The sequence below is a fragment of the Candidatus Bathyarchaeota archaeon genome (assembly GCA_026014725.1).
GTDB lineage: Archaea > Thermoproteota > Bathyarchaeia > Bathyarchaeales > Bathycorpusculaceae > Bathycorpusculum.
The window spans coordinates 173,014-288,356 of sequence record JAOZHV010000022.1; the positions used below are offsets into that span (position 1 = coordinate 173,014).

Consider the following 115,343-nt stretch of genomic DNA (forward strand, 5'->3'; position numbering starts at 1 on the left):
ACGGTACTCAAGCTTTCCTAGTTGGTAGCTTAAACAGCCCCTCACTGTTCTCTACAGGCACAGGTAAATACGTATGGCAACTATTTGACCCCAGCACCGGTTACTTCATAGCAAATATCACTGATGTCCCCGCTACAGCAGCCGCAGGATTAGTTGAAGCAGATGATGACAACACACAAGGCGCAGTCTACATATACAGCATTACTAACGGCAACCTTACTATGTGGAATTCAACTAAATGCTTGTGCAGTGCATCTGGATCAGTTGTTATTCGTCCATCCGGCAACATCAACTACACAGCAGGTTATGAATGGTCAGTTGAAGTCCCAACAACCCTCAACAGCGGCACAATAAGCCCAGCACTGAGCATTGCAGCACAAACCAACGACGTAATACTCCTCCGCTCATATCCCGAAACGCTTGATACATTCGCAGCGGAATTCGGTGGAGCATACGAAGTTGAATGCAGTATTGACGCAAAAACAGGCGAACTAATGTGGGGACCAGTAAACCGGACAGTTACAGAATATCACGAAATAGGCGTTATCGCGGCAGGTGACGACTACTATGTCGAACACGACAAAGACACAAACACAGCGTACGTTTACAGCCTAGAAACTGGTAAACAAATAGGCAGCGCAATTCAGCTTAAAGGCAGTTCACTTAGCACCCTCTCACGCGGCGGAGCCATCGCATACGGCAAATGCTACATCTGGGACTTCGGCGGCTACGTCAATGCCATTGATCTAGAAACGGCAAAAGTTGTCTGGACTTATGTGCCTGAAAGCGCAGGGTACGATACCCCATACGGCATCTATCCAATCTGGCACTTCGGTACACACAGCATCGCTGACGGAAAACTATTCCTATCGCAAGGACGCATGTATGATCCACCGCTCTTCGCAGGAGCAAAGAAGCTTGCCCTAAATTGCACTAATGGCGAGCTCGTCTGGAGTGTCTTAGGCACTTATGCTCGTGAACCTAGTGCAATCGCAGACGGTTACATGGTAGGCTACAACAGCTATGATGCACAGATTTACTGTTTTGGCAAGGGACCAACGCAGACAACGGTCAGTGCACCTGATGTTGGTGTATCACTTGGACAGAGCGTCGTCATCTCTGGCACTGTTTTAGATGTATCAACTGGTACAACTGACTCTGATAGGAGCGCACGTTTCCCCAATGGGGTTGCATGTGTTTCTGATGAGAGTCAAAGCGACTGGATGGAGTACGTTTACATGCAGCAGGAGAAACCCACCAATGCCACTGGAGTTACAGTTCAACTGTATGTGTTGGACGCTAATGGCAACTCCCGTAGCATCGGAACAACCACAACAGACCTTAACGGCTACTACAGCTACAACTGGGTGCCTGATATTCCAGGCGCATATACGGTCTACGCTGTCTTTGAGGGTAGCGAATCATACTATGGGTCACAGGCAACAGCTTCATTTGCAGTCGACGAGCCAGCCGCAACAGCGACACCTGTTCCGGTGGTTACTTTGCCACCGACTGAAACGTACTTTGCTATCAGCACAATCGCAATAATCCTCTCGATAGCTGTCGTGGGCTTACTGATCCTGAAGAAAAAGCCATAAAGGTGAAGGCAAGATGCACAAAAACAGCTTCATTTTCCCCTTTTTTAGTGACGTTTGAGGAGAAGGGATGAGGGCTGAGTAGGCTCTGGTTTAGATTTCACGGTGTTGCCATAGGCATCGTGAGCGTTTGCGTTTTCTATTCTCCTTAAGTTTGTCCAGAGCTTCAGCAAACCTTTTTCTCTTTTTCTTGGCTTTTTATTGGTTTGCGGAGGGCGAGGGTTGGTGGTTTGTTATTGTTTTTTTGGCTTTATAAAATTAGTTGTGGTGTGGTGTTGTTGTTGCTTTGTGGGTAGACCTATCCTCTTATTTAAAGGCGGATTTTCAGCAAATTGTGCAGGGTCTGTTAGGAGAAATCATGGGGAGTGGGCAATTAAGTGTTGTCTAGTCAGTCTTGCAAGCGGTGTATCGTAAAAGTTTAAAGTAACTTCTGAGAATAAACATTCAGATGGGAGAAGACTATGAAGAATTTAATAAAAAATAAAACAGCTCTCGCAACATTAGTTATTGTGGCAATAGTGATTGTAGTGGTGGCAGTTGTAGGCGTCGCTGCGTATGTTCTTATGACGCAGAACGCGGGAAATGGAGGAGAGACTCCTACGCCGACTCCTACGGGGTCACCAGACGTTGCTGGCGCAAGCAGTCTGAAATACAGTGTTACTTTGACTGAAGGTGGGACTCAAACAGCCTCTTACACTTTCTATGGTAAAAACGCGGGCACTGCTAATTTTGCAATGCGGATTGAGTATAATACTGAAGACGGTGAAGGCATTTTTATTTTCAATAAAGGCACTAGTAAGGCGTGGACTTATTCTGGCGGACAGTGGGTGGACATATCGGATTATTTCCAATCGCAGTTTGATACTTGGGACAACTTGTGGAGTGGATATGTTACCAGTTTGGGCCAGTGGTCAGGAACTGGTGACTACACCTACACTAGTGGAAACGCTACTGTTAGGATCTACGAGATACAAGTGAATCCGACATTGGACGATGCGTTGTTTACTCACAGCGGCTAAAAAATATCCAACCTTTTTTTCTTTTTGTTTTTTATTAATTTTGTTTTGTGGTTAAGCTGGCGTTATTGGGTTTGTGGGTTTTTGCATATGTTTTTGGGTTGAAAAGTGGTAATGGCATCTGCCCCCTTGGAGACTGTTCTGACCTACCCCTCTATGGTTTCTGCATAGAGTTTCTAATAGGCGGCAAATATGTTTGGGGGTGTTTTTGTTGGGATTGTACTTTGGAGAGTTTGCAAAAAAACTTAAATAATTATTCCTTTATAGGATAATCCTAAGGTTGGATAATCATCTTGAAGTTCTACGACAGAGAAAACGAACTTGCCACTTTAGAAAAAATTCTCTTGACACGTGGTTCAAACATGATAATCGTTAGCGGACGCAGACGCATCGGCAAAAGCAGGCTCATAAATGAATTCCTTTTCAACAAAGAATCTGCCACGATTCTTGTGGTGCCTAAAGAAGAGAAACTTGTTGCTGCAGACTTTGCCGTGGCCATGGCTGTCAATGGATATATCCCTACATTCAACAAAGTTGAGGAGGCGCTTGAGTACTTCTTTGTTAACTTCAAAAAAGCAATCCTGTTTATAGACGAGTTTCCTAATCTGCTCGACGTAGCCTCTTCAATTCCTTTTGTGTTTCAAAGAGTCTGGGAGAAATACAAAGACAGCACTTCCAAGGTACTGATCTTCTCAGGCTCATATGTTAGTATGATGAACAAGATATTCACCAAGCAGAAGGCACCGCTCTTTAACAGAGCCAGCGCCTATATAGTGTTGCAGCCTCTTAGCCTTAAGACTGTATGGCAGATTCAAGAAGACCTTGGTGTAGACCCCATAGAGAAAATCAGCAACTATTGTCTGCTTGGAGGTGTACCTTACTACTACGAGCTCATAGAGAAACGAGGAAAAGCTGACGCTGTCAAAGATTTGTTCTTTGACATTGCAGCCCCCCTCAGAGAGGAAGGTTTAAATGTGCTTAGGCAAGAATTTGGTTCAGCCTACAAAAAATATTTTTCCATAATCGAAGCCATAGGTGCAGGTGTAGTTTCTGGGAGCGAAGTCGCTAATCGGCTTGGTGTTGCTCAGACGACACTGTCTAAGTATATTGTGTCGCTTCAACGGGACTTCCAGTTGGTGGAGCGTACAGTACCCTACGGGCAAAATCTCCAGAAGAGTAAGAAAGGCGTCTACGCCATAAAAGACAACACTATCGCTTTTTGGTTTGCACTTGTTTACGGTAAACAAGAGCCGCCCTCCGCTGATAAGTTGAACGAGTTTATTAGTAAACGATTTGAGGTCTTTTGCAGAGACTTCTTGGTGCAGTATTTGAAAGCGAAAGGTGAAACTGTTGTTTGGTGTGGTCGATGGTGGGGGCATGCTAAAGTGGATGGTGAGCGGTATGAAAATAGAGAGATCGATGTTGTAGTCGAAACCAACACAAGCGTCTATGTGGGTGAATGTAAATGGACAAACAAGAAGGCGCGTCTTGAGGACCTCAGGTGTCTTGAAGAATCTTCGCTTGCCCTAAAAACAGGAAAGCCTATAAAGAAAGTTTTGTTTTCAAAACGGGGGTTTAACTTCAGCCAAGCAGATGCTATGTTGTTTGATCCAAGCAGAATTGACATGGAAATAAGTAAATTGCTATAAGCATGCAAGATTTACCTCTTTATGTTGCTGAGGGTTTGGGAGGGTTCTTCTTGTTCGTGTTTTTTGATTTAAGCTTCTGGATACAGATATGTTTGCTATGCAGACGTGTGAACGCAGAAAAACCTACCCCCTATAGGTTTGTGCATAGAACCACTATTAGGATACAAATATGGTTGTTATTCAAATTCTGAACGGGGTTTTTCTGTTTGTTTGATAATGTATTGTATTACAAAAACTGTGACTTCTTTGTGGTGAGGAACCCAAGTCGTCAGTACCCTGTTGCCAACTTTCTTTTTGAAAGTCGTGTGTTTGCTTGAACGTACCTCTTCAAAGCCGTTTGACTGCAGGATTTCAATTACTTTTCGCTGTGACAGCGGTCGAAGTTTTGCGATGGATAACACCTTTTGGAACTTTTACTGGAATATTGGTTAGTGAGAGAGACATGATGTCTTCGAGGGCTGGTTTTTGCGTGTCGGGGTCGCTGAGGTAGTCGTTTATGAGGTCCACCATGTTTTCCTTAACTTCCAGCTCCGTTTTTCCCTGAGTGGCAATGTCCAAAAGTGGGCATACAGCAACAAACCACTTGTTTTCCTTAGTAATAATGATTGGGAAGGGCACTTGAATCGACATGGTAGAATAAAAGGCAGGCTTCACCTAATAAGTTTTAAAGTTTTTAACATGTTTTTGGCTTGAAATTGCGTCAATAGCACCTATCCCCCTTAGGAGTTTTCTGAACTACCCCTCTATGGTTTCAGCAGAGTTTCTAATAGCATCCAAACATGTTTGCGGGTAGTTTAGGCGAGGCGAGATGGGGTAAAAGGTGTGTTAGTTTGGTTTTTTGTTTTTGGTTTTCTTGATTTCGGTTTCTATTTGTTCTATGGTGAGTTTTTCGGTGGCTTTTCGCAGTTCGACCACGGAGTCGCCGTAGCATTCTCTGATTTCGCTTATGAATTCAATGGCTCTTTTTGCGCCCAGCTCCTTGACTAAGGCTTCGAATGGGACTTCAACGGTGGCTACTGTCATTTTTTGTTCATTCTCCCTTTTCTTGTATGTATTTAATTGGGTTTCTTACTTTTATCTTGTATCCTTTTGTTTGGGCTATTTTTTCGATGCAGGTTGCGCTATCTGTGATTTGGTCGTCGCATGTTAATAGGTAGTCGGCGTTGCCTATGCAGGCAGATGCTGTGTGTAGGGCATCTAAGGCGTTGAGGTGGCATTTGGAGATGAATTCTTGGGCTAGAGTTGTTAGTTTTTTATTGCTAGTGATGTTTGTTTTGCTGAGGGTTTTTTCGAAGCTTTGGACATCTTTTCTTTTTTGAGGATTTATAATTTGTTTGATTTCGAATTTTACATAATTGGAACTTATTATCGTGATTTTGCCGTTTTCAGCTTTATTGACCATTTCTAGGAAGGCTTGGGTTTCGCTCTTGATTCGCATGTCTTTCTGGTTGTCGAGTGGTCGGCAGTAAAGGTTTGTATCAAGGTAGATTCGCTTTTTAAATTTCATTTTTTTATTGCCTGCAGTTATCTTGATGTTTACTGTATAACTGTTTTTAGTTTTTTCTATTCAACTGCAAAGCCCCAAGTTTTATTTCAACATGCTTTTGGCTTGAAATTGCGCCAATAGTGACCTACCCGCTATAGGTTTCTGCATAGAGTTTCTAATAGCATCCAAATATGCTCGCCTGTGACCTACCCCCTATAGGTTTGTACATAGAACCACTAATAGACTACAAATATGGCTCGCTCTGCCCCTCCCCCCTACAGGTTAACTGCATAAGTTTAACTATTAGACACCAAACATGATTAGGCTTCCGCAACTTGACTGCACAAAAAGCTAGGCGCAGACCTACCCCTCTTTAAGAGTACAACATAAAACCACTAATAAGAAACAAACAAAATTACTATTAAAAAGAAAAAAGGATGTTGTATTTGTTTGTTTTATGCTCTACCTGTGATAATTACGTCGTCGATGTAGCCGTAGTCTGGTCCGCCGCCGCCAGTGCCTTCACAATCTTGTAGTCTGAATCTTATTTGAATTGTTGCTTGGTTTTCAGCACCGTTAAGGTTAAAGGTACCACTTTGACCCCAAGATGTCATGTCGCTATTGAGTGTCTCAAGATTTGTCCATGTTCCACTACTTCCGACGCGCCATTCAATAATCAGATAATCAGCGCTTGTTCCAGTTCTGTCGAATAGTCGCCAGTAGTTGAGTTGTATTGACGTATACCCTGTCGTGGAAATTTGCAATGTGATAAATCCCTGAGTAGACCCTGATACATAGAGTCTGGCTGCATGATTACTTGAATGATACTGGCTTGTTTGAATATCAGAATCCGAATGTGTCCATTCAGATTGCCAATCGCTTTCAAAGTCGTCAGAGAATATTGTAGTTCTCGGTGGCAACGGTGTGCCTGTAACCAAGACGTCGTCTACTAATCCGTAATCACCAGATCGGCCTAATACTCGGATTTGTATTTGGATTATAGTATCGTCAGCTGTCGCAGGGAAATTGAATGTATGCGGCGTCCATGATCCACTTGTTACGTCCTCTATCTGAGTCCAAGTTCCTACAGTGCCTACGCGCCACTCAATGTACAGGTGGTCGCCTGTTTCAAGGCTACTTGGGCTTCTCCAGTAGTTGAGACTTATTGATCCGTAACCGGTCGTATCAATTGTAACTATCATCCAATCATCTGTTCCGCTGTCACTGCCTTCAAGCACTGCGTAGTACCCTCCGCTGGTTCCTGGTGCGGGATTAGTGTTTAGTCTGTAGGGGCCTCCTCCTGAAGTCCATGCAGAGTCGAAACCTGTTGTAAAGGGATCGTAAAACAGATTTACTGTTGCGGGGTTGACATCGAATGCGTTGCTTATTCCAGTTTTTGTGTTGTCTGCTGAAGCTGCGGTTGAGATTGTTATGTCATCGCCAGTTGGGGTGATGCTTACGTCGCCTGTCCAGACGCCGCCTGTGAATGCGGTTGTAGTGGTTATGCTGATTGTTCCTGCTGATACAGTTAGAGTGTTTGTTCCAACGTAGCTTGTCACTGTGTTTTCAAATGCATCTTTAGCTGTGATGGTTATGCTGAAGGGTGTTCCAACGGTCTTTGGACTTGTAATTGTGTCAAAGACAAAGTGGTGAAGCGCGCCTGCAGTTACCGTTAATTCTGCTGTGTCTGTTAGGGTTGTGTCGTATGTTGCTTGTACTGTCCATGTGCCTGCTTTGGATGAAGTGTAAGTGTTATCTGTCCATGAACCACCTGCATCATCATCAATATCCCAAGCGACTGAATCAGTAATGTCCCATGTGTTGCCGTAACCGTCATCTGCCATAGCAGTGTATTCCTGAGATTCCCCAGCCACGATAGTTTCTGAGGCTGGAGTAACAGTTATGCTGGCAGCATCGCCTCGGGTTACTTCAAGTTGAGATGTAGCAGATTTTCCACTGTATTGAGCTGTAACAGTCCAAGTTCCCGCTTTAGCGCAAGTATATGTGTTGCCCGTCCATGAACCCTCTGCGCCTGTCGTTATGCTCCAGCTTGCAGTTGCAGTTACATCCCAATTGTTACCTAGAGCATCGTAAGCTCTAGCAGTGTATGCTTGGCTTTCACCAGCAGTCAACGACTGTGAAGCGGGGCTAACTGTTATGTGGTCAACTGCGCCAAAAGTAACTTCCAAAGTTGCTGTATCAGTGAAGGTTAGATATGTGCCAGTAACGGTCCAAGTGCCGACAACTTCTGAAGTGTAAACATTGTTTGCCCACGAGCCGCCAGCACCAGTAGTAATTCCCCAAGCTGTTGATGCACTGACAACCCAAGAGTTACCAAACAAATCTGTAGCTGTACCAGTGTATGCTTGAGCACTACCAGCGCCTATCACGGCGGTAGCTGGAGTAACATCAAATGAGGCGGCAGCAGCATGTTCCACAGCAACGTTAGTTGAACCCGTATATGAGCCTGCAGTAGCAGTAAGAGATTGAGAACCAGAAGTCTTCAAGACAACACCAGTAAATGTTCCTGAACCGCCAGAAATCGCTAAAGGACTAGGTAAAACAGCTTGGCTGTCACCTGAGGTGAGCGTCACTGTACCACTGTAGCTTGAGAAGGTATTGCCGAATTGATCTTTTGCAGTAACAGTAACACTGAAAGATGAACCAGCAGTCACTGAACTTGGAGCACTAACAGCAAAACTACTCATGTGCGGTGGCTCAGTAGGTTCAGTAACAGTCACGCCATGACTTACTGTACCGGTTGCTCCTTCATTGTCAGTTACAGTTAAGACTACATTGTAAGTGCCAGCAGCAGAATAAGTGTGTGATGTAGTCACGCCTGAGCCTGTTTGGCTGTCGCCAAAGTTCCAAGCATAAGAAACAATAGAGCCGTCAGGATCGCTTGATGCACTTGCGTCAAAGTTTGCAGTTAAATCATTAGTGGATGATGAGAAGCGGGCTATAGGAGCAATGTTTCCCGATGGATTGCTAGCGCTTGGGATTTTTCCCGTCATCTCCATGAAGGTTCCGTCAGTTGTAACAACCTTGATTTTTACAGTCTGACCAGCAGACCATGGAGAATTCAAATCCAACAAAAGCTCAATTGTTGCACCTTTACCAATCGACAAATCATCAGGTGAAAGAATGCCAACGCCGATGTCATTAACATACACGGTACCGACTTTAACAGTGCCTTCACCGACATTCTGCACATAAACACGCAAACGGTCAGTATCATCAGGATCAGCATCACTGCCTGCAGCAAAACTCGGAATCTGGATAGCATTCCCAGCCTTACTAGTCTGGAAATTCATGTATCCCATAACCCAAGCGTACGCTACAAGCGAAGCCACGACTGCAATCGCAATCATAAGCAAAACTGAAATTACAGGTGAAATTGCACGAACGCAACGTCTAATTTTCGTTATCTTTCTCAAAATAATCTCTCCTCTTTATACTCCTTTCTCCGTATTTTTCCATGATTTTATGTTTAAACAGCCTAGCGCTATCGTCCTATTTAAGAGTAAATGGAAGAATTTTCTATTCCACAAACAAAAATATGTCCCTAAAACAACCCAACAAACCACCAACAGAGCGATAACTTAAAAGAAACAAACAACAACAATAAACACAAACAAGAAGTGCCCCAACCATGGAACCAACAAACACCCACATAAAAGAACACTACGGCCTCATAACAAACGACACCCGCACAACCCAATTCAACTTCCTCATCAGCCCCCCAAAAAACCGCCAACCACCCCAAAAACACGACCTCGTAATCATCGACCACCCAACCGAAGGCGAAAACACCCAAATCATAGCCGAAATCACAGAAATCAACAGCTACGAAGAAATCGCAGGCACAACCATAGGCGAACGCATCGGCAAACTCTTAGCCACAACAAAAATCCTAACCGCCATCAACACAACACAACCAAACCAACCCACCAAACCCCTCCTCACACCACCAAACCCAGGCAGCCGCGTCTACATGCCCTACAACCACTTCATCGAAACCCTCTATAAACAAGCACCAAACGGCAAACCCTACCAAACCCCACTCCACATAGGCAAAACAACAACCACAGCCATAACAAACCAAAACACAAACCAACCAATCAACATACACATAGACCAACCCCACCTCACAGCAACGCACACGCTCATCTCAGCCACAGACGGCAACGGCAAAACCACCCTATCCAAAACCATAACCACCCAACTCCAAAACCAAACCACCACCATCATAGACCCAAACAACGAATACACAACCAAAAACACCCAAACCACCCCAGCCACCACCGAACCCGCAGCGATTATTAAAAAAATTAAGCCAAACCAAACCCTCACCATAACCGCAGAAAACCAAACCCAAACCCAAAAAACACAAAACTACACCAACATACTGCACACAATCGCGAAAGCCACAGCCGAAAAAACCACACCGCCAATGCTGCTCATCATCGAAGAAGCAGACACCCTGCCCGCACAGGCACTTTTGGAAGTCACAACGCCCAAAAACGGCATCGCAGCCATCCTCATCACTAACCACCCAGCAGCGCTACACCCAAAAATCCTAAACCAAACCCAAACCCAACTCATCGGCAAAACCACCAACCCCGCCGATTTGGCAATTATGCAGAACATGATTAAACCAAACACCCAAGACCTCACCGCACTGGGCAGAGGCGAATTCATCTTAGCCAGCACAAACATAATTTACCCAACAAAAATACACGCCACCCCACCCTAAACCCCGCCAAACCGCCTGTAGCACTGCTCCACAAACGTTTTATTCCAAACTCCAAATACCACTCTACCAAAGAGTGAAACACTTATGAGCACCCAAAAAAACATCTCGCGCAAAGTCCTAGCCAGCGCCGCAATCATCATAATCGCAACCGTTGCCATAGCCGCAGTTATAGTCACCTATTACTGGCCCTCACCCCAAACCAAACCAACCAACGGAAACGGGGCAACAGGCGAACCTAACCTAGTCAGCACAAACTTCCAATACACGGATAACCGCACCAACCCACACGCGCCGTTCCTGCGCGTAACAGGCACCGTCACAAACAACGGCAACGCCACAGCAAACAACTGCTTCGTCCACGTCAACGCGATTCGAAGCGGCAACGAAACCGCTATCGACACCACACAAGGCTTCAAATCGCTAGAACCGGGCGAAAGCACCCAAATCGACATGGAGTTCCCGTACACGGGCGACGCGCTGATGGCTTACAACGCGGTTCTGGAATGGACAAACTAAACAAATTTTCTCTTATTTTTCTTTGTACCTAAAACTTAGACAATAACTTACTACCGTACAATCATTTCTACCTTAATGCCCAGCGTGTTAACCACAGCCAACCTGTCACCAACGCCAACCACAGGTGTCGAAGTGGGATTTCCATCAACAGTTCTGAAATCGAGAGTGTTAAAGACAATCGTTGAATAGTTTCCAGCCGCTACATATCTCCCGTTCAATTCTGCATAATAATGCCCATTACTCTTCGCTACCCACAACCGATACAAGGAAATATCCGAACCCTTCGCCGTCACATTAAGCTGCTGATTCGCGTAACTCAGCTCCATGCCTGCATTCATCTGCTTAAGATGCATCGCATTCGCATCCTTCACGGCAGCGTCATGCCACAAATACACGTTCGTAAACAAAAACATCAAAATAATTATGAACAGTATCGAACCAATAACTTCAGCAGTGCCCCTGCGATCAGCAAGGAACCTTAGTTTAAACATTCCCTTACGGCGCATAGTAGTGACTCACCTCAAAACTTGAACTCCTCATCGTAACAACCTTAAAAGTGTACGTTTGCCCACTCACAAACTGCTTAGGCGCCTCCCAACTGCACAGAAACGTAGCTGACTTCCCAGCCTCAACGGTCTGCTCATTAAAGTTAATTGTACCCCCGTTACTGCCTGCATCATCTTTAACGTTAATTAACGGTGAACCGTTAACGAAAATAGTGGCAACCTCAAAATCCACGTCAGTGCCCAAGTTCGCCCGCGTTCCAGCATTATACACTGTAATCTGCACCGCATGCTCATCCCTTATCCATATGTCCTCAACCGTGAGGTGCTCCAGAACTGAGCCACCCACGCCTGCCTGGTAAGTCTGCGAGTAAAAAGCCACATACCCAAACAGTATGCTCATCCCTATCATAACAACCATAATCATCAAAATCGTAGAAACAACCGTGGAAAGCCCACGCCTACTCCTACCAAACCCTCGCAACACCATCCTCTTTCAACCTCCCATCCAATTCGGCGGAATCGTAAAAAAGAACAGCACGTACCCCACCACACTAAGAATAATCGCGTGTTTTAACCCGCCAGCCACACGGCGCTCGCCAAGTTTGCCAGCCATCAACCCGCCCGTCACCGCAGACACAAGCATATCTCGGTAAAAGAAATCTTTAAACCCGCTGATGCTGCCGATGGAAACTTGATTCATAATCTGCGGTGCGCCTTGCATGGGAGCAAAAAACGACTGCACCAGCAGAATCGACGTTACGATGAACACAAAGAACGCTGCGTAAACAATAACCACGTAAGGTTTCATCTGAGCGCTGGTTTCCTTATCGATCTCCTTCATTTCCTCCATGAAGCCAGATGTGGCAGTGAACACTTTCTTTATGGTGCCTCCTGAGCGGCTGGCTTCTAAAACCAAGGCGCAGAACCGATTTACAATCGGCGAATTAATGTTTTCTTTAAAGTTAGTCAAAGCATCCTCAAACGATGTTCCCCATGACATCTGAACCGTAATCTTACGCACCTCATCAGCCAAGGGACGCCCGACCATGCGGTTATCTACGACTTTCTCAAATGCTTTAATCAGCGTCAAGCCAGTCTCCTGTGACTCGGCTACTCCGCGCACCAGCAGCGGCATCTGGTCTTCGATAGCTTCAAGCCACCGCTGATTCTCATAATCCAAAATCGCAGAGGGAATAATAACTGCTAAGATTGAAAAGAAGAACAATTCATTAGCGTAAACAATCGTGTCAGGCCACAGGATAAACAGCAAAAGCACTGTTGCAAGAACGGCAACCACCGAAGTAGCCGCAACAATCTTTCTGGTTTTTAGTGAAATCTTGCGCATTTTTTGTTTACCTCGGTGGAGTCATTGAGTCAACCAGCAGTATCATCATGCCTACGCCAGCGGGTGTAACGACAAAAGTTAGAAGTGTTAAAACAACTTCGGGGTCTAAGTTGCCCATCATGGCGGCGCCGCCGCCTAAAAATGACATTATCGTTAGCATGACTACAAGGGCCAGTGGCAGGGCAATCATGAAGCTGACGTAAACCTCTGCCATGCCGCCTAAGGATTCTAAGAAGCTCTTCATGGAAGACATGCGGGCTTTCTTGAATTTGTCTGATTCATCACGCAAATACGATGCTAAGTCGCCGCCCATGTGTGAGGTAGTGACTACTCCGTCAAGTAAGGCGGCAAAGCGTTTAGAAGGGGAACGCTTGGAAGCATTTTTTAATGCGCCGTTGAGGTCTAAGCCTAACAGTTCGATGTCGCCGATGGTTCTTCGCATTTCGGCGCCTACGCCGAATTCGTCTCCTACGTTTGCTAGTGACCTGAAGATTCGTTCGGGAGGCATTCCTGAGCTTGCAAGAACTGCCATAAAGTTGGCGGTTAGAGGTAGGTTTGCATCTATTTTTCTTGCTCTTGAGGATATGGCAAGTGAAGGGTACAGTATGCATGTGACTGCTGCAAGCATGGCCGAGATGAATCCTGTAAAAATCGACAGCACTATTGCTGAGAGAATGGGAAGGGCTATGGATGAAAATAGTAAGCTCAATACTAATGTTATGACGCCTGCTAGGAGCGAGGCGAATGCAATTAGTCCGATGTATGCTTGGAAGGTGATTTTGATACTGGCTTTAGCTAATTTTTCTCTGAGGTTCTCTAGTTTTGAGGTAAAAAAGTAAGGAACGTGGTTTGATAAGGTGAGAAATAGTGCCAGTAGTTGCTTATTCATCCTTCGCTACCTCTTGTAGGATGCGATTAGGATTCTCAAGGTAGGACCTGATTATGTTGGAGACGTCTCGGTAGTTGCGCACGTTCTTTTTAACCATCCACTCGATTACTTTGGCTCTTCTTTGCAGTTCTTCGGTTGCTTCCTCGGTTGTTACGCCTTTCTTTTCAGCGATTTTTTCTAGGATGTAGCTTCTTCCAGTGTAATCGAAGGTGTCGTTGGTTGGGTTCCATCGGTAGACTTCGTTTGTTAGGATTTCGCCTGAGCGTGGGTCAAGGCCAACGATTTCTGATGTGGCGACTGTTTTTCTGACTGGTTTGCCTGCGGTTTCTACTCGTTTTTGGACGAGGATGATGTCGATGCCTGCGATGAGTGTTCGTGGGATGTTCATGGGTGCTGATTCTAGTCTGTACACGGTGGATTCTACTGATTCTGCGTGGACGGTGGACATGCCTAGGTGTCCTGTGCTGACGGCTTGGAATAGTGTGTAGGCTTCGGCGCCTCTGATTTCGCCTACGATGATGTAGTCTGGTCTTTGTCTTAACGAAGCCTTAAGCAGGTCAAAGAGTGTTACGTCTGCGGTTTCTGTTGATAGTCCGAAGTGTGTTCGGGTTGCTGCTGGAATCCAGTTTTCGTGTGGTAGGTTCAGTTCGGGTGTGTCTTCGATTGATACGACTTTTAGGTCTGGTTTGATGAACATGCTTAAGCAGTTTAGTAGTGTGGTTTTGCCTGCGGCGATTCCTCCTGCTACGAGTATGGATACGCGGTTTTCTACGGCGTACCAGAAGAAGGCTGCCATTTCTGGTGAGAGGCTTTCGAATTTGACTAGGTCTGTGACTGTGAAGGGGTCGAGTTTGAATTTTCTTATGGTGAAGGTTGAGCCTTTGCGTGTGACTTCGCTGCCGTAGGTTAGGTTGATTCTGCTGCCGTCGGGTAGGCTTGCGTCGAGTAGTGGTTGGGCTATTGATACGTGGCTTCCGCACATGTAGGCTAATCGTAGGGCGAATGAGTCTAGTTCTTCGGCTGTGTCGAATTTTATGTTTGTTGGGATTGATTCGAATTTGCGGTGCCAAATGTACAGTGGTACGTTGACTCCGTCGCAGGAGATGTCTTCGATTAGTTGGTCGCCCATGAGGGCGTCGATTTTTCCAAAGCCGATGTTGTCCCTTAGGATGAAGTAGATTAGTTTTTTTCTAGTTTCAGCATCCAGTTTGAAGGCGTATTGGTCAAAGATTTCGTTGCATCTTTGCACTAGGTAGTCGGATGCTGCTTTTTTGGTTTGTAATTCGGTTAATTTTAATTCTAAAACTTCGTTTAGGATGCCTTTTAGGCGCTTGAGATTCACAATATCTGTTGGGGAAAGTGTGGGTTCTACTACTGTGTAGGTTACGTTTCCTTTTATGAGGTCTCGGACGATGTTTATGTAACTGAAGGGAGGATTAATCGGGTAAGTCTCTAAGATTTCTACGTCAGCAGGCAACAAAGCCTCGGGTTCCAGCATTGCTACTGCTGGCTGCTCTTGAGGTTTAGTCTTGGGCTTTTTGAGCCTAAAAGATCTACTTTTTTCAGGTTCTGCGTTTTGCGGAGTTTCCTCCGTTACGACAACCTGTTTTTTCTTGCCGAACAGACTTCTCATGTTACTCCTCTTTGGTATCACTTAATCCCCTCTCAAATTAGCGGTAGCATATATGTTCTTTTCTAAATTTTTAAATAAAAAGGAAAAAAGATGACTGATTTGTTTCAGCGATTCACTCTTATGGAGTTGGTGTTGGAGTTGGTGTTGGAGTTGGTGTTGGAGTTGGTGTTGGAGTTGGTGCTGGAACTACTTTTGATATTTCGCTGTATGTTCCGCTTTCGGTGGTAATTTTGATGGTTATCATGTCACCAACGGTATATGGACCATTTGCGCCGAGAGGAATTCCTTCAGTAGCACCAGTGTCTACGGGTTTGTTAAGCTCGTCTCCGATTTGTACACCCTCAATGTACACATAGTCGAGTGTAACAACACCGTCACCAACGTTCTGAACATATACAGTAGTCACATCGCTGTTTGCAACATCGAAAACAACGCTTTGTATTTGTATTGCTTGACCTGTCTTAGCGGTTTGGAATCCCATGTACCCCATAACCCAAGCGTATGCAACTAAAGATGCAACGACTGCAACAGCTATCATTAATAGCACTGAAATGACTGGTGAGATCGCTTTAACATTTTTGCGGATGTTTCTAAATTTCATATTTTTTTGCTCTCCTTTCTCATTTATTATGTATTGCCTTTTGATACTAAGGTAGAAGCGGTTGCTTAAAAAGGCATATGCAGAAATTCTCTATCCAAAACCGATATACTTCATACCAAAAAACAATACAAACAAACCAAAAAACAAGACAAAAAACAACCACCAACCCAAAAAAACCCCACAAAACGCTTAATTCAAATTAACAACACATATAACAAACCACCCACCAAATAACTAAGAGAAACACACATGAAACTAATCAAAACAGGCATCGCAGGCCTAGACGAATTCCTAACAGGCGGACTCCCACCCAGAATCCTACTCCTCACAGGCACACCAGGCTCAGGAAACGAAATCTTCGCCAAACAAATCGCCTACACAAGAGCCAAACAAAACCCCATAACATACTTCACCGTAAACACATCATTCGACAGCATAAGAGAAGACATGAACGCCTACAACTGGGACATAACACCATTAGAAACCAACGGAAACTGGAAATTCAAAACCCTACAAAAAACAAACGACCTCGCACAAACCATAACCGAAGAAATCAAACAAAAAAGAACCATAATCCTCGACTCACTCTCAGAAGTCCTCTTCACACGCAAAACCCAAGAAGCAATAGACCTCCTCACCGAAATGAGCCACCAAAACAAAAACACCGAAAACTTCCACCTACTCCTCCTAACCGAAGGCATGCAAGACCCAAACGCAGAAACAGCCATGCAACACTTCGCCGAAGGCGTCATAAACTTCAACACAACATGGACAACCGACAACACAAAAAGAGACATACTCATCAGAAAACTCAAAGGCTCATTCATCCCAAACCGCAGACTACCCTACTCCATAACCAAAAAAGGCTTCGTCATCGAAACAGCCACAAGAATCTCATAACACACACCCTTTTACATATTTCAAATACAGATTCCAAATTCCGAACCGTTATTACGAAACCCGACATATTCCAACCGATGATATATGCACGTCATACACAACAGCTGGAAAGAACTCGCACACGACTGCATCCTAATCATGCTCGTATGCGGCACAATCGGCATAGCAGTAAAATTCGTAACATTCTTCAACCACTGGGTCTACTTCCCATCATTCCCAAACGTACTAGACTCAACATTCCTAATCATATCAGTCGCATACCTAAGCTGGAGCTCACGCAAACCCAAAAAAACCCAAATCCAATACACCAAAACACAAACCACAAACAACCAAACACCACTCTAAAACACCCTCTCAATAAAACCCCATTATTTCTTAAAACATGCCACCATAGCATAATCTGTAGATTTGAAATACAGATTAGAATTTGGGAAAAATAACACAAACCTTATATTATGTACAATAAACAGTGTATACCGTGTATATTCTCCCTATTGTCCCCACGGGAACGATAGGCATTTATAATCAAACAAGCGTACTCTCTATTTTATGGGCAAAGCGGTCGTACTTATTGATGGCGGCTACCTAGCGAAAGTTTTAGAAGTAAAAGGCAGACCGCCCTTTAACTTTGAAAAGTTCTCAGATTTACTTTGCAGCAGAGCAAGTTGTGAACGAATAAGGACTTATTATTACCACTGCCGACCATACCAAAGTGACCCACCAACACCTGCTGAAAAAACAAAATATTCAGAATTTTCCAAGTTCGAAGCATATCTAAAGAAGATACCCCGACTAGATTTCAGACCTGGAAGACTACAACGTATCGGAACTACCTTTAAACAAAAAGGTGTAGACGTTTGTTTATCAGTTGATTTAGTCAAACTTTCTTGCAAAGGAATTATCGACAAGGCAATATTAATCACTGGAGACAGCGACTTCGTCCCAGCAGTCAACGTTGCGAAAGAAGAAGGCATTGTAACGATTCTTTACTACTCTAAAACCCCTCCAATGTATGTGCATAATGAACTCCTAGACGCATGCGACGAAACTTACGAAATAACTCAAGATATACTTGACCAATCCAAGTAACCCACAGACTTATCTCCCCAAATAGCCAACCAGCAGACGAAATAGACGAAGAAATACCAGAAACTCTAATAAAAAAAAGAAGATTAATTCATCTAGGCTTTACCGTTGCCCCGCTTCTCCACTCCGCAAAATTACCAACATACATACCCCAAAGCCTCAACTTCGGAGACACAACCCGAAGCAACGCTGGACTCGCAATCAAAACAATCGGCAAATTAAGCGCAAACGTAGGCCCCAAAACAACCAACGCCTCAGACGCACTAAACAGTTGAGGCAAAACCGTGTACTGCCAAAGAATATAACTCGTCCCAACAAAAAGACTAAACGCATACACACCTAAAAGAACAAACAGCCCCTTACGCTCACCGTTCTCAGCAGCACCCTTTGGCATAAGCACCCAATTAATCAAATAAATAATCAAAGCCACTACCGACTCAAAAACCCCAAGAAAACCCAAACCCTCCACAAAAGCACCACCGATGAACCCACCAATCATCGAGCCCACCAGCCCGCTCCAACCAAACCAAACAGGAAAAACACCCAACAAAATAATCGGCAAATAAAGAAGAGTAAAATGCGGCAAAGTAACAGACCAAGACAAAAAGAAAAACACAGCATAAAGCGCCGCTGTCATGGCAATTACTGAAGCACGTTTAGCACTACTATGTTTATACATCATCATAGACCAATCCTTTCCAATTCCATGTTACTGTAGCCTCCAAAAAAATAACATAAAAGCCTTCTTACCCGTAATACAAACGTAATACGACACTCTTAGCCACGCCACAGCAACCAACTCAAACGTTATAGGCAAGATGCACCAATAATCACTACACTCGGTTGAGCCATCAAACAGCGATGGTGAGAAAATGAGCGCAACCAACATCGAAAGCAACCAAAAATCCATCTCAAGCCGAACCAAACTGATGGCAATCGGCTTAGTGTTAGCCATCATCGGCTCCCTAATCTGCAGCTCCTACGAAAAAGCCACACTAACAAACTACACAGGCTTCGGCATGCTACTAGCAGGATTAGCCGCCTTCATCATAGGCATATTCGCCACAGCCGCAACATCACTACAAATCCGACTATGCGAACAAGACCCAGAAGCCAAACTCTTCAATCCTAAACTCCTGCTCGCCAGCGTCTGGTCCATAGGCATCGGCTTAGCCCTAACCGTCACCGGCTTTCTGCTAGGTACCCAATGGGCAGAAGGCACCATCCTAAACGACACAGGCTACGCACTGTTGCTATCTGGAGCAGGAGTCTTCATCGTAGGATTAACCGCCATGACCATAACAACAATAAAGGTTCTGCGCTCAGAAAAACCCCAAGCCACACAAATTAAACAACGCATACGACCCAAAAAACCAACCGCCAATTTCTTCCGCACACTCCTAGTCACCTTAGGTCTAATCCTAACCGTCGGCGGCTCCCTACTCGCTAACAGCTACGAAAAAGAAACCTTACTAAACTACGCAGGCTTCGGCATCCTCCTAACTGGAATAACCATCCTAAGCATAGGCATAACCCAAACAATCGTCATGATTTACAGAGAACGCTGGAAACTAAACGAAATCTACTGCGCCGAAAACGAACCACGCGTAGTCCTAGGCAGCATATGGGCAATCGGCATCGGAGCCATGCTAGCCATCAACGGCTCACTAATCGGCAGCTCCTTCGCAAAAACCACCATCCTAAACTACGCAGGCTTCGGCATGCTACTAGCAGGCATAGGCGTCTTCATCTACGGCTTATTCGAAACAGCCAGAATCTCAGCCATGGGCTACATAAACTACAAACGAACCCAAACACTCCAAGAACCATGCACCCCAAGACAGAAAACAAGCCCATCCCAAAAACTCAAAAACTTCGGCAGAAACCTCGTCAAAACAAGCGCCATCCTAAACCTCGCAGGCGTAATGACCGCACTAGGTTTACTCTTCTTTAGCCTCTGGCAACTAGACATCATCGTCTCAGGACCAGTATGGCACCAAAACCCAGACGGAACCGGCTGGTTCTGGCCAGGACCAGGCCCATACGCAAACAACTACTTCCAATGCTTCCTCTGGAAAACCACCATCGGAGAAGCCTACGACACACTATTCATGCTAATCTTCATATCCTTCATCATACTTTTCGCAAGCGCATTCTTCTGGCCAAGAGCCCGCCGACAAGAAAAAATAGAACCACCGACCGAAACCGCAGTTAAAAAAACAGAATAATGGTGAGTCTGTTCCTACTTAGCGATTGCAGAAAACCCCAATTGAAAGGGAGAGGGGCTCTTTCAACCGCTTCACAGGCGCTCCTCACCAACCGACTAGGCGCTTGCACGACTAATAAATTTTAGGGTAAACCAAAAATTGCATGCAAGAACCTATTGACCAACAGATTTTCGGCGCCTCTTTTGCACTAAAAAGCCACCCAAAATTAAAAGAACCACAACCAACGGTATCGACAAAAGCAACCACGAAAATTCTGCTATGGATGAAGACTGCACCTTGAAGACAATTGACACGTTATGCGTACTGAATCGCAGTGTGAACCAAACATAGTAATTGCCGGAGTCCTCAATGTAACCTTGGTCTTGACACAACTCATCGTCTACGAAAACCCTCGCCGATGTCCCAGCCTGTATCAAGCTTTTAGGAATAGTGATATTGCAGAACCCTGCCGTGCCATCTTCGCCAGCCAAAACAAACGACAACATTGCCGTGGATGAAGATTGATTCACTGTAAAGCGGGCACCAGATATTTGCGTAGCACTTATGTTTCCAGTAATGGCAAGGTTAACTGTTGCACCGTCCGCCGTTATCGCTTGAATAGTTGCTGAGCTTTGCGGCGAAGACGAAGACGGAGTCGGCGAAGGCGTTGGCGTGGCAGTTGCCGTTGGAGAGGGCTGCGGCGTAGCTGTTTGCGCTGGAGAGGCTTTTGCAGTTATGTTAATTAGCGCTGTTGCTGTTGCGTTGTTGCCAGCTGGGTCCTGCACAGTTAACGTTGCTGTGTAAGTTCCAGTTTGCGAGTAAGTATACACAATAGACGCCCCTTGAGCTCGGTTGCCGTCTCCGAAATCCCACATATAACTAACGATTCCGTTGCTGTCAAAACTGCCACTTCCATCAAAACTGACACGCAATTCTGTGGTAACCACTTGTTCATCCTTAATTTTTGCTGTAGGCGCAGTTTTATCCAACTTAATCTGTGTTACAATTTTATGCGGTACCTCTTCGTTACCGATTAAATCTACACTCCAATACTCCAACGTGTTATTACCACCTTCGATGGTGATTCGGGGCTGCCCATCAACGCTGAGGGTTTTCACTGTGCCATTATTTATCCTATAATAAGTTCCAGCTACCCCAAACGGTTCATTAACAGTAAGAGTAATCGTGAAATCAGCAGAATGCCACAAACCATCATAATCATCAATTGTTACAGGCGGAGTTTTATCCAAAAACCAAACCAGCATATTTTTCAACATAGCACCACAATCCGCATTGGAAGTCCAATCATCAACCCCATCACCGTTCCAGTAAACAACATTACCCGGAATACCTGCGGTTGCAATAATTTTGTCATATCCGTTGGCTAGCTTGGCAATCGTTGTCGCATTCTTAGCTGTGTCAGCTCTTGCCGCATCATTGTCTTGATAGAGACCTGTGATATGGTATCCTGCAGCGAATTTTCCATACGGACCATCCACTATTGGGTGGGAAGCATCCTGCACATACAAGTCAGGCTGGTTGTAATTGTCACCGACAGTTGATGAGCGGACGATGTTTGCCATTCTCATGTCGTTTGGGAATCCCAGCGAGTCGTGACCTGTAACTAGCAGGTTACCTCCAGAAGCTAAATAAGCGTTAAGGGCTGATTCCTCATTGCTTGTTATGGCGCGTTGATAGTTATAGAAAATCACCACGCGGTAACGCTGGAGCAAAGTCAGGTTTTCCGTATACAAGTAGACAGTATTGTTCTCGAAAATTTCATAATTCAGCATTAAAGTATCAAGAATTGGTACAATAGTCCAAAGCTCCGAATAATCAGATATTAAAGCAATTTTATCACTAACAGAGACCACCCTGCTCTTCACATTGTTTTGCGTTACCTCTTCGCTATTTACTGGTGCAACAAAAGCTGTAACGTTGTAGAGCGCTTCAATGGTAGGGTTCCAAGAGACACTGGTCTGGACAGATGAACCACTGGTTAAGCTGGCATAAGTTTTGCTACTAAAGAGTTCACCGTTTATGAAAATTTGAAGCACAACATCCGCTTCACTGCTCTGCCCAAAGTTATACACAGTCACATTAACAAGAGCCGTTTCCCCCACTTGCAAGCCCTTAGGCGTCTGCAAAGTAACAGCTATCTCATGCTGACTTCTGTTCTGAATAAAGGGAACATACCCCGAATTAGGCATCCAATCCCAGTCTGACCAAGCGTCACAGAAGGCGCAGTCAAAAAAGTCATCTGCTCCTAAATCCGATAGATTCACGCCTACAACAAAGGAGTTGGAGTTGTCTGGGGCATCAAGGTAAACTATGGGGATGGCAGTCTCAACATCAAAGAAACCAAGTGTATTGTTCCATTTCCAAACTGCTGGTCCTTCATCACCCACAAGAATCATATAATCTGTGCCCATGCTAGTTTTCTGCCCAAAGTAATATCCATCAGGCAAACCAGTGCGAAAGTTCTGGTCTACATCAATCAAAATTGAGACGTCAACATCGCTTTTCACCGTGCGCCATTGACGATAAAACTCAAGCTTAAAAAAAACTACACCCGATTGCAACTGACTATAACCAGCCTTCAGACCCATACCTTTTCCCTCATCTGGGTCAGTAGCAAGCAAAGTAAAGTTAGCCTCATTTGGCGGAGTCACCACGTTTAAATTGTGACTGAATTTGTTGTTCTCAATTAGTGTTTCACCAGAAACTGGAACTATCGCAAAAGTGACGTTATAAAGCCCCGGTGTGCTAGGCGTCCATGAAAGGGAAACAAGCGCGGAAGCACCTGATGCTAAAGAAGCCACGGTTGTAGAATTAACTAAACTACCGTTTGCAGACAACTCAATACGCACATTAAACTCGTTTCTGAACCCCCTATTGAAAGCTGTAAAATTGAAGGCTATCGGAATCCCTGTTTTAATAAACGTGCTTGGTGTTGTCCAATTAAGGGCAACTAGGTCGTGTTCAAGGGGGGTCTGCCCTACGGCATTTTTTGCGTTAATTCTTCCGTTACCATAGTAAATATCAAAACCTACTACGCCTAAGTCGTCGCTTGTGGTTTCCAGTTGGTAACGAACCAGATTTGCAGTCATGCCAGGGTACTGGCTCCAAATGAGCGCTGCAACTCCTGCGGCATGGGGACACGCCATTGAAGTTCCGCTCATGTATGCATAATTACGGGAATACCCTTTACTGTTTAATGTCACGGAATAGGTGGGCATGGTTGAGTATATCGAAACTCCCGGAGCTGCAACATCCACCCACTCTCCATACGTGCTGAACAAAGCTACAGCGTCAGATTCGTCAGTGGCTGTCACTGCAACCACATTATCATAAGAGCTTGGATATTGCAACTCGTTTTTACCTGTATTCCCAGCGGCGGCTAAGACGAGAGCGCCATGTTCGGTAGCGTAAGTGATTGCTTCATAGACGAGAGAACTTGATTCGTTGCTTCCCCAACTGTTACTGATAATTTGAGCCCCTTTGTCCACAGCATGTTTGATTGCCTTCGCTAAATTACTTGAGTAGCCGCTTCCATCTGCACCGAGAGCTTTTTCAGCCATAATGCGGACTTGCGCTAATCCCGCGATGCCTATTGAATTATTAGTTACTGCGGCGATTATTCCTGCACAGTGCGTTCCATGTCCATTATCATCAAGTGGGTTTGAGTCCTTGTTGACCCAATCATACCCTAAAGATACATAATTTGATTTTAAATCAGGATGATTATAATCAATGCCTGTGTCAATAATGGCTACCAGTATGCTTTGGTTGCCTGCTGTTTTATCCCATGCATAATCAGCCTGTATCTTTTTTGGTCCCCATTGAATACTCCAATATGTATCGTTTGGCACTGAATCAACCGTGAACAGGATGTTTGGTTCAACATAGTTTGAGAAACCTGAAGCTCTTAACTCCCCAGCAAGCGAAGATGCTGATTTCGCAGATATATTCACGACGATTGCATTGGATTTTCCCATTGAAACAGTATCGACGATTTCGCCGCCTTTCTCGCGTATAATTCTTGATAAGCCAGCAAAACTGTTAGATTTACTGCTGACGCCTATCACTAACTCAACTGAACTTTCGTTTTCAAAGTTTGCCTGAGAATTGACATCCCAACTCATCGAATAACGTGCTGGGTCATCTGCTGCGTTAACACTCTCAGCGGAACTAACTTGGGGCTCAAACGGCATGTTGGCAAGCGCAAAGTTACTAGTTAAAATCAAGGAAAGGGTCAATAGTGCTATTAGCTTGTAAACTCCAAGCTTTCCCATACCCCGATAATGAAGCGCTTGTTTATTAAAAGAATTATGGATTAGAAAGATACTTTGTATTTAACTCACAGTAGAATAGATTTGGGTATAATTTATTTTGGAGCAGGATGGATTTGGGCATAATTTGATATACTATATAGTTTTATTAGCTCAATACGCAAATACAGAAAATATCAAACGCAAGGTTGACATAAATGAGTTGGGAACAACTAATCACTGACTTCCTAAACCCTCCAAACACTTATCAATCGCTGACAATCGACAGAGTCCTCACAGCGCTACTGGTAGACTTTGCAATCAGCCTCCTAATTTTCTACATTTACCGAAAAACCTTCAAAGGAATTGTTTACACAAGAGAATTCAACGTAGGTCTGGTCCTAACGGGCTTAGTGGTAACTCTAGTCGTGTTGCCAATCAGCTCCAACATTGCCCTGTCACTTGGCATGGTTGGGGCTTTGAGCATCGTGCGTTTCCGAACAGCCATCAAAGACCCCAAAGACATAGTTTTCACTTTCTGGGCTATTGCAACAGGCATTATCTGCGGCGCAGGAGTTTACATGATTGCCATAGTAGGCGTGCCTGTAATCGCTCTTTTGCTTCTGGTGCTGGAACGGACAAGTTTTCGCGGTCCAGACCCGTACCTAATAGTGGTTCATTACACAAGTGACGCTGAATCCGCGGTTCAAGCTGCTATGCCAAAATACAAAATTCGCTCTAGAACAGCAAACGCTGAAGGCATAGAATTAATGGGGGAAGTTAGAATGAACTCAAAAGACGTGCCAAAAGTAGATGAACTACTAAAAATCAAAGGCGTAAAAGACACATCAGTTGTAAGCTACACCTCTGGCACAACATAGTAGCCGTAATCTTGCTGAGAAGAGAACAAATCAGAATATAGCAAAAACTGTCGTTTAGCTGGTGATAGATGACGAAAACAATCCAAGCGCCAATAGTTATGGTGATAGCGGTTTTGTTAGCGGCTGGACTATTAGTATTTACAAACCTAAGCAATGATTCCTCATCTACTGGTAATTCATCCGCTACTTCATCCACCGCCAACACGGCAGGTGGCCAATCATTAGTAGTGATTCCACAAGGCTTAGTTATCAACGAGTTTATGGCTGATAACGACCGAGCAGTTGAAAGCGTCTTTGGAGGACACCCAGACTGGCTTGAACTATACAACAGTGGAGACACATCAATAGATTTAAGCGGTATGTACCTTTCAGACAGCCTTTCAAAAGCCAGCTGGCGTTTTCCCAACGGAACAACGATTCTTCCACACAGCTACCTGATTATTTGGGCAGATGCTGATGCAGGTAGAGCGCAGCTTCAGACAAATTTTAACCTCAAAGCAAACGGCGGCGTGATAGCCCTCTATGCGCAAGATCGACAAACATTGATTGATTTTGTTATTTATCACAAGCAGATTAGGGATGTTTCGTATGGGCGGCTCCCAGATGGGGGTTCAAGTTGGGATTATATGACGAGTCCAACCGCAGGCAGAGCTAACGTTGCGAATCCAAGAAAGATTACGCTGGCTTCATGGGAAGTTTGGTTGTTCATCACTATTGCCCTCGCAATCTGCGTGGTTGCGGCATTTAAACATAAATTTCATTTCAGGAGGAAGAGATAAGTGGCTGGCGAAAAAGAAATTCACTTCAGACACGAACTAAAGCACTCTATTAATTTGCTACAGTATCAGGTTTTACAAAAAAAGCTCGCCACCCTGCTTACGCCTGACCCGAACATGGGAACAAAAAAAAGCTACAACATACGTAATCTTTACTTTGACGATTTTATGGAGACCGCTCTTTGTGATAAATCAGCTGGAGTTTTTAAGCGAAAGAAGTACCGCATGCGCATCTATAACCACAGTGATGCAGTAATTAAGTTTGAGCGGAAGTCAAAAGTTCATCAATACATTTTAAAAGAAAGCACTAGGTTAACGCGGAAGGAAGCTGACCAAATTATCTCTGGCCAGTTTGAGTTTATAGCAAACACCAAAGACCAACTGTTGAAGGATTTCTATGTAGAAACACGCAACAATCTAATGCGCCCTGTCACGATTGTAGAGTACGACCGTGAAGCTTACATTCACCCAGTCGGCAACGTAAGAATAACCTTTGACACCAATTTACGCGTAGACATCGGAACAGCATCATTCTTTGACGGCAACCTCAGCACCATGAGCGTGATTGATCAACCAGCCGTCCTAATGGAAATCAAATACAACGAGTTCATTCCCCAATACATCTGCGGGCTGTTCCCTGACACCATTAATCCACAAGTAGCCTTCGGCAAGTTTTCAATGTGCAGGACTCAAAAGAAATGCCAAGCAGGCCCTTCAGCCTGTCGAATACCCTCAAGTTACCATTAAACGCAGGTTAAAGGTCAAGTTAAAAAATAGGTTGAGTTTTACGAAGCGAAGTTACAACATTAGTTATTGTAAAGACAGGATTTGCCTTGGTTCCGGGGGTGTATGTTCCGCCAGAGTACAAGCCATCTACTGCTGTGCCTGTTGTGCTGCCGCCAGTGTAAACCTCATATGTTGTACCTTGTTTAAGGTCAGGTGAAGAGAACACAAAACACTTGTACATTTTTACTGGCTTAAAGGTAAAGATTTCAGCACCGCCACTGGTTCTTAGATGTAGCAGTGTACCTCCAGATTTACTTGAAGAAAATTCAAACAATACTGAATTTTGTGTTGATGAAGAATTTGGCCCAACTGCCATTCCAGCGCTCCCAACAGCCAGTATCCATCCGCCTGTCATTTTGAATCCGCCATAACCCCTTGGCGGAGGGAAATCGTGGTCAATCGCACTTTCCATGTCTGTAGTTGGACCATCCACAATTACTTTGCCGCCAGTCATTATGATGTCTCCGTTTGAATCAAGACCGTCGGTGCCTGAATTTACGTAGATATAGCCACCGTTGATGAAGAGATGGTAGTTTCCTGAACCGAACGTGTCTCCACCCCACCCTGGACGAGTGAATCCAGAACCATCCCTTCCTCCAGCAACGTTTATGCCATCGTCCCTTGAAACTATGTGAATATTGCCGTTGTTTATGGTTACATTTGCGCTTTCAAGTCCCTCAAAACATTTTGTAATTGCTATATCTCCGTTATTAATTACCAGTGAGTCGTCAGCATGCATGGCATCATCGTTTGTTTTAAGGTTAAATATGCCGCTGTTGATTGTTATGGTTCCATTAGAGTGAATAGCATCATCCGATGTGTCAATGGTAAAAGTTCCGCCGTCAATAACTAACTCAACAATTGCCTTAATTCCCTTTGTCGATACGCCTTGAACAACATTATTGCTGCTACCTCCGCCCGCGTACGCGGTGATTTGTCCATTCTGCATTAAAAAGTCACTTTGTGCATTAATCGCATCTTCTCCAGCAGTTATTTGTAAAACTCCGTTTTTTATCGTTATGTATCCTCTAGTGGCGTCTTTGGAATCTGATTTTAACCCATCTTTGCCAGCATTTAAATTGATGTTACCCTCTTTAACGACAACATAGTCTTTGCCTCTGGCTGCATCGCCTACAGAAGTTACGCTAATTTGACCGCCGCCAAGGATTAGACCATCGTTACTAGATATGCCATCATTATAATTTGCTTGAACAGTTAGTGCGCCCGCTCCATAAATGGTAAGGTCTGATTTGCAAAAAATCGCTCCCTTTGGTTCCCCCTCAGCATTAACAGTATACGAAGAACCATCTGTTATGTTGTTCTGTGTTCCTGCTTCCAGAATTATTACGGTTTTTTTGGCGTCCATAACAAATATTGGAGCGCTATTAGAACAGTAAATATTGACGTTGTTTAACAGCAACCGTACTGTTGCTTTATCAGCTGTATTCACGATTACTTGTCCATTAGTTAAAGAACCTTTTAACCTGTAAGTTCCAGCTGACGTAATTGTTACTTTGCCGCCAGTTACTGTTGCAACACTCGAGTTACTAACAGTTATTGAATTGCCATTTAACGTCACATCAACAACGTTAGCTTCATTCCACACATAGTCTGCCGCTTCTTCATGATCCGCTTCGTTAACGTGTGGTGGCGGTGGTTCGTCAGTGTTTATGGGGACTTCAATAGGTGTGGGATTTGTTGTTGGTGAGTTGCTGGATGAATCGGTGGGAGACGAACTTGGGTTGTTGTTAGTTGGTGTGGCAGTGGGAGTGAGAGTAGCATTTGAGCTATGGTCAGTCTCTTTAGGTTGGTTGGGTTGACTGGCAGGAGTAGCGAACATGAATTGGTATGTTACAAAAGAAGCCGCCAAACATGTGCATAAAACAAAAACAATAAGGATTTTTTTGTTCACATTCATCCTTCCGCTTAATAGTTTCTCAGGCTATAAAAATATTTCATAAATTGCTTCATGCTTTTTCTGCAAGAAACTTGCGAGCCATGCCTGATAGATACAAAAAGCTAAGAGACAAAATGAAATTTTATAGTTAAGGATGCGAAAAAGGCTCCTTATATGAATTATTCATGTGTGAACGAAGCAGTTGTTAATAAAATTAATACTTTTTGGCGTTTTTTTATGCAGAATTTTGGCATTTTTCCATTAATTCAGAGGGCGATCTTGCAAAACCTTTTAAGTATTTAGCGCTAACTACCTACGAGCGAAATCTATTTTCGCTCAATAAAAGTAAAGGAGAAAAAAAATGAAAACGCTAAACAAGACCATTGCGATCGCATTTACTCTTATGTTTGCTATAAGCACACTAATCATGTTCGCACCCTCGGCAGAAGCACAAGCTAACACAAAAGCAACATATGCCTATATTGGCGCTATACCAAACCCAGTTAACGTCGGTGGAGAGGTTCTAATTCACCTTGGAATCACAGACACCATCGGTTCTGTCGGCTCCGGTTGGGAAGGGTTAACTGTAACTGTTACTAAACCCAACGGCGATAAGGTGACATTAGGTCCATTTAAGACTGATTCAACAGGTGGAACAGGCACTGTCTATATTCCAGACGTTGCAGGCAACTATACACTCCAAACACACTTCCCTGAACAAAACTATACAACAACAAAGTACCTAGCCAGCAACAGTGAACTTTTAACGCTCCAAGTAATCGAAGGAACAATAGAGTATTACCCAGGCGTTCCTCTTCCAGAAGAATACTGGACTCGCCCTATCGATCCCCAATTCAGGGAATGGTACACGGTGGCAGGAAGCTGGTTAGTAGCCAGTCCTGAAAACCTCTATGTTCCTTACAACGACGCCCCAGAAACTGCACACGTACTATGGAATAGGCCACTTACGCTGGGCGGTCTCGTCGGCGGAGACGTTGGACTCAACAGTTCAATCAACTTCGGCCCGGTCGGTTTTGAAACTGGAGACGCATATCAAGGCAAATGGACAAGTCGATTCATCATCGCAGGAATCCTAATCTACACACACCACACAGCCGTTCGCCCACTTGAATACACAGCCATAAACCTACGCACTGGCGAAGTGCTATGGAAGACAGTATTCGGCGCTAACATGTCAATAACAATGTGCCAAACCTACTACTTCCAATCATACAACTACATGGGCACCTACTCATACATATGGTGTGTCTCTGGAACCACCTGGTATGGTTTTGACCCATTCGATGCAACATTAAAACTCACCATCACTAACGTACCTTCAGGAACTACAATAGTCGGTGAAAAAGGCGACATCTATCGTTGGAGCTATACCTCTTCAACACGTCGATTCATGCTGTGGAACCTAAGCGCACTCATTTCAATGGACGGCAGCTTCCTAGGTCCAGGACCATCAACATATAACGCGTCAGCAACAACTACGACTGGAGCACTAACAGCAGCCGCTCAACGCGCGTATGCATACAACTTCACGTTCCCAGAAGGAACCTACCTTGGTAGCGTCCAAAGAGTCTATCTGGGTGACAGAATCGTCGGCGCAAACCTAGCTAGAACTGCAGTCGACCTATGGGCCATAAGCTTAGAAAAAGGAAGAGAAGGAACAGTGCTGTTCAATAACAAATACACACCACCAGCATACTGGAATGAAGGCAACTTAACTATAAGCGGCTTTGCCGGTGGCTGGGTCGGTTGGAGCATAGAAGACAAAGTTGCTGTCATGTGGATTAAAGAAACACGAGAGCACTATGGCTTTAGCCTCGAAACTGGAAAGTACCTGTGGGGCCCAACTGAACCACAGCACTACTTGGACGCAATTGATGACTCGGCAGACGACGTTCGAAACATTGCCTACGGAAAACTATACAGTGCAAGTGTCGGCGGCGTAGTCTACTGCTATGATGTGAAGACAGGCAAGCGATTATGGGAATACCATGCAGTTGAACCCTACACTGAATACCTGTTCGCAAGCGACTGGTGGGTGAAACCACTGTTCATCACTGACGGAAAAATCTATGTAGCACACTGTGAACACTCAGCCAACCAACCCTTGCCAAGAGACGCTCCATTCATATGCCTTAACGCAACCGACGGCACTGAAATCTTCAGAGTTAACGGTATGTTCCGTTCAACTCGCTGGGGTGGACGCGCCATCATCGGTGACAGCGTTATTGCAACAATGGATACTTATGACCAACAAATATGGGCCATAGGTAAAGGACCAAGCGCCCTTCAAGTGAGCGCTCCAAGCGTTGAGGTTGTTGCAGGAAACAGCATAGTGATATCCGGCAGCGTTACTGACATCTCACCAGGCACTAAAGGCTATGATTTGCAAGCAAGATTCCCCAACGGTGTTCCGGCAGTTGCTGACGAAAGCCAAAGCGCATGGATGCGATACGTCTACAAGCAATTCCCATGCCCAGAAAACGTTACTGGTGTTGAAGTAACCCTAACTGCCATTGATCCTAACGGCAACTTCATCACACTAGGCACAGCTACAAGCGATGGTAGCGGTTCATTTGGCTTCCAATGGGAGACGCCAAATGTTCCAGGCAAATACACCATCACCGCAACCTTTGCAGGCTCTAAGGCATACTACCCCTCAGCAGCGAAAACTTATGCTGTTGTAGGAGCTGCCCCAGAACCTACTGTTGCGCCAACGGAGAAACCACCAACTGTCTCTGAAACATACTTTGTCCCTGCAATCGCTGGTCTGTTCGTAACAATCATTGTGATAGGCGCTTTATTGCTGCTAATCATGCTCAGGAAGCGCCCATAAACGGGTTAACCCCCCCCCACAACCTCTTTCCCTTTTTTCGTTTTTAATTCAATAAGGAAAAAAGGACTACCAAGCAAGCTTTTGGCAAATTTTAAAGTAAACCAAGATAAGGCTTTTAGTTTTTCCATGGTTTATTGTTTCTGTTTATGCAAATGTTTAAGTCAGTCGAATACATCTATGGTCAGGTTAATTCATCCGCTATTTTTCATAGCGTTAAAATTAGCAGGATATCAAGTTATGTCCCAAAGAAATACAATTCAAACTCAAATTAAATGTAGTGATTGCGGTAAAGCCGCCACTGTTCCTTTCAAACCAACAGCAGACAAACCAGTTTATTGTCGAGAATGTTTAGCTAAACACAGAACCAAGCGACCAACAGAAAGCAGAAATCAAAACGCGAATGTTGAGAAGCAAGCTTGGTCTAGGCGAAGAGAAAACTGGAAATAACGAGTTTCTTGGCGGGAGCTTAAAGCGGCTTAAACAAGGCAAAATTAGATAACTACGTATATTATCCAAGTAATGCTTTGTATACCTCGGAGGCTATGAGTGCAGCGCCATCGTTATTAGGATGTACCCCGTCAGCGCTCAAATAACTGGCATTATCACCGAAAGCGTTGTATACGTCAATTACTGGTAAATTTAACTCGGTTGCTATATTTTCTGTCATTGGAATTATTGTTTCGGAGTAGTATTCAGAGCTTAAATCTGGACTATTGCTGAAAATAGGCGGTGGCTTAGCAACCCAAATTTGTGGTTTACTTTCCAACTCTTGAAATGAGTTAACAAGCGCGATATAGTCGTCATCGAAAGTTTCATTGAAAGAATGTAACATCTTTAGACCATCGTTGGTTCCAAGCATAATAACAACTATATCTGGGCTGAAATCCTTGGCATCCTGAAATTCAGGCTGGTTCATGTAAGGTTTCCAAGATATACGTAAAACCGTCGATTCTCTAGAGCCGAAATTGCCGACTGTATAGTTACTGCCAAGCATCGTTTGAAGGTCACTAGGATATCCACTATCTTGGGTAATGCTGTCGCCAACACATGCAACCCTAATGGGAAAACTGCGAGAATTAATCTGGCTTGTCTGATTTTTTTGCATTTCATATGCTTGTAGAGTAATAGGCGTAATCAAGAAGGCTATTGTTACCGCAATTATGCAAAGCTTTTTTGCTTTCATGGGCGCCCCCATTACTCCGATTTTAAGGACATCAACCCGATACCGCTTGATTTATCCCTATCGGTCATCGCATCCAATATTTATTGTATAGACTCCTCACGAGCAACAATTTAAAACAAAAAAAACATGGCTTGCAGGGGGTGGACTTGAACCAAAATGCCAATGCCAATACATAATCTAAATACATTAAGAATGATACGTTGTGTTTATGGGATACCAACCTCCAAGAAAGTCGCCTAAAGGAGCAATCCGCACCTACAGAAAACCTCTTCATGAAAAAACCAAAAACAAAAGACAGGTCAGGCGACCTACACGGGAACAGCAACATCCTACAACAGAAAAAGAGGTTTTAGAAGCTACTCTTAGACGTCTTCACGTTTTGGGCAGCCAGAAGTTTGGTTCTTCTCCGTTCAGCGCGCATTTCGACCGCTGGCTATCCAACGTGGAGTCTGTGATAAACGAGTTTAAATCGCATTATAGCACAAGCGTGGATGACCAATTCATAGATGAATGCTCACAAACACTCGCGACTATCAAGCAGCAACTTGAAGAGAGACACCGCAGAGAAACTGTCCTTGACAAAGAAATAGGAAAGCTGACAGATTCCAGAGAGCGTCTGGCGAAAATTAGCAAGGAATACGTAGCCATGACAGGGGCACTTCGTAGACTAAAAAATCGTGAAGCCAAACGCCTCTACAAAATTATTGATGACTTAAAAAGTGAGCAGGAGAGAGTGATTCAGATGAAAACAGGCTTTTTCCACGGCATTTCTATGAAGCAAAGGGAACAGAAAGAAATGGAGGTAACCCAGCAATTAGCCGAAAAGCAGAGAGAATTAGAATTATTTATTTTGGATTGCAATACCAAGCTAAAGCTTCTTCGAGAGGAGTATGAGAGAAAGAGGGAGCCAGTGCTTGAGCGAATAAAGATTTTTCAGAAAAGCATTCGGAACATGGAGACGGATGCTTCCTTGGAGGAGAGATGGTTTGCTTGTAAAGCCCTCGTTGACTCAGTGAACAATTTTCTGCAGAGAAAAGCAGCCAAAACCTCGAGCTAAAAATTTTCTTTTTCTATCCGATACAAAAACCAATCCATGCGTTTGGCGCCGTTGTTTTCGTAGAATTCTTGCGCTGTCTTGTTCCACGTCAAGACGGTGAACTCTATTCTCCCGCATCCTTCACGTTTAGCAGTTTCTTTTAGGAAGTCAAACATTTTCTTGCCGACTCCTTGCCGCCTATATTCCTCAAGAACGAAAATGTCTTCCACATATAAAGTGGGTAGGGCAAGAAAACTGGAATAAGTAAAGAAAAAAATGACGTAAGCAACAGGTTTTTCACCGATTTTACCGATAAACGCTTCATATTTTGGTTTATCAGACAAGCAGTCTCTGCGCAACCTGTTTTTCGCCTCTTCATTTGGCGGCGCCAGTCGCTCATATTGGGCAAGTTTATCAATTAAACCCAAAAAACCCTCAAAGCTTTCTGAATCGACCTTTTTGATAGTTACTGAATTCTCTTCTTTATCCATGCATGTACTTGGATTCTTCCAGATAAAAAATTTCTGCAAGCACTCTGTATTCATCATAATAGCGAAGTCAGTCCTTGTTTTTTGGTGAATATTTGCTGATTTGAGGGCTTTACTGCCTTTTTAGGCACTCACGATAGGTGAGTGTGATTATTATTTAGAAATGAAATAATATCAATCAAATTCCGATAAGAAATAGGAGATAAAAAATGAAAAATAAAACAGGATACTTCACTGTGTTTGCAATGGCATTCTTGATGGCGTCTTTCGTTTTTGTTTCTATAACGGCGGCGGCAGGCTCGATTACTCTGAACCCTACAACACAAGCGAGAGGCGGGCAGGTAATAGTTACAGGTAGTGGTTTTGGGGCAACAAAACCCGTAGGTATAGGACTTGGACAAGAAATAACAGTAATCAACGAGGTACACAATATTCCTAATCCCACTGGTACTGGTCCGTTTACAGCATATATGAATCATGCTCCGATTAAGCCAGGTTCCTTTTTCTTTCACTGTAACGTCAGTTCAGATACTAACGTGGTAGAATCCACTTACACCGATAACGGCGATGGAACATTAACAAGCTCAAGCCAATACGCTATTGACCCCTTTGTAAATTATGTAACAGGCGCATTTGGCCGTTCCACTTCATCAGCATGGGATACCTATACTGTAGTGTTTACCGCTAACTACACTTATTACCAGTATGGTGTGACTCCCGTTGCTGGCGTGACTACAAGCGGAGCAGGCGCCTTCACAACCAACATCACCATACCCGATGTGGCTGACGGAAGCTATACTGTAACTGCTGTTGATACGCAGGGAAACAAGGGTGTTGCGACACTTGCTGTGAGCGGCGTTATTCCCGAGGGCTTCACACTCGTCTTTGTCATCATACTGTCTTCTGTTGCAGTAATGGCCAGCTACCTGTGGAAACGACCAAAAACAGCCACCGCCTCAAACTACACAAAACTGTAAAGACACTCTTTCCTCTTTTTTCTTTTAAGGCTACGAATAAGGCGTAATTAACTAGCAATTCAAGATATCAGTTATTGAGTAAACGATTTAATAAATTATATTTGCATATGGTTGGTGTTCTTTCGATGTCTACCTATCAAAGCAACAGAGAACATGCATAGAAGCAAAGGCAAAATTACCAACCAAGATAGCTCTGGAACTGATGGTGAAGGTTCAACAGTAATTGTAGCCTCTTGTAGCGCAAATAACCAGCCTGCACCATAGCTAGGGCTCTTGAGGGTTACATAAGAGACACCTACAAAGATAGTATCACCAATTATTAGAGGAGGCCCACTAATTATGCCCTCAAATGTGTAGTTCCACAACTTTTTCCCAGTTAAGGCATTGAGTTCATATAGACTGTGATGAACATAAGGGACGTAATCTCCTAACTCTCCTGAACCAACGTATAATCGTCCATTACTTATTGTCGGCATAATCAACAAAGGTCGGTCAGTTTTGTAACTCCAGATTCTTAACCCAGAAATGCCATTTATACAATAAACACCGTCTAATGCACTGACGTAGACATAGCCGTTCTCTACCACAGGCGGATTATGCAAACCTGGTCCAGCCCAACTATTTACCAATGAACTATCGGTCGGACATGCCCATAATTGTAACCCGTTAGAAGCATTAAATGCATATACGTTCTTATCCCCCGAGCCAAAGTAAACTATACCCTCAGCAACTGTAGGAGTTGTAATGTTGACCTTTGAGGTACTCCAAACCAGTTTTCTGCTCGACATATCAAACACATAAAGCTTTCCACCAACGAGCGATGCATCTTCAGCAGCTATTTGATTTGAAGTGACAAACATATAGCCATCAGAGATACATGGCGTAAAAGCATAACCGCTCGTTGGAAATGACCATATGAATTCACCTGTCATAGAATTCAAACAGTAAACTGCGCTGTCATGTGTCTTAGTTGTTTGGGAGAAAGTATTGCTGATTGCAAAGACACGGTAATCTTGGATGGCAATTGAAAGAAACTCCACGTCTTGTGCTGTATAGCTCCATATTTTTTTGCCAGTTAATTGGTCAAGACAGAAAACGTAGCCAGTAAAGGTATCAGTAGAGCGGTCATAACTTCCCCCTCCTATATAGAGAAAGGTTTCTAAAACGACTGTGTGCCCACCTGAAGGGAGTTCGTCGAAATGCCAAAGAACTTCACCGCTGGTTTCATCAAGACAATAAACACCATTAAAGAGCGTGCCTAAAAAAGACGCGCCCCCAATGACTATTGGCTTTTCTCGAATAAAATTCACTTTAAAACTCCACTAGTTCTCCAGTAAGAGCATCAATACAGTTGAGGAACGACTCATGACCTGAAGAAATGGCAAAAATTTTGCCATCACTGAACACTAATCCGGAAGTAGAAGTATCCTGCAATGTTGCATTCCATATCTGTGCAACTTGTCTCTTAAATTGTGGTTGGCCAAGCTCATGGGTGTTTACTTGTGCAAATGCAAATTCAAGAGTAACTAAGGACGTTAAGGATAATATAGCAAGCATTAAAGCTAAGATTCTTCTAGTATCCATAACTATTGTTAGAAAATAAAGGCGATAAAAGGCTAATTGTCAAGATTTATTGACTAAACTTTGTCAAGGTTTCTTGACCAAGTTTTCGCTGTCTTAATAAGCGAGCGCTTTTCAGGTGATTGAGTACCGTTATAAACATCTTGGGGGTGTTTGAGTGCGGGATAATGTCAAAAATTGTTGTAATGCCGTCTAAATCTCTGAGTTGCAAAGTCAAAAAGGGAGGGGTTGATGTAATTTAGCACTAACTTTGCCCGCTCAACCTTTTCTTAACCTGTACTGATTGTTAATCGTCCACAACCAATAAACAACCCAAAACGCAAACAGAACCAAGAAAGCAACATTTAGCATAATCCATAGGTTGATGTTGTACTAAAGCATCCCACTCAACAACTACTAGAAAAAACAGCAATAGTGGTGGCGGGGGTGGGACTTGAACCCACGAAGGCCTGCGCCAGAGGATCTTAAGTCCTCCTCCATATCTTAGGCAATCGAAATCTGGCCGCCTATTTAGACCTGGCTCGGATACCCCGCCACCAGCACCGATACAAGTCAACATGCTACAGTTTAAGTTTTTTGCCACACCACACCCGCTTTCTAGTTGCTAGCTTGCTGTGACAACATAACATTATATTCTATGAAAAGAAAGATTGTATTTGCCGGTTGAGGAACACGCTTCACGGCAACATGCAGACTGGTCTTGGGTAACTGCTAAAGACCGACTCTAGAGATTGCATCAAGGAGAACGGCTTTGACAAGTGCTAAAGAAACAGACGATGATTGCCATGAGGTTTAGACTCAACACGGCACAACTTTTTCCACAATAAAACCTGAACTTGTATTTTCAAAGGACATATTTGTATGCTATTAGGAACCCATTGCAGAACCCTATAGGGTAGGTTGCTGTTGCAGTTTACATTTTGGTTTACCACGTACATTCAGGGTTCTCTATGTACTGCGTACATCGCAAGGGCTAGGTTGCACGTAGTAACAGTGCGCTCGCCATGTACGTAGTAAAAAACAAACAATCCACCCGTTTTAAATAGGGGAGGGGTCTACAGCAAAGCAACAAAACATTCTATTCAGAGTATAAATAAGGGGGCTATAGAAACAAAAAGCCCTAAAGTGTTTTCATCATACTACCTGACCGATAACCTTCCAAATCAAAAGTCACGAACACAAAACCTAATCGCTTAAGCTCCACCGCCACCTTATCCTGAACGTCAACATTGCAAAACAGCGCCCGCTCAGCCGCTCCAACCTCGATGCGTGCTAAGCCGTTGTGGTCTCTAACCCTGACCTGCTTAACCCCAGCAATCGCCTTCACAACCTGCTCAGCCTTCTCGATTCGGCTCAACTTCTCAGCCGTAATTCGCTCATTAAACGGGATCCTCGAAGCCAAACACGCCAAAGCAGGCTTACCCGAAACGCTAAGCCCCAACTGCCCAGCCACACGACGAATCTCCTCTTTAGTAAACCCGCAAGCTATCCACGGACTAAACACGCCCTTGACCTCCTGCACAGCTTTGAAACCTGGCCTGTGACCCTGCAAATCAGAGTAGTTTGTACCCTCAAACACCACCTCAAACCCGCGTTCATGCGCAAACTCAACCAAGCGCTCAAGCAACGCTTTCTTGCAATAGTAACAACGGTTCTCAGGATTTCTGCTAAAATCCTCATTTTCTAACTCGTTAGTTTCCACCACGTACAACCGTATGCCTATCTCACCAGCCACTCTCTCAGCGTCTAGCAACTCCTCTGAAGGGTAAGTTGGAGACTTCGCCGTAACAGCCACACTCCTCTCACCCAAAACATCACGAGACACTGCGGCCAAAGTGGCACTGTCCACGCCTCCAGAAAAAGCAATCACCACACCACCTTTGCCCTTCTCAGCGATAAAACGCTTAAGCGCATCCAATTTTGCATTCAGTGCTTCCAACAAACCACCACTCAACTTTTACTTTTTAAAACCTCAAATGTGCGCGAAATAACCAAATCCGAAAGCTCACGCAGAGGCATCTTAGTTTTTTCCGCCAACCGTTTGAGGTCTTCATACTCAGGCTTTATGCGGATTACATCTCCGCTAAGGTTTCTTGCAACTTTAACTTTGACCATTTCCTTGTTGCCGCCTACAGCCAAATCAACAGCGTGCACCTCGCGGTTTATAATGTGCCGCGTGCAAGGGTAAACTCGCACCCCCAACGTACCAGTCTCATCAATAAGCACTTTTGTAAGGCGCGCAACATCGGTTTGGTCAGCGATAACTTTTATGATTTGTCCAGGCCTATTTTTCTTAGTAAACATTGGGATTATGCTCACATCTTTAGCGCCTTCGCTGAACAGTTTGTCAACAGTGTAACCTAACACTTCACCTGTCACATCATCAACATTGGTTTCCAAAACGGCAACTTCATCTCGCAAAAACCCACCATCCAAAGCCTTTCCAAGTGTCAGACGTAAAACAGCAGGAAACCCAGCAAAATCCTTTGTTCCCGCACCATAACCAACTCGCAAAGGCACAACCGCAGGATAAAAGCGCTCAACCGAATTCACCAAATTAACCAAAATCGAAACCCCCGTTGGAGTTGCAAGTTCAGCCTCAACTGGACCGCCCTCAAACGCAAAATTTCTAGAAGACAAAATCGCCAGCGCCGCTGGAGCAGGACTTGAAACGGTGCCATGCGAAAACTTGAAGGTACCTCCGCCCACAGCAACAGGAGTAGAGTAAATCGTTGCATCAAACAAGCCTAAATCATCCAGCGCCACGGCGCAACCAAGAATTTCAGCCGCAGTGTCCACCTTGGCAACCTCGTGCAAATGAGCCTCATCAAACGATGTTTTGTGCAAATCTGCCTCTGCACCTACAAGTGTGCGAATAACTTTAGAAGCGAAGTCTTTGGCTTTGGCTGATAGCGCAAGGTCGCATGCGGCTTTTTCAACTATATCTATGAGTTCGTTGCCACGCCGCTTTTGAGTTACCTCAGAAGTGACATCAATTTGTGTTGCTCTGAATTCCCCGCGCATTACCTGATTGATGTTTACTTTGATGTTTTTGTAGCCGAACTCTGGCTTCTCCAAAGACTTAATGGCAGAGACAACCCGTTCAGCGTTGGCACCAAGGTCAATTAGAGCGCCTAAAATCATGTCTCCTGCAACTCCAGAAACACGACAGTCAGTCACAAGAATCCGTTTAGTTTCATCCATGTGTATCATCAGAATTTGGTTTTATCGAGCAAGCATAATAAATATATTAACAAGTCGATTTTTTAAGTATTGTCTGCTTATGAGCTCGCTACGAGAAATTCTAGAAAAGGTTGCTGGCAAGGAGCTTTCGCCAGTTGAAGCTGAGAAACTGCTTCAGTTACTTGCGATTGACGAGGTTGGATGTTTAGCCAAACTGGATGGCAACAGGCAACTTAGAAAAGGTGCCCCAGAGGTAGTTTTGGCTGAAGGCAAATCACCAAGCGACGCAATGGAAATAGCCAAAAAAATGCTTGCCAATTGTGGAAGGGCGATTGTTAGCAGATGCACAAATGAGCATATCCAAGCGCTTAAAGACGCCTTTAGCAGTGATGCCGTACTTGAGGTTAATGAAAAAGCACGAATAGTTGTGGCAAAAAAGAAAAGCTTTGTGAATAGCAAAAACGGCGGAAGAATCGGGATTTTAACAGCTGGGACCTCAGACATCCCAGTGGCAGAAGAAGCAAAAATTATCGCGCAAGAAATGGGCTGCACAGTCTTCTCCACCTACGATGTTGGCGTTGCAGGAATCCACAGGCTTCTTGAACCAGTAAAAGAGCTAATCGCAAAAGACGTTGATGCCGTTATTGTCGTTGCTGGACGTGAAGGCGCGTTGGCTTCAGTGGTTACTGGGCTTGTGGATGTTCCAGTGGTTGCTGTTCCGACTTCGAACAGTTACGGTTTTGGAGAGAAAGGCTTGAGTGCGTTGATGGCTATGCTTCAGTCTTGCTCGTTGGGGTTAGCGGTTGTTAACATTGATGGCGGTGTGGCTGCTGGAGCAATGGCGGCTTTGATTGCTAATCATGCGGCAAAGTTTAGAAAAAACACGTAGTTTCTGACTTTGGTTTTTTTGTTTTGGATGATGTGTAAAGTAGCGGTAGCGAGAAAAGCTTTAATAGTAACACAGTTCTACACAATCGTGTTACTTAAGGAGAAAATGAAATGCACATCCCCGACGGATTCCTGACAATGGAAGTTGCAATAGCTGCATTCATAATAGCAATTATCTTTTGGGTAATCTCTTTTAAATACATCAAGCTCTCCGACCGACAAGTTCCCATGATGGGGTTGCTAACTGCACTTTTCTTTGCTGCTATGATGATGAACTATCCAATCATCGGCGGAACAACTGCACATCTTCTTGGCGCAGCGGCAATAGGATTAATACTTGGTCCGTTCGCAGGTTGCATCTCAATGACTGTAATTTTGGTTTTGCAGGCTTTCCTCTTTGGTGATGGTGGACTTATTGCTCTTGGCGCAAACGTTCTAAACATGGGGGTAATCGGAGTTTTTATCCCTTGCATACTGTTTTTAGCACTAAACAAAGGATTCAAAATTCAATCAAGCATCTCGCTGTTTGGAGCAATTTTTGCTTCAGCCTTCGCAGGGGATGTGCTAGCTGCCATTTCCGCAGGCACACAACTCGGCTTGTCTGTGCCAGTGTTCCAGTACGGTTTGAGTGTAGCTGTGCCAGCAATGGCAATTAACCATTCAATAATTGGTGTCGCAGAAGGTATAGTCACAGTAATCCTCATTGCTACACTGCTAAAGTTGCGTCCTGATGTTTTGCAACGTAGCCCCATCTTGGGCAAGCTCAGCATGTTTAAGATTAAACCAGAGGTAGAGGCGTAAAAGAGATGGCTAACCTAAAGAAAGTTAATCAAAAAACCGTCATAATCGGCTTAACTGTTTCTTTAATCTTTGTTGTCTTAGGCGTTTTCCTGTTCTCATACGCTAATGAAACATTCGACGTGAAAGCAGAAGAACTCGGCGCAGAAGAACAGCCAATCTATGAGCCACCGTTCCCAGACTACAGCATTATCGGGTTTGAGAATGAGTGGGGTGCCCTACTAATCGGCATAACGTCAACCTTGCTTTTGTTTGTCGCAGGGTTAGTTGTGGCTAAAATCCTTAGCAAGAAAAAGAGTCAATGAAAATGAAAGTGCCGCAGTCTTTGAGAGATTTAATGGAAGGCGCTGAATCGTTAGTTTACGTTGAGGACTTGAGCAACAGAAAAGGCGTCATGCAGAGCATAAACCCGCTAGTTAAACTAGTTGCAATTGTCTTTATGATTGCGGCTTCGCTGTTTATTTTTGAGCTTTCGTATTTGCTTGTTATCTGTTTGGTTCCAGTGCTTTTGGCAGTTGCATCAAGAATTCCGCTAAAGAGCTTTTTCACCAGAACTGCTCTGTTTCCAATGTTTGCGGCACTAATTTCTCTACCCGTCTTATTTTGGACAGCAGGGAGTCCTGTTTGGACAGCAAATCTTGGCTTTGCAAATTTAGTGATAACTATGGAGGGATTAACTCGTTTTCTGGTTTTCACGGTAAGAGTTTGGTTCTGTGTGGCATCATTGATACTGCTGGTTTTATCGACGGGCTTTGAAAAAACGCTAAAGCTCTTAGCCACCCTAAAAGTTCCATCCCTAGCAATTCAATTGTTTAGTTTGACTTACAGGTACTTTTTTATTTCAATCCACGAAGCGCAGAGCGTGTTAATGGCAAAGGAAGCACGGACATATGTCAACAAGAAAACACTAAACCTGCAATCCCTAAAAGACTTAGGCTCAATCATCGCTTCACTTTTCATACGCACCTACGAACGCTCAGAACGGGTTTATTTAGCTATGAAAGCACGTGGGTTTGAAATGGGCAACGACAACAAACTATCAATGCCCGCGTTTAGGGTAAGAGACGCCTTTTTTGCATCATCAATAATAGTCGCGTTTGCATTACTTGCGTTGTTGTAAGAAGGCGCCTCTATCATGGCAGACCCAATCGTCTCAGTGAAGGATGTTAAATTCAACTATCCAGCAGGCGTGAGCGCATTAAAAGGCGTGTCCCTTGAGGTCCATCAGGGCGAGCGCGTCGCGATTCTTGGTCCCAACGGTTCAGGAAAATCCACGCTGATACTGCTGATCGCTGGACTGTTGACTCCAAACAAGGGCGAAATAACTGTTTTTGGCGAAAAAACCACTTCCAAAGACTTCCAAAAGTTCCGTTCACGCATCGGCATAGTGTTTCAAGACCCAGATGACCAACTTTTCACTCCAAGCGTCATCGAAGATATTGAGTATGGACCAAAAAACCTCAAACTGCCAGAAGAAGACATTAAACAGAGGAGTGTACACGTGCTGACAAAGATGGGAATTGAACACCTTAAAGACCGCCCTCCGCACAGGTTAAGTTTTGGCGAAAAAAAGAAAGTTTCCTTAGCCACAGCTTTGGTGCTAAAACCTGAGCTTCTAATTCTAGACGAACCAACTGCAAATCTTGACTTAGTTTCACGCCGCGGCTTAATAGACACATTAAACGAACTTAGCGCATCAGGCACAACCATAATTGTCTCAACACATGACGTCGAAGCATTGCCTGAGTTAGCTGACCGCATAATAGTCATCAGCCACGGCTCACTACTTGGCGAAGGCGAAATCCACAGAGTTCTACAGGACGCCAAACTGCTTGAAGACTCAGGACTTGAACCGCCCACCATCGTTAACCTATTTACGGAACTGAAAAATCAACAATTGATCCATAGCGTGCCAATCACCGTGGCTGAAGGAAAAGACGAACTAATCAAGGCACTGAAAAACCGAAAAGGGAACACCACTTGCACTAGCTAACGTGGCAAATATTTTTGAATTAACGTAAAAATTGGCTAAACCGTCTTCTCTTTCATTGTTAGTTTATGTCTCGAAAGACTTTAATTTAAAATATTTTCCCATCTGAACTTCCGTTGTTCGCTAGCAAAGCAGCCGAATAAATGTTGTTTTCTTGCCGTAAATGAAGGTCTTTAGCAACATATTATTCACCTAGACAAATAAGTAAGCGATTGTTCATTGAATAAATCTATGGAAAGAGAGCTTGCGGTAAGGGTAATCAAACAGATAATGGAGATTTGCAACGTTAAATCTATAGTACTCAACCTGCATGCTAATAATAAATTATCTAAAGGTTTCCAGATACAAATTGAACTTTGCAACACGGAAAACGACCAATCATCCGTAGAAAAAATTGCGCAAAAAAAAGGTTTACTGGTAAATAAAACGGGTAACCTGCTGATTATCTACAAACCGCAAGTGAAATAGAACCAAACGATTCTCAGGTCTAGTGCACCAATTTTGCTATCTATCGTTCTTGAACTTCTCGGGCATCGGTGCAACCAGAGAATACAGTAGATTGGTTGCTCGGATTAAGATTGGGTGAAGTTTTCAGTTTTGATACGTTAAGGGATAGTTTGGTTCGCATGTTGGTCAACGGTACTTTCCAACTGTAATAGAGCAACAGACTTGCTGCTATGATTCTTAGGTAGATGGACGATGCCATCATCCATGACTGGACTTCTATGACAGTAAAACCCAAGTTTAAATTAAACAGTTTAGTGCTCTGTGGTATAAGCCACAGGCTGTAGTAACGCGCCAAATCATAGGGCGCACTCATCAAATGCCTAACGACACCATAAAAAACATCGTTCATTAAGGAAGCAGTTAGCCCAAGCCCGATGGTTAGTTTAAAATTCTTTATATCCATTACAGACAGGATGGCAAACGGCACAAAATACATCAGCGTTAGCCAAAGGTGATAGCCGCCGATGCCACTTCCTGAAGTTATTACGTCAATGTAGTTGATGAAGATTAAACCGTATATAACTGCGAAGGCAAGTAAGACGAGTGTTTTGTTTTCTTTTAGTGCTTGGGCTATGAGCCTTTTGCCTGTTGAATTGGTTTGTGAACGGAACGGATTTTTTAATCCCAAGCAGTCTCGTTAACTCCACACCCTCCCACCTCATCGTAAGTCTTAATAAAAACTTATTAAGCTGAAATACTAACCACAGATAAGTAAAAAGCTGCTCAAGTCGGTTACCGATAAAAAATTTCAAATTATCGATTAGTCCCATAATCAGCTTCCGACTCCGTATCAAACTAAACCTTAAAACCAAAAATAACAAATCTCTAAAAAAGGAAGTGTACCAATGACCATAAATCAAAAGCACGTAAAAATAGCAATCGCTAGTCCATACCAAGAAGGAATCAACCTTCTCATAGCAGACGGACTCTACGAAACCCAAACAGAAGTGATTAAAGACGCGCTAAGACGGTTACTCAAACACTACGGCATCCCCTTACTACAAGAACAAAATGCTTCCATCACACCTAATTGCTAAACCTCAAAAGCCGCATAACCTGACACGCCAAATAAACAACCCAACAACCAAAACATACAGCAACAACGTTTTTATTAGCGTTTGAAACTCTACACTTCCGACCTAAAACACAATGGATGATTCAAGATGGCACTACAAAAAGGAGATTTCATACTAATTGATTACATAGCTAAAGTTAAAGAAACAAACGAAGTCTTCGACACAACAAAAGAAGACATAGCTAAAAAAGAGCACCTTCAAAAAGAAGGCGAAATTTACGAGCCCAAACTTGTTGTTGTCGGCGAAGGCTGGGTTCTCAAAGCCTTAGACGACTCCTTAACAAACATGGAAGTAGGCAAACCCCAAACCGTAGAGATCCCCGCTGACAAAGCGTTTGGTCCACGCGACCCTGAAAAAATTAGACGTGTTCCCCTAAAACAGTTGCTTGCAAAACAAATTAACCCAACTGTTGGTGCACGCATCGAATTTCAAGGCAAAATGGCAACTGTCCGCTCTACTGGTGCAGGACGAGTGCTTCTGGATTACAATCCGCCGTTAGCGGGAAGAACACTAATCTACGACGTTACTCCGACCAAAAAGCTTGAGAAAAACGAAGAGAAAATCGCCGCACTAATCCACCGCAGGGTACCTCAAGTTGAAGAGAACAAGTTCAATCTTACAATAAAAAACCAAGACTTAGCCATAGACATGCCTGAAGAAACCTTCTACATCGAAGGCATCCAAATTGCCAAACGAGGCATCGCCATGGACATACAAAAGTTCCTCCCCGACATTGCAGACATAAAGTTTGTTGAAACATTCAAGTCAGCACCCAAACCAGCACCCGCCGCTCCAGCAACTTCAGCTCCAGAGACGGAGAAAGCGGCAAAGGCACCTGCGAAGAAACCAGCGGCAAAGCCGAAAAAACCAAAAGCTACCCCCGCTAAGGAATAAACAACCTCTTTTCTCATTCTTTTTTCTTTAAGCCTAACTTTTTATTCAAAATTCATAAATCCCTCAAACGCTTATAATTAATTAACACATTATTCAACCGAACATTATTGAAAATGGGGAGGTGAAATTTAACAGAATGGATCACACGGTGGTGCATTTTGAAATCCCAGCTAGTGACGTTGAAAAGTTAAAGGATTTTTACGAAAAAGTTTTCGGTTGGCAGATAGTGCTCGCTCCTGGACCAATCGAGTATTGGATTATCCAAACAGTGCCCGTTGACTCTAACGGCATGCCACTCAGACCAGGAGTTAACGGCGGCATGTACCGCAAACAACAGCAAGACAACAAACCAATCAACTATTTCTCAGTTGAATCGATTACGGATTTTTTGGCAAAAATCGAAAAAATGGGTGGAAAAGTAACTCAGCCTAAAGAAGAGGTTCCTAACGTTGGCTGGATAGCTGCGGCGGAGGACCCTGAGGGAAACCAGTTTGCGCTGCTTCAGCCGTTACGTCCCTAAGAAATTATGCCTGTTGCCCTCGCTACTGTCTCGCATGCGTCAAGGTTAAGATTGAGCTTATGCAGGATAGTGTACCGTTCAGGTCTTATCTTGGTGGCTGCATGCAATGCTTTAACAACATCTGCGTTTTCGACGCCTAATTCTTGAGCAGTTGTAGGTGCACCTATCTGTTTGAGCGTTTTCTTAATGCGTTGCCAGTTTGAGCCGTGCAGAAAAGAAGTCAAAATCGCTCCAACACCGCACTGTTCACCATGCATAGCATGGTGCGAATTCACCAAGTCCAAGGCGTGACTGAAGAGGTGTTCGGAACCGCTACAGGGTCGACTGCTTCCTGCGATGCTCATAGCTACTCCACAGCTGATTAATGCTTCAAGCAGTACCCGTAAGCCATCCTGCTGGCGGTACACGATTAATTCAGCGTTTTCTGTTACTAGTTTTGCGCTCATTAAGGCTAAGCTGGCGGCGTAGCCTCCGTAGTATTCGCCTGTTTCGGAGTGTGCGAGTTGCCAGTCTTTGACGGCTGTGAATTTGGAGATTACGTCTCCGCAACCGCTGATGACAAAGCGCCATGGTGCTTGGGCGATAACGTCTGTGTCTGCAATTATCGCCATTGGCGCCTGTGCCATTATGGAGTAGGGTTTTTCTGAGCCTTTTATTGATGCTAGGGGGCTTGCGATGCCATCATGGGACACTGTTGTGGGAACGCTGATGAAGGGGATGTTTTGGCTAACTGAACTTACTTTAGCTGCATCGATTATTGTTCCGCCGCCGACCCCAAAAAGCACCTGTGGCTTTAACCGTTTTATTTGTCCCTCAATGGTTAGCATGTCGTTTACTGTCATTGATTTAACCATAAGAAAATCAACGTTGAAAGCAGATTCTTTAAGAAAATTGGAAACTGCTTTGCCAGCTATGTCGTAGCATTTTTCGTCTGACATAACTAGGGCTTTCCCTCTAAGTCCTAATCTGCTGACAACTTCAGGGATGCGGTGGAGGGCACCTTTTCCAACGATGACCTCGCGTGGAAGCTGCATGTAATGATAGTTTAAAGTCAAATGTACCACTGTGACTTGAGAACTATCTGGACTGCTAGGTTTTAAAACGTTTGGGGAATCGCACGGTTGCTAAGTCAAGAAACCTTGACGAAAAACCATTTATTACTCAAATTAAGCGTGAATCTGTGATAGTCATGAAGAAGAACAGCACTTGCCTTATAGTCATCTTTCTCTGTTTAATGCTGATTGCTCCAATCTTTTTCCCTGCTGTTTGGGCAACAGAGAACTCTTGGACAACAATGGCTTCTATGCCAACCGCTCGGTCTTCATTGGGTGCTGCTGTGGTTGATGGAAAAATCTATGTAATAGGCGGCAAAGATGGAGTGAATGAGGTTTATGACCCTGCTACTAATACTTGGGCAACAAAAGCGCCCTTGCCAAGCCAGCGAACAAGTTTTGGCATAGCTGCCTATGCAAATAAAATATACGTTATAGGCGGCTACGCGAACACGACTACTGATGGAATCTCAAATTTATCAGGTCTTGTAGAGGTTTACGACCCCGCAACCAACAGTTGGGAGACTAAAACTTCGATGCCTACACCGAGGGCACAGTTGACCGCATGTACTGTTAACGGGAAAATCTATACCTTGGGCGGATTCGAAAACTCGTTTAGCGGAAAATGTTCTGCAGTCAACGAAGTCTACGACCCAGAAACTGATACGTGGTCAACCAAAAAACCTATGCTTGCGGATATGTATGCTCATTGTGCTGTTGCATTAGGCGACAAAATTTATGTTATTTGGGGGCAATCTGGCGGACAATCAGGGAGCTACTTGAGTGGTCCATGGAATCAAATTTACGATACCAGAACCAACACTTGGACGTTGGGTGCTGCTCCACCTGAACCAGTACACCGCTCTGCGGCAGTGGCAACAAGCGGCTTGTACGCTCCCCAGAAAATCTACGTCATAGGCGGCGAAGTTGGTTTTATGGAAGCTACAAACACCACTCAAATTTATGACCCACAAACGGATACTTGGAGTATGGGCGCTTCTATGTCTACTGCACGGCAACGTTTGGCACTTGCGGTTGTCGACGACCTAATCTATGCAATAGGCGGCAGTTACCCCGAATACTGGAACCCAGCATCAAATAGCCAAAACAGGCACTACACCCTGCTAAGCACCAGCAACGTGGAACCGCTTAATTTCGTGCCCCAGCAAAATTCTGCTCTAAACGAACAGTATACACCAATCGGTTATGCAGGTCATGAACCATCAGAGGCTACTTCACCTCCAAACGATGGCACAAAATCTCAGCCAGACTTGCCAGTTGTGGCTATAGCCGCGGCTTCTGTGGCTGTTGTAGCCGTCGCAGGAGTAACTGTACTCTTGTTTTTGAGAAAATACACCCGCAGGCAACAAACAAGTTAGCTATTCGACATATTTTCATCCTAATTTTTGACCTATGCAGAAACCTATAGGGGGTAGGTGCTACTGGCGGTTTTTCAAGCCATTAGCATGTTGAAAACTTGCTTTTTATAGGGGGATAGGGTCTAATGGCAGAGCAAGCAAACTTGCTACCGTACATACAAACGTACATGCTTTCACACACACGAACAATCGCCAAGCCCACAACCAAACAGCAACCCAAACCAAACGCAGACACAAAAAAGCAAAGTCCAGATAACTCCGCTGGAAGATGATGAGTAAGGGAGCCACTTTCTTCTTCTAATACTAGAAAAAACAACCCAGCAAAACCCCAAACAACAACCCACAAACGGATACGTTTATATCTAAAATAACAGTTTTACTCAATGCTCAAACCAAAAAAGGAAACAAAACAACATGTCATCACACAGCAGCCTAAGAAAAAGAAAACTAACAGGCGGCAAAAAACGCGCCTACCGCACCAAAAAACTCTACGAAGCAGGCGGATACCCAGCCGAAACCATCCTAGGCGAACCAAAAAGAAAAATCTCCAGAGGCAGAGGCGGCAACATGAAAATCAAAGTCCTAAGCGACAAATACGCCTCAGTAACCGACTCTAAAAGCGGAAAAACAGAAAAAACCGAAATCATACGCGTCGTCCGCAACGATGCGAACGTAGACTACAACAGACGTGGAGTCATAACAAAAGGCGCAGAAATCGAAACCACCTTAGGCTTAGCAAAAGTAACAAGCCGACCAGGCAACGACGGCATTATCAACGCCATCCTCATAACCAAAGAAAAAGCCTAAAAACTCATTATTTCTTGGTTGACAACTGCTGCGGTTGCTGGCTTTTAATCTTCACTAACCGTTTAGCTATCTTTTTGATTATCTCTTCTTTAGCTTCCCGCTTCTCAACAAACAGCATGCCTGATTTAACCCACGGCATCTTGGGATAATGTGCATCAACGTTAACCTCATTCTTTAACCCCAACTTATCCACGGCCTCTTTAATCTCCAAAATCTTCGGAGCCTGCACTGCTAAAATCTTTGGGACTCTGCGCCCTTCCTTCCTTGTTCTGGCAGCATCAAAATAAGCAGGCCAAATTATCGCCTTGTCAAGCTTTCTCATGTTTCTTCACCTTTTACTTGTGAGCGTAATACGCCACCAACTTTTCACTGTTCTGGTCTACACGCGCAAACCCGAACCGCTCAAACTGTATAATAGCGTCAGTCTTTAACATTTTGCAATAAGCCTCAGCAAAGCCCTCAGCAACTGTTGCGTCAGGCATGACGACTTGACAAGGAACCTCGAAGCCTTTAGGAATCCACTGAATAAGTTGCACCTTAATTTTTCTAACATCCTCATAAGACTCGCTTGCAAAAGTTGCAGTGACGTATTTCTCGTTTTTGCTTTCAATTTTAACGTTGAAGAGTTCCATAAGCCGCACCATTTTGCCCTCCTCAAGGTTCTCGGCGTCTTTCTTGGCAACCCAAAAACTCACTGCCTTCTCTTTGCCTGCTGGCTCAACCTTGTATTCTCTAAAACCACGCTCAGGTTTATCAGGATACAACGAAAGCTTGGCATCGAAAGTCTTCGGCACCCCCACAACTTTCAACTCTAAGGGCTCTGCCACAAAAAAGTAGCGATTGCTTGATGCATCAAGAATTTTGCGGTTATACGAGTACAGGTTCTCCCAACTTAACGTGACATCGTTGGGCTTTATTCCCACGTCAACAATCATCTTCTTAATCGCTTCAGGAGTAATCCCGCGCTTTCTAAGAGCAGCAAACGTGCCAAGCCGCGGGTCATCAAAACCAGCATAAACGCCTTCTTTTATGCCCTGAACAATCTTTGACTTACTAAGAAAAGCACCAGTAATTTTTAATCTGCCATAATGGATGGCTTCAGGGTACTCCCAACCTAAATGCTTGTACATGTACTTTTGACGCACCATGTTAGTGTAATGCTCTTTGCCGCGGATGATGTGGGTCATGCCCATCAAGTGGTCATCTAAACCAGCAGCTAAATTGTAGAGAGGCCAAAGAATGTATTTGCTTCCAACCCGTGGATGCGGATACTTTTTAGTGTCAATAATTCGCAAAGCTGGCCAATCTCGAATAGCAGGGTTAGGATGTTCCAAGTCGGTTTTCACTCGAACCACTGCTTGTCCTTCCTTGTATCCGCCACTTAGCATGCGTTGCCAACGCTTCAAATTCTCGGCGGCTGACATGATACGGCAAGGACAAGGTTGTTTAGCTAAAATTTTCTTGCGGAACTCTTCGGGTTGGCACTCGCAAACGTAGGCATTTCCATCACTGATTAACCGCTCTGTATATTCATAGTAAATGGGCAAACGGTCACTTTGGATGTATTCTTCGTCCACTCTGCAACCAAGCCACTTCAGGTCTTGCCTGATGCTGTCATAGAATTCCAGTGAAGGACGCTTCACTTTTGGGTCTGTGTCCTCAAAGCGCAGGATAAATTTGCCGTTGTATATGCGAGCGTACTCATGACTCAAAAGTATAGCTCTGGCAGAGCCCAAGTGCAGAACACAGTCAGGGTTTGGTGAAAAACGTGTCACTATCTGCTTATATTTATCGGCATTCGGCAGCTGTGGCAAGCGTTTTTCTTCAGCTTCTTTCTTTTTTTGTGTTTCAGGCCAATTCTTTTCTACAATCGCCTTCTGCTCAGCCAAAGATAAAATGTTAACTTCTTTAACAACTGAATTGATTACGCCCGAGAGTTCCTTGGCTTTGCTTCGTAACTCTGCTTTTTCGCCCAGAATCTTGCCGACTAAAGCACCTGCTTGTGCTTTACCATCGTGTGAAACCGCGTTTAGTAAGGCTACTTTTCTGATAAGTTCTCGAAGTCCGCTGTCTTTTTCTAGTGTCAAACTGTTTACGCTCGCTGTTACTTGGTTCGTTTAATCAAGAATTCAGCGAACGCTTTTAATTTTTCCTTAGCCTCTGGCGTTGGAAGAAGCCTGTCAACTTCGCTCCAACTGTCCAGAACCATCCGTTCAGCAGTAGCCTTCACATATTCGATGGCACCATATTTCTGCATGAGCACTATGGCTTCGTTGCGCAGGTTTTGGTCAGAAGTGTGCATGTTGAGGATTTCGATTAAGCGTTTCTTGTCGGCGCTTTTGGCTTTTTGCAGAGTATAAATCACCAGTAGCGAGCGTTTACCCTCACTGATATCTTGTCCGACACCACCTTTCTTTTTTGCGAATTCTTCACCAATCACATCTAAAATATCATCTTGCATTTGGAAAGCAACACCGATACTTTCCGCCAAACGTCCGAGTTTTTCAACCAGCTTTTCATCAGCGCCTGCTAGAACTGCTGCCATTTTAGCTGCCATGCGCGCTAGGGTGCCTGTTTTGTAAGCGCACATCTGCAAATAATCCTGCTCACTTAAAGCGTCGGCGTTGGCTATGCCCTTGTGCCATGCAATGTCCATGGCTTGCCCCATGCTGAGGTTAATCATTTCTTGCACGTAAACCTCGTAAACGTCCCGTTGCATCTGAGGCGATAGTTTGTTTCTTTGCACCATTAAGGGAAGAAGTGGCAGATAATACATGGCGTTTCCAGCATTGATTGCGATGTCGTTACCGTAGATTTGGTATGAACAGGGTTTGCCCCGCCGCAATTCCGATGAATCTTCGATGTCGTCAATGACGAGTGTGCCGTTATGGATGACTTCGGGTATTATGGAGAAGTCTAAGCAGTAATCCTCCTTTTTGCCGAGCGCTTCGCAGATTAGTAAGAATAAGGCTGGTCGCCAGCGTTTGCCTCCGCGGTCCAGCATGTCCCAGATGGGGTCAGCAACAGCTTTGTTTAGTGTTTCCAAATTGTAGCTAAAGGCTGGCGGGTTTACCTTGAAGAGCACTGCGTCTTTGCTGAACTTTCGTGGAATGTATTTTTCGATGGCTTTGTCAATTAGGGGTGCTTTTTCTTCGAGAAATTTTTCAACATCCAAGTTAACGTACTCCTCTTTTGGCGTATTTTTGCAAATTAAATCCTCTGGCCTGTAGCCATTGACCTGTTTTGCCAGTAATAACCACAGGCGTGTTTGCTAAGTCGCTGATTTTTTGTGCACCAGTGAGAAACATTGCGTTGCGTAGTTCTTCGATCAAATCTGAAAGTTTGCTCTCGGTTTGTTTTGTGCCTTTTACGGCAGTTTGCAAAATTGGCTGTGAAATACTTGCTATGGTTGCGTTTAGGGCTAAGGCTTTTGTTATGTCGGTGCCGCTTCGGATTCCGCCTGAAGCAATCAGCGGCAATTTGACTGTTTGTGCGGCTTCTATGAGGCTTACTGCGGTTGGTATGCCCCAATCCCAGAAAGCTTCGCCTAGGAAACGCTGAACGCCGTCTGCTTCCTGTGAGCGGTAATATTCAACGGCTGCAAAGCTTGTTCCGCCTACGCCACCGACATCTATGGCTTTTACGCCTGCTTCCTCAAGCGCTTTTGCGTCTTCTGCTGAGATTCCGCAGCCTGTTTCTTTAACGATTACTGGTACATCGAGTTCGCGTGCGACTTCGCCTATTTTTGTTAGTACGCCTTCAAAATTGGTTTGTCCTTCAGGCTGAACTGCCTCTTGCAACGCGTTCAGGTGTATAGCAACTGCGTCAGCGTCAATCATTTCGACAACACGCTTGACTTCTTTTGCGCCGTAGCCGTGGACAAGTTGGACGCCGCCGATGTTGGCGATTAAAAAGGCGGTTGGTGCTTTTTTGCGTGCTATTCTGTAGGTTTCTTCAAGGGTTTTGTTTTCGATGGCGGCTCTTTGGCTTCCTACACCCATGCCTAAGCCGAGTTTTTCCACTGCCTCTGCGATTGAGGCGTTAATTTGTGTGGCTTCTTGTGCTCCGCCAGTCATGGCGCCTACGATTATTGGGGCTGAGAATTTTTTATTCAAGAAGGTGGTTGTTAAGTTGATTTTTGTTTTATCAATTTCTGGCAGAGCTCGATGGACGAGTTGGACGTCTTCAAAACCTGTGGTGGCTTTCTTAGCTTGCGCTTTTTCGTTTAGACATATCCTAATATGGTCTATTTTGCGTTTGCCTGTTTTCTCTGCCATTTTACGCCTACTCTATTTCTGTCCCTAACACACTCTGGTCTGTTAAGGCTCTGTAAATAGATAACCCTTTCGTGGCGCCAGTAATGGTTACATGGACGCCTTGCTCGATGGCTGGGATTAATTCAGCGATTTTTGCTGCCATGCCACCTGTTACGTCGGTGCCTTGGGCTTTGCCTAGTTTAGGCTGAAGCGCCTTGAGCTCTGCCAACGTTAAGCTTTTGAAGGGTTTGGCGTTTGGGTTAGTTTTTGGGTCAGAATCAAATAAGCCGTCTGTGTCAACGCCGACGACTATTTTTCTGGCTTTGTATTTGATTGCTAAGTATGAGACGAGTTGGTCGCCTGAGAGGATTGTGAAGCCTAGTTTTTCGTCGAGGACTGCGTCGCCGTACATGACGGGTGTGAATATCATTTTTGTCATGGCTTTTAGAACGGTTTCGTCGAAGTGTTTGATTTTGCCGTTTTCTGTTACTATGCAGGAGGAGGGTGCGATGCTTACGGCTGGAATCTCGTGCCAGATGAGTGAGTCCATGACTAGGCCGTTTAGTACGGTCATGACGTGGTGTGTTTCGGCGAAGCCTATTTTTTGTGTTGGGTCTTGTTTGTATCCGTCTTTGATGCCGTATTTTGCTGCGGTGGGGTGTCCGAAGCTTCCGCCTCCGTGGATTATGATGAGGTTGTCGAGGTCTGCGCGTTTGATTTCTTCTGCTAGGCGGTTTATGATTTCGGTTTTTGCGGCTAGTTCTCCTGTTTTGTCGGTGATGGCTGAACCGCCGATTTTTAGGATTATCGGTCTTTCATCGTTCATCGTAAATCTTGACCTATCTATGTCTTATTCGAGTTCTGGTAATTTAACGTTACAGTTGTTTGCTGTGCCGTCTTGTTATTGCAACTCAGTGGTGTGTTTTAATTGTGGATGTGTAAGTTTTTGTATGCACAATTTTTTGTGGATGTGTTGCTGGGGCAATTACAATCAGAATAAAATAGAGAGCTGGTGTTATTTTTTCTATAGCCCCCCTATATATAGGAGCTTAGGGTAGTGGTTTGTTGCTCTGTCACCTACCCTATCCCCCTATATAAAGCGGGGATTTTAACATGTTTTTGGCTTGAAAATGCGCCAATAAGACCTACCCCTCTATAGTTTCTGCAATGAGTTCCTAATAGGATACAAATATGGTCGCGAAAAACGCGCCAGGAAACAGTGTTTCCGTGCCAACTATTGCGTTTTCAGTGTCAAGCGATTGATACTGAGTCTTTTTCTATGCTTACTCTGTTGCCTGTTTTGATTTTTGAGATCTCAATTTTGTCTACGAATGGGATTTCGCTTATAATGGCTCCGACTGCGACGATGGTTTCTGTTTCTTTATTTATCATGCCTGCGGGTGCGGTGCCGTTTTTCTTCATGCGGTACAGCGTGTAGGAGCCGACGGTTGAGCCTTTGCCTTGTGGGAAAACGAGGATTTTGCCTTTGACGCTTTGTCCTTGCAGTTCGTGCCCTTTTTCGAGCACTATGCCAGTGTTTGGGTCAACTCCGCCATAGAAGCTAATCGGCATCGAAGTTACCAGTGCTTCGCCTTCTGCTTTGCCTTTGTAGATGATTCTGCCTTTTAATTGTTCCATTTTCCAGTCACCGCCGCCTCGACGCATTCTTTCATGCTGCCCATTTTTGTTTTCATAAGGTTCTGACGTGAATAGAAGCAGCCCTTCGCTGATGTTGTTGCCAACGCTTTGAACCTGCCTTTTAGGGGTGCGACTGCCATGCAGGTGTCGCATGCAAATTTGCCGCCCGCCTCTTCAATGATCGCAGTATACCCGCGCTTGTCGGCAAGCTGTTTTGCTGTTCGGGAAGTAGCAACCCATAGTTCCGTGCCCTCTGCGACTTTTTTGCCTTTTAGCAAAGTGGCGATTTCAGCGATTTCCTTGATACTGCAGTGGGGGCAGCCGACGCAGACAAAGTCTATGTCGCTAACTTGGTCGTTGATGTTGTCATAAGCGTTTTTGAGGTCACTTTGCTCTACTACGACCATCTCGGATGGCTGTTTTTGCAGTTCAGCGCCCGGTGTTATGCCTTTCATGTAAAAAAGCGGTTTCGCGCCATACGTTACTACGGAAGCGCAGAAGCTTTTGAGTTCATCCAGTTCCGCTGTTTTGATGCCTGTGATGTAGGGGATTTTGTTTTCCGCCTTCTTGCCGATGGCGTAGCCCAGCGCGCCCCAATCCGAGAGCTTAGTTAATTCTGCGTTAACTTTAACGTGTACATCTGGGACTCGGTTCTCATCTAGATGCAAGCCATAGCAGGGTGTTTTGCCCACGAAAGCCGCGGCTAACGCGGATGGTCCTCCTTCACGGTTCGTGCGAGCGCCAAGCACCGAGTTTGCGAATGTTACGGCGCTGCTCTCTGACCATGCAACATGTTCACCATAAAGTGGCAAATTGCCAATCAAGTAAGGTGTGCAGGTACAGCTTACGAGTATACCCATTCGTGTGAATGCGTCTATTACGAGGTTTTGTTTCTCTGCAAATTCTGGGCTTATGCCGAGTTGCTGCCAGTTTTCCAAGTCCATGCCTGCTGGGTTTAGGGTTGTGAGCACCCGGACTCTGCCGTCAGCCGCTAGCGAATTAAGAAATTCTAAGCCTGCATCGCCAAGGTTATGATAAGACACGCCTGCCACTTGAACACTACCCACATCAATCAGACTCTTTGCACCAAAGATTTCGCCGAGCGCAACTAGGATTTCCATGCTTTTGCGTACAGCGTAGCCTTCAGCACCGTTTAGCATGGCTTGTTCTTGTTTAGTTAACTCCATACCAATCACAAGTACTTGTTTAGGTCAACTTTGAGGTAATCTTGTTTTGCAAAGCCCTTACCCGTGGTCGTGAGTGGTGCAGTCGCGTCTAGTCCTGCCTTAGCTGTGGTGGCTTTCTTGCCTTCAGACAAATCGCCTGACGGGTCAAGAGAAGAGCCCGGCTGGTTTGAAAGAATCACTATGTTTTTGTCGGCTTGAAAACGCGTCGCAATAGCCCATTCCACGTCATGTGGGTCATAAATGTTAATGTCCTCGTCAACAACGACACAGTGTTTTAAGGAACCATGCCCTTTGAACGCCGCATCTATGGCTTTTTTACCGTCATCAGCATTCACCTTTTTAATCTGCACAACCGCGTGAAGCCAACTGCAACCGCCCGGCGTAATGTAAACGTCTTTGCACTGGCAAACCTTGCTGACTTCCTTGAATATGGTTGGCTCTTTTGGCATGCCCATCAAAAACTTATGCTCATTTTTCCCCGCCAGAATGGTTTGGTAGATGGGTTTTTGACGGTGAGTTACACACTTGACTTCCAACACGGGCTGTTGGCGTTGGCGGTCCACTATGCCTGTTAAGTCAAGGAAGGGGCCTTCAGTGACTTTCTCTTTGGTGATTCTGCCTTCCAAAACAAATTCGCAGTCAGCAGGCACTTCCAAATCGACAGTTTTGCATTTAACAAGCTCTGTCTTCTCCAAGGCGTTTGCCATTCCAAGTTCATCAACACCCATCGGCAACGACGTAGCCGCCGCGAGCAACACGGGAGTTGAGTTGCCTATGCATATGGCGATGTCCAGTTCGCCGCCTGCCTTAGCTAAAGCCGTGTCGGTGCCGCGGTGCTCGACGATTCTGGCGACGAAGTGGTTTTTGTCTTTGAGCATGAGTCGGTGGAAGCACATGTTTCTGCCCAATTCGGGGTCTTTAATGATGCTTACTGCGCTGGCGACGTATTTGCCGCCGTCTTTCTCGGTATAGTGCATTATTGGGAGTTTGGTTAGGTCAACGTTGGTTTCTACGACTTCTTGGCATGCGCCCTTAGCTACAACCTGCGGTGCTACAGGGTGTTCGATAGCGCTGAGTAGCTTGGGTAAAAGTTGCTGCTTAGTTATGCCCATGGAGCGGCAGATTAATTCTTTAGATGAAACCAACCCTGCAACAACGGGGTAGTTTGATTCTTTAACGTTCTCAAAATAGACTGGTTTTTCGCCCAGCGCGTTTATGATGCCTGCCATCTCGTACTCGGTTGACACTGGCTTTTTTATTCTTGTTAATTCGCCGTTTTTGTCGAGTGTTTCGATAAAGTTTCTCAAACCCAACGCTCTTGCCTCCTAGCCGGTTACTACGCCGATTTTAGTGCTTAAAAACTCAAAACCAGCAGTCTTAAATGCGCTGGCGACTTTGCCCTGCAAGTCCTTGCCTGGCGTTAATGCAATCATGCAGCCTCCGCCTCCGCCGCCTGTTAGTTTTGCGCCCAACGCCCCCTGCTTGCGTGCCATATCAACCAGTAAGTCTAGTTCTTTGCTGGAGACTCCGATTTCTTGGAGTAGGCGGTGGTTTTCGTTCATGAGTTCGCCGACTTTCTTTAGGTCGCCAGCTTCGAGTGCCTTGCGTCCCGCGACTGCCAAGTTTTCTGCCTGCTTAAACAGCGGGTCATACTTGGCTGGGTTCTGTTTTTTGCGTTCGGCGACGCCCTCCACCATGGCTTTAGTGTTGGCGACTTTACCTGTGCTGCCGATGACGATTTCAACTGGTTTTCTGATGTGTAAGCGTTGCACGGTATCTGGTCCACCTGCTGGGTTCTTTTGGAACCACATGAGCCCGCCGTAGGTGGCTGCAGTGTTGTCGATGCCTGACGGGTTGCCTGCGTAGGCTTTTTCTGCTTCGTAGGCGATTTGGTTTATTTTTTCGTTTGTTAAGTTGAGGTTTAGTTCTTCGCTGATGGCGCGTGCGATGGCGACGCTGCTTGCTGCTGAAGCGCCCAGTCCGCTAAAGCCTGGCAATGTGCCGCCTATCCAGATGTTTAGTGGCATGTTGGGGTTTAGGTTTAGGGTTTTTAGCATGCGTTGGATGGATTCGATTTGTTGTTGCTGTTTTTCTTGGCTGTAGCCTTTGGCGGTTTTGCGTTGGTCTTGAATGTTTAAACCTTTTTGTGCTTTTGTGACTGTGGCGTCTGTTGTGGCGTCGATGGCTGAGACGATGCCTGGGACGCCGTGGACGACGAAGTGTTCGCCGTACAGGATGACTTTTCCGTATCCTTGGCCTTTGCCCATTGCTGTTTGTTCTCCTTTTTTGTGTTTAGAATGGTAGTGTGGTGTTGAGATATTAATTGTTCGCTGTGTGCTGGTTTTTTCTAGTAGTAGATGATGAGTGAGTGCCTTAGTACATCATCAATCTGTGGGTTGTGTAGGCGATTGGTTTTTTGTGTTCTGGTTGTGGGAAGCGTTGCAGGTTGGTTGTGGATGTTGCACAAGGTTGATGTTTTGGATTGGGTTGGTTTGCGTGCTGTACAACTTGGGTTTTGTTTTGGTTGTTTTTAGTTCGGAGTTAGATTGTGAACTGTGAGGTTTTACACACGTATACATGGGTGCATGTTGGCTTTGGCTGTTGTAGAAGTGAATACATTTTTGGTTTAGTTTGGAGAAAAGTTTTGACTTTGTGCTCTAAAGTTGAGGATTATCTTGAGCGTCTGTTCCGCTCTTGGAACATTTTGTTCCACCGAAAGCATAAAAAGCCATTTTTATCAATTGCTGATTAGTTAAAGGAAAGAGCGTATATGAAGAAAAAGTTTATCGCGTTAGCTTGTTTAGTCTTCGCGGCAGGACTTGTACTTGGTTCGATCTTTTTTTACGGCGAATTCACTGGTCGACAATATAAAATATATCCGATTGAAGCTAATATAGTACATGCATATTTTAATGCCTATAATACAAACGCAGAGTCAGGTATTGGCTACACTACATTGGTATCGTATGTTTTTGTTCTAAATGTAACTAACCCAACTGATACGACGTTGAGGCTTTCGGAGTTATTTATATCGAGTACTAACCTGCTTCATCTTCGGCGAGACTTTCCCGACGTTAGTAGCGATTATTATTTTTATCCTCATACTTCACGATTGGTGGTATTTAGGGATACTACAAGTGGAATAGGTGTTAGCAAGTTAGAATTAGGTTATATCGACTATATAATGACTGTTGGTTTTTCACCAACTGAAGGAAGAGGAAGCGGTTCTGTTTTGGTCAGTGATCAGTTATCGTTACGAAATATAAGCCAAAATGAATATGTTTATGGTGCTACCTTTAAAACTGGCTCATACTTCACTTTCAATAATGAAAACATTGGCATAACATCATCGACTGGCAGACAAACTGGATAATGGTGAATCATGGAGTTGGCGCTCGAAGAGGAATTAAGCGTTGTAACATTCAAGATATACCTCTATCTGGTTCGAATTGACAAACCTGTTGGTCCCAGAGATGTCACGCGTGATGTTAATCTTTCCAGTCCAGCGGTGGCGCATAGAGGACTGCAAAAGCTAACAGACTTAGGATTGGCATATAAAGACGAGTATGGCAGATATACCGTCAAAGAAAAGATTAGTTTCAAAGGTTATGTATGGTTAGGTAAAAATCTAGTTCCACGATTTATTTTATACGGTCTTTTTTTTACAGGTCTGCTGATTCCAGAAATCGCCGCTCTAGTCATTCGCTGGTTAGCGCAAGAACCAATTGAACCTTATATTGTGTTGACTGCAATTACTATTTTTTCTGCAATCACTTTTCTGATTGAAGGCTTACATCTAAGAAAAAAATATGGTATCTCTTAAAACAAGAAAACGGAAAAGGAAAAGGCTGACGATTAGCTAACTTGGTTGCTGTGTAATGTGTTGGTTTTCCAGCGCTCTGTTGAAATTGTGCAGTTTATTTTTCAGCAAAGTTAGAGCCAGCGTGATTGCGCCAAAACTCAGCAGCGTGATGCCAGCCACCATTGAAGTAGTTGTAATATGTCCAGCGGTAAGTCACCATGTATTGTACTTGCTTGTTGTAGGCGTCAACGTTGGAGAGCATCTTATGTTCTCTCAACCGTCTTCGTAATCAACATCCTGCAGTCAGGCGAAGAACTCAACATTTTAGGTTGGCCCTACAGTGCACTTGGCGCATTGACGTTTTACATACCCATAACGCTTGTTGCTCACTTTTTGCTGTTTAAGGTGAAATCGAAAGAATCCTTCTACGCGACTGTTGCCATAACAGCCTTGACTGTGTTTATCGGGTTGAGGAACCTGTGGGGAAGTCTGTACAATTTCCCAAAAACAGGAGATTTTACTCCATCGTTTGAGAATTTGACAGTTTTAGGTATCTGGGTAGCCATCACCATAACTTTGGTAGTCCTTAATGTTACACTGGTGATAAAGAAAAGAAAGGGTGTAAAGAGCGGTTACATGACGCTTTAGGCTTTTGATTTGGCAATACAATTATTAGTAAGACTATTCTTACTTTATTCACGGTGTGCTATGTATGGTGGAAGCGTCTACAACTAAGGTTTCATCTAAAGGGCAAGTGGTGATTCCTGCGAACGTGCGTAAAGCCGCCAGCCTCAAGAAAGGCGAAAAAATCTTAGCCATAGCCATCGACGACACAGTAGTTCTGAAAAAGATAGTTGACAAGTCTTTTGAAGAGACCATGAAGCCTGTGTGGAGAAGAGTTAGGCAGATGGGTCTTGCGGAGGAAGACATAAACGCTCTCATCGAAGAAGCGAGGACTCAAAGTAGTTCTTGATGCGAATGTGTGGATTTCTGCATTGCTTTGGGGCGGAAAACCAGCCCAAATCATTAAGGCGGCTGAGGACGGCAAAGTTACCATCTTTTTGTCTGAGGAGATTGTTGGAGAAATCAGCCAAGTTCTAACTTATCCCAAGTTAAAGAAAATCTATCAAGCTGAAGGCTTACATCATCAGGAGTTAATTGAGGCAGTTCTTAAAGTCAGCAAGTTCGTTGAGGTTAATAAAAAAGTAAATGTTGTTTTGGAGCACCCCGCAGATGACAAGTTCATCGATTGCGCCTTAGCCGCTAAAGCAGATTATATTGTCAGCGGAGACAAGCACCTTCTAAACATTGGCAGCTATAGGAAAACTTCGATACTGTCAGTCAGCGAGTTTCTCAAACTTAAAGAAAAACTTTTGTAAAGTTCTTTCAATTTGTATTATAAAACTTGCTAGTAAAAAAAGAGGGGAGAGCTTGTTCGCTATTTGCTTCTTTTCTTAAGGGCTAGTGCCACTAGAACTGTTGGAATTGCAACTGCAACACAAACAACTACAATATACGCCGCCCAAGGTACTGAGTTATTGCTATTTGGTTGGATGCTTTCGGGGGAAGCTATAGGAGTGGGTTCTGGATATGGAAAACCGCCACCCAAAGCTTCGATACTGATTACTTCACCTGAATCAGCCCAAAGCATGACTTCAATGTAGGAAACGCCACCTGCATAAAACTCGCTCAAAGGTAAATCAACAATCCAGCAAGGATATAGTATAAAATGGTTAGTTCGATTTAGGAATGAGAAGCGTGAGCGTATGTTTTTTTCTATTATGTTAAAGTTTGCTGTTTGCTCATCTTTTGTATATTGATAGGGCTCCACACTCTTCAGCGCAATGCTTTCGGCTTCTTCTTGGGAAATATTAACCTCAGAGCTTCCCAACTTGTAAAAACTTCTATCGTCAGCAAAACTTTCAAAATGCCCATTTTGAAATTCTAATATAAGTCGGCTATAGTCCGCTCCATTAAGCGTGTTGCCCCACTTGAGGCATGTATTGTCATAACTGCATTCTACTTCTAGGCTTAAATTATCAGCCTTTTTTGTTGTATTCGAAGTGATTTCCACCATATCTAATAGACTTCTCATTTGACTGAGTTGGGCATCTCCAGAGTAGGTTTGGTATCTCTGTAGCAACGCCGAGATAGCATCCTTTAAGTCAGTGGGAGGTTGCTTACTATAAAGCGGTGGTCCTTGCGATTCCTCGTAGATATCGCATGAAATTAATTTGTTGTCCCAGAAACTAAAAGTAACTGTGAGGAGACTTTTTCCGCATTTACCAGTAGAGTCAACGAAACCCGTAGAGTCAAGGCTGTATTGTCCTGTTGTTTGAGCAACGCCGCCTAACCATGGCCAATAATTCGTTGCTTTTGTTAATAGTATCGAATTATATTTTGTCATATCAAGCTCAACCACGTCCCTCAAGAAATTAAGTACCTCTCCAGTATCAATAGCTGTTTCCTCTGCCGAGTACGCAACAGTTTGCCGAGTAGATAAAGCTGAGAAAACCAAAAGAGCTAACAGAACGATAACCGTATACGACTTCATATTAAACAATGCAATAGCCATTTTCCTTACCTCGGTAATCTTATTGTTACATCTCCCCAGATGCGCATTCTACCTGGTACCGATTCCCCATTAGGTGGGACAGGCAACCAATACCAATTGTCAAGAGGACAGTTATCAAAATCATTGTTGTTATGTGTGTCCCTTGAAGCTTGATCTAGAGCAGCTTTTACAGTGTAGCCTTCAGTTAATAGGTAATAATAGAAGAGATATACCCAGTGTGCATAATTAAAATTGGGATTTGATGCGGGGGTTCTGTACCAAATTGATACTCCTTCAAAACTTATGAAAATATGGTCACTGTAGTCGGGCGCGCCATGATAACCGTCATTATTTAATGACCACGGATTAAGATACATCCAAGATGGAAGAAAGCCTGCGCTATGTTCTCCATTAAAAACTCCAATCCAACATGCGCTACTGTTCGCTAATCCACAAGTCCACAAAAACAAGAAATCATGTGTTGCATGCTTTGCAACGTCGTGTATTGTATAATTCACTGTGTTAAAAATTTCATAGTCTTTTATTAAATCATCAAAAACATTACCCTCGTCATCGTATATCCTTGTATGGTTAAGCTGGCAACCAGGTTTGTCGCAATTATATCCTGCTGGCCAAGTATGTCCCTTGTAGAAAACTGTTGAAAAATCATAGTACCGCTCTGATGTAGCCGTAGTGCTATAAACAGTAGATGGTTCAGTGTTTGGCCCCCATGAATCTGCAAGATAATAATATTTTCCAGTAGCATAAAATAAGTCGTGAATAGCGTCTGAAACACTATCTGATGTTTCTTCTTCCCATGTTGGAACATATGCAAAAGCATAGTTGGTTGTACCGTAAAGCATGCTGGTAGGATTCCTTAATATGCCGTAATCGTAATAGGTATCACTGCGATCCATAGAAACTGGACTGGAAAAATCATATGTCTTTATGACTTGATTGTTCGAGTTTAGAATTTGCAGATAGTCTACCTGTAGACCAACTGTATTAGCTATCCACGGGTCGATGCTTTTTATCATTATTGTAACTGTGGAACTATACGCAGACAAGTCCAGAATGTTAGAAGTGTATGTATCCCAGTTGATCCAGCCTCCGTTGCAAGTAGCAGTTCGCCAGCATGCAGTGGTATACGTGAAGTCAGTAATAGGGTGTTCTTCATTGTTTTCTGTTCTAAACTCGCCTTCATTGATGAGCTTGCGGTTTGCAACATTATTAACAACATAAACGTAAGCGAGCGTATAGGACGGCCCAGAGTAGTCTAGATACCATCTCCAATAGACGCGTAACTTGTTTCCATGAAGGTAACTCTTGTCAATGTGGAAAAAAGCATAAGCAGGACCATTTCCGCCCTGAGTGGACATCATCTCAAGAACGCTGCTTGTTGGTTTACTGAAAGTATAGCTTGGATTGTAGCTGGCGTATTGTTTGTACTCTTTTAGAGCAACGGCGTCTTGATTAGGTACAATTGCTTCTACTGGTTGTATGTTTAGAGTTGCAAAGAGCGATATTGAAAGCAAAAGCAATAGCCTCAAGTAGCTATACGAGTTTTTCTCATTTATTTTTTCCTCGTATAATTAGTGTTGTCTTCCGAAATAATATACAAATCAAACGCTTTTATAATTTACGCTATGCTCAGTGTTCCGAAACCTAAAATAAGCGCGTAACAAAACTATAGCAACTTGAGGTTTAAACTACGTGTCATCAATCATCGAAGACCTCATCGCCAGAAAAGTTTTCAATAACCGAGGAGAAGAAACCATAGAAATCGACGTAATCACCACCTCAGGCTTTGGAAGAGCAGCCGCACCCGCAGGCAAAAGCAAAGGCAAAGCCGAAGTAGTGAATTACCCAACAGGCGGCGTAGACCAAGCCATAAAAAAAATCGACGACCTCATCGCTCCCGAACTTGCAGGATTAAACGCTGATTTTCAAGAAGAAATCGACAGCACACTCCACGAAATCGACGGCACTGCTGATTTTAAAAACATCGGCGGAAACACCGCAGTCGCCATCTCTTTAGCAAACGCGGAAGCAGCCGCAAACTCTCACGGTTTACTCCTATTCCAATTCTTAGGCGGAAACGCCGCAACCACCATGCCCTTCCCGCTGGGCAACTGCATAAGCGGAGGCGCACACACTCGCGGCAAAGCCCCCGACATCCAAGAATTTTTGGCGTTGCCGCATGGTGCAGAAAGCTTCTTAGAAGCCCAAACTGCAAACGCCAAGATTCACAAAAAAATCGGCGAATCCCTGCGAAAGAAAACCACCAGTTTTAACGGTGGAAAAAGCGACGAAGGCGCATGGATAGCCAGCATCGACACCCAAGACGCATTTGACACAATCGCGCGGGCTTGCGAAGAGGTGGGTAACGAAATGGACTTTGAATGCGGCTTTGGAATTGATGTTGCAGCATCCTCGTTTTGGAAGCCAAAAGAAGAAAAATACGTCTACAACAACGAGGGCAAAAAACGCGACACTGCCGAACAACTTGAGTATATGCTTGAATTAATCGAAAAATATCATTTAACCTATGTGGAAGACCCCTTCCACGAAGACGACTTCGAAAGCCTCGCAGAACTCACCAAAAAAGCTAAGAATTGCATAATCTGTGGAGACGATTTATTCACAACCAATACTGAAAGGTTAAATAATGGAATAAAGATTAACGCTGGAAACGCTATCATCATAAAAGTCAACCAGATAGGCACCCTAACCGATGCAGTTGAAACAATCGAAACAGCCCAAAAGCACGGTTACGACCCTGTCATATCCCACCGCTCAGGCGACACAACCGACTGGCACATCGCGCACATAGCAGTCGCCTACAAATGTCCCATCATAAAAACAGGTGTGGTCGAGGGCGCACGCATAGCCAAACTAAACGAGCTAATCCGCATCGAGCACTTCCTTGGGGACAGAGCAAAAATGGCTGACTTAAAAATACGCTAAAAGAAGATGAAAAAATGTCAGAAGACGAAGTAAAACAAAACCAACCAGAAGAGGAACAAGCAGAGAATCCTCCAGAAGAAGAAAACATAGAACAAGTAAGCACCGAACCTGAGTATGAAGAAGTTGAAGCTCAGGATGCAACACAAGCTCCAGAGGAAACCCTGCTTCTGCCACGAGACACCCTGCTCTCCGCAGGCATCCACATCGGCACAAGAATGAAAACCCTAGACATGGAACCCTTCATCTACCGCGTCAGACCAGACGGACTATTCGTCCTAGACGTTAAAAAAACAGACGACCGCATCCGAACCACAGCCAAATTCCTCTCCCGCTACGAACCAGCAAAAGTAGCCGTTGCAGCAACAAGACTCTACGCACACGAACCAGTCAAAAAATTCTGCCAACTCACAGGCGCAACGCCACTAATCGGCAGATTCATCCCAGGCCAACTCAGTAACCCACAATACCCAAACCGAGTGGACCCAGAAGTTATCGTGGTCTCCGACCCAAGAGCTGACGCTCAAGCAGTCAAAGAAGCCAGCAAAGTCGGCATCCCCATCGTCGCACTCTGCAGTACTGACAACGAATTCGCAGGCGTAGACCTAGTTATCCCAACCAACAACAAAGGCAGACGCGCACTAGCCGTCATATTCTGGCTACTGGCAAGACAAGTCCTACGCGAACGCGGCGAACTAGGCCCAGACAGAGATCCACCGGCAACCATCGAAGACTTCGAAGCCAAAGTAACCCGCGAAGAGGAGGATGAGAGCTAAAAGTTTGCCAACCCTTCGGCGTCCAACCGTAGCTGGTCAATTCTACGAGGGAGATGCCGAAGCGCTTAGAGCACAACTTAAAGCTTGCTTCCTACACCCGCTTGGTCCACAAAAACTTCCCAAAGTTAACCTTCACCTGCACCCGCGAAACATCGTGGGCATGGTTTGTCCGCACGCTGGCTACATGTATTCAGGTCCAGTGGCGGCAACAGCTTTTTACGAATTAGCCCAAGACGGCAAACCCGACACTGTCGTGCTTTTAGGTCCAAACCACACAGGCTACGGCAGCGCTCTCGCGCTCATGAACGAAGGCACATGGCAAACACCACTGGGCAACATTGAAATCGACACAAAACTTGCCAAAGCAATACTGCATGAAACACAAATCGTAGATGCAGATGCAACCGCGCATAGGTTTGAGCACTCGCTAGAGGTGCAACTGCCTTTTCTACAGTTCCTCTACGGCAATGATTTTAAAATTGTCCCCATCAGCTTCTTGATGCAGGACTATGCTTCAGCCGTCGAAGTCGGCAGAGCACTAGTCGAAGCCTTAGATACCACAAACTCTGTGGTTATTGCTTCCTCAGACATGACGCATTATGAATCAGCAAAAATAGCCGCCAAAAAAGACCATGAAGCACTCAAACACGTCACCGCTATGGATGCCAAAGGCTTCTACGAAACCATTGAAAAGCAAAACATCTCAGCCTGTGGGTACGCGCCCATAACCAGCCTAATCACCTATGCGAATGGCATAGTTGCCAAGGAAGCCAAACTTTTAAGTTACCACAACAGCGGAGACATCACAGGCGACCACTCAAGCGTCGTCGGCTACGCCACAGTAACCTTCAGAAAATAGCACTATTTTGAGAATTGCAGAGTGAATTTGGTGCCTTTGCCCGCTTCGCTCTCAAAAGTTATTTTGCCGCCCATAGCTTCAGTCATTCGCTTAACTACTGCCAACCCAAAGCCCTGACCCTTAGCCTTAGTAGTCATCAAAGGCATGAAGAGTTTGTCCTGCACTTCTTTTGGTATGCCTTCTCCTGTGTCTTGGACGTCAATTATGATTTGGTTTCGTTTGTTGGTTACGTTTATGGTTAGTTCTCCGCCGTTGGGCATGGCTTGCACGCCGTTTTGGATGAGGTTTACAAGTATGCGCTTAATCATTGTTGGGTCAACAGTAAGTTTGGTTGGTTCTTTTGCGTTGACATTTACTTTGATGTTATCAGGCACCGATACCATCGCCAATGCGTCAGTGATTGCTTTCTTGGCTTGCACTTTCTCTTTCTTGGGGTTTAAGGGTCTGGCAAAATCTTGGAGATCAGCGATAATCTTATTCATGTACAATATGTTTTCCTCAATACTATGGATGCTCTCAAGCAAGTTCTGTTTAGCCTCATCCTCTGGTAGCGACTCAACCTCAAGCTTCTCAAGGTACAACTCGCTGGTTATCGCCTGTAAAGGATTACGAATATCATGACCAACCATAGCGGCGGTCGCACCAATTGCAGATAATCGCTCAGCATCTTTAAGTTGGCGCGCTCTCTCCTCAGCAAGCTTCTCCATCTGCGAAGCGTACTCTTCAACTTCAACGGCTTTGTCCTCCAGTATTGCCTGCAGTTCCTTTTGGTTATAGAGTGATTTAGCAAGTTTGACGTTTGAGTGGCTAAGTTTAGAGATTATCTCCGTTAGGCGAGCGTAGAAAACCATTAGCTGCTCAATTTTTTCTTTGCTGAACCGTGGTACACGTTCAAGTGCGGCAAGGTACGCTTCTCTATTAAAGCCGTATTTCTCAGCTTGGGTAGCAAACACGTCGCGGTTAATCTTTTGTTTCTCAAAGAAAAATTGACCAAAGAAAACATTGCCAACGTGCTTATTGCCTATATATAATGGTGTTACAACTTCTTGCATGTTGTTTTTGCACGTGTAGATTTTTATTTCGCCTTTTTTGAGACTGCCTGAAAATTGCAAGTCGCTTTCTAGACATTTCTCTAATGATTGCGGATTAATCCTGTGAAACTTTGTGCATATGTCTTGCCAACCCGTGTTGATGAGCACGTTTCCCTTGAGGTCTTTGAGTGCAAACCCCATGTTAGTTACCTCGTAGAGGTGGTTCATGGTTGCTTGCAAGGAAGACACATCTATGATGTTGGCTAAGTCCTGCTCCTCGATTTCGACATCTGGAGATAATACTGAATCCAACTTGAACTGTAGTCGCTCTTCGCTTTCGCGCAATGCTTCCTCAATGGCTTTCCGTTCAGCAATTTCTTGCTCTAGTCTATCGTTAACTTCGGTTAGTTCTCGGGCGCGGTTTGCCAGCGATACTTCGCTTTGTTTTAGGTTGCGGAATAGCAATTCGAAGGGGTTAGTTAGGCTTGTCTCAACCAGAGCAATGTAAATGCAATAAAAAGACCCTATGTTTACTAAATGTCCTATCATGTTTGAGATTCCATAAACATCAGTGTACAGTGTGAAGGCCATTTCAGTGGCAATCGCCAATGCCATGGCAGTCAATAATAGCTTGAAAATGCGTCCGCTGAATTCTCGTCTTTTTTTGATTAAGACAACGATGGAAACGAGTATGATTGCTGATATGACGTATTCGCTGCCTATTTTGAAAGGCGTTAGTTGATCTATTATGTCGTTATAGGCTTGCGGAAACACTCCAAAGTAGATTGAAAGAAGAATCAATCCTGAAATAATAGTGTAACTTGCAATGGTAATAATTGATTTAACTTTGTGGTGAATCAAAAGTAGCGGCACAAGAAATGAAAAACTAAGTAAGTATCTGGTTGCTATCCATAACTGAGTTGCCAAGTTGGCGCCAGCATCTGGGAAAACTCCCATCCCTTTGTATGCTAATGTATGGATTAGAGCCAGTATGGCAACAAAAAGCAGTGCGATACCGATTATTTTGAAATAACTATTGTCCACTAAGCGTCTGGTATTCCATGCTATGGCAAAGATGGCTATGGCAGTTACTATGCTAAAGATTTCAACAAAAGTGTGGAAGAGCAGGTAATTTTGCTGGCTCAAATAATACAGTAATACCAAACCCGCGACCGCGATTACAATTATCAGTATCGTCCGTATGTTTGAATGTTGAGTTGAGCGATTTTCTCGATAGTCTTTGGCAAAGTCCTCGCTGATTCCCCTCTCACCTCGCCCCTCCAAAGAGTACCCAATGAAAATCTCTTGAGTACTTAAAAACAGTTCTGATGGCAAGATAAAAGAAACTGCGTTATGGGGATTAGAATTTTTCTAGTGTTTTTTCAAAGAAGGATTTGGTTTTGGCGATTTCCTCAATTGGGGTTTTATGTTCTATCTCCAACGTTATTGGTCCTTGATAGCCATATCCGTGGAGTGCTGTGAGGAAGGCTGTTAACTGGGGTGTTTCTTTGGTGAAGGGTCTGTGAGCTTTGTTTGCCATGTGAACGTTGCACACACGCCTGCCATATTTTTCAAGCAGGTTTTCTATTTGTTTGGTCTCTAAGGCGTGACAAAAATCAAGTGTTATCCCCATGTCGCCGCCGTCTATTATGTTTAGGATTTCTTCTAGTTGTTCAACGTTTTTGCCATAACCTGTTGAGGTGTATGAGAGGTTTTCCAGCGCAAGTTTTATGCCCAGAGTTTTTGAGTAATCGTTGAGTTCGCTAAAAATTTCAGTTAAACATTTTTCCCTGACTGGTTTAGATAGCTTTTTTGAGATGTTGGAGTGAACGGTCATTATTGGCGCTTTCAATCGTCTCGCAAATTCGAGGGATATTTTCCCGTAATAGACTGCTCTGTGTACTTCCACTTCGTCCTTCACGTGCAAGGCGGCGGAGTGGAGTGTTAGGCAGTTTAAGCCTGAGGCTTCGAAGAGTTCTTTTGCAGTGTAGACTGCGGTGTCGTTTTCTTTCTTGACCGTCTTCATGTTAAACTCGATGTTTTCAAATCCTAGTTGCTTTACGGTTGCAAAGTTCTCGGTTAAGCTTAGTTTGCTAAAGATTCCGTTTGACAAACTCAACTGCATATCTCAAAGCCCGTTTGAAATAATAGCTGTCGGTGCTATTTTTCTTATCTTTTTTGACGTGAGCAAATGTTATGGTCAAGGAGTTTTCCTTTATCTTTGGCGTAACAGTTTAATTTTGGCTGGGTGCAATATGCTCTTGGTGCCAGCTTGTGGAAGTGAAAGTTCGCTTTTTCACTAACCTTAGAGAGATTGTTGGTAAACGTGAAGAAGCCGTTAGGTTTGCTGATGATGAAGTGGTAACTGTGGATTTGGTTCTTAAAACGCTCTCTAAAAAATACGGCAACCCCTTCGATGAATATGTTTACAATGACGAAACGGGGCAACCTAGAAATTTTCTCCAATTTCTCGTTAACGGAACCAGCACTCAAACGCTAAACAGTTTAGAAACTTTACTTAAGGACGGCGATGTTTTGGCGGTTCTTCCGCCTGTCGGCGGCGGCTAAGAATTTGCCATTGATACTTAAAAAGGCAGTTCTTTCGAGTCAAAATTCTGATAAGATTATGTGGATTGTGCTGTTGGTACGCTATTGGCAGTTTGTGACAAAATAGTATTTCCAGATAAACACGGGACCTGAGGCTAAATATCTTTGCAGTTGTTATCGGACCATCAAAACTTGGATTCAAAACTATTCCAATGAAAGAGTACATAATGCCGACGCTTGACAAGTTTGAAGAAATTACTGGAGCCGACATTCAGTTGCCAAGTAGGTTCAGCATTGAAGGCATGATAGAGTATATGTAACAACAGAAGAACCTTTGCAAACAATGACTCTTTTAAACAAGACACAGTGATGGTTCAAGAAAGTGACATTGAATGGGCTATAGAAACTATGGAAACCAATTATCCCAACCTGCAACAGGCAAAAATAAAAAAGATAAGACTGCCCCCAGACTTGGTAAATTTAAAATTTTACTGTGTGTCCACCTACCGTTTGAGTGCATTTTGTTTTTCATCAATTCGAAGACTTCCTTTCTTATAGCCAAGTTTTTTAAACATGTTTTATGCTCGTTTTTCTGCAACTTTTAATACATGCTTATTCAAATAATGACCTTTTATGTTCAAAAAACTATCTTTTTTACTGTATTAGTCAACGGAAAATTTACGCAAATTATTTAAACCTTAACTCACTATAAAGAAAATGGCAGTTTTGGAAAAGATATCTCTGTTTTTTAACCTGCCCAAAATAAAAAGATAGGAGAAAAAATGAAAAATGCAAATAACTAGAAATAAGATTGCAGCTATAGCGATAATCGCGCTTTTGACTTTTTCAATGGTGATTGCTCTAGTGCAGAATGCTAACGCTCACACTCCACCATTGACCATTCCGACGTGGGCTTATCTAAGCGTTATGCCTAACCCCGTCGGCGTCGGCCAAACCGCGTACATAGGCTTTTGGCTTGACAAAGTTCCGCCAACAGCCTACCAAGAATATGGTGACCGGTGGCACAATTTCACCGTTACAGTCACCACACCTGACGGAAACACCGAAACCTTGGGACCCTTCACCTCAGATGCCGCAGGAGGGGCAGCCACTACGTACGTACCTACACAACTTGGTAACTACACTTTCGTGTTTAACTTTCCAGGTGAAACCTTAGCAGGCGCCAATCCCAGCCCACTCGTGGGCACCGTTAACTCAGTGTACGTTGGGGACTATTTTGCGCCTAGCACAAGCACCAAAGTGACGCTGACCGTGCAACAGAAACCAATAGAAGTTTCGCCGACAGCACCGCTTCCAACCGCTTACTGGCAACGCCCCATACCTGCAATGAACCTTGACTGGTACAAAATTGCCGGAAACTGGCTCGGATACGCTGCCGGATCAGGCGGAGGAGCAGCCGGAGGAGCCTACTATAACAAGACCGACAGTACTGCAAACTTTAACCCATACACAACAGCGCCAAACACCGGCCATATTGTCTGGACAAAGCCATATTCGTTCGGAGGTATCATGGGAGGAGACTACGGCGGAACCCAATACGGTAGCGCCTACAATTCAAACAATCAGTACCAGCCAAAATGGGGTGGAATAATCATAAACGGCGTAGTTTACTACACCCTGATCCCAGGCAGCACAACAAACCCAGCTGGCTGGGTCGCAGTTGACCTTCGCACGGGACAAACATTATGGACCAAGAACACCACCTCAGTGCTGAGAACTGGACAAATACTAAACATCATAAACCCCAACCAATACGGAGGCATCCCATACTTATGGGCATTGCCGCCTTCACCATACGCAGGCACGACATCAGGCGGTATCCAGTTCAACAATACTTGGGAGATGTACGATGCAATGACAGGAAATTACATACTAAGCATCGTTAACGCGCCTTCAGTGTCAGCAGTGATACGACCCGGTCTTACTGTTCAAATTGCGTTGATGCCAACAATGGTTTCTGACGATAATGGCAACCTGATTGCTTACTACGTTAACGGTACCGCTCGTACGCTGAACATGTGGAACTCGACACTAGCTATCATCAGATACAACTACGAAACAGGGAGAAGCGTTAATTCTTGGACCTGGAATCCTCCCCAAGTAGCAAACATTGACTGGAGCTTAGGAGTACAGTGGACAAAACCCTTAGCCACCACTGTGACTGCACCTAATGGAACCACTGTAAACATCAGCCCAACTCTTGGTATTGCTAAAATTGCAAGCGATGTACTTGTTATGACTAGCTCACCCGAAGCTTTTTCTCAATTCATGGGTGAATATACAGTTCAGGCAGGCTACAGCGCAGTTGACGGAACGCTACTGTGGGGTCCAATATGGAGGACCATAACGCCCTATACTAGGATGAACCCGACTGCTGCTGCAGCAAATGGAATGTACTATGAATACACCATGGAAACGATGACGTGGAGGGCTTTCAGCCTGAAGACGGGACAGCTAGTTTGGGGTCCAGTCTCGCTCGGCAACAGCAAGGATGTCTACGGTTACTATACCCAGCAATTCATTGTCGCTTACGGCGCGCTTTACATGACAGACTTAGGCGGATACGTATACGCCTTAAACGCCACAACAGGCGCTCGATTGTGGACCTTCTTCACCGGAGACGCCGGTTTGGATACACCATACGGCGTATATCCTCTCTATAACTTGCCTGCTGCTGCTGACGGGAAAATCTTCGCCCTCGGAGGCCACCTATACAGTCCACCACTGTACCCGGGCGCCAAGCTATATGCTCTAAACGCCACCACAGGTGAACTCATTTGGGACATGCCTAGCTTCGTCATCACAAACCAACCAAACTGTGCTCTAGCAGACGGCTACTTATTAATGCCTAATGCCTACGATAACCAACTATACTGTTACGGCAAGGGACCCAGCAAACTTACTGTTACAGCACCAAGCGTCGGAGTGACAACAGCCACACCAATAACGATAAGCGGCACAATTACCGACATGTCAGCTGGCGCCCAGCAAGGCTTTGCCGCCGTGAGCTTCCCAAATGGTCTCCCATGTGTGTCTGACGCAAGCATGACTGACTGGATGAAGTTCGTTTACATGCAACAACCATGCCCAACAAACGTGACTGGCGTTCCAATTTCGATCGACGTTCTTGACTCTAACGGTAACTATAGAAGCATTGGTACAGCAATGAGTGATGCCAGCGGAACTTTTGCTTTCACTTGGGCACCTGACATTCCTGGGGATTTCACTGTTGTCGCTACCTTCGCAGGTTCAGAATCATACTGGCCATCAAACGCTGCGGCACACTTCTACGCCGGCATACCAGCTCCCACCGCATCGCCATATCCCACGATAAACCTGCCACCAACTGAAATGTACTTCATTGGTAGTACAATCGCAATAGTAATAGCAATAGCAATCGTTGGCGCACTAGTACTAATGGCAATCAAGAAACGGCCATAATAATACACAGCCAAGAAAATCACTTTCCCTTTTTTTTAGTTTCAGAAACAAAGAAGAAAGAAAATAGGGGTTCATTCTTTTAAAAGCAAGTTGAGTGCATAATTTGGCTCCATTTTTTTATCCGGTTCTAGGGCCATAAAATTAATCCATTATTTTTCCAGCAAAATTTAAAATAACCCCTCTTGTTTATATGAGAGAAATACAAACAGAAACAGCAAGAGGAAGATACAAGAACATGAGCGTAGAAGGCGACACATTCTGGGTTTCGTTATTTGAAAAATCCTTCGGAATCCTCCTAATAATCATCGGTGCAATAATGCTCTATTTCACAGCAACAACTTCTGGATTAGCTAGTTTTAGCGTATTCTTCGGAATATTGAGCATGATTTTGCTCCTAATCGGGGTCTTCTTGCTTCTGGTAAAGCCGCCAGAATAGCCTTTTTATTCTCTTCGTTCAACTACGATTCTGCAGTTAGCAACTAAAGCAGCAATAACGCCCAAAGCTGCAAGCCAAGGCGCCAAAACCACGCCGACTACGCCCACGGTCACGGGGATTTCAAGCAAAGTTTTATTCGCCTCATCTTTAACGATGATGCGCGTGACGTTTCCCTCATGCAGCAACTCGCCAATGCGGTCAACCAACTTAGCTCCCGAAACAGTATACTCTTCACGAGAAACACGAGATACCGCCGCGCCGCAGACAGGACAAAACCTGTCAGTTTCCTTTACTGGCGCACCGCACTTAACACAATATGGCAATTAACTTCACCAAAACAAAAAACACACAGCAAATAAAAAAGGATTACCCAATCAATCAACGGTTAACCTCAAGATAAACAAAACCTATACAAGCCACCCGCAACACAAATTAAATGAGTATTTATTAACAACACTAAATACAATCACACTTTATTAGGAGGAAAAACTGCGGTGCCGATTCGCCAACCAATAGTCTGCGTTCTGGGGCATGTTGACACAGGCAAAACCCTCCTCCTCGACGAACTCAGAAAAACCAGTGTGCAAGCAAGAGAAGCAGGAGGCATGACTCAGCATATCGGCGCCAGCTTCTTCCCCATAGAAACTCTAAAACAACTCATTGGACCATACTTGGCAAGTTTCAAAACAGGCATTGAAATTCCAGGGCTCCTCATCGTTGACACGCCAGGACATGAAGCTTTCACTAACTTAAGGCGCAGAGGTGGAAGCGTCGCCGACATAGCTATTCTTGTTGTGGACATTCTCAAGGGCTTTGAGGCTCAAACGTATGAGTGTATAGAGATTCTTAAAGCTAAAAAAACACCTTTTATTGTTGCAGTAAACAAAATCGACCGTATACCCGGCTGGAAAGCGCAACAATCAGCGCCTTTTCTGCAGTCTTACAATAGTCAATTAAGCTTTGTACGGGAAGATTTAGACAATCGCTTATACCAAGTTATGGGCAATTTCTCACGTCAAGGCTTCAAAACTGACCGCTTCGACCACATACGGGATTTCACCCAAAACATTGCATTGGTGCCCACAAGCGCCAAGACAGGTGAAGGTCTAGCAGAACTAGTCATGGTTCTCGTGGGCTTGACGCAGCAATATCTTAAAAAACGTCTCCAAACAACTGAAGGCGCAGCCAAAGGCTCAGTGCTTGAAGTTAAAGAAGAACCAGGTTTAGGCTTAACACTAAACACAATTATCTACGATGGTACCTTAAACAAAGACGACTTAATCGTGGTCGGTGGAAAAGAAGGCCCGATTTCAGCGCGTATACGTACTCTTCTGGTGCCCAAACCGCTTGATGAGATGCGTGACCCACGCGACAAATTCACAAGCGTGGATTGTGTTTATGCAAGCGCCGGTGTAAAAATTGTTGCGCCTGGTTTAGAGGGTGCTTTGGCTGGAGCGCCTTTGTTTGCTGTGCCGTCTGGCGAAGATGTTGCCAAGTATTGCCAAATGATTACTGAGGAGATTGGCAGGATTCGAATCACTACGGAAATTGACGGTGTGATTGTTAAGGCTGACACGCTTGGTTCTTTGGAAGCAATGGCTGAGCTTCTGCGGGCTAACAACGTGCAGATACGCATCGCTGATGTGGGTGACATCAGTAAACGCGATGTTGTGGAAGCGTCAGTTGTGAAGACGCGTGAACCGTTGGTGGCGGCTGTTTTGGCTTTTGGCGTGAAAGTTCTGCCCGATGCTGAAGAGGAAGCTGAAGCAAACGGCATTCCAATTTTCAGAGAGCCAATCATATACAATTTGGTTACCAACTATTTGGAGTGGGCAAGAAGCAAGCGTGAAGCAAAAAGCGAAGCAGAGTTTGAGGCGTTGGTGAAGCCTGGCAAAGTTATGGTTTTGCCTGGTTGCATTTTCCGTCGTGCTAAGCCTGCGATTTTCGGCGTGGAAGTTTTAGGCGGAAGGCTTAAGTCTCGTTGGGGGCTTTTGCGTGCTGAGGACGGTTCTGACGTTGGCGATGTGCAGCAGATTCAAGACCAAGGCAAAGCTGTTGGAGAAGCTAAGGTTGGTATGCAGGTGGCGGTTTCGATGGATAAGCCGATTGTTGGCAGGCATGTGTTTGAGAAGGATGTTTTGTATGTGAAGGTGCCTGAGGCTGACGCGAAGCTTCTGCTAACTGCTCATTTGGATGATTTGACTGCTCAGGAGCAGGAAGTTCTCAAGGAATATGTTACTTTGATGAGAAAAAAGACGATGTTTTGGGCAGGCATCTAAGGCTGTGGTTTATTCGAATTCTATGGTTGATGGCGGTTTATCAGTTATGTCATAGAGGCATCTGACAACTGTTGGGATTTCACTTGTTATGCGTTTTGAGATTTTCATGAGTATTTCGTAGGGTGCTTGTTTGGCTTTGGCTGTTACTGCGTCTGTAGATTCAACGATTCGAACGGTTATGATGTTGCCGTACATGCGTTTGCCGTCTTTGATGCCTGTTGCTTTGTCATTGTGGAGGACGGCGAAGTTTTGGAATGTTCCTAAGGTTTTGGTTTCTTCTTCTACTATTTTGGTTGCTTTGCGCACGATTGCTGCTTTTTCAGGAGTAACTTCCCCTAGGATTCTCAATGAGAGTGCTGGTCCTGGGAAGGGCATGCGCTCAGAGATTTCTTTTGGTAGGCCCAATTCGCGTGCGACCATGCGGACTTCGGGTTTGAAGAGTTCTTTTAGGGGTTCGAGAATTTTGTAGCCGTAGGTTTGGGGGTTTATGCCTATTTGTTCTAAAACGTTGTGTTGGGATTTTATGCCTTTGACGGTTTCTATTACGTCTGCTTTTATAGTGCCTTGTGTGATGTATTGGATGTTTTGTTCTTTAGCTACGTTGCCGAATATGGTGTAGAACGTATTTCTGAAAGCTTTGCGTTTCTCTTCTGCGTCAGTTTTGCCTTTGAATGTGTCGAAGAATTGTTTTTTTGCATCGATGAATTTAGTGTTTATTTTGAGTTCTTTTAGGATTCTTACGACGAATTCTGGTTCGCCTTCTCTGCGTAAACCATCGTCAATGAAGACTGCGACCATTTTGTCTCCGACGGCTTTGTGCACTAGAACTGTTGCGACGGTGCTGTCTACTCCTCCTGAACAGGCTGAGATAACTCTGTTGTCGCCAACGGTTGCTTTGATTTCTTTTAGGCTTTTTTCGATGAAGGTTTTAGCGTCAAACATTTTTTGTTGGCTTCCTTACTCTTTTTTGGTTGGTGATATTTTTGGTTGTTTTCTTTTTTAGCTTTGCTACTAATTGGTGATTAATATAAGGAGGAGCGGTGTGATTTTTTCTATAGCCCCCTTATTTATACTATAAAGGATGGCTACGGTTTGTTGCTCTGCCACAGAGCCCTATCCCCTATATAAAGTACTGATTGTATGAATTCCTTGGGGTGGTTTTTTAGGGTTACATTGTGTTTGCGAGAACCGAGATGTTGTTTAAGACGACGATGACGAGAAAAATCACTGCGGTGCCGTAAGCGATTTGTAGTGCGTTGTGGGCTTTTTTGTAGGTGTTGTTGTGTGGGTTTATGTTTGTTCTGAGTGCTTTTTCTGCTAAGATGAAGGTTATTCCTGCGGTAATTGTTATGGTTATCTTTAGGATGATGAAGGCTGTTATGTTCGTGTGAACGAGGTTTGATATTAGTGGGTTGAGTTCTATGGTGCCAAAGTAGAGGGTTCCTATGACCGTGGTGAAACAGTCCATTAAACCCATTACAATCAGAAGCATGCTTGGGATGTATTTTATCACAAACAAGGCAAACTTGCCCTTCTTTAATTTGTGCAGAAGACGATGTTGCTGGCTTGGTTTCCCGTAGTCAGCAGACGCTATGTTCGATAAATTAGTTCCAAAATTTTGCAGGGATGGCTTTGCGGAGTCTTCGTCAGCAATATAAATGCAATTTTAGTTTTTATATGTTAACTAGGCTGGATGAGGTACAAACAAAAGATAGATGGCTAACTGTTGCCTCAATGTTAACGTTTCAAAAAACTGCCAATAGCACCTACCCGTAGCTTCTCTCATGGTGTGACTATCAGCACCAAAATTTGTGAGAAATGAGCAGGTAACTGGTTACAGTAGGATTCTTTTTATTATCCACGCATGGGTGGCTGTTTTTTCCATAAAAATACTGATTCTGTTTCCGTTAACATTCATTGTTAGCACCTTGACGTCTTTTCCTTCAACCAACATGGATTCGGTGTCGCCCAGTTCTAACTGTTTTGCAACTGTTGAGCCGTACTCGTTTATTTCCGTTGATAATAGTGCGTATTCTATTACTTTGTCTTTTTCGTTTAAGTCAATGATAGCTGATGAATCGCTTCTCAGGATGTAGCCTGTGACTCCTTTGAGCTTGCGTATTTCTGCTAGGCTTGTCGCTAGGTTTGTAAAAGCTGAGTTCTGGTCATCAGTCGATGGTGTGATAATCGGCTCAGTGAGTTGGGTTTGGTTTTCTTGGTCAGGTTTCATGGTTTAATCTCCTTTTGTTATTCGACTATTGGCTTCACCTTTACCAGTTTGCCTTTGCTGGTTTGCAGGGCTTGCAGTATTTTTTCAGGGACTTGAATTATGCCTTTACCGTTTGAGTTTTTTATTTCTTTTATCTTGCAGATTGTGGTTTTTCCCTCTAACGTCTCAATGTTTACTCCCATGATTAGTTTGCCTTTGAGGTGTTCTCTCCATTTAGAAATTATTTCATTGTCCACGCGCACCGTGTCAGATGGAACAAGTAGTCCTCCGATTTTTTCAACCATAAGTTGGTGCACAGTTGCTTTTGGAAATTCCTCCTGAAAAGTAACTGTTACAGGGACTTGAGGTTTAGGAAGGGGTTTGACTTTGCGAGGTTTTTCAGCTGGCAGTTCTGGTTTTGGCGTTGGTTTGTTTTCAGTTTTTGTCTTTTTTGGCGGTTGATTATCAATTTGCGGTTGAGCTGTTATTTCATCAACCAGCCCCACGACTGTTGGGATTATGGTTTGGGTGAATGCTTTGATGATTTTAGGGTCTGCTGTCTTTGAGGCGACAGTTGCTAAATAGAGCCTATTCATTGCGGTAATGTTTAGTTGACTGTGAGCGCCTTGTATGGTTAGGTTTTCTATGCCGCCGATTGCGTTAGCTTGAGTTATGCCGTTTAGATTAACAACTCGAATTTGGTTTTGTTCTTTGTTTGCTTTTTCGCTGGCGGCTACTGTGTTGCCGTTACTGTCAAAAACGTATGTGTTTGTTATGTCTGGGCAGATGTTTTTGAATTCTGCAACTATGGGTTGGAGCGCGTCATGATAGGTTTGGGTCACTTTTTTGGGCTCCTCCTTTTGCTATCATGATATCTTGAACAGGATGCGTTCTGGGATTCCTTCGTCCTCTAAAACTAGGTACTTGAGCCCTTCGGTGTCACCGAGTTGATCGAGCCATTTTAGGGCTTCACGTACTTTCTGCAAGACTAACAGCCGTTCTTGGTGGCTTCGCACCACAGATTCTATGGCTGATAGTTCGTGGAACGGGTTAGCGTCTAAAATTATTGTCAGGGTGCCCACGGTGATTTCGCCAGGGCTACCGTTTTGCTCTTTTTTGCCCGCGAGTTTGAGCACTACGTCGCGGATTTTTTTTGATTTCTCCGCTAGGGTGCGGATGTCGTCTAGCTTTCGCAAGTATTCGCCGAGTACGCTTTTTGTTTCCGCGAGTTCTTTATCTATGGCTTCGGCTATTGCTTGAGCTGAACTGTATTCTTTGATTTGTGTGACCATGATGATTAGATCCTGTGGCTGATTTTTTTAAGAGAGAAAGGGAAAATTGAGGTGAAATCACTCTTTCACCTTACCCCCGAAATTCTTAAGCTAAAGATTGGAATTTTATGGGTTGTATGTTGCTGTGTAGACTGCTGATGTACCCTTTTCTGTTATCAATTTAACAGTGTATGCAGTACCAGGACTTAGATCGCAATCCAGTAATATGACGTTTCCAGTCGTAGACTTTAGAAGCGTTGTATCGGAGTTGTCTTCGTCAATATCTGCGGCGACTCCATTGATAAAGGCTGAGGTTATCGTAACTGTAGTTCCACCTGAATTTGTTACCATTACATCCATCGTGTCGGCAGTACCATCAAAGGCAATATTCGTGATTGATACTTGTTCTGCTGATCCCATGAGGCCGATGGTCATTCCTCCCATCCATGCTGCGACGACAACGCTGACTGCTACGGTTACTGCGATGAGTATGATTGATGCGACTACGGGGCTGAGGGCTTTTGTGCTTTTCTTAAATTTCCTATAGATGTTCATTTTGTTTGTTAACCCTCCTTTTTGGGTTTTTAAGTAAAAGTCCGTCCTCATCCTTTTAAGTATTGCGTCTTAATACATGCTACTTTATACATGTACAACAAAACGACAAAACATCAAAAATTAAAAGAATAAATGGAACAAAAAAGAGCAAGTAACCCTTTTTCTAAGCACCCAACTCGCTAAAGAATTCGAGAAGAAGCTTTGCCACTCGCTCGCCCAGTTCAGTCTTAACGTAGTACTTCTTTAGAGGATCAATGCGTTCACTCTTGGCTAGACCCAAAGATTCAATCTCAATCATCCTTGCCCTAAAAGTACCATCACTGAGCGTCAAGTTGTTGTCCCTCATGAAATCCTTCGCATCCTTCCATTTGCCGCGGCCAACATGCAACAGCAACAAGCAATCGATAGCATGGTCCTTTTCAAGCATGGATTTTATGGCGGACAGCTTTGAGTCAGTCAGTATACGCTTTATCTTCTCGTCATCCACATTCTTCACCATATTTGTGTTCTCCTTTCACTTTACTTAACGGTTACAGCGTCGACGCATTTAAACTATATTACGAATCACGACACATATCTGCAGACGCCTTTCCCTAACTCCCCAGAATACAACTATAACAACCCCTTTATAAAACTATACCAAGCAAGCAAAAAACATCAAACTTTCAACATAAAAAAAGCAAATACAATACATAAAACAACCAAAAAATTGTTAATTCCCCACGTTAACCTGTGCTAATAAAGCCACAAAATCATGCATCAAAAGCCTTAAGCGAACCCACACAATCTAACACAACCCAAAAGAAGGCCAAAAATTGACCAACATCGACTACGAAGCCCCAACATGCAACCAAATATACGAAATGCTCCTAAACCAAGCCCAAACCATCAAAAACCAAAACTGCATGCCAGACATCATAATCGGCATTGCCCGCGGAGGCTTAGTTCCCGCCCGCACACTAACCGACCTACTCGGCACCCCGCAACTTGCCATTATCCAAATAGAATTCTACACAAACATAGCCAAAACAAAGCAAGAACCAGTCCTCACACAACCACTAACAACAAATGTAACAGGCAAAAAAGTCCTAATAGTTGACGACATAGCCGATTCTGGACACAGCCTAAAACTCGCAAAAAAACACCTCCAACAGCAAGGCACAAAGGAAATCAAAACAGCCACCCTCTACACAAAACCCCAATCAATAATTACACCTGACTTTTACGAGAAACAAACAAGCAACTGGATAGTTTTCCCATGGGAAGCCAAAGAAACCCTGCGAAAAATCACCCAAAACAAAAGCAAACAAGCGGCAAGGCTGGAAGTCGCAAAACTTGTAAAAGCAGGCTTCCCCAAACAATTAGCCGATAAACTCTTAGAGGACATGCAATAATGCTGTGTGAAATGGAAGAGTTCGGCAAATTCGTAGAAATAACAGGCTACAGCGACATTTCTTTAGCAACAGCAGAAGCCTTCCTAAAAGAAAACCGAAAACAAAACCAAACCACGAACATCCAATTCTTCGACGCCGACCTAATCGCCACACAAGAGCACCTCTACTTTGCCGCATTGAACGCCTTGCAAGCCTTCAAAAACAAAACCAACATTTCAAAAAGCCCAGCCATGGAAGCCATGCTCTACGCATCCGCGCAACGCCAAATACAGAAAGCCATAGAACACTGCGGCATAAAACCAAAAACAACCAACATGGCAGTCCTAATAATCGCTGACACCCCAGAGCAAACCCAAACCATACTCCAAGACATCACCGCCTGTGTTGGCAAAAAACCAGACAGCACTGTTCTTGAAATGACAAAAAACAAGCAGGCAACAATCGAACGCGCCTTTGGGATAACCGAACAAGAACTAAAAACCACCATTCAGGAAGGCGACGAGGCAAAGGCGATAGTCAACTTGATTATCGAACGTGTCGCGTTGCTGGCTACTCAGTTTTAGAGCATCTTTTCTTTAACAACAGCCAAAATTTTGTTCGGCTCCACCAAAGACAACCCAGTTAAGCCTCCCAAAACCTCAATCAGCAAAATCAAATCAGGGTTCTGCAAATCAACTTCGCGTTCAATGTCTCCAGCCGCCGCCTCAATGAGGTCTCTTGAATGCAAATCAGTGAAACGTTTCTCAACTGTAACCCTAAAAGACTGCGATTCATCTATTCTTGTTGCTAATTCTGCCGTCGCACGCTTAATCTCCCCCAAATCGGTTGGCACCACGCGTTCAATCGGCAGAATCCGTAGCGCATAACGAAACTCATAAGGGCGCTCCGCAAGTATCGCACGGAACTTCTCAATAACCAAGCGCGGGTCAAGCGTGGTTTTAGCAACGATTAAGCCGCGGATTTTGGTCTTGCTTGCCCTCGCCTCAGAATCACCAAGTTCTTCTCTGAGCAGATAGAGTAACTCATTAATCATTGGGCGTTCGTTGCCGCGGGCAGTGGTGGCTAAGAGGTTAAAGTCATCAATCATAGCGTTCTCTTTTGGGATAATGGGAACGCTGATTATTTTTGCTTTCCTATCCTCTAATGGCTGTTGCTTTGCCGCGACTCATCTCACATTATACAACGCGAGTTTAATGTCGGGACGTGGGACGGTTTACTACGACCATTAAGGAGTCGGCTGATGTAACCGTGGCAGTTTTTACTACGACCATGCCGTGAGGGCAACAGCCTTCCTTTAATGGTCGTAGTAGCAGATGGTCGTAGTAAAAATCATCATGCTTTTGGAGCGATTTTTCGCCAATACCACCTACCCCCTTAGGATTCAACATAGAACACTAATAAGCGCAAAATTAAGCATCGTAGTTTCTTTGGCTATTTCTTTGCCATACACCAAACAAGCATATTCGTCCGTTTTTATGTTTGTATAGAAACCTTGACAAAATCAACCTGCTCTTAGTCAAGAAACCTATACAAAAACCCTTTAATTGAGTCAAAAGAGGGTAAAGAATGGATAGTAGAATGAACTTAAACAGTACCCTTCGAATGCTCAAAAAAATCACCGTCTTTATACTGCTCAGCTTAATTTTGTGTGCCGTTTTACAGCAATTAGCCGACGCTCAAACAGCCCCAGCTTCGGTTACGCGAGAAATCAAGATTTTAGCCGACGGCACAGTAGAAGACTCAGACCCCGTAACCCCACTCATACAGGCAGGTGACACCTACACGTTTAGCGGCGACATTTACGGGCGCATCGATGTTGAGAAAAACGACATCACTATTGACGGCGCTGGATACTCGCTGATTCAGAGCGGAGACAAAGATTTCGCGCTCATGATTGGCGGGATAGCTGGGCTTGAACTTCCCCGAATCAGCGGCGTAACTGTAAAAAACATGCGCATTGTCGGCTTCCACTACGCAATTTCTCTACATGGACGAAGCGATGTGGTATCTAATGTAACTGTGACTGGCGGCACAGACTACAACGGAGTGGGCATCTGGGTTGATGGTTCAAGCCACACTGTTCAAGTCTGCAAAATAGTGGGCAACAAGGGCATGGGCATACTGGTTGACGCCAACTACACAACAATCTCTGACAACATCATCTCAGACAATGGTAACTTTGGCATATACTTCTATGACACAGCAGGCACGCTACGAAACAACACCTTCAACAACAATATAGCTGGCCCGTTTCATATGGATGAAAACCAGATGCGGCACGCTGGTCAACCCTTTCGCATAACTTCAAACGACATCGACCCCTCAAACACCGTGGACGGCAAGCCCGTGTACTACTGGGTTAACGAACACGACAAATCTCTGCCCTCAGAAGCTGGCTACGTGGTTTTAGATAACTGCACAAACATAATCATAAACGGCCTCTCAATCTACAGAAACCCAACAACTTACCCTGCATATCAAACCTTCGCAATCAACCTAATCCGCTCATCCAACATCATAGTAAGAGAAAACCGCTTAGAGAACACGGGCATCTGGTGCAGCTACTCCTCCCAAAACATCATCCTAACCTACAACATACTGATTGGCGGGAGCATAAACACGCATGCCTCCAACACCTCCATCCTCATGAACACAATAACTTTCCCCAATGGAACAGCCATTTCGCTTGGTGGACAACAGGCAAAGGCAACTGTGGCTAAGAACATACTATCGGGTTGCGGCGTAGGCATAAGTTTGCAATCTTGCGACTTATCAAGAATAATCCAAAACAACATAAGCAACTGCAACATTGGCATAGACATTTTCTCCTCAAACAACAACACCTTCACCAAAAACAACTTCCTAAACAACACACAGCAGGTTTCCGAGCAGCACTCCGCCTTGATTTGGCCCCTGACCCAGTACTACCAATCCCTAAACAACAACTGGAACGGCAACTACTGGAGCACTTACAACGGCATAGACACCAACGGCGATGGGATAGGAGATACACCATATGTTATCTTTGAGAACATCACCGACTATCAACCGCTAATTTCACCCTTCGATATCACTGCTCCAATTCCCGAGATACCACAGGGCACAGCACCGCCCATGCCGACCCCAACCCCTTTGACCACGGTTTCCCCGACCGCTTCACCAACACCCACCACGGCGATTAACCAAACAACAGAAATCCCACCGACTGCTCTGTATATCCTTGCTGGTATAGTGGGAATTATGTTAGCCGCTGCAGGCTTGATTATCTATAAAAAGAGACAAAAAACTGACCACCAGCTGTCATCAAGTTTTGGGTCAGCGATGATTGACGATTTCTCACAGCCTAACGCTCGAAGCCGTCGCCTCACATCATCCCGACACTAAAATGTGTCAAGCAGGGATTTATCCATTTTGATTATCTTGTCTCGTAAAATATAAGTTAAAAAAATAAGCTGCAAACCATGATTATTTCAGGCTTATCCTTGGTTAATTAACGACACTTGACGAATCTAAATCCTTAAACTATTGTAGAGGTAGGATAGGTAATGCGTGTTGTTGCGGAGGTGAAAAAAGATGATTTATGAAGAGGAAGATGAATGGGAAGAAGGCGAAGATGAAGAATGGGAAGAAGAAGAATGGTAAACTAACCGCCTGAAAAATTGCTTTTTCTTTTAGTTATTTCTTATGTATGAAGCGTTTTAGGCTTCCTTTTGGGTTTATATTTATAACTTACTTGTTGACTTCATTTAACGAAGTTTAGCCATGACGCGAATCGCTGTATTAGACGCTGACAAGTGCAAAGTCAAAAAATGCAATCACCTCTGCGTAAGCTTCTGCCCCATGGTACGCAGCCGAGTGGAAGCCATCAGAGTCGAAGGCAACAAAGCCGTAATCTCCGAAACACTCTGTAGTGGATGCGGCATCTGCGTCAAAAAATGCCCGTTTAAAGCCATCAGCATCGTCAACTTGCCTGACGAATTGGAAAAGGACTGTAGCCACCGCTTCAGCGCTAATAGCTTCAAACTCTTCCGCTTACCCATGCCCTCACCCGGCACTGTCTTAGGGTTGCTGGGGCAGAACGGCATCGGCAAGAGCACTTCGCTTAAAGTTCTCTCTGGCGAAATTAAGCCCAACCTTGGCAAGTTCGATGAGCCGCCTGAATGGAATGAAATCATCCAGTTTTATCGTGGTTCCAGTCTTCAAGAGTACTTCCAGAAGCTAAGCCAAAAGAGCCTCAAAGTCAGCAGTAAACCCCAATATGTTGATAAAATCCCCAAAGTCATAACAGGCAAAGTCGGCGACCTCCTAGAGAAGGTAGATGAGCGAAAGCAGCTTGATGCAATCGCTGAGGAGTTTGAACTCAAAAAAATCTGGGACAGACCTCTGGATATTTTGAGTGGCGGTGAACTGCAACGGGTCGCAGTTGCCGCGGCATTGAGCCGTGAAGCTGACGTGTACCTCATTGACGAGCCATCTAGCTACTTGGACGTTAAACAGCGCCTTGTGGTTGCCCGTGCCATCCGTAACCTCAAAGAACAGCAGAAAACCATAATTGTCGCAGAACACGACTTAGCCATAATCGATTATTTATCTGACCAAATCTGCGTTTACTATGGTGAACCAGGCGTCTACGGTGTTGTCTCTCACGTTCACGGCGTGCGCACAGGCATTAACATTTACCTGCAAGGTTACATTCAAGACGAAAACATAATGTTCCGAAGAGAATCCATCGTTTTCCACGAGAAACCGCCGACCGCAGGCGCTTTGGTGGGCGAGACCTTGCTTGAATGGGGTAGAATGGAGAAAACTTTTGAGGGTTTTAAACTTTTCATCGAACCAGGAGAAATTAGGCAAAGCGAAATCATCGGAATCTTGGGAGCCAATGGAATTGGTAAAACAACTTTTGTTAAAATTCTCGCTGGTTTGGAGCAAACGGATGATAAACGTCAACTCAGCAAGTTAACGGTCAGCTACAAACCTCAGCGTATATCCCCTGATTATGAGGGGACAGTTCAAGAATTGCTTATGAGCGTAGCTAAAGAAAACTTTACGTCCAGTTGGTACAAGACCGAAATAGCGCAACCGCTACGACTTCAGGCGTTAATGGACCGAAACATCATGGAACTTAGCGGTGGAGAACTGCAAAAAGTCGCCATAGCCGCGTGCCTCAGTCGTAAAGCTGACTTGTTTTTGCTTGACGAACCCAGCGCGTACCTGGATGTTGAGGAACGCTTGAACATGGCAAAAACCCTGCGCCGAGTTGTCGAAGCACATGGCATACCCGCTTTCGTGGTTGAACATGATGTGGTAACTCAAGACTTCATCGCTGACCGCCTCATGGTCTTCAACGGAGAACCAGGAGCCACTGGTATAGCGCATCCGCCCACTAGCCTAAGAGAAGGCATGAACACGTTCCTAAAAGAAATGAACATTACTTTCCGCCGCGACTCAGTTACCTTCCGTCCCCGCGTAAACAAGGAAGGCTCGCAGATGGATACGTTCCAGAAGGACATCGGCGAATACTACTATGCTAAAACCACAAAACCAGAAAAGCAACAACCAGCCAAAAAGTAGGCTTTATTAGAAATAATTATCTTGGCAGAGTTTTAAATACTAAATCATTGAAACAGTTGAAACAAGGGACTGCTGAGTGAAAAGGAAAATTACCATAAAGTTAATTTTCGCTGGGGCACAAAGCATTCTGGCGTTTGGCACATTAGTATTAGCTCTACTTATACACTTTAATGTTTTAACCGCTACAATGCTTAACATACCTGACGGGACTCAAAGCTTGTATGCCCTTTGGCTTGCGCTATTTAGCGTTATCCTGCTGATAAGCGGGATTTTTCTTATCTACGAATGGTGGGAAGCAGATTGAACAAAAACCACAGTAAAACCAAAACCTTGAGACTGTTTGACATAGTTATGGCTGGGCTTAGCGGAGCAATAGGCTTCGAAATCTTTGTGCTTCTCGACTATGCCTACTTTCGCCTAGCTGGACCTGACATGCTTATTGCCTTGGCGTTAGGCGGAGTCATCAATTTATTGCTGATGCTTAGTTACTGTGAACTTGCATCAGCGATGCCTAAAGTCGGCGGCGAGTACGTTTACATTAAAACAGCCTTCGGAGGATACACTAGTTTTATTTTCGGATGTTTCCGTTGGCTCGCTATAATCTTTGCCGCTTCCTTGGCATCCATCGCGTTTGCCCTGCAATTTTCATACCTGTTCTCAGCGATATCACCTGAAATCCAAGCTGCAATACTGAATTACACTTGGATAATTGCAATTCTTCTCGTTGCCGTTATGGGTTTTTTGGAGATCAAAGGCGTAAGAAAAATGGGAAGCATAATCGTTATAGCTGTGCTCTTGTTGTTCGCGGGTTTGATAATCGGCGGTTTATTCGGTGGCGTAGGTCCCTCTGATCTTTCCACAGCCCCTCTGCCCAGTGGCGTCTCAGGGATATTTGCGGCTACAGTCTACGTTTTTCCAATGTTTATTGGAACAAAAGCCATCATTGCTGCCTCTGCTGAATCTAAGAAACCAGAAAAAGACATTCCCCGCGGAATTATTATTACAGCGTTGATTTTGATACCTATTTACTTGCTGTTGGCGTTTGTGGTCGTTAGCACTGTAACCCCTGAAGAAATTGTTCAACAGATTCCTCTCATTAGTTTTGCAGCTGGCAGAGTTTTCGGTAATTACGGAACCATTTTCTTCTCCCTAGCTGGAATGGCAGCTTGCCTCTCAGCACTTGGAACCGCTTTATCTGTCCAGTCCTCAATAATTCGAGGCATGAGCATGGATGGTTACTTCCCTAAAAGCCTCAATCTAACTCATCCCCGCTACGGAACACACCACATTGCAGCCATAGTCGGCATAGTTTTCATTATGGGAATAAGCATCATAGGTGCTGTACCGTTTTTAGGCTACGCTGCCAGCTTTGGTTCTCTTATCGTTTTTGCCCTCGTTAACTTATCTCTTATCAAATTGAGAAAAACTCAGCCGTATTTGGAACGCCCTTTCAAAACTCCCCTATACCCATTCACGCCTGCTTTAGGCGTTATCCTATCAATAGCTCTACTAGCTATCCCCTTGGCTATAGGAGACGGCAACGCCCTTGATGCCTTAATATCAAGTCTAGTCTTAGCAGGAATTGTTCTGGCAAGTTACTACCTGCGGATGGTCGGTCGATACCGCGCTCAAATCGCTTTAGGCGGCATAGGCATCGGAGTCGGCGGCTTTTTAGCGATAACTTCCATCCTTAACCTAACAGGCTCAGAAATCAACTTTCTGCCCTTCATACCAGCGTACATTCAACTATTCTTAAGCATGGTCTTCATTATAACAGGCTTCTTCAACTTCAATGCAGGCTCCAAAAAGAAAAAGAAACCCGAAACCGCTGAAGCGCCACCGCCAAACTTATGAGTACGCTAGGCTGAACTCAGCGAACTCTTTGTCTGACAACCAACCCTCCACTTGCAGGGCGGTTAGTCCTCTTAAAACCTCTTCTTTGGCTTTTTCAGACTCCAATAGGTTGGCTTTTAGGCAGGCCTCAGAAATGTCACGGTTGAAAACTATATCCTCATCTAGTAAGCGCATGAATCTGTTAAGAATTACAGCTATCTCCTTTGACCTTTGCTGAAAAATCTTACTGATTTTTGCTTTCCCAACAGCTTTCAACTTTAAAACTAAACCGCTTCCACTTACAGTTGAGGGCGCGACATAAGCGTAGCGTTTGTTTGATTTAGACTGATAGCACGATAGGTAAAAGGGCATGTAAACCAGAGAAACTTCGCTTCTTTCTTGTTTAACTCCTAAATCTTCGAACTCTAGTATGAGCGCTTCCCTGCTCTTAGCTAACTCGTCAACCTGAGCGATTATGTTGGAAGTTAACTCCTCAAGCTTTTGCATTTCACTCTGAAAAGTTCTAATTTCGCCATCTTGAGCTGCTTCAATATCAAGTAACTCCATGCCGGCCTCTTTGATTTTTGCGTCGTTTTCCTGCTTTAATTCAAACAACTCGTTCTTCTTGTTTTCTTCAACTTCCAAAATCTGTTTCTGAATGTTCTTTTTCTCATCTGAGATGTCTGGAAGCTGCTTCTTTAATTCGCTAACCTTCGCTTTCCATTTCTGTTCAGTTGCATCATCCTTATTTATTGCCGCAGTTTTTATCTCTGCCTCAATTTTGGCTATTTCCGAATTAATTTGTTGCATTATTTTCTCTTGCTTAAGATTTTCTTTCTGTAACTCTGTTATCTGCTGGTCAAACTTGTTTGAGGTCTCGGTGACCTGAACAGAGTATTCTTTGTTAATCTTAGCCGCTGTCTTTTCAAGGGTAATTTTAGCTTTTTGAATCATTGGGCTGAATTTTTCTTTAGTTGCAGCGATTTCACCCTCCAAAAGCGTCAGCGCTTCTTGGGTTCGTCGGTTCAATAACCTGATAATCTCATTTAAACTCGTTACTTCTTCCCGTATTTTCAGCCAAGTCGTTTCGATGCTTTGAATCGTTCTCGCTACTCCGTTAGCGTCCAAAGCAGAATTGATAAAAACTGTATCTGAAACTGGCGCGCTGGTCTTTTTTGCTTCCTTGATGTAGTCTAAATAATCTTGGGTTAGTTTTTTGTCGTGTAATAGTCCTTCAATGACAAAATTTTGTTCTGGTACGCCTATGTTCTTGAAATAGTTTTGATTGTTGGTGAGAAAATTCAAATGGGCTTGGCGTGACGCTAAGGGGGCGGTCAAATTGTCTTTGAAGGATTTAAAGTCAGGTAAACCCTGATAATGTATTACATGCGAAGATTGATTTAATCCATCCAGCAGAAGAGTCGCTTCTCTAAGAGGCGCCACCCAGAATGGATAGTAAACTTTGGAAAGAAAAACAAGCTTTTCAGGAGCCTGTTTTCTAAAGAAGCCTCCACCTGTCTCTCGGTTTAACTCGGTTATGCATAAAACTGCTGCTTTCTCAACTTCATCGGTAAAAAAATCGTTTTCTGCTTGAGTAGAGACGGCGAACGGAAGCAAAGTTTTTTCTCGTATATATTGCAAAGCGCTAACCACACAGCCAACCTGTGTTATTGAAAATAAATAGCATTTAAGATTTACTGCAACCCACTTTTGACTTGTGTAGATAAACGTTTTAACCTAAGAACCGCCTTCTTCTTTTAAGAAGACTCGGAGAGTTATTTACCGATGACATCCGAAGATAATAATGAAATCACAGTTAAGGCGCCTTCAAAACCAGTCACTGCGCCAGAAGAGCGAGCTCGAAAGAAAGCTGAAAAAAGCTTGGAAGAACAAAGGTTCAATGTTCTTGAGCTACACAAAAAAATCAGCCAATACGCCAGTATTGCTTTATTCTTAACGGGGGCTTCATTGCTTGGGTTTCTGATTTACGCTGCCGCTACTGATCAGGTAGCAGGCTTGTTTTCCTCTAGTCCACTTGGTCTTGGGGCTTGGGTGTTTGTGGGTTTAATCAATATTATCGTTGGTTTTCTTTTGCTGGGTCGCGAATAAAGATTTTTTTCCTCTTAAAAGGTAAAAGCCGCAAGCGATGTCTAAACAGCTCAAAAAAGCCACTATCCAAAATATCATGCCGTCTTGAAAAACTTGCCCAACATTCACGTTTCCAACAATGGCTAAAACTGCAGTTAATAGGATGACGAATCCTGTGAAGGCTAAAAAGCCTCCTAGGGCAATTTTCAAACGCTGAGCAGTCGAGAACGTTGGCATATCCGCATCCGACTAATAGATGTTTTTTTGACAAAATAACCTTTTTGTAGGCTCTGGCGCCGGGAGGGGGATTTGAACCCCCGCGACCCCGAAAGGTCACAAGCTGACAAGTGCCTGCATTGCGCAAACATCTCCAGGCTTGCTCCCTGCCTGGCTAGGAGACCCCGGCAACAAAGTTGCGGTAAGGCTAGTTTGCACCACTTCTCTGACTTGCGCAGAATTTAAAGTTTTATCGAAAATTATTGCCAATAAAGCAACTGTTACTGTTACAGTGTAAATTAGCGCATACCCTACAGTCCATATATACAAACCATAAATACACAACATATATACAACGCCTCCCCCTCGCTGAACTTTCACACACAAACAAACGCCCAAGCCACCCCCGCATTGATTGTGAAACGTTCACAACCATCCAGCAACCCAAAGCACAAACAGAAACAAAAAAGCAACCATCTGCACAAGCCACAGGTTGATGATGTACTAAGAGCACACTCTCATCAACTACTACTAGAAAAAACAAAACAATTAACCCATAAACATCCAAAACCCACAAACCACAAACACCAAACCAAAACACACAAAACCACAAAAAACAAAACCAACAACCATCCTAACACGCCTTAAAGTTTATATTTGCGTTTGATTTACGCATAATTCCGAATCAAAACAAAATTCTACTAAAGTAGGGATAACACATGGCGTATTTAACAACAACAGGATCAGGACAACCAGTCCTCATCCTCAAAGAAGGAACAACACGAAGCAGAGGCAAAGAAGCCCAAAGAAACAACATCATGGCAGCACGCGTAATCGGTGAAGTCCTCAAAACCACACTAGGCCCAAGAGGCATGGACAAAATGCTCATCGACAGCCTCGGCGACATCACCATAACAAACGACGGCGCAGCCATCCTAAAAGAAATAGACGTTGAACACCCAGCAGCAAAAATGATGGTGGAAATAGCCAAAACCCAAGACGACATGGTCGGCGACGGAACCACCAGCGCAGTAGTTCTCGCAAGCGAACTCCTCAAAAAAGCCGAAGAACTCCTAGACCAAAACATCCACCCAACAATTCTAGTAAGCGGCTACCGAAAAGCCAGCCAAAAAGCCATCGAAGTCATAAACAAAATATCAGAACCACTCGACACCAACGACCGCAAAAAACTCCTCAAAGTCGCATTAACATCCATGAGCAGCAAAGCAGTCGGCGCCGCCAGAGAACACTTAGCAGAAATCTCAATCGACGCAGTCAAACAAATTGCAGAACAACGCGGCGAAAAAACCATCGCTGACATAGACAACATTCAACTTATCAAAAAAACAGGCAAAAGCCTTCTAGAAACCCAACTTATCAGAGGCATAATCATCGACAAAGAAGTCGTCAACCCAGGCATGCCAAAAACGAAAACCAACGCAAAAATCGCCCTCCTCGACTCAGCTCTAGAAATCGAAAAGACAGAAATCAGTGCTGAAATCCGCATCAAAGACCCCTCACAGATGAAAGCGTTCCTAGACCAAGAAAACGACATGATGCAAGACATGGTTAAAAAAGTTAAAGCCTCAGGCGCAGACGTGGTCTTTTGCCAAAAAGGCATAGATGACATGGTGCAGCACTTCTTGGCTAAAGAAGGCATCATGGCAGCACGCAGAGTAAAAGAATCAGACATGGAAAAACTGGCGAGAGCCACAGGCGGCAGAATAATCAGTGACCTCGACGACCTCAAAAAAGAAGACCTTGGCATGGCAGGCTTAGTGGAAGAACGCAAAATCGGCGACGACAAAATGATATTCGTCGAAAAATGCAAAGACCCACACAGCGTAGCCATCCTTATCCGAGCAGGACTCGAACGCATGGTTGACGAAGCTGAAAGAGCTCTCGTTGATTCACTATCAGTCGTTTCTGATGTGATAGAAAACAACAAAGTCGTCCCAGGCGGCGGAGCAGTTGAGATTGAAATCGCTAAAGAACTGCGCAAATACGCCACTAAAGTCGGTGGAAGAGAACAGCTTGCAGTTGAAGCATTCGCTGACGCAGTTGAAGTCATCCCGCGCACGCTTGCAGAAAACGCGGGCTTAGAACCCATCGACATACTGGTGGAACTACGTGCAACTCACGACAAAGAAGACGGCAAAAACAAAGGTATCAACGTATTCAGTGGCAAACTGCAAAACAGCATCGACAATGGCGTCATCGAACCAATTGTCGTCAAAGAGCAAGCCATCAAATCCGCAGCCGAATCAGCAGCCATGATATTGCGCATTGACGATATCATCACAGCTAAAGCACCCAAAGCGCCAGCAGGCGGTCCAGGCGGCGGAATGCCTGGCGGCATGGGTGAAGAGTAAACTTCCCACCTTTAATTTTTCTTTTTCCTTGAAAACCCAAATTAGGTCTTTTTAAGAATTAACAGTACTTTTCTGTGACAAAAACGGTTTCTCTATGTTATTTTAGTGTTTTGTGGGCTTTTTTGCTTGGCATGTTTTTGTGTTTCAGCGTTCTGACAGCTTGAGTTGAGGGGAAGGTAAATTAATAGAGGAGAAATGTGTATGTACGCTAAGCACTTTGCTCCGGTAGTATAGTCCGGTCAAGTATAGCGGCCTCTCGAGTCGCGGACCCGGGTCCAAATCCCGGCCGGAGCACCAAAACCAACAAATCAAAAGAAATTTGGTTTATTTGAATACAAAGGTGGAGCAGATTTCTTCCACAGTGCGGTTAAGGGTTAGTTCTGCCATGTTTCGACTGTAATCCATTATGCGTCTTGAGCTGTCAAAGATTAAGCGTAGCACGGAGGCGATGTTGGGGTCGAGTTTTTTGCTTGACATTAGCATGATTAGTTCATTTTCAAGTTGCGTGAGGGCTTCGCGTTTTGAGATTAATTTTTCTGCGTCTTTGTAGTCCCGTTTGAACATGGCTTTGATTGCGTCGTCGTATAATTCATGTGCTTTATTGGTGAAATTCAAGATTTGAGTGTAAACTTCTTCGTCTATGGGCTCCTTTATGAATAGCATTTCATCGTCAATCAGTTTCTGCAATGAGCCAAGGTTGTTGATGATGTTTAGAGCGTTTTCGCCGATGCTTTCTATATCATTTACGGCTATGCGGTAGAGCAAAAACTCCTTAGGGGTTGCAAAACCAAGTTCTCGGTAGAGGTTTCTTTCTATGCCGTGCTTTAGTTGGCGAACGATGTAGAGACCAAGGCGGTTCACATCATTATGAGCATGAATGACGCTGTCAAAAAGACTGTTGCTTCGGTCTTTTAAGGCAGCGACGGCATCCCTGTTAGCAGCAAGCGCAACGATTGCCATGCGTCTAACGGCCTTCTCAATTGGGAATTCAGAATATTTAATTAAAATCTGTAATGTTATTTCATTTGGCGTTTCATCGATTACTTCTGAGCCCAAAAAGCTATCTCTTGAGAGGCTCTTTATTTCATTCTTGTAATTTGCTACATCTTGAACATTCTTAAAGCGAACGCGTATGATGTCAGCACCTATGGCGTATAATGCCCTTATCATGCGCAGTGTGGATTGCGGAGGTTCTTTTGGGTCTACGTTAATGCAGTATTCTTTTGGTTTGGCTGCGTCGCCTCTGCCCTCTTTCTCCATAATTTTCCTTGGAACAAGGGCGAGCGTCGAGTCAGGCTGTATGTTGAAGGCAATTTCGCTTCCTCGCTTTAAGCCCACATCTTGCACCCATTCTTTAGGGAGAGATATGATGTATGAACCTCTTCCTGTGCATTGAACTCTTCTATACCCTAAGTCTTTTTCAGCCAAAATGTACACCTTCACTTGATACATGTTTCATTTAGATACACTAGTTACTTAACTTGCATATAAATGATTTTCAACAAAGTTATATAGATTACGTGCTTTTGATGTGATAGTCTAAAGCCAAAGAAGCGAGTAAAATGTCAGTTCACACGTGCAAAATACTAATTACGAGTACAAACCAAAGGACGGTAAGCAGGGCTACGTTGTGTACAACTGACACTGAACTTTACGTTCGGATGCTCACTTTTTCTCGCTGAATCAAAATGCGAGGTCAGCAAAGTGAAACGTGTAATCGCCAAGCAAGAAGCTTGCATGGGTTGTGGACTATGTGAAGTCTACTGTACTGTGCAGCATTCAAAGTCGAAAGACATAATCAAAGCTTACAATAGCGAACGCCCCAAACCTATAAGCCGAATAAGACTTGAAGTTAAAAAGCCCATATCTTTCGCTATTCAATGCCGACACTGCGAAGACGCGCCATGCGTCACCGCTTGCCTATCTGGTGCCATGCAGAGAGACGAGAAAACAGGCGAAATCACACATAACAAAGACAAATGCATCGGTTGCTGGACTTGCATCATGGTGTGTCCATACGGCGCCATAAAGATGGACAAAGAAGGCAAGGTTGTCGCCAAATGTGACCTCTGCCAAGGGCTTGAGGAACCCGCATGCGTTGCAAATTGTCCCAACCAAGCTTTGGTATTCAAAGAGGTGAAACCCTAATGGCAAAGTATGTAATTGTTGGCGCTTCAGCAGCAGGCATTGGCGCAGTTGAAGCCATACGCGACATAGACCCCGTGGGGAGCATCACTGTAATCTCTGACGAAATCTGTCCACAGTATAGCCGTCCAATGATTAGTGATTTTGTTAGCGGCAAAGCAGATTTCTGCAAGATGAAATGCCGAACCGACGAGTTCTGGAAGGAAAACAGTGCCGAAGCATTAACGGGTAAAAAAGCCATAGCGCTAAATCTCACAGAGAAAACCGTGCAGCTGGAAAGCGGCGAAAAAATTGCTTATGAAAAGCTTTTGCTGGCAACAGGTGGCAAACCCTTTGTGCCCAAGATTGAAGGTTCAGAAAAAGACGGCGTATTCACGTTCACTACCATCAAAGATGCCGAGCTCTTAGCGGCTAAGATTGATAGCTTAAACGCTAAGTCAGCTGTAGTGGTCGGGGCTGGGCTTATTGGCATAAGCGTAACCGAAGCCTTGGTTAAACGTGGGCTTAAGGTTACCTTGGTTGAGTTGCAGGAGAAAATCCTCAGCCTACTCTTAGACACTAAGGCTTCAGACCTTGTTGAAGGTGTCATCAGAAATGCAGGTGTTAACATTGTTACGGGTCAGTCTGTTCAAAAAATCGTTGGCAAACCAAACAATGAAAATGCAGTCGGCGGTGTCATCTTAACTAAAGGCGAACATGTTCCCTGTGATTTAGTCATCGTTGCCATCGGTGTTATTCCAAGAACCGAGTTAGTCGCGGGTACAGCGGTGAAGATTAATAGAGGCATCATCGTAGATAACACAATGCAGACCAACGTGCCCGACGTTTACGCCAGCGGCGATGTCGCAGAAGCCTACGATTTCATCTTAAACCAAAACAGACCCTTACCGCTTTGGCCCCTCGCAGTGTTGGAAGGTCAAGTTGCAGGCTACAACATGGCAGGCAAAAAAACCACGTACACAGGCGGCACAAACATGAGTAGCCTCAAGTACTTCGGCATACCCATCATCTCGGTCGGCTTAGCAAACCCAAAAGAAGACCCAGCATTAGAAGTGCTCGTTAAACATGACTCAGAGCGTAACATCTACAAGAAACTGGTTCTTAGGAACAATGTTGTAGTAGGCATGACGCTGGTCAACAACATCGAACGCGCAGGCGTTCTCTTCTACCTAATGAAAAACTGTGCAAATGTTAAGAAATTCAAAGAAAAGTTGCTCTCAGACGATTTTAGCTTAGCCACTTTACCTGTGGGTCTGCAACGAAAAATGTGTGTGGTGCAATAACATGGATAAGTACGACAGAAAAATAATCAACCCATTCGGGGATGACAAGGATTTCTCAGGTTGCGCCATATTCGGCATGATGAGCACCGAAGGCAAACGCTTCGGCTCAGCTGACCCTGTTCGAGCGATAACGAACATGCATGACCGCGGCAACGGTTTAGGCGGCGGCTTCGCAGTCTACGGCATATACCCGCAGTTCAAAGAGTATTATGCATTCCATGTCATGTACCTAAGCAGAGACGCAAAAGAAAGAACCGACCGCGTACTCGCTTCAAAATTCAACATAATATACGATGAGGAAATGCAAACAAAACCAGCCAACGTACGAGACCCTCCACTGGTATGGCGCTATTTTGTTGAGCCCAAAAAACGCCGACCAGAAGGACAAAGCATCGAAGACTATGTAATCGAGGCTGTTATGCGGATTAACACTGAAACAGGCAAAGCCTTTGTCTTCTCAAGCGGCAAAAACATGGGCGTCTTCAAAGGCGTCGGTTTCCCAGAAGACGTTGCAGACTTCTTCTGTTTAGAAGATTACCAAGGTTATCTTTGGTCTTGCCACAGCAGATTCCCCACAAACACTCCTGGCTGGTGGGGCGGCGCGCACCCATTCAACATCCTTGACTGGACAGTAGTGCATAACGGCGAACTATCATCCTACGGCATAAACCGCCGTTACTTGGAAATGTACGGTTACAAGTGCACCATGCAAACCGACACTGAAGTGTTAGCGTACGCTGTAGATTTGCTCATGCGCAGACAACACCTGCCAATGGAACTGGTTGCCCAAATTCTTGCTGCACCATTGTGGAGCGAAATAGATAGCATGGAACCAAAACAAGCAAATCTGCTACGCACTCTCCGCCAAACATACGGCAGTTTACTAATGAATGGCCCATTTAGCATAGTTATTGCTCATCACGGCGAAATGATAGGGTTAACGGATAGAATCAAACTGCGGCCTCTTGTGGCAGGCACAAAGGGCGACTATGTCTATCTCTCGTCTGAGGAGTCAGCCATGCGACTGGTCTCTCCAAACCTAGACAAGTTCTGGTGCCCAAGAGGCGGCGAACCTGTGATTGCTCAGCTAAAAAATGCTGAGAGTTCAGTGGGAGGCACAGAGCAATGAAAACTTACGTGACACCTGAATACTTAATTGAACGCGACGAGAAACGCTGCATTCGCTGTAAAGTATGCGTCAACCAATGCACATACGATACACACTTCTATGACGAAGAAACCGACACCGTTTGCAGCAAAGAAGAGAACTGCGTCAACTGCCAACGTTGCGTAACCTTTTGCCCAACCCACGCCATAACCATAAGAAAGAACCCAAACGCTAACCGAGACAATGCCAACTGGACACTAGAAGCAATCCGTGATGCGAAAAGACAATCAGAAAGCGGAGCAGTCATCCTCACAGGCATGGGCTGCGACAAACCATACTACACATACTGGGACAGACTACTCCTGAACGCAAGCCAAGTCACCAACCCATCCATTGACCCACTACGTGAACCCATGGAAATCAGAACATACCTCGGCGCAAAACCTGACCGCTTAGACTTGGAAGTGGAAAACGGTGAAACAATCCTAAAGACAAAGTTAACACCTCAGCTTTGCTTGGACACGCCCATCATGTTCTCCGCTATGTCGTATGGCGCCATCAGCCTCAACGTCCACGAATCCCTAGCAAGAGCAGCAACAGAATGCGGCACTTACTGGAACACAGGTGAGGGCGGCCTAGTCCAGAGCCTCTACAAATACGGCAAAAACACCATAGTGCAAGTTGCTTCAGGCAGATTCGGCGTCCACCCAGACTACCTTGACGCTGGCGCAGCCGTCGAAATCAAGATTGGTCAAGGCGCAAAACCAGGCATAGGCGGCCACCTTCCAGGTGAAAAAGTTACCGAAAAAGTAGCAAAAACACGCATGATTCCGATAGGTACAGATGCGCTCTCGCCTGCACCTCAACACGACATCTACTCAATCGAAGACTTACGCCAACTAATCTACGCCCTCAAAGAAGCAACCAACTACGCCAAACCAGTCTCTGTAAAAATAGCGGCAGTTCACAACGTAGCCGCAATCGCAAGCGGCATGGTGCGAGCAGGCGCAGACATAATTGCCATTGACGGTGTCCGAGGTGCGACTGGCGCAGCACCGAAAGTAATTCGCGACAACGTAGGCATCCCAATCGAATTAGCTATCGCACAGGTGGACCAGCGTCTGAGAGAAGAAGGCATCAGAAACCAAGCATCCATCGTTGCAGCGGGCGGCATTCGGAGCAGCGCCGACGTAGTGAAAGCTATCGCATTAGGCGCAGACGCCGTTTACATTGCCACAGCAGCCTTGGTTGCGATAGGTTGCACTGTTTGCCAACGCTGTTATACAGGTAAGTGCCCATGGGGCATTGCTACCAGCGACCCGTGGATTAGCAAACGCATCAACCCAGACATAGCCTCTAAACGATTAGTGAATCTCCTGCGCGGTTGGAGCTTGGAAATCAAAGACATGATGGGCGGCATGGGCATAAACGCCATAGAAAGCTTACGAGGCAACCGACTTGCACTCAGAGGTGTAGGTTTAACAAAAACTGAACTTAAAGTATTAGGAGTTAAAATGGCAGGAGAATAAAAAAATGCTTGAAGAAAAACATAGAATAGAAATTGATTCAAAGTACCAATCTCGAGTGAAAACCGAAAACAAAGTGGTAAAAATAGACGCTCAAGACCTATACTACAAAGACCTCAACTGCCTATTGCGCTCAGTAATTACCAGCGATACAGACAAAATCGAGATATACAACGTTTGCGGGCAACGATATCTGGGAACAGACCTAAACACTGCCATCCAAATAGATGTTTACGGAACGCCAGGCAATGACCTTGGTGCCTTCATGAATGGACCAAGAATGGTGGTCCATGGCAACGCGCAGGATGCAAGCGGCAACACCATGAACGATGGTCAAATCGTCATTCATGGTCACGCCGGAGACTTAACTGGGCACTCAATGCGAGGCGGCAAAATCTTCGTCCGCGACTATGTCGGCTACAGGGTCGGCATCCACATGAAACAATACCAGCGCAAAGTACCAACAATAGTTATAGGTGAAACGGCAGGTGACTTCTTGGCAGAGTACATGGCAGGCGGAATAATCCTCATCTTAGGTTTAAACCTGAAAGCCTGCGAGAAATGCAAAGCTCGATTTGTCGGCACAGGCATGCATGGCGGCGTAATATATGAGCGAGGCGAGATTCTAGAGCCTGCTAAAGGCACGAAAGTGATGAAAGTGGGCAAGCGTGACATGCAAGTAATCGAAAGATTAGTCAACGAATACTGCGGTCACTTCGGTGTTGACTCCAAAGAAATTCTAAATGAACAATTCAAGAAAATACTGCCAATCTCCAAAAGACCCTACGAAGCACTCTACTCACACTAGTTATGCTCTCATTAACCTACCATCTTTCACGGCGAGATAGAGCATTATTTCTTCGAAACTCTTGTTGCTCTGCATCTACCCCTATCCCCCTATATAAAGGGTCAAATATTGGGGTTGTTTTAGACTAAACAGCATTTTTTTCCTAATTCATGCTTATGCGTGTCTTATCATAAATTTTATATACCTATGTGACAAATAGACACCATTTGTCTGCCAGAGGAGAAATGGGCTAACATGCAAAACAAAACATGGAAAAAGCAAGAACAGCCAAAGCCACTACAACAAACCGCCACCCCCGAAAAACCCCCCTCAATACAACTAAGCCAAACAACAACACGAAAACCTACCCAACCAACCTAATCCTCTTTTAAGAGTGTCTTATCGATGGTAAAACAATCAAAACAACAAGAGTCGGAAATCTACATTATTGGAATCCAAATAGACAAGTGCGACATTTGCAGAAAAACCAAGAAAGTCTTTCTCCTCAGATACGGCTTGACTCTCTGCGAAGACTGCCTAACCATCTGTACACAGATTCTCGAACAACTGGAAGCCAACACTAACATAACAAAAAAAGAGGTTGCTCAAATATGAGGACTACAAAATCCGACAAAACGCAGCATGATTCAACCGAAAAAGAATTTGTACCTAATGTAATCTCAAATATGATTAGGCATGGTGGAAGAAAACTCTTATTGACTTTGAAACAAAAAGCACTTAGAAGCAACACATGGTACCGTGCACTAAGTCTTGATAAGCGCAGATTTATCGATGCTGTAATCCAAACCGTTGACAAAATCAAGAGCTCTTTGTTGCTTAAAATTTTGTCTAGCCTCGTTGAAAAACTGTTACAAGCCATAGGTGGCGTTCGCGGACTAATCGGCAATCTGGCCTACAACATGCAGAACTATGGACAGCCATTAGCACAAAAAATAAGCAAGATGGCAAAGCAATGGGGAAATAAAACAGCTACAAAATGGGCGACTGATAAAGGTTTCATACAGTACTTAACAATCATCGAAATAAACAATCTTCCAATTTTCAAAACGAGCAACAAAATATGACATCCCTAAAATTCACACTTCTATATTCCCAAAAAGCTGTACCCCGTAAAATCCCTAGCGCAAGGTGTGACAGGGTTGAACGCTGATAATACTCCTCTTTATACTCCTTTCTCTGTCGTGATGAAACCCCACAAAACCAAGCGCCAAAACTAAATAAGAGTCTAGCAAAAGCTATGTCCACCACCCTACAGGAAAACACACAAAACTATCTAAGATTACCCCAAACTCCAAAGCGATACGTGAAGATACAAAAAAACAACCCCATAACTAAAGACCAAGTAACAATAGTCATCCCAGTCAAAAACGAAGAACAAGCCATCAGCCTAGTCATAGACGAGCTAATCCAAGAAGGCTACAGTAACATCCTTGTCGTCGACGGTTACTCAGCAGACAACACCATCCAAATAATCGAAGCAAAAAAAAGCGTCACGTTAATCCAGCAACATGGCAAAGGCAAGACCGGCGCTGTGAAAACAGCTATCGAAAACGTCACCACACCATATTTGCTAATCCTTGACGGCGACTACACTTACCAAGCCAAAGATATTCAACGCCTCCTAAACCACTGTGCCAACTATGCCCAAGTCATAGGAGTTAGAGACAGAAAAAACATCGGCTTGATTCACAGGTTTGGAAATTGGGTAATCACCAAATCATTCAACCTGTTGATGAGCACTCACTTCTCAGACCTTTGCTCAGGAATGTACGTGCTGAGAACAGACGTTGCACGCAGCTTGGAGTTGGGTTCAAGAGGCTTTGCAACCGAAGTAGAAATCGCTGCCCAAACAGTCTCGGATTATGAAGTAACTGAAGTTCCAATCGGTTATCGCCAGAGGTTGGGGAAGGCAAAACTCTCTTGGAAGAACGGCTTTGGAATACTCTCTACGGTTGTTTCTTTAGCAAGAAAATACAACCCCGTTTTACTTTTCTCCATAGCCTCCATGACATCAATTATCCCCGCAGTAGCCCTGCTCGCTTGGGTACTTTACCGCCAAATGGTATTCGGCATCTGGCACAGCGGATGGGCATTAATGGGCGTAATGCTGCTACTCTTTGCTTCTCAAGCCTTAGCAGTAGTAACGCTGGTTCTTCTCGTAAAGAGGACAGAGAAGAGAATAATCCAGCGTTTAGAAAAAACAAAAAAGAGACCTATTTTCCGTGAAAATTACCTCTGAAAAAGATATATTAACAATAAATGTCCTATCAGCGTTGCTTATTTTAGCTGTGGTTTTAATTCCAGACTCACCGCTAAGAACAGCATTAGGTGTTCCATTTATACTCTTCTTCCCAGGCTACATCCTCATATCTGTCCTATTTCCATCGGGCAAAGATTTAGATGGAACTGAACGACTCGCTTTAAGCATCGGCTTAAGCTTAGCCATCGTTCCATTGATTGGCTTGGCTCTTAATTATACTCCATGGGGGATTAGACTTGCTCCAATACTGCTATCCCTGTTTGTATTCATCCTCCTGATGTCTGCCTTATCACTCTACAGAAGGGGCAAGTTGCCCCCTGAGAAAAAATTCTCTCCCACCTTACCTCTAAAAATGCCAAAATGGAGCACGCTGCCTCGAACAGACAAACTTTTCATCGTAGGCTTTTTAATTGGTATAGTTGCAGTTGGAGGTTTAACAGTGTATCTTGCTTCTTCACCAAAAATAGGTGAACAGTTTACTGAATTCTACGTGCTTGGTTCCAACGGAAAATTAGCTGATTATCCAACTAACATGACGCTTGGACAAAACGGCACAGTAATTCTCGGCATCACAAACCACGAATACAAAAACGTCACCTACAGAGTTGCCATCAGCCTAAATAACCAAACCCTTGAAACCATAAACAACATACAACTAAGCCATGAAGCAAACTGGACCCAGAACTACATTTTGACACCCAAAGAAACAGGCGATAGAATGAAACTAGAATTCAACCTCTACAAAGAAGCCACAGATGAACCGTACCGAAGCCTACAACTATGGATAACCGTGAAGCCACAGAATGAAAGTTAAACGAGAACTCAAACTTTTCCTATTCTACCTATCATTCATAGTTATCGCTGAAATCGTAACCTCCTTTGCTGACGCTTCATACGGTCTTTTCCTACACGCGATAATCCTCGTCTCCCTGCTAGCATTAGCGGCACTTTGGCACGAACAAAAACTCGCTTCTGGCATGCTCCAAAGCCTCTCCTTGGCACCCCTAATCAGAATACTCAGCCTATCTCTACCTTTGGTCTATTTCCCACAGTACGCTTGGTATATCGTAGCAGGCATACCCGTGCTCGGCGCAGCAGTAATTATGATAAGGATTCAAGGATTAAGCCTGCAAGATGTTGGACTCACTCTAAGAAAGCCCATAACACAAGTATGCATAGCACTAACAGGTGTCATTTTTGGAGCCATAGAATACTACATTCTAAAGCCAGAACCTTTGGCTCTCGGCCTCTCCACACTGGGATATGCCTTACTAGCTTTAGCATTAATCGTTGCAACAGGGTTTGTTGAAGAACTCGTCTTCAGAGGAGTTCTCCAGAAAAACGCTGTCAAAAACTTAGGCGAAAAAACAGGAATAATCGGCGTAACCGCGGTTTTTGCCGCTCTCCACATAGGCTGGCTCAACTTGATAGACGTAATTTTTGTCTTTTCAATCGGTCTTTTCTTCGCCGTTTCAGTGCTGAAAACCCAAAGCATCATCGGCGTTACCTTGTCCCATGGAATAACCAATGTCTTCCTCTTCATAGTAATGTTTCTGCTCCAATAAACTTATAAGGGATAGTCACCAAATAGTGTTTGGTTGTCTGCCATGATTTCAACCGTAACAACAACCGTGACAACAGTTGCAATGTTAACCAGCGGAGCCTCACTAGGTATACTAGCAACCATGCTACTCATAACCCTACTGGGAACAAAAGAAGTAATCACGGCTGAACCCGCAGAAACCGCCCAGACAAAACGAATTTCTGCTTTTTCACTTAGTAAAAACCTAAACGTAGCCATACTACCTCTTCTATTCACGTTCGCCCTTATCGTAACCCTCAAAATCATAGAAGTAATAGCTTAAGAGACACCCAACCAATTTTGCATCATTCTTGCACTTACCACTTTAAAATCACTCTCCCCTGCTTCTATTTTAATTCAGCGGCAATGATTCATTTTTGGTAGCAACACCTGAAAATAACCCCCTCACTCCATTCTTTATTGTATGTGCAAGAAACAGACAACACGTAAAAGCAAAAATCTTTGAACTAGAACATATGAAAGCCCATTTCCTAATAGTCTGCGGCGAAAAAGTAGACCACCCACATGTCCTATACAGAAAAACCATAGGCAAATGGGACGCAATCAATTTCGGAGTACAATTTATCCCAAAAAACGTTGAAGTAGTTGTTTTTAATGACGTTGACAACAAAATCTATAATTTTGAGGAAGGCCTCAAAGCATTAAAAGATGGCAAAGACGTCATTTACTGTAGAATATCAGTTTCTAAAGGTCCTCAGTTAAAATTTTATAAAATCCTTGATCCGATACGAGAAAAATTCCATATAGCTGCAAACGGAGATCTCATGATTATTCGACGAGAAGTTTTGGAACAAGTGCTCCCCATCCCTCCATGTATTGCTGAAGATTCTTACATACTTTTTAAAGCTTTGGAACTTGGTTATCGCGCGCATTTTTCCACAAGGGCTTATGTTGCAACTGAAAAATCTGCAAATGCGAATATAGAAGAAGCTTACAAAACAAGGACAACATTAGGGATCTATCAAGCTTTGATCTATGCAAAACCCTCTTTGTTAATTCGTGTTTTTTACTTTTTACTGCCCATCTTTGCACCTATATTTTTATTAGCAGGAGCGGATGGCATAGCTTGGGCAAAGGGAATAGAGAAAGCTGTCAATGCCCGCGTTCAGCGAAAATTTCCAACAAAATTTTAGAACAAGCTAGTGCCAGCTTAAGTGTGTAAAATAAGCGTAATCTCAATTGCAAAGCAAGAAAGCGAATTAGAGCGGTTACGTCAAGCTTTGACCAATCAAACGTTCAAAGACTTTGAGTTTATAATATCGACAAAGAATACCATTCCTGAAGCTTGGAATGACGCCATCTCGAAAGCAAAAGGGGAATTCTTAGTATTTACCGAGTCAGATTCCGTACCCCTATATGATACTTGGTTAGAAGAGATAGTTAAAACTGCTAAAAAAGGTGCCATATTAAAAGGACTAGAAATAAATCCTACAGATTTAGATCTTTGCAACTTAGTATGTGACGCTGAAATCTTTAGGGATTTGAGGTTTGATGAGTCATTCCGAATTTGCGAAGACACGGAGTTTTTTGTCCGTTCAAGAAAAACAGGAATCGAAATACAGTTTACCAATGCCTTTCCAGTAATACATACTCCTTCCAAATCATGGCGCAAGACTCTGTATCGAGCCCCAAGGTTCGGCATAAATCACATACGAATCCTATTTCTTCATGGCAGGAATTTCATAGAGGATGTCAACACACGTAATTTTCAAGGTAATAGAATAAACCCTGTGAGTAACCGGCTTCGAATCATAGTTGAAAACTTGCTTATCCTGATGGGGTTATGTGGAGGTTCATTGTACTACTTCCCCCTCTTAGTTAAACGCAAGGTTAAAGAAAAAAAGAGTGCATTAGCAAATTGAATATCGCTGAGTTTGTAGTAGTGATCGGCAACCCGTTTTTTCCTATGAGATTAGAACCCGCTTCTGTAGATATGGTGAACTCAGCTGTTAAATATGCGGTGGACCATAAGGTATTTCCTTTATTTTATGATGGTTGCTCAAAAAATCAAATTTACTTGCCTAGCGAAGCTCATGCCCGAATTGAATACTACCAGAAGCACAGAGAAATGCAAATTGAAGCTTCTAAAGCCTTTATTGATATATGTGAAAAATTGGATTTCGATTTTATGTTTTTTAAAACTTTCCGCCCTTTTAATTATATCCCTGATGATGTAGATATTCTGCTATCAGATAACGTGAACCTAAAGCTTCTGGTCAACGAGTTGAAGAAAGAGGGGTACTTCATACTTAAAGTGGGTACTCCAGAAATTGTTCTTCGAAAAGTCGATGGATGTAACTATGTCGATTTGGATGTGCATAAGCGTTTAGCTGTCGGCTCGTTAGACATATTCAACGTTAAAAGTTTATGGCAAAAAAATGCTTATGACGTAATCAAGCTTGGTGATGGATATCAAGCCACCAAACTGTCAGAAGATTATGAGGTTGTGAGAGAAGCAGCATATTCGTTGCTTAAAGATTTCCATCTCTCTATAGCTGGCTTGTACCTTGGAATTAATGCTATGATCAATAGGGACTTGACAGTTATTAAAAAAATTGCCATTGAAGAAAATTTTTCGATGCATCTTAGTCTCTACTTAGATCTTGTATACTCTTTAGCATGTGAACTTTTTGAGTCAGAAGTTAAGCCACTACTTCAATATAAAAGGGATGAAACTCTAATTTACCATCTCTGCAAAAACCTCAAGGTCCCTTATCCTTACCCTATTCCAGCTATAGCGTGTGCGTATTTATCTAAAGCCCTTTTAGAAATAAATCGGAAAGGAAACGTGAGTGTTATCCCGCAGATAATGAAGCAACCTGCTTCCAAGGGTATTAATATTCTACTAGATTATGTAAGAAACCTTTCGAATGATTGAGCACCAATATAAGATGCTGTATTTTTTCGGTCCTGATGGAACAGGAAAAACCACGCATGCTGACCTCGTATCCTTTTATTTAAATGACATGGGTCTTAAAACTTGGCGTACAAGTGTAAAGCAACATCACACTCTATCATTTTTACTTTTAAAACTCTTAACCTATAATAGTCCTAAGGGACAAGCTATGAGCTACTATGGTTTTTATGGCGATTTAGCCAAAAAAATAAAAACACCTTGGAAAATTCTTGAACTTCTAAGTTTGCTGCCTGCTTTATTTTATCGCATATATCTACCTTTATTTCTAGGGTACATAGTGATTTGCGACAGATACCTGTTTGATACAATAGTTACGCTTTCATTTTTTCTAAAAGAACCCAAAATAATTTCAGGTTTATCCGTCAAGCTGTTGGTTAAGTTGATCCCAAAAAACAGTCTTTTAATCCACTTCGAGGCAGATAGTGCTGTCATACTTCAAAGAAAATCTGATGAACCTTTGACAAAGCAACTAATTGAATACTATAAAAAGGCTTACAGGGATGTTATAAAATGGTCTGGGCGAGAGATAACTACAGTAGATACTAGTATCTCTTCAGTAAAAGAAGTGCAATCAAATATACTGTCATTAATGTGTAGAATTCGTTGAAGATACTCGTGTTCTCGGAGTTATTCTATCCGCATGGCGGCGGAGCCGAATTAGCTACCTGGCTTTACTCAAAGTTGCTTGCAGAAGAAGGTATTAAAGTTACCATAGTTACCAAACAGTTTCCAGAAGAACCAGCGATAGAGAGTATCAACAGTAACTTAACGATATATAGATTACCGATTAACTTCATGTTTGGCAGCAGATATCACACTTTAGCCAATATAGGGATGCTCGCTAACAGTTTCATAAATAAGTTGATTAGTCAATGTGACATTGTTTATGTTCCGTGTCTTTGGTATAGTGTTATACCCTTCGCTAGATGGCATAATAAACCAGTTGTAGTTCACCTGCATAATTATTCGATTGTTTGTTCCACTTCCTTAATGTTCGATTTTGCGGAGTTTAAAATTAAGCCATCCTCTTTAAAGTCATATGTGATACACGAGACTATTGAAAGGAATCGCTCACCTGCTTCAGTCGCAACTTCATCTCTAATGAACGAGTTCGCTGGTCAGTTTTATAATCGAATGGGGCTCCTTGGTGATGTATTAATTTTTGTTAGTAACGCTCAAAGGTCTTTGGTAATATCAAACGTTCCTAGTCTAAAGGAAAAAAGCTGCATGATTTATAATCCAATACCCAATATTCCTATTGTAACAGCTGAAAATAGCGGTATTGGGTATTTTGGTGGAAGGAATTTCATAAAAGGTTATAACATTTTCCTAAAAACCTTACGGGCTATTCAGTGCTACTCTAAAGAAGTCAAGACTTACCTGACAATGACTGCTAATGAACAAGTAAGTGTTCAATTAGATAACGGCGTAACTATGAACTTCTTACCTAGACTGCCTGAAGTTCAACTTATCAATCTTATGAAGCAGTTGTCAATAGTGGTTGTTCCTTCTTTATGGCCAGAGCCAGCACCTTACAGCTTGGTGCAATCTATGCTTTTAGGCAAACTTGTCATAGCCTCTGATATCGGAGGAATGCCCGAGATACTTTCAGGAGCTTCTTCTGGTATAAAATTAACCCAACCAGGAGATCATAAAGAAATTGCAGAAGGACTGTGTTCCTTTCTGTCCTTGCCAATAGACGAAGCCAACGAGCTTGGTTTTAAGAATAGAGAGCATATTCTGCGGAAGTTCAACAATAAAACCGCTGTTTGCTCATTCATCTCAGTCTTAAATAAACTACAAAATTAGCAATTCCATGTTAGTTTCACCTTACCAATTTTTTGTTCTGTTTTTCGCTTTGCTATACTGCCTCTTTTTCTTTTTCAAACTCAATGTCAAAGAGCAGGCTACTTTTAATGCTTCTAAATGGTCTCAAAAGGCGCATGTTTGCATTTTACTTGTCGTTCTTGTCCTCCCATGGATTATATTTGCAGTACTTAACCCTGTTGACTTCCGTAACGCCGACATTAAAATGAACATGGCTGACTCTCAAATTATCCTTCAACAAGGACGTATACAGTCAAGTTCCATGTTAGAAAATGATTATTACCATTTTTTCCCAATTTTTACCTTATTAATTTCATCAATCTCCAGCGTCACAAGATTAACTTCGTTACAGGCCGTTCATGTATTAAATGTAGTTATTCAAGTATTGTTCTGGTTACTAGTTTGGGTATTACTTTTTAGGAATTCCACTGGTAAATTGAAACATCATTTTATTCTTCTTGGCATAGTCACAGCCACTTACGCTAATCCGTATCTTTACGGTTATTTCAATACGCCCCTACCCCAAACTATGGGACTGTGCGTTCTGCTGTTATTGCTTATGATGAGTTTGAGTATAAACAACAAATCTTATGCTTTGATTTATGTGATCATTCTGACAGTTGGTTTAGTTCATGTTAGCATTTTACCTATTTTCTTACTATCTTTGGTTATCCTATTTCTTTCTACCGAATTAGTAAAAAAGCAAGCGGTGATTAGTCTTCCTCAAAAGTTGCGGTATATGACGCCGTTACCTATTGTTCTCCTTTTTGCTTATGTATTTAACACTGTCGCGGCATATCCAGTTGTTGGGTATTTACAAAAAATTCTGTCTTATCTGTCTGACCTTGCCAACGATGCATTGAGTGGACAGATATCTGCTGCCGAAGGTTTGCCGAGAGGCACTTTATACCCATTAAATGCGTTAGGACCAGCACTTATTATTGGTGCAACAGCAGCGTTCTTAATACTTCAATTTCAAGCAGTTCATAGGCAACAAGAAACGAATAATTGGTTAAGTATGCTTGCAGTACTTTCTCTGATACTTATTTTTCTTGGTACTCTCCGAGGGCAATTCGATGTTTGGGGGCAAGCCTTTGGAAGCATATCTAGATATTTTAACCTGCCTGGATATGCTTTGGCAACGGTTGTTGCAAGTTGGACTATAGCTAATTCATTTCAGCGCGAGCGCAAAAAATGGGTGTTAACTGTGTTGTTGCTTGTAGTTGTGATATTGCCTTCCATAGGTGGATTATTAGATCCTCTGGCATTTTGAAGTGAATCTGAATGGGATTTGACAACTCCATTAAGCATTATATACTACAATAGTGAGGAAAGTCTCTAACTCGCTAACGAAGAATTCATCTTGTTTGATAGCTTTCATGGGGCCGTGTGGCGCTGGTAAATCTACGCAGGCACTTATTGTTGCTTCAGCTTTAAAGAGAAAGAAAATCAAAGTTACAACAAATGTCATTACAAGCAATCATGGGTTTGCTAAGGTATTGTGGAATCTAACCAAGAGCGTAAAAAAGGATCATTCCATACTGTATCACACCAGTTTGCGCTGGCTTTGGTGGGGACTGCAAATTCAAGGCATTCTGCTTAAATTATTTTTCAGAATTCAACTACCCCTTTATTGCGGATACGTGGTAATTTCGGACGGTTACCTCATGCCGCAATGTGCAGTGCTTTTGGATGTACAGCGGCATGGGCTGATGCCGCTCAAAGCATGTTCAAGATTTCTCACTTTTCTGCTGAAATTCGTGCAAAAAAATATGATATCGATAATATTGGATTCGCCAACTGAGGTGCTTATGAAACGGTATGTTGATCGTGGCAGTAATTCAGAACCGACACGATATATAGTAGCCCAGCGAGATGCATGTAAGCTTATAAAGAGTCAGAGGAACCTTCAAATTGACACATCTAGCATGGTCAAAGAGGAAACTTTTGCCCACATAATCGATTACATCTTCAAAAACTGCGGTGTTCATAAAAATCATAGTCAACCAGTAAGAATAGACTTGGAGAAGGTTACTAATCAGAATTTGTTTGCTGGTAGGAACATGGTTTCCTCCAATCTGGAATGAAGGTCCGAGCTTCTTTTTCAAAGACCTTTCTCAAATGTTTACAGAAAGTGGTCACGAAGTAACAGTGCTTACTTTACCTTGGGGCTGGAAAAATTTCGCGGGGAAAATGCTGACTTTTAACTGTTTTATTAGAAATTATATCCACTTAATTTTTAATGGCGATTATGACTTTGTAGTCGCTCCTTTTTGGGGTTATCAGGATTTCAGAAGGTACTTCCCAATTTTATTTTTAAAGCCTAAATGTATCTTTGTGGCTCTGGGTTCAGACTGGTTTGACTTTCGAGCTAAACATCAAAAGCAGAGGTATTGGCGTTTCTACATTTGGCTTAAAGAACGACTTTCGACCACAATTCTGTGCAAGGCATCCGCTGTTGTTTCCTCTCCGGATATTTTAGAAAAAATCGGAAAATACTTTTACATCGAGGCAAAAAAGTTAAAATACATAGAATTGCCGGTCGACACGGAGAAATTCAATCCACAAGTGGAACCTGTGCCTCTAAACAAGAATGGCAAAATACTAATTCATATCAGCAGATTAGCTGAGGGCAAAGGGTTAAGATGTCTCTTGAAAGCTTTGCCTACAGTTATTGCTTATGACAATTCGGCTGAGCTATGGCTAATAGGCGATGGGCCATTAAAGCAAGAGTTAGTTTCATTAGCAAATGAATTAGGTATTGCTGAAAAGGTAAGATTTGTAGGAAAAATTTCCCATGTAGAAGTGCCAAAATATATCGCGGCTGCTTACATCGCAATCGAAGCTGGCTCTGAGGGCGGAGGGCTTGGAAATGTTGTTAGAGAAATAATGGCTATGAAAAAGCCAATTGTCACAGCAAACATACATTTACAGATTAAGCAGGTATTTGTATACCAAAAATGTGGATTGGCAATTTCTGACCCAGATGATTACAAAGATTTGGCCGATAAAATTATTCTCTATTTGGCTAATGAACGTGAGAGAATTGAGAAATCGTCAAATGCCTTTAATTATATAGTTATGAACGCGTCTTACCAAGTCGTTTCCAAGAAATGGGCTGATTTGTTCATCATACTGAAGTTTGGGCGACCTTGTTAGGTTTAGGTGAGAATGAGAAACGCTTTCCAAACACCCTTGTTTTTGCTTTTGATAAGATGAGGTAATAAGTAGTGATTGAGCATTCAAAGACAACCATACAAGAGAACGATATTGACGCAGTCGTATCAGTATTAAAAAGCAGAATAGTGAACTGTTCTCATGTTACTGAAGAGTTTGAAAAGCGGTTCGCCGATTATATAGGTGTAAGACGGGCGTTTGCCACAAGTTCAGGAACAAACGCGCTCTTTCTAGCACTTAAGGTCTTGGGTATCGGAAGAGGAGATGAAGTTATCATTCCTTCATACGTCTGCGATGATGTTCTTTCGGCGGTATGGTTCGCTGGAGCTGATGCAAAGCTTGCCGATATTTGCTTAGATGATTTTAACATCGACCCTGACGATGTCGAACTTAAAATTAGCAAGAACACAAAAGCAATAATCTGTCCTCACCTTTTTGGAATGCCAGCCCAAATTAACAAACTTCTTCGCCTAAACCTTCCATTAATCGAAGATTGCGCGCATTCAATAGGTGCTGAATATGAAAATAAAAAAGTGGGGTCTTTTGGCATTATCTCTGTTTTTTCATTTCACGCTTTAAAAATGTTGACATGCGGCGAGGGAGGAATGCTATTAACTTCAAACAAAACAATCTGTGATAAACTGCATTCGTTCTTGTTTCCTAATTTCGATGCTCAAGAGTACACTTTAACATTCCATATGTCTAATATATCGGCAGCTTTAGGGATATCGCAACTATCAAACATAGATAGTTTTCTTCAAAAAAGAAAAGAAATCGCAGACACTTATGCCCGCGAACTAAGCGACCTTGAGGTAACTTTACCATCTTATAAAACAGCTGAGCGTTGCTCTTCAGTATTCCGTTACTGCATAAAAATCGGGTCATCACTAAGTTTAGAGCAAGTTTTCAAAATGTATGCAGACGAGGGTATCATTGTGCGCTCACCAGTGAAAAAAGCGTTACATTCATTCAAGCCATTTCATGACCAATATTGTAGTAATACCGAATATGCAATTCGCCATGTTGTTTCATTACCAATTTATCCTCTGTTAACTGAAGAAGAGCAAAAACGCGTTATCAACGTAACTAAATCAATTTTTGGAAAGAGGCAAGACGGCAGAGCATGAGTAATTGGAAGACTGCTTTGTTCTTACCTAAAAAATACATCTGTGTAGATGGCATATGGTTGAATAAGTCAATTGCCATCAATCCTGAAATTAACGTCTTTAATAGCATAAACTTCGTTTCGCGGGTTGCGCAAAAATACACAACTTTAGGTCAAGAGACTCCTATTTATATGCGTCATTTCGATTATATGCTCAAAAATTTTGCTGAAAAAGATCTAAAATTTGTGATGGACTTGGGGTGTGGTGATGG

The 115,343-nt window shown here is 43.8% G+C and carries 118 protein-coding genes and 3 tRNA genes (2 of these 121 only partly in view); 71 read left to right on the forward strand and 50 right to left on the reverse strand.

Translation table 11 applies throughout. The features are described 5' to 3' along the window. From NWE95_03320 to NWE95_03330, 3 genes are all read left to right on the forward strand, one after another. On the forward strand, window positions 1–1,598 hold the 3' portion of the coding sequence (locus NWE95_03320; GenBank protein MCW4002927.1) for a hypothetical protein. The gene continues 943 nt to the left of window position 1, outside the view; only the last 1,598 of its 2,541 coding nucleotides appear in the window; its start codon lies off the left edge, out of view; its stop codon occupies window positions 1,596–1,598. 458 nt (window positions 1,599–2,056) lie between these two features. After that, window positions 2,057–2,614 (forward strand): hypothetical protein, encoded by a 558-nt coding sequence (locus NWE95_03325; protein MCW4002928.1) that lies wholly within the window; start codon window positions 2,057–2,059, stop codon window positions 2,612–2,614. Window positions 2,615–2,904: 290 nt separating this feature from the next. After that, entirely contained in the window at window positions 2,905–4,260 is a 1,356-nt protein-coding gene (locus tag NWE95_03330) for an ATP-binding protein (protein MCW4002929.1), read from the forward strand. Window positions 4,261–4,611: 351 nt separating this feature from the next. On the opposite strand, the gene NWE95_03335 is transcribed toward NWE95_03330, so the two are convergent. The 4 genes from NWE95_03335 to NWE95_03350 all read right to left on the reverse strand — a co-directional run bounded on the left by NWE95_03335 (window position 4,612) and on the right by NWE95_03350 (window position 9,183). Further along, complete coding sequence (locus NWE95_03335; protein MCW4002930.1) at window positions 4,612–4,890, reverse strand: type II toxin-antitoxin system HicB family antitoxin; 279 nt, start codon at window positions 4,888–4,890, stop codon at window positions 4,612–4,614. Window positions 4,891–5,085: 195 nt separating this feature from the next. Beyond that, window positions 5,086–5,283: a hypothetical protein gene (locus NWE95_03340; GenBank protein ID MCW4002931.1), complete on the reverse strand. Its 198-nt coding sequence runs from the start codon at window positions 5,281–5,283 to the stop codon at window positions 5,086–5,088. 7 nt (window positions 5,284–5,290) lie between these two features. Beyond that, window positions 5,291–5,767, reverse strand: a complete 477-nt coding sequence (locus NWE95_03345) for a PIN domain-containing protein (GenBank protein ID MCW4002932.1) — start codon at window positions 5,765–5,767, stop codon at window positions 5,291–5,293. 434 nt (window positions 5,768–6,201) lie between these two features. Further along, the gene (locus NWE95_03350) at window positions 6,202–9,183 is read right to left on the reverse strand and encodes a PKD domain-containing protein (GenBank protein MCW4002933.1); all 2,982 of its coding nucleotides are present in this window, start codon (window positions 9,181–9,183) and stop codon (window positions 6,202–6,204) included. 215 nt (window positions 9,184–9,398) lie between these two features. Between NWE95_03350 and NWE95_03355 the strand changes: the two genes are divergently transcribed. After that, window positions 9,399–10,502, forward strand: coding sequence for a DUF87 domain-containing protein (locus tag NWE95_03355; GenBank protein MCW4002934.1), 1,104 nt, complete (start codon window positions 9,399–9,401; stop codon window positions 10,500–10,502). 84 nt (window positions 10,503–10,586) lie between these two features. After that, window positions 10,587–11,018 carry an FxLYD domain-containing protein gene (locus NWE95_03360; protein ID MCW4002935.1) on the forward strand — a complete coding sequence of 144 codons (432 nt, stop codon included), beginning with the start codon at window positions 10,587–10,589 and terminating at the stop codon, window positions 11,016–11,018. Window positions 11,019–11,068: 50 nt separating this feature from the next. Here the strand turns inward: NWE95_03360 and NWE95_03365 are convergent, their stop codons facing one another. From NWE95_03365 to NWE95_03390, 6 genes are all read right to left on the reverse strand, one after another. After that, window positions 11,069–11,524: a hypothetical protein gene (locus tag NWE95_03365; protein ID MCW4002936.1), complete on the reverse strand. Its 456-nt coding sequence runs from the start codon at window positions 11,522–11,524 to the stop codon at window positions 11,069–11,071. After that, window positions 11,514–12,011 (reverse strand): hypothetical protein, encoded by a 498-nt coding sequence (locus tag NWE95_03370; GenBank protein MCW4002937.1) that lies wholly within the window; start codon window positions 12,009–12,011, stop codon window positions 11,514–11,516. The genes NWE95_03365 and NWE95_03370 overlap by 11 nt, the downstream gene beginning before the upstream one ends. Before the next feature lie 6 nt (window positions 12,012–12,017). Continuing rightward, window positions 12,018–12,869: a type II secretion system F family protein gene (locus tag NWE95_03375; protein ID MCW4002938.1), complete on the reverse strand. Its 852-nt coding sequence runs from the start codon at window positions 12,867–12,869 to the stop codon at window positions 12,018–12,020. A gap of 7 nt (window positions 12,870–12,876) precedes the next feature. Next, window positions 12,877–13,758: a type II secretion system F family protein gene (locus tag NWE95_03380; protein ID MCW4002939.1), complete on the reverse strand. Its 882-nt coding sequence runs from the start codon at window positions 13,756–13,758 to the stop codon at window positions 12,877–12,879. Then, window positions 13,751–15,391 carry a type II/IV secretion system ATPase subunit gene (locus tag NWE95_03385; GenBank protein MCW4002940.1) on the reverse strand — a complete coding sequence of 547 codons (1,641 nt, stop codon included), beginning with the start codon at window positions 15,389–15,391 and terminating at the stop codon, window positions 13,751–13,753. Before NWE95_03385 ends, NWE95_03380 begins: the two co-directional genes overlap by 8 nt. A gap of 118 nt (window positions 15,392–15,509) precedes the next feature. Beyond that, window positions 15,510–15,992: a hypothetical protein gene (locus NWE95_03390; GenBank protein MCW4002941.1), complete on the reverse strand. Its 483-nt coding sequence runs from the start codon at window positions 15,990–15,992 to the stop codon at window positions 15,510–15,512. Window positions 15,993–16,241: 249 nt separating this feature from the next. On the opposite strand from NWE95_03390, the gene NWE95_03395 reads away from it, so the two are divergent. The 3 genes from NWE95_03395 to NWE95_03405 all read left to right on the forward strand — a co-directional run bounded on the left by NWE95_03395 (window position 16,242) and on the right by NWE95_03405 (window position 17,981). Further along, complete coding sequence (locus NWE95_03395; GenBank protein MCW4002942.1) at window positions 16,242–16,892, forward strand: RAD55 family ATPase; 651 nt, start codon at window positions 16,242–16,244, stop codon at window positions 16,890–16,892. An 84-nt stretch (window positions 16,893–16,976) separates the two neighbouring features. Next, window positions 16,977–17,237, forward strand: a complete 261-nt coding sequence (locus tag NWE95_03400; protein ID MCW4002943.1) for a hypothetical protein — start codon at window positions 16,977–16,979, stop codon at window positions 17,235–17,237. A 204-nt stretch (window positions 17,238–17,441) separates the two neighbouring features. Further along, window positions 17,442–17,981 (forward strand): NYN domain-containing protein, encoded by a 540-nt coding sequence (locus tag NWE95_03405; GenBank protein ID MCW4002944.1) that lies wholly within the window; start codon window positions 17,442–17,444, stop codon window positions 17,979–17,981. A gap of 88 nt (window positions 17,982–18,069) precedes the next feature. On the opposite strand, the gene NWE95_03410 is transcribed toward NWE95_03405, so the two are convergent. Further along, window positions 18,070–18,663, reverse strand: coding sequence for a hypothetical protein (locus NWE95_03410; protein ID MCW4002945.1), 594 nt, complete (start codon window positions 18,661–18,663; stop codon window positions 18,070–18,072). A 187-nt stretch (window positions 18,664–18,850) separates the two neighbouring features. Here NWE95_03410 and NWE95_03415 point away from each other — a divergent pair, with 187 nt between their 5' ends. After that, the gene (locus NWE95_03415) at window positions 18,851–20,206 is read left to right on the forward strand and encodes a hypothetical protein (GenBank protein ID MCW4002946.1); all 1,356 of its coding nucleotides are present in this window, start codon (window positions 18,851–18,853) and stop codon (window positions 20,204–20,206) included. Between the two features lie 152 nt (window positions 20,207–20,358). Here NWE95_03415 and NWE95_03420 read toward each other — a convergent pair whose 3' ends face one another. Beyond that, the gene (locus NWE95_03420) at window positions 20,359–24,480 is read right to left on the reverse strand and encodes a S8 family serine peptidase (GenBank protein ID MCW4002947.1); all 4,122 of its coding nucleotides are present in this window, start codon (window positions 24,478–24,480) and stop codon (window positions 20,359–20,361) included. 194 nt (window positions 24,481–24,674) lie between these two features. Here NWE95_03420 and NWE95_03425 point away from each other — a divergent pair, with 194 nt between their 5' ends. From NWE95_03425 to NWE95_03435, 3 genes are all read left to right on the forward strand, one after another. Further along, complete coding sequence (locus NWE95_03425) at window positions 24,675–25,337, forward strand: DUF4956 domain-containing protein (GenBank protein ID MCW4002948.1); 663 nt, start codon at window positions 24,675–24,677, stop codon at window positions 25,335–25,337. A 68-nt stretch (window positions 25,338–25,405) separates the two neighbouring features. After that, on the forward strand, window positions 25,406–26,116 hold the full coding sequence (locus NWE95_03430; protein ID MCW4002949.1) for a lamin tail domain-containing protein: 711 nt from the start codon (window positions 25,406–25,408) through the stop codon (window positions 26,114–26,116). After that, window positions 26,117–26,860: a polyphosphate polymerase domain-containing protein gene (locus NWE95_03435; GenBank protein MCW4002950.1), complete on the forward strand. Its 744-nt coding sequence runs from the start codon at window positions 26,117–26,119 to the stop codon at window positions 26,858–26,860. Between the two features lie 19 nt (window positions 26,861–26,879). On the opposite strand, the gene NWE95_03440 is transcribed toward NWE95_03435, so the two are convergent. After that, on the reverse strand, window positions 26,880–28,817 hold the full coding sequence (locus NWE95_03440) for a carbohydrate-binding domain-containing protein (protein MCW4002951.1): 1,938 nt from the start codon (window positions 28,815–28,817) through the stop codon (window positions 26,880–26,882). Between the two features lie 340 nt (window positions 28,818–29,157). Here NWE95_03440 and NWE95_03445 point away from each other — a divergent pair, with 340 nt between their 5' ends. Beyond that, a complete protein-coding gene (locus NWE95_03445) occupies window positions 29,158–31,650 on the forward strand; it encodes a PQQ-binding-like beta-propeller repeat protein (protein MCW4002952.1) in 2,493 nt (830 codons plus the stop codon). A gap of 5 nt (window positions 31,651–31,655) precedes the next feature. Here NWE95_03445 and NWE95_03450 read toward each other — a convergent pair whose 3' ends face one another. Then, entirely contained in the window at window positions 31,656–31,778 is a 123-nt protein-coding gene (locus NWE95_03450) for a hypothetical protein (GenBank protein ID MCW4002953.1), read from the reverse strand. A gap of 109 nt (window positions 31,779–31,887) precedes the next feature. Between NWE95_03450 and NWE95_03455 the strand changes: the two genes are divergently transcribed. Next, the gene (locus NWE95_03455) at window positions 31,888–32,097 is read left to right on the forward strand and encodes a hypothetical protein (protein ID MCW4002954.1); all 210 of its coding nucleotides are present in this window, start codon (window positions 31,888–31,890) and stop codon (window positions 32,095–32,097) included. A 61-nt stretch (window positions 32,098–32,158) separates the two neighbouring features. Here the strand turns inward: NWE95_03455 and NWE95_03460 are convergent, their stop codons facing one another. After that, on the reverse strand, window positions 32,159–32,833 hold the full coding sequence (locus tag NWE95_03460; GenBank protein ID MCW4002955.1) for a GDSL-type esterase/lipase family protein: 675 nt from the start codon (window positions 32,831–32,833) through the stop codon (window positions 32,159–32,161). A gap of 208 nt (window positions 32,834–33,041) precedes the next feature. Between NWE95_03460 and NWE95_03465 the strand changes: the two genes are divergently transcribed. Beyond that, window positions 33,042–33,890, forward strand: a complete 849-nt coding sequence (locus NWE95_03465; protein ID MCW4002956.1) for a hypothetical protein — start codon at window positions 33,042–33,044, stop codon at window positions 33,888–33,890. Here the strand turns inward: NWE95_03465 and NWE95_03470 are convergent. Beyond that, window positions 33,887–34,360 (reverse strand): GNAT family N-acetyltransferase, encoded by a 474-nt coding sequence (locus tag NWE95_03470; GenBank protein ID MCW4002957.1) that lies wholly within the window; start codon window positions 34,358–34,360, stop codon window positions 33,887–33,889. The two genes, NWE95_03465 and NWE95_03470, sit on opposite strands and share 4 nt — an antisense overlap. 206 nt (window positions 34,361–34,566) lie before the next feature. On the opposite strand from NWE95_03470, the gene NWE95_03475 reads away from it, so the two are divergent. After that, entirely contained in the window at window positions 34,567–35,334 is a 768-nt protein-coding gene (locus tag NWE95_03475) for a hypothetical protein (protein ID MCW4002958.1), read from the forward strand. Between the two features lie 95 nt (window positions 35,335–35,429). On the opposite strand, the gene NWE95_03480 is transcribed toward NWE95_03475, so the two are convergent. From NWE95_03480 to larC, 5 genes are all read right to left on the reverse strand, one after another. Continuing rightward, the gene (locus NWE95_03480; protein ID MCW4002959.1) at window positions 35,430–36,644 is read right to left on the reverse strand and encodes a PQQ-binding-like beta-propeller repeat protein; all 1,215 of its coding nucleotides are present in this window, start codon (window positions 36,642–36,644) and stop codon (window positions 35,430–35,432) included. 1 nt (window position 36,645) lies between these two features. Further along, a complete protein-coding gene (locus NWE95_03485) occupies window positions 36,646–36,918 on the reverse strand; it encodes a hypothetical protein (protein MCW4002960.1) in 273 nt (90 codons plus the stop codon). 412 nt (window positions 36,919–37,330) lie between these two features. Beyond that, window positions 37,331–37,450, reverse strand: a tRNA-Leu gene (locus NWE95_03490). Window positions 37,451–38,035: 585 nt separating this feature from the next. Next, the gene (gene larE / locus NWE95_03495) at window positions 38,036–38,854 is read right to left on the reverse strand and encodes an ATP-dependent sacrificial sulfur transferase LarE (protein MCW4002961.1); all 819 of its coding nucleotides are present in this window, start codon (window positions 38,852–38,854) and stop codon (window positions 38,036–38,038) included. 11 nt (window positions 38,855–38,865) lie between these two features. After that, window positions 38,866–40,119 carry a nickel pincer cofactor biosynthesis protein LarC gene (gene larC / locus NWE95_03500; GenBank protein ID MCW4002962.1) on the reverse strand — a complete coding sequence of 418 codons (1,254 nt, stop codon included), beginning with the start codon at window positions 40,117–40,119 and terminating at the stop codon, window positions 38,866–38,868. A 79-nt stretch (window positions 40,120–40,198) separates the two neighbouring features. Here larC and larB point away from each other — a divergent pair, with 79 nt between their 5' ends. The 6 genes from larB (at window position 40,199) to NWE95_03530 (ending at window position 44,242) form a co-directional block, all read left to right on the forward strand. Then, the gene (gene larB, locus NWE95_03505; GenBank protein MCW4002963.1) at window positions 40,199–40,987 is read left to right on the forward strand and encodes a nickel pincer cofactor biosynthesis protein LarB; all 789 of its coding nucleotides are present in this window, start codon (window positions 40,199–40,201) and stop codon (window positions 40,985–40,987) included. 110 nt (window positions 40,988–41,097) lie between these two features. Then, complete coding sequence (locus NWE95_03510; protein MCW4002964.1) at window positions 41,098–41,787, forward strand: energy-coupling factor ABC transporter permease; 690 nt, start codon at window positions 41,098–41,100, stop codon at window positions 41,785–41,787. A 5-nt stretch (window positions 41,788–41,792) separates the two neighbouring features. Beyond that, entirely contained in the window at window positions 41,793–42,089 is a 297-nt protein-coding gene (locus tag NWE95_03515; protein ID MCW4002965.1) for a hypothetical protein, read from the forward strand. Between the two features lie 2 nt (window positions 42,090–42,091). After that, the gene (cbiQ, locus tag NWE95_03520; GenBank protein MCW4002966.1) at window positions 42,092–42,904 is read left to right on the forward strand and encodes a cobalt ECF transporter T component CbiQ; all 813 of its coding nucleotides are present in this window, start codon (window positions 42,092–42,094) and stop codon (window positions 42,902–42,904) included. 15 nt (window positions 42,905–42,919) lie between these two features. Beyond that, a complete protein-coding gene (locus tag NWE95_03525) occupies window positions 42,920–43,777 on the forward strand; it encodes an energy-coupling factor ABC transporter ATP-binding protein (GenBank protein ID MCW4002967.1) in 858 nt (285 codons plus the stop codon). A 216-nt stretch (window positions 43,778–43,993) separates the two neighbouring features. Next, window positions 43,994–44,242 carry a hypothetical protein gene (locus NWE95_03530; GenBank protein MCW4002968.1) on the forward strand — a complete coding sequence of 83 codons (249 nt, stop codon included), beginning with the start codon at window positions 43,994–43,996 and terminating at the stop codon, window positions 44,240–44,242. Between the two features lie 40 nt (window positions 44,243–44,282). Here NWE95_03530 and NWE95_03535 read toward each other — a convergent pair whose 3' ends face one another. Then, window positions 44,283–44,909 carry a hypothetical protein gene (locus NWE95_03535; protein ID MCW4002969.1) on the reverse strand — a complete coding sequence of 209 codons (627 nt, stop codon included), beginning with the start codon at window positions 44,907–44,909 and terminating at the stop codon, window positions 44,283–44,285. A gap of 217 nt (window positions 44,910–45,126) precedes the next feature. Between NWE95_03535 and NWE95_03540 the strand changes: the two genes are divergently transcribed. The 3 genes from NWE95_03540 to NWE95_03550 all read left to right on the forward strand — a co-directional run bounded on the left by NWE95_03540 (window position 45,127) and on the right by NWE95_03550 (window position 46,771). Further along, window positions 45,127–45,318: a hypothetical protein gene (locus NWE95_03540; protein MCW4002970.1), complete on the forward strand. Its 192-nt coding sequence runs from the start codon at window positions 45,127–45,129 to the stop codon at window positions 45,316–45,318. A gap of 126 nt (window positions 45,319–45,444) precedes the next feature. Beyond that, the gene (locus NWE95_03545) at window positions 45,445–46,251 is read left to right on the forward strand and encodes a peptidylprolyl isomerase (protein ID MCW4002971.1); all 807 of its coding nucleotides are present in this window, start codon (window positions 45,445–45,447) and stop codon (window positions 46,249–46,251) included. A 136-nt stretch (window positions 46,252–46,387) separates the two neighbouring features. Next, a complete protein-coding gene (locus NWE95_03550) occupies window positions 46,388–46,771 on the forward strand; it encodes a VOC family protein (GenBank protein ID MCW4002972.1) in 384 nt (127 codons plus the stop codon). On the opposite strand, the gene NWE95_03555 is transcribed toward NWE95_03550, so the two are convergent. Next, window positions 46,768–47,826, reverse strand: coding sequence for an NAD(P)-dependent glycerol-1-phosphate dehydrogenase (locus tag NWE95_03555; protein ID MCW4002973.1), 1,059 nt, complete (start codon window positions 47,824–47,826; stop codon window positions 46,768–46,770). The two genes, NWE95_03550 and NWE95_03555, sit on opposite strands and share 4 nt — an antisense overlap. A 50-nt stretch (window positions 47,827–47,876) precedes the next feature. Here NWE95_03555 and NWE95_03560 point away from each other — a divergent pair, with 50 nt between their 5' ends. The 3 genes from NWE95_03560 (at window position 47,877) to NWE95_03570 (ending at window position 50,009) form a co-directional block, all read left to right on the forward strand. After that, window positions 47,877–49,202 (forward strand): hypothetical protein, encoded by a 1,326-nt coding sequence (locus NWE95_03560; GenBank protein ID MCW4002974.1) that lies wholly within the window; start codon window positions 47,877–47,879, stop codon window positions 49,200–49,202. A gap of 125 nt (window positions 49,203–49,327) precedes the next feature. Continuing rightward, window positions 49,328–49,474 (forward strand): hypothetical protein, encoded by a 147-nt coding sequence (locus NWE95_03565; protein ID MCW4002975.1) that lies wholly within the window; start codon window positions 49,328–49,330, stop codon window positions 49,472–49,474. 142 nt (window positions 49,475–49,616) lie between these two features. Continuing rightward, window positions 49,617–50,009: a 30S ribosomal protein S8e gene (locus NWE95_03570; protein ID MCW4002976.1), complete on the forward strand. Its 393-nt coding sequence runs from the start codon at window positions 49,617–49,619 to the stop codon at window positions 50,007–50,009. A gap of 7 nt (window positions 50,010–50,016) precedes the next feature. Here the strand turns inward: NWE95_03570 and NWE95_03575 are convergent, their stop codons facing one another. From NWE95_03575 to mvk, 9 genes are all read right to left on the reverse strand, one after another. Beyond that, the gene (locus NWE95_03575) at window positions 50,017–50,331 is read right to left on the reverse strand and encodes a signal recognition particle protein Srp19 (protein ID MCW4002977.1); all 315 of its coding nucleotides are present in this window, start codon (window positions 50,329–50,331) and stop codon (window positions 50,017–50,019) included. Between the two features lie 13 nt (window positions 50,332–50,344). Then, window positions 50,345–52,096 (reverse strand): glutamate--tRNA ligase, encoded by a 1,752-nt coding sequence (locus NWE95_03580; GenBank protein ID MCW4002978.1) that lies wholly within the window; start codon window positions 52,094–52,096, stop codon window positions 50,345–50,347. A 17-nt stretch (window positions 52,097–52,113) separates the two neighbouring features. Then, window positions 52,114–53,184: a polyprenyl synthetase family protein gene (locus tag NWE95_03585; GenBank protein MCW4002979.1), complete on the reverse strand. Its 1,071-nt coding sequence runs from the start codon at window positions 53,182–53,184 to the stop codon at window positions 52,114–52,116. Window position 53,185: 1 nt separating this feature from the next. Continuing rightward, the gene (gene fni, locus NWE95_03590; protein MCW4002980.1) at window positions 53,186–54,286 is read right to left on the reverse strand and encodes a type 2 isopentenyl-diphosphate Delta-isomerase; all 1,101 of its coding nucleotides are present in this window, start codon (window positions 54,284–54,286) and stop codon (window positions 53,186–53,188) included. Window positions 54,287–54,293: 7 nt separating this feature from the next. Then, the gene (locus NWE95_03595) at window positions 54,294–55,091 is read right to left on the reverse strand and encodes an isopentenyl phosphate kinase (protein ID MCW4002981.1); all 798 of its coding nucleotides are present in this window, start codon (window positions 55,089–55,091) and stop codon (window positions 54,294–54,296) included. A 425-nt stretch (window positions 55,092–55,516) separates the two neighbouring features. Further along, window positions 55,517–55,903, reverse strand: coding sequence for a DUF126 domain-containing protein (locus NWE95_03600; protein ID MCW4002982.1), 387 nt, complete (start codon window positions 55,901–55,903; stop codon window positions 55,517–55,519). Further along, window positions 55,891–57,090, reverse strand: a complete 1,200-nt coding sequence (locus NWE95_03605) for an aconitase X catalytic domain-containing protein (protein ID MCW4002983.1) — start codon at window positions 57,088–57,090, stop codon at window positions 55,891–55,893. Before NWE95_03605 ends, NWE95_03600 begins: the two co-directional genes overlap by 13 nt. Before the next feature lie 5 nt (window positions 57,091–57,095). Continuing rightward, window positions 57,096–58,403 (reverse strand): UbiD family decarboxylase, encoded by a 1,308-nt coding sequence (locus NWE95_03610; GenBank protein MCW4002984.1) that lies wholly within the window; start codon window positions 58,401–58,403, stop codon window positions 57,096–57,098. A gap of 12 nt (window positions 58,404–58,415) precedes the next feature. Beyond that, a complete protein-coding gene (mvk, locus tag NWE95_03615) occupies window positions 58,416–59,357 on the reverse strand; it encodes a mevalonate kinase (protein ID MCW4002985.1) in 942 nt (313 codons plus the stop codon). A gap of 503 nt (window positions 59,358–59,860) precedes the next feature. On the opposite strand from mvk, the gene NWE95_03620 reads away from it, so the two are divergent. The 5 genes from NWE95_03620 (at window position 59,861) to NWE95_03640 (ending at window position 62,271) form a co-directional block, all read left to right on the forward strand. After that, window positions 59,861–60,463 carry a hypothetical protein gene (locus NWE95_03620; protein ID MCW4002986.1) on the forward strand — a complete coding sequence of 201 codons (603 nt, stop codon included), beginning with the start codon at window positions 59,861–59,863 and terminating at the stop codon, window positions 60,461–60,463. A 15-nt stretch (window positions 60,464–60,478) separates the two neighbouring features. Beyond that, window positions 60,479–60,913: a hypothetical protein gene (locus tag NWE95_03625; protein MCW4002987.1), complete on the forward strand. Its 435-nt coding sequence runs from the start codon at window positions 60,479–60,481 to the stop codon at window positions 60,911–60,913. A 177-nt stretch (window positions 60,914–61,090) separates the two neighbouring features. Continuing rightward, window positions 61,091–61,540, forward strand: a complete 450-nt coding sequence (locus tag NWE95_03630) for a hypothetical protein (protein ID MCW4002988.1) — start codon at window positions 61,091–61,093, stop codon at window positions 61,538–61,540. Window positions 61,541–61,604: 64 nt separating this feature from the next. Next, window positions 61,605–61,865: an AbrB/MazE/SpoVT family DNA-binding domain-containing protein gene (locus NWE95_03635; GenBank protein MCW4002989.1), complete on the forward strand. Its 261-nt coding sequence runs from the start codon at window positions 61,605–61,607 to the stop codon at window positions 61,863–61,865. A 7-nt stretch (window positions 61,866–61,872) separates the two neighbouring features. After that, window positions 61,873–62,271, forward strand: a complete 399-nt coding sequence (locus tag NWE95_03640; protein ID MCW4002990.1) for a putative toxin-antitoxin system toxin component, PIN family — start codon at window positions 61,873–61,875, stop codon at window positions 62,269–62,271. A gap of 59 nt (window positions 62,272–62,330) precedes the next feature. On the opposite strand, the gene NWE95_03645 is transcribed toward NWE95_03640, so the two are convergent. Both NWE95_03645 and NWE95_03650 read right to left on the reverse strand, forming a co-directional pair. Continuing rightward, window positions 62,331–63,467, reverse strand: coding sequence for a hypothetical protein (locus NWE95_03645; GenBank protein ID MCW4002991.1), 1,137 nt, complete (start codon window positions 63,465–63,467; stop codon window positions 62,331–62,333). Between the two features lie 5 nt (window positions 63,468–63,472). Continuing rightward, window positions 63,473–64,981: a hypothetical protein gene (locus NWE95_03650; protein MCW4002992.1), complete on the reverse strand. Its 1,509-nt coding sequence runs from the start codon at window positions 64,979–64,981 to the stop codon at window positions 63,473–63,475. Between the two features lie 178 nt (window positions 64,982–65,159). Here NWE95_03650 and NWE95_03655 point away from each other — a divergent pair, with 178 nt between their 5' ends. The 3 genes from NWE95_03655 to amrB are packed head-to-tail and all read left to right on the forward strand — an operon-like array spanning window position 65,160 to window position 68,045. Next, window positions 65,160–66,413: a phosphopyruvate hydratase gene (locus tag NWE95_03655; GenBank protein ID MCW4002993.1), complete on the forward strand. Its 1,254-nt coding sequence runs from the start codon at window positions 65,160–65,162 to the stop codon at window positions 66,411–66,413. 14 nt (window positions 66,414–66,427) lie between these two features. After that, on the forward strand, window positions 66,428–67,186 hold the full coding sequence (gene rpsB / locus NWE95_03660) for a 30S ribosomal protein S2 (protein ID MCW4002994.1): 759 nt from the start codon (window positions 66,428–66,430) through the stop codon (window positions 67,184–67,186). Further along, on the forward strand, window positions 67,176–68,045 hold the full coding sequence (amrB, locus tag NWE95_03665) for an AmmeMemoRadiSam system protein B (GenBank protein MCW4002995.1): 870 nt from the start codon (window positions 67,176–67,178) through the stop codon (window positions 68,043–68,045). Before rpsB ends, amrB begins: the two co-directional genes overlap by 11 nt. Before the next feature lie 2 nt (window positions 68,046–68,047). Here the strand turns inward: amrB and NWE95_03670 are convergent, their stop codons facing one another. Both NWE95_03670 and NWE95_03675 read right to left on the reverse strand, forming a co-directional pair. After that, window positions 68,048–70,360, reverse strand: a complete 2,313-nt coding sequence (locus tag NWE95_03670) for a PocR ligand-binding domain-containing protein (GenBank protein ID MCW4002996.1) — start codon at window positions 70,358–70,360, stop codon at window positions 68,048–68,050. Between the two features lie 76 nt (window positions 70,361–70,436). Then, entirely contained in the window at window positions 70,437–71,201 is a 765-nt protein-coding gene (locus NWE95_03675; protein ID MCW4002997.1) for a sugar phosphate isomerase/epimerase, read from the reverse strand. A 149-nt stretch (window positions 71,202–71,350) separates the two neighbouring features. On the opposite strand from NWE95_03675, the gene NWE95_03680 reads away from it, so the two are divergent. The 3 genes from NWE95_03680 (at window position 71,351) to NWE95_03690 (ending at window position 75,521) form a co-directional block, all read left to right on the forward strand. Next, a complete protein-coding gene (locus NWE95_03680) occupies window positions 71,351–71,644 on the forward strand; it encodes a MoaD family protein (GenBank protein ID MCW4002998.1) in 294 nt (97 codons plus the stop codon). 768 nt (window positions 71,645–72,412) lie between these two features. Beyond that, window positions 72,413–75,085 carry a PQQ-binding-like beta-propeller repeat protein gene (locus NWE95_03685; GenBank protein MCW4002999.1) on the forward strand — a complete coding sequence of 891 codons (2,673 nt, stop codon included), beginning with the start codon at window positions 72,413–72,415 and terminating at the stop codon, window positions 75,083–75,085. A gap of 235 nt (window positions 75,086–75,320) precedes the next feature. Then, window positions 75,321–75,521, forward strand: coding sequence for a hypothetical protein (locus NWE95_03690; protein MCW4003000.1), 201 nt, complete (start codon window positions 75,321–75,323; stop codon window positions 75,519–75,521). 5 nt (window positions 75,522–75,526) lie between these two features. On the opposite strand, the gene NWE95_03695 is transcribed toward NWE95_03690, so the two are convergent. Further along, the gene (locus NWE95_03695) at window positions 75,527–75,844 is read right to left on the reverse strand and encodes a DUF4342 domain-containing protein (protein MCW4003001.1); all 318 of its coding nucleotides are present in this window, start codon (window positions 75,842–75,844) and stop codon (window positions 75,527–75,529) included. 171 nt (window positions 75,845–76,015) lie between these two features. On the opposite strand from NWE95_03695, the gene infB reads away from it, so the two are divergent. After that, a complete protein-coding gene (gene infB, locus NWE95_03700) occupies window positions 76,016–77,800 on the forward strand; it encodes a translation initiation factor IF-2 (protein ID MCW4003002.1) in 1,785 nt (594 codons plus the stop codon). Between the two features lie 9 nt (window positions 77,801–77,809). Here infB and guaA read toward each other — a convergent pair whose 3' ends face one another. From guaA to NWE95_03735, 7 genes are all read right to left on the reverse strand, one after another. Then, window positions 77,810–78,742, reverse strand: coding sequence for a glutamine-hydrolyzing GMP synthase (guaA, locus tag NWE95_03705; GenBank protein ID MCW4003003.1), 933 nt, complete (start codon window positions 78,740–78,742; stop codon window positions 77,810–77,812). Window positions 78,743–78,968: 226 nt separating this feature from the next. After that, on the reverse strand, window positions 78,969–79,313 hold the full coding sequence (locus NWE95_03710) for a DUF5658 family protein (protein ID MCW4003004.1): 345 nt from the start codon (window positions 79,311–79,313) through the stop codon (window positions 78,969–78,971). A 321-nt stretch (window positions 79,314–79,634) separates the two neighbouring features. Beyond that, window positions 79,635–80,030 (reverse strand): hypothetical protein, encoded by a 396-nt coding sequence (locus tag NWE95_03715; protein MCW4003005.1) that lies wholly within the window; start codon window positions 80,028–80,030, stop codon window positions 79,635–79,637. A gap of 17 nt (window positions 80,031–80,047) precedes the next feature. Further along, window positions 80,048–80,851, reverse strand: coding sequence for a hypothetical protein (locus tag NWE95_03720; GenBank protein MCW4003006.1), 804 nt, complete (start codon window positions 80,849–80,851; stop codon window positions 80,048–80,050). 24 nt (window positions 80,852–80,875) lie between these two features. Beyond that, window positions 80,876–81,301 (reverse strand): hypothetical protein, encoded by a 426-nt coding sequence (locus NWE95_03725; GenBank protein MCW4003007.1) that lies wholly within the window; start codon window positions 81,299–81,301, stop codon window positions 80,876–80,878. Between the two features lie 105 nt (window positions 81,302–81,406). After that, complete coding sequence (locus NWE95_03730) at window positions 81,407–81,886, reverse strand: hypothetical protein (GenBank protein ID MCW4003008.1); 480 nt, start codon at window positions 81,884–81,886, stop codon at window positions 81,407–81,409. A gap of 112 nt (window positions 81,887–81,998) precedes the next feature. Beyond that, entirely contained in the window at window positions 81,999–82,334 is a 336-nt protein-coding gene (locus tag NWE95_03735; protein ID MCW4003009.1) for a hypothetical protein, read from the reverse strand. A 316-nt stretch (window positions 82,335–82,650) separates the two neighbouring features. Here NWE95_03735 and NWE95_03740 point away from each other — a divergent pair, with 316 nt between their 5' ends. Both NWE95_03740 and cgi121 read left to right on the forward strand, forming a co-directional pair. Beyond that, window positions 82,651–83,229, forward strand: coding sequence for a phosphoribosyltransferase (locus NWE95_03740; protein MCW4003010.1), 579 nt, complete (start codon window positions 82,651–82,653; stop codon window positions 83,227–83,229). Beyond that, window positions 83,229–83,792: a KEOPS complex subunit Cgi121 gene (cgi121, locus tag NWE95_03745; protein ID MCW4003011.1), complete on the forward strand. Its 564-nt coding sequence runs from the start codon at window positions 83,229–83,231 to the stop codon at window positions 83,790–83,792. Before NWE95_03740 ends, cgi121 begins: the two co-directional genes overlap by 1 nt. Here the strand turns inward: cgi121 and NWE95_03750 are convergent. Together NWE95_03750 and NWE95_03755 are read right to left on the reverse strand one after the other, a co-directional pair. Beyond that, window positions 83,789–84,316, reverse strand: a complete 528-nt coding sequence (locus NWE95_03750) for a THUMP domain-containing protein (protein ID MCW4003012.1) — start codon at window positions 84,314–84,316, stop codon at window positions 83,789–83,791. The two genes, cgi121 and NWE95_03750, sit on opposite strands and share 4 nt — an antisense overlap. Window positions 84,317–84,419: 103 nt before the next feature. Next, window positions 84,420–84,617: a hypothetical protein gene (locus NWE95_03755; GenBank protein MCW4003013.1), complete on the reverse strand. Its 198-nt coding sequence runs from the start codon at window positions 84,615–84,617 to the stop codon at window positions 84,420–84,422. A gap of 178 nt (window positions 84,618–84,795) precedes the next feature. Between NWE95_03755 and NWE95_03760 the strand changes: the two genes are divergently transcribed. The 4 genes from NWE95_03760 (at window position 84,796) to NWE95_03775 (ending at window position 90,657) form a co-directional block, all read left to right on the forward strand. Then, the gene (locus NWE95_03760) at window positions 84,796–86,613 is read left to right on the forward strand and encodes a right-handed parallel beta-helix repeat-containing protein (GenBank protein MCW4003014.1); all 1,818 of its coding nucleotides are present in this window, start codon (window positions 84,796–84,798) and stop codon (window positions 86,611–86,613) included. A gap of 378 nt (window positions 86,614–86,991) precedes the next feature. Beyond that, entirely contained in the window at window positions 86,992–88,803 is a 1,812-nt protein-coding gene (locus NWE95_03765; GenBank protein ID MCW4003015.1) for a ribosome biogenesis/translation initiation ATPase RLI, read from the forward strand. A 76-nt stretch (window positions 88,804–88,879) separates the two neighbouring features. Then, window positions 88,880–89,107 (forward strand): hypothetical protein, encoded by a 228-nt coding sequence (locus tag NWE95_03770; protein MCW4003016.1) that lies wholly within the window; start codon window positions 88,880–88,882, stop codon window positions 89,105–89,107. Further along, window positions 89,104–90,657, forward strand: coding sequence for an APC family permease (locus NWE95_03775; protein MCW4003017.1), 1,554 nt, complete (start codon window positions 89,104–89,106; stop codon window positions 90,655–90,657). The genes NWE95_03770 and NWE95_03775 overlap by 4 nt, the downstream gene beginning before the upstream one ends. On the opposite strand, the gene NWE95_03780 is transcribed toward NWE95_03775, so the two are convergent. Next, complete coding sequence (locus tag NWE95_03780; GenBank protein MCW4003018.1) at window positions 90,652–92,277, reverse strand: hypothetical protein; 1,626 nt, start codon at window positions 92,275–92,277, stop codon at window positions 90,652–90,654. The genes NWE95_03775 and NWE95_03780 overlap by 6 nt on opposite strands. Before the next feature lie 144 nt (window positions 92,278–92,421). Between NWE95_03780 and NWE95_03785 the strand changes: the two genes are divergently transcribed. Next, window positions 92,422–92,745, forward strand: a complete 324-nt coding sequence (locus NWE95_03785) for a hypothetical protein (GenBank protein MCW4003019.1) — start codon at window positions 92,422–92,424, stop codon at window positions 92,743–92,745. Here NWE95_03785 and NWE95_03790 read toward each other — a convergent pair. Then, entirely contained in the window at window positions 92,701–92,961 is a 261-nt protein-coding gene (locus tag NWE95_03790) for a hypothetical protein (protein MCW4003020.1), read from the reverse strand. The genes NWE95_03785 and NWE95_03790 overlap by 45 nt on opposite strands. Before the next feature lie 54 nt (window positions 92,962–93,015). Next, window positions 93,016–93,130, reverse strand: a tRNA-Ser gene (locus NWE95_03795). A gap of 529 nt (window positions 93,131–93,659) precedes the next feature. Here NWE95_03795 and thsB point away from each other — a divergent pair. Both thsB and NWE95_03805 read left to right on the forward strand, forming a co-directional pair. Further along, window positions 93,660–95,312: a thermosome subunit beta gene (thsB, locus tag NWE95_03800; protein MCW4003021.1), complete on the forward strand. Its 1,653-nt coding sequence runs from the start codon at window positions 93,660–93,662 to the stop codon at window positions 95,310–95,312. 219 nt (window positions 95,313–95,531) lie between these two features. Further along, window positions 95,532–95,609: transfer RNA gene (locus NWE95_03805), tRNA-Glu, on the forward strand. Between the two features lie 27 nt (window positions 95,610–95,636). Here the strand turns inward: NWE95_03805 and NWE95_03810 are convergent. Beyond that, entirely contained in the window at window positions 95,637–96,740 is a 1,104-nt protein-coding gene (locus NWE95_03810) for a phosphate uptake regulator PhoU (GenBank protein ID MCW4003022.1), read from the reverse strand. A gap of 276 nt (window positions 96,741–97,016) precedes the next feature. On the opposite strand from NWE95_03810, the gene NWE95_03815 reads away from it, so the two are divergent. From NWE95_03815 to NWE95_03920, 22 genes are all read left to right on the forward strand, one after another. After that, window positions 97,017–97,460 carry a 4Fe-4S dicluster domain-containing protein gene (locus tag NWE95_03815; GenBank protein ID MCW4003023.1) on the forward strand — a complete coding sequence of 148 codons (444 nt, stop codon included), beginning with the start codon at window positions 97,017–97,019 and terminating at the stop codon, window positions 97,458–97,460. Next, on the forward strand, window positions 97,460–98,740 hold the full coding sequence (locus NWE95_03820) for an FAD-dependent oxidoreductase (protein ID MCW4003024.1): 1,281 nt from the start codon (window positions 97,460–97,462) through the stop codon (window positions 98,738–98,740). Before NWE95_03815 ends, NWE95_03820 begins: the two co-directional genes overlap by 1 nt. Window position 98,741: 1 nt before the next feature. Continuing rightward, window positions 98,742–99,869: a glutamine amidotransferase family protein gene (locus NWE95_03825; protein MCW4003025.1), complete on the forward strand. Its 1,128-nt coding sequence runs from the start codon at window positions 98,742–98,744 to the stop codon at window positions 99,867–99,869. Further along, complete coding sequence (locus tag NWE95_03830) at window positions 99,866–101,377, forward strand: glutamate synthase-related protein (GenBank protein ID MCW4003026.1); 1,512 nt, start codon at window positions 99,866–99,868, stop codon at window positions 101,375–101,377. Before NWE95_03825 ends, NWE95_03830 begins: the two co-directional genes overlap by 4 nt. 4 nt (window positions 101,378–101,381) lie before the next feature. Next, entirely contained in the window at window positions 101,382–102,182 is an 801-nt protein-coding gene (locus tag NWE95_03835) for a hypothetical protein (protein ID MCW4003027.1), read from the forward strand. A gap of 248 nt (window positions 102,183–102,430) precedes the next feature. After that, window positions 102,431–102,553 (forward strand): hypothetical protein, encoded by a 123-nt coding sequence (locus NWE95_03840; GenBank protein MCW4003028.1) that lies wholly within the window; start codon window positions 102,431–102,433, stop codon window positions 102,551–102,553. Window positions 102,554–102,566: 13 nt separating this feature from the next. Then, window positions 102,567–102,776, forward strand: a complete 210-nt coding sequence (locus NWE95_03845; protein MCW4003029.1) for a hypothetical protein — start codon at window positions 102,567–102,569, stop codon at window positions 102,774–102,776. Next, window positions 102,773–103,246, forward strand: coding sequence for a hypothetical protein (locus tag NWE95_03850; protein MCW4003030.1), 474 nt, complete (start codon window positions 102,773–102,775; stop codon window positions 103,244–103,246). The genes NWE95_03845 and NWE95_03850 overlap by 4 nt, the downstream gene beginning before the upstream one ends. 239 nt (window positions 103,247–103,485) lie before the next feature. Beyond that, a complete protein-coding gene (locus NWE95_03855; GenBank protein MCW4003031.1) occupies window positions 103,486–104,421 on the forward strand; it encodes a glycosyltransferase family 2 protein in 936 nt (311 codons plus the stop codon). Beyond that, complete coding sequence (locus NWE95_03860; protein MCW4003032.1) at window positions 104,405–105,256, forward strand: DUF1616 domain-containing protein; 852 nt, start codon at window positions 104,405–104,407, stop codon at window positions 105,254–105,256. Before NWE95_03855 ends, NWE95_03860 begins: the two co-directional genes overlap by 17 nt. Then, entirely contained in the window at window positions 105,246–106,007 is a 762-nt protein-coding gene (locus tag NWE95_03865) for a CPBP family intramembrane metalloprotease (protein MCW4003033.1), read from the forward strand. The genes NWE95_03860 and NWE95_03865 overlap by 11 nt, the downstream gene beginning before the upstream one ends. Before the next feature lie 42 nt (window positions 106,008–106,049). After that, a complete protein-coding gene (locus NWE95_03870; protein MCW4003034.1) occupies window positions 106,050–106,307 on the forward strand; it encodes a hypothetical protein in 258 nt (85 codons plus the stop codon). A 94-nt stretch (window positions 106,308–106,401) separates the two neighbouring features. Beyond that, window positions 106,402–107,178 (forward strand): hypothetical protein, encoded by a 777-nt coding sequence (locus NWE95_03875; GenBank protein MCW4003035.1) that lies wholly within the window; start codon window positions 106,402–106,404, stop codon window positions 107,176–107,178. Window positions 107,179–107,265: 87 nt separating this feature from the next. Further along, window positions 107,266–107,907 (forward strand): glycosyltransferase, encoded by a 642-nt coding sequence (locus NWE95_03880; GenBank protein ID MCW4003036.1) that lies wholly within the window; start codon window positions 107,266–107,268, stop codon window positions 107,905–107,907. Further along, entirely contained in the window at window positions 107,904–108,923 is a 1,020-nt protein-coding gene (locus NWE95_03885) for a hypothetical protein (protein MCW4003037.1), read from the forward strand. The genes NWE95_03880 and NWE95_03885 overlap by 4 nt, the downstream gene beginning before the upstream one ends. Continuing rightward, window positions 108,916–109,569, forward strand: coding sequence for a hypothetical protein (locus tag NWE95_03890; protein MCW4003038.1), 654 nt, complete (start codon window positions 108,916–108,918; stop codon window positions 109,567–109,569). The genes NWE95_03885 and NWE95_03890 overlap by 8 nt, the downstream gene beginning before the upstream one ends. Next, window positions 109,566–110,771, forward strand: coding sequence for a glycosyltransferase family 4 protein (locus NWE95_03895; GenBank protein MCW4003039.1), 1,206 nt, complete (start codon window positions 109,566–109,568; stop codon window positions 110,769–110,771). Before NWE95_03890 ends, NWE95_03895 begins: the two co-directional genes overlap by 4 nt. Before the next feature lie 7 nt (window positions 110,772–110,778). After that, entirely contained in the window at window positions 110,779–112,062 is a 1,284-nt protein-coding gene (locus NWE95_03900; GenBank protein MCW4003040.1) for a hypothetical protein, read from the forward strand. A gap of 106 nt (window positions 112,063–112,168) precedes the next feature. After that, window positions 112,169–112,876 (forward strand): hypothetical protein, encoded by a 708-nt coding sequence (locus tag NWE95_03905; GenBank protein ID MCW4003041.1) that lies wholly within the window; start codon window positions 112,169–112,171, stop codon window positions 112,874–112,876. Further along, complete coding sequence (locus NWE95_03910; GenBank protein ID MCW4003042.1) at window positions 112,839–113,948, forward strand: glycosyltransferase family 4 protein; 1,110 nt, start codon at window positions 112,839–112,841, stop codon at window positions 113,946–113,948. Before NWE95_03905 ends, NWE95_03910 begins: the two co-directional genes overlap by 38 nt. 71 nt (window positions 113,949–114,019) lie before the next feature. Then, window positions 114,020–115,093 carry a DegT/DnrJ/EryC1/StrS family aminotransferase gene (locus NWE95_03915; GenBank protein ID MCW4003043.1) on the forward strand — a complete coding sequence of 358 codons (1,074 nt, stop codon included), beginning with the start codon at window positions 114,020–114,022 and terminating at the stop codon, window positions 115,091–115,093. Continuing rightward, window positions 115,090–115,343 carry the start of a class I SAM-dependent methyltransferase gene (locus NWE95_03920; protein ID MCW4003044.1) on the forward strand. The gene runs 631 nt beyond the window's last position, so 254 of the gene's 885 nt are visible here — the first part of the coding sequence; its start codon is at window positions 115,090–115,092; its stop codon lies beyond the right edge, outside the window. Before NWE95_03915 ends, NWE95_03920 begins: the two co-directional genes overlap by 4 nt.

Bases quoted from the DNA above. Each gene is read 5' to 3' on its own strand.
- NWE95_03595 (MCW4002981.1), bottom strand. From the start codon at position 55,091: ATGAACGATGAAAGACCGATAATCCTAAAAATCGGCGGTTCAGCCATC.
- NWE95_03445 (MCW4002952.1), top strand. From the start codon at position 29,158: ATGAAAACGCTAAACAAGACCATTGCGATCGCATTTACTCTTATGTTT.
- NWE95_03460 (MCW4002955.1), bottom strand. From the start codon at position 32,833: ATGAAAGCAAAAAAGCTTTGCATAATTGCGGTAACAATAGCCTTCTTG.
- NWE95_03725 (MCW4003007.1), bottom strand. From the start codon at position 81,301: ATGGTCACACAAATCAAAGAATACAGTTCAGCTCAAGCAATAGCCGAA.
- NWE95_03525 (MCW4002967.1), top strand. From the start codon at position 42,920: ATGGCAGACCCAATCGTCTCAGTGAAGGATGTTAAATTCAACTATCCA.
- NWE95_03900 (MCW4003040.1), top strand. From the start codon at position 110,779: ATGTTAGTTTCACCTTACCAATTTTTTGTTCTGTTTTTCGCTTTGCTA.
- NWE95_03375 (MCW4002938.1), bottom strand. From the start codon at position 12,869: ATGCGCAAGATTTCACTAAAAACCAGAAAGATTGTTGCGGCTACTTCG.
- NWE95_03905 (MCW4003041.1), top strand. From the start codon at position 112,169: ATGGGGCCGTGTGGCGCTGGTAAATCTACGCAGGCACTTATTGTTGCT.
- NWE95_03360 (MCW4002935.1), top strand. From the start codon at position 10,587: ATGAGCACCCAAAAAAACATCTCGCGCAAAGTCCTAGCCAGCGCCGCA.
- NWE95_03620 (MCW4002986.1), top strand. From the start codon at position 59,861: ATGAAGAAAAAGTTTATCGCGTTAGCTTGTTTAGTCTTCGCGGCAGGA.
- NWE95_03385 (MCW4002940.1), bottom strand. From the start codon at position 15,391: ATGAGAAGTCTGTTCGGCAAGAAAAAACAGGTTGTCGTAACGGAGGAA.
- NWE95_03410 (MCW4002945.1), bottom strand. From the start codon at position 18,663: ATGATGATGTATAAACATAGTAGTGCTAAACGTGCTTCAGTAATTGCC.
- NWE95_03870 (MCW4003034.1), top strand. From the start codon at position 106,050: ATGATTTCAACCGTAACAACAACCGTGACAACAGTTGCAATGTTAACC.
- NWE95_03390 (MCW4002941.1), bottom strand. From the start codon at position 15,992: ATGAAATTTAGAAACATCCGCAAAAATGTTAAAGCGATCTCACCAGTC.
- NWE95_03465 (MCW4002956.1), top strand. From the start codon at position 33,042: ATGGGATACCAACCTCCAAGAAAGTCGCCTAAAGGAGCAATCCGCACC.
- NWE95_03540 (MCW4002970.1), top strand. From the start codon at position 45,127: ATGACCATAAATCAAAAGCACGTAAAAATAGCAATCGCTAGTCCATAC.
- NWE95_03690 (MCW4003000.1), top strand. From the start codon at position 75,321: ATGAGCGTAGAAGGCGACACATTCTGGGTTTCGTTATTTGAAAAATCC.
- NWE95_03425 (MCW4002948.1), top strand. From the start codon at position 24,675: ATGAGTTGGGAACAACTAATCACTGACTTCCTAAACCCTCCAAACACT.
- NWE95_03510 (MCW4002964.1), top strand. From the start codon at position 41,098: ATGCACATCCCCGACGGATTCCTGACAATGGAAGTTGCAATAGCTGCA.
- larB (MCW4002963.1), top strand. From the start codon at position 40,199: ATGAGCTCGCTACGAGAAATTCTAGAAAAGGTTGCTGGCAAGGAGCTT.
- NWE95_03735 (MCW4003009.1), bottom strand. From the start codon at position 82,334: ATGGTGAAGAATGTGGATGACGAGAAGATAAAGCGTATACTGACTGAC.
- NWE95_03470 (MCW4002957.1), bottom strand. From the start codon at position 34,360: ATGGATAAAGAAGAGAATTCAGTAACTATCAAAAAGGTCGATTCAGAA.
- NWE95_03345 (MCW4002932.1), bottom strand. From the start codon at position 5,767: ATGAAATTTAAAAAGCGAATCTACCTTGATACAAACCTTTACTGCCGA.
- NWE95_03415 (MCW4002946.1), top strand. From the start codon at position 18,851: ATGAGCGCAACCAACATCGAAAGCAACCAAAAATCCATCTCAAGCCGA.
- NWE95_03785 (MCW4003019.1), top strand. From the start codon at position 92,422: ATGACATCCGAAGATAATAATGAAATCACAGTTAAGGCGCCTTCAAAA.
- NWE95_03395 (MCW4002942.1), top strand. From the start codon at position 16,242: ATGAAACTAATCAAAACAGGCATCGCAGGCCTAGACGAATTCCTAACA.
- NWE95_03750 (MCW4003012.1), bottom strand. From the start codon at position 84,316: ATGATTGATGACTTTAACCTCTTAGCCACCACTGCCCGCGGCAACGAA.
- NWE95_03630 (MCW4002988.1), top strand. From the start codon at position 61,091: ATGTCCAGCGGTAAGTCACCATGTATTGTACTTGCTTGTTGTAGGCGT.
- NWE95_03335 (MCW4002930.1), bottom strand. From the start codon at position 4,890: ATGTCGATTCAAGTGCCCTTCCCAATCATTATTACTAAGGAAAACAAG.
- NWE95_03370 (MCW4002937.1), bottom strand. From the start codon at position 12,011: ATGGTGTTGCGAGGGTTTGGTAGGAGTAGGCGTGGGCTTTCCACGGTT.
- NWE95_03565 (MCW4002975.1), top strand. From the start codon at position 49,328: ATGGCAGAGCAAGCAAACTTGCTACCGTACATACAAACGTACATGCTT.
- NWE95_03790 (MCW4003020.1), bottom strand. From the start codon at position 92,961: ATGCCAACGTTCTCGACTGCTCAGCGTTTGAAAATTGCCCTAGGAGGC.
- NWE95_03730 (MCW4003008.1), bottom strand. From the start codon at position 81,886: ATGAGGACGGACTTTTACTTAAAAACCCAAAAAGGAGGGTTAACAAAC.
- NWE95_03365 (MCW4002936.1), bottom strand. From the start codon at position 11,524: ATGCGCCGTAAGGGAATGTTTAAACTAAGGTTCCTTGCTGATCGCAGG.
- NWE95_03450 (MCW4002953.1), bottom strand. From the start codon at position 31,778: ATGGAAAAACTAAAAGCCTTATCTTGGTTTACTTTAAAATTTGCCAAA.
- NWE95_03420 (MCW4002947.1), bottom strand. From the start codon at position 24,480: ATGGGAAAGCTTGGAGTTTACAAGCTAATAGCACTATTGACCCTTTCC.
- NWE95_03840 (MCW4003028.1), top strand. From the start codon at position 102,431: ATGGAAAAAGCAAGAACAGCCAAAGCCACTACAACAAACCGCCACCCC.
- fni (MCW4002980.1), bottom strand. From the start codon at position 54,286: ATGGCAGAGAAAACAGGCAAACGCAAAATAGACCATATTAGGATATGT.
- NWE95_03825 (MCW4003025.1), top strand. From the start codon at position 98,742: ATGGATAAGTACGACAGAAAAATAATCAACCCATTCGGGGATGACAAG.
- NWE95_03485 (MCW4002960.1), bottom strand. From the start codon at position 36,918: ATGGATACTAGAAGAATCTTAGCTTTAATGCTTGCTATATTATCCTTA.
- NWE95_03440 (MCW4002951.1), bottom strand. From the start codon at position 28,817: ATGAATGTGAACAAAAAAATCCTTATTGTTTTTGTTTTATGCACATGT.
- NWE95_03865 (MCW4003033.1), top strand. From the start codon at position 105,246: ATGAAAGTTAAACGAGAACTCAAACTTTTCCTATTCTACCTATCATTC.
- NWE95_03550 (MCW4002972.1), top strand. From the start codon at position 46,388: ATGGATCACACGGTGGTGCATTTTGAAATCCCAGCTAGTGACGTTGAA.
- NWE95_03430 (MCW4002949.1), top strand. From the start codon at position 25,406: ATGACGAAAACAATCCAAGCGCCAATAGTTATGGTGATAGCGGTTTTG.
- NWE95_03635 (MCW4002989.1), top strand. From the start codon at position 61,605: ATGGTGGAAGCGTCTACAACTAAGGTTTCATCTAAAGGGCAAGTGGTG.
- mvk (MCW4002985.1), bottom strand. From the start codon at position 59,357: ATGGGCAAAGGCCAAGGATACGGAAAAGTCATCCTGTACGGCGAACAC.
- larC (MCW4002962.1), bottom strand. From the start codon at position 40,119: ATGGATGAAACTAAACGGATTCTTGTGACTGACTGTCGTGTTTCTGGA.
- NWE95_03570 (MCW4002976.1), top strand. From the start codon at position 49,617: ATGTCATCACACAGCAGCCTAAGAAAAAGAAAACTAACAGGCGGCAAA.
- NWE95_03850 (MCW4003030.1), top strand. From the start codon at position 102,773: ATGAGGACTACAAAATCCGACAAAACGCAGCATGATTCAACCGAAAAA.
- NWE95_03325 (MCW4002928.1), top strand. From the start codon at position 2,057: ATGAAGAATTTAATAAAAAATAAAACAGCTCTCGCAACATTAGTTATT.
- amrB (MCW4002995.1), top strand. From the start codon at position 67,176: ATGAGAGCTAAAAGTTTGCCAACCCTTCGGCGTCCAACCGTAGCTGGT.
- NWE95_03755 (MCW4003013.1), bottom strand. From the start codon at position 84,617: ATGTTGAATCCTAAGGGGGTAGGTGGTATTGGCGAAAAATCGCTCCAA.
- NWE95_03380 (MCW4002939.1), bottom strand. From the start codon at position 13,758: ATGAATAAGCAACTACTGGCACTATTTCTCACCTTATCAAACCACGTT.
- NWE95_03515 (MCW4002965.1), top strand. From the start codon at position 41,793: ATGGCTAACCTAAAGAAAGTTAATCAAAAAACCGTCATAATCGGCTTA.
- NWE95_03765 (MCW4003015.1), top strand. From the start codon at position 86,992: ATGACGCGAATCGCTGTATTAGACGCTGACAAGTGCAAAGTCAAAAAA.
- cbiQ (MCW4002966.1), top strand. From the start codon at position 42,092: ATGAAAGTGCCGCAGTCTTTGAGAGATTTAATGGAAGGCGCTGAATCG.
- NWE95_03475 (MCW4002958.1), top strand. From the start codon at position 34,567: ATGAAAAATAAAACAGGATACTTCACTGTGTTTGCAATGGCATTCTTG.
- NWE95_03545 (MCW4002971.1), top strand. From the start codon at position 45,445: ATGGCACTACAAAAAGGAGATTTCATACTAATTGATTACATAGCTAAA.
- NWE95_03340 (MCW4002931.1), bottom strand. From the start codon at position 5,283: ATGACAGTAGCCACCGTTGAAGTCCCATTCGAAGCCTTAGTCAAGGAG.
- NWE95_03605 (MCW4002983.1), bottom strand. From the start codon at position 57,090: ATGGAGTTAACTAAACAAGAACAAGCCATGCTAAACGGTGCTGAAGGC.
- NWE95_03845 (MCW4003029.1), top strand. From the start codon at position 102,567: ATGGTAAAACAATCAAAACAACAAGAGTCGGAAATCTACATTATTGGA.
- NWE95_03355 (MCW4002934.1), top strand. From the start codon at position 9,399: ATGGAACCAACAAACACCCACATAAAAGAACACTACGGCCTCATAACA.
- NWE95_03835 (MCW4003027.1), top strand. From the start codon at position 101,382: ATGCTTGAAGAAAAACATAGAATAGAAATTGATTCAAAGTACCAATCT.
- NWE95_03675 (MCW4002997.1), bottom strand. From the start codon at position 71,201: ATGCAGTTGAGTTTGTCAAACGGAATCTTTAGCAAACTAAGCTTAACC.
- NWE95_03600 (MCW4002982.1), bottom strand. From the start codon at position 55,903: ATGGAACAATTAAAAGGCAGAATCATCTACAAAGGCAAAGCAGAAGGC.
- NWE95_03715 (MCW4003005.1), bottom strand. From the start codon at position 80,030: ATGAAACCTGACCAAGAAAACCAAACCCAACTCACTGAGCCGATTATC.
- NWE95_03830 (MCW4003026.1), top strand. From the start codon at position 99,866: ATGAAAACTTACGTGACACCTGAATACTTAATTGAACGCGACGAGAAA.
- NWE95_03405 (MCW4002944.1), top strand. From the start codon at position 17,442: ATGGGCAAAGCGGTCGTACTTATTGATGGCGGCTACCTAGCGAAAGTT.
- NWE95_03890 (MCW4003038.1), top strand. From the start codon at position 108,916: ATGATTGAGCACCAATATAAGATGCTGTATTTTTTCGGTCCTGATGGA.
- guaA (MCW4003003.1), bottom strand. From the start codon at position 78,742: ATGTTTGACGCTAAAACCTTCATCGAAAAAAGCCTAAAAGAAATCAAA.
- NWE95_03820 (MCW4003024.1), top strand. From the start codon at position 97,460: ATGGCAAAGTATGTAATTGTTGGCGCTTCAGCAGCAGGCATTGGCGCA.
- NWE95_03685 (MCW4002999.1), top strand. From the start codon at position 72,413: ATGCAAATAACTAGAAATAAGATTGCAGCTATAGCGATAATCGCGCTT.
- NWE95_03455 (MCW4002954.1), top strand. From the start codon at position 31,888: ATGTCCCAAAGAAATACAATTCAAACTCAAATTAAATGTAGTGATTGC.
- cgi121 (MCW4003011.1), top strand. From the start codon at position 83,229: ATGCTGTGTGAAATGGAAGAGTTCGGCAAATTCGTAGAAATAACAGGC.
- NWE95_03760 (MCW4003014.1), top strand. From the start codon at position 84,796: ATGGATAGTAGAATGAACTTAAACAGTACCCTTCGAATGCTCAAAAAA.
- NWE95_03575 (MCW4002977.1), bottom strand. From the start codon at position 50,331: ATGAGAAAGCTTGACAAGGCGATAATTTGGCCTGCTTATTTTGATGCT.
- NWE95_03645 (MCW4002991.1), bottom strand. From the start codon at position 63,467: ATGGCTATTGCATTGTTTAATATGAAGTCGTATACGGTTATCGTTCTG.
- thsB (MCW4003021.1), top strand. From the start codon at position 93,660: ATGGCGTATTTAACAACAACAGGATCAGGACAACCAGTCCTCATCCTC.
- rpsB (MCW4002994.1), top strand. From the start codon at position 66,428: ATGTCAGAAGACGAAGTAAAACAAAACCAACCAGAAGAGGAACAAGCA.
- NWE95_03400 (MCW4002943.1), top strand. From the start codon at position 16,977: ATGCACGTCATACACAACAGCTGGAAAGAACTCGCACACGACTGCATC.